The sequence below is a fragment of the Natrialba chahannaoensis JCM 10990 genome (assembly GCF_000337135.1).
In the GTDB taxonomy this organism is placed as follows: Archaea; Halobacteriota; Halobacteria; order Halobacteriales; family Natrialbaceae; genus Natrialba; species Natrialba chahannaoensis.
On sequence record NZ_AOIN01000008.1, the window covers coordinates 114234 to 227906 of the forward strand.

106 protein-coding genes, 8 tRNA genes, 1 other RNA gene and 2 pseudogenes (2 of these 117 running past the window's edge) are annotated in these 113673 nt (G+C 60.7%); 51 read left to right on the plus strand and 66 right to left on the minus strand.

The features are described 5' to 3' along the window. The 3 genes from C482_RS00510 to C482_RS00520 all read right to left on the minus strand — a co-directional run. On the minus strand, positions 1–1027 hold the beginning of the coding sequence (locus C482_RS00510) for a bifunctional metallophosphatase/5'-nucleotidase (RefSeq protein ID WP_006165344.1). Its footprint begins 1229 nt before the window's first position; only the first 1027 of its 2256 coding nucleotides appear in the window; the start codon lies at positions 1025–1027; its stop codon lies beyond the left edge, outside the window. A 130-nt stretch (positions 1028–1157) separates the two neighbouring features. Beyond that, positions 1158–1703, minus strand: a complete 546-nt coding sequence (locus tag C482_RS00515) for a hypothetical protein (RefSeq protein WP_241431854.1) — start codon at positions 1701–1703, stop codon at positions 1158–1160. Positions 1704–1758: 55 nt separating this feature from the next. Then, complete coding sequence (locus C482_RS00520; protein ID WP_006165347.1) at positions 1759–3033, minus strand: DNA double-strand break repair nuclease NurA; 1275 nt, start codon at positions 3031–3033, stop codon at positions 1759–1761. Between the two features lie 188 nt (positions 3034–3221). Between C482_RS00520 and C482_RS00525 the strand changes: the two genes are divergently transcribed. After that, complete coding sequence (locus C482_RS00525; RefSeq protein ID WP_006165349.1) at positions 3222–3470, plus strand: hypothetical protein; 249 nt, start codon at positions 3222–3224, stop codon at positions 3468–3470. 117 nt (positions 3471–3587) lie between these two features. Beyond that, positions 3588–5111, plus strand: coding sequence for a 2,3-bisphosphoglycerate-independent phosphoglycerate mutase (gene gpmI / locus C482_RS00530; RefSeq protein ID WP_006165350.1), 1524 nt, complete (start codon positions 3588–3590; stop codon positions 5109–5111). Between the two features lie 37 nt (positions 5112–5148). Here the strand turns inward: gpmI and C482_RS00535 are convergent, their stop codons facing one another. Further along, positions 5149–5784, minus strand: coding sequence for an amphi-Trp domain-containing protein (locus C482_RS00535; protein ID WP_006165352.1), 636 nt, complete (start codon positions 5782–5784; stop codon positions 5149–5151). Between the two features lie 171 nt (positions 5785–5955). On the opposite strand from C482_RS00535, the gene C482_RS00540 reads away from it, so the two are divergent. From C482_RS00540 to C482_RS00550, 3 genes are all read left to right on the plus strand, one after another. Further along, a complete protein-coding gene (locus tag C482_RS00540; protein WP_006165354.1) occupies positions 5956–7242 on the plus strand; it encodes an O-acetylhomoserine aminocarboxypropyltransferase/cysteine synthase family protein in 1287 nt (428 codons plus the stop codon). Positions 7243–7335: 93 nt separating this feature from the next. Further along, on the plus strand, positions 7336–8514 hold the full coding sequence (locus C482_RS00545; RefSeq protein WP_006165355.1) for a hypothetical protein: 1179 nt from the start codon (positions 7336–7338) through the stop codon (positions 8512–8514). Positions 8515–8578: 64 nt separating this feature from the next. After that, a complete protein-coding gene (locus C482_RS00550; RefSeq protein WP_006165357.1) occupies positions 8579–8971 on the plus strand; it encodes a DUF7522 family protein in 393 nt (130 codons plus the stop codon). A gap of 120 nt (positions 8972–9091) precedes the next feature. On the opposite strand, the gene C482_RS00555 is transcribed toward C482_RS00550, so the two are convergent. Continuing rightward, a complete protein-coding gene (locus tag C482_RS00555; protein WP_006165359.1) occupies positions 9092–9280 on the minus strand; it encodes a hypothetical protein in 189 nt (62 codons plus the stop codon). Between the two features lie 299 nt (positions 9281–9579). Here C482_RS00555 and C482_RS00560 point away from each other — a divergent pair, with 299 nt between their 5' ends. Next, positions 9580–10158: a DUF5813 family protein gene (locus C482_RS00560; RefSeq protein WP_006165361.1), complete on the plus strand. Its 579-nt coding sequence runs from the start codon at positions 9580–9582 to the stop codon at positions 10156–10158. Between the two features lie 4 nt (positions 10159–10162). On the opposite strand, the gene C482_RS00565 is transcribed toward C482_RS00560, so the two are convergent. Both C482_RS00565 and C482_RS00570 read right to left on the minus strand, forming a co-directional pair. Next, positions 10163–10393 (minus strand): Lrp/AsnC family transcriptional regulator, encoded by a 231-nt coding sequence (locus C482_RS00565; protein WP_006165363.1) that lies wholly within the window; start codon positions 10391–10393, stop codon positions 10163–10165. Further along, the gene (locus C482_RS00570) at positions 10393–11106 is read right to left on the minus strand and encodes a potassium channel family protein (protein WP_006165364.1); all 714 of its coding nucleotides are present in this window, start codon (positions 11104–11106) and stop codon (positions 10393–10395) included. Before C482_RS00570 ends, C482_RS00565 begins: the two co-directional genes overlap by 1 nt. A gap of 139 nt (positions 11107–11245) precedes the next feature. Between C482_RS00570 and C482_RS00575 the strand changes: the two genes are divergently transcribed. After that, the gene (locus C482_RS00575) at positions 11246–11521 is read left to right on the plus strand and encodes a hypothetical protein (RefSeq protein ID WP_049896363.1); all 276 of its coding nucleotides are present in this window, start codon (positions 11246–11248) and stop codon (positions 11519–11521) included. 108 nt (positions 11522–11629) lie between these two features. Here C482_RS00575 and C482_RS00580 read toward each other — a convergent pair whose 3' ends face one another. After that, a complete protein-coding gene (locus tag C482_RS00580) occupies positions 11630–11905 on the minus strand; it encodes a PadR family transcriptional regulator (RefSeq protein WP_006165366.1) in 276 nt (91 codons plus the stop codon). A 362-nt stretch (positions 11906–12267) separates the two neighbouring features. Here C482_RS00580 and C482_RS00585 point away from each other — a divergent pair, with 362 nt between their 5' ends. The 3 genes from C482_RS00585 to C482_RS00595 all read left to right on the plus strand — a co-directional run bounded on the left by C482_RS00585 (position 12268) and on the right by C482_RS00595 (position 15243). Continuing rightward, positions 12268–13005, plus strand: a complete 738-nt coding sequence (locus tag C482_RS00585) for a queuosine precursor transporter (protein ID WP_006165367.1) — start codon at positions 12268–12270, stop codon at positions 13003–13005. A gap of 81 nt (positions 13006–13086) precedes the next feature. Then, positions 13087–14181 carry an aminopeptidase gene (locus tag C482_RS00590; protein ID WP_006165368.1) on the plus strand — a complete coding sequence of 365 codons (1095 nt, stop codon included), beginning with the start codon at positions 13087–13089 and terminating at the stop codon, positions 14179–14181. A 447-nt stretch (positions 14182–14628) separates the two neighbouring features. Next, the gene (locus C482_RS00595; RefSeq protein WP_006165370.1) at positions 14629–15243 is read left to right on the plus strand and encodes a DUF309 domain-containing protein; all 615 of its coding nucleotides are present in this window, start codon (positions 14629–14631) and stop codon (positions 15241–15243) included. 61 nt (positions 15244–15304) lie between these two features. Here C482_RS00595 and azf read toward each other — a convergent pair whose 3' ends face one another. Beyond that, positions 15305–16048 carry an NAD-dependent glucose-6-phosphate dehydrogenase Azf gene (gene azf, locus C482_RS00600; RefSeq protein WP_006165371.1) on the minus strand — a complete coding sequence of 248 codons (744 nt, stop codon included), beginning with the start codon at positions 16046–16048 and terminating at the stop codon, positions 15305–15307. Positions 16049–16182: 134 nt separating this feature from the next. On the opposite strand from azf, the gene C482_RS00605 reads away from it, so the two are divergent. Together C482_RS00605 and C482_RS00610 are read left to right on the plus strand one after the other, a co-directional pair. Continuing rightward, positions 16183–16599, plus strand: coding sequence for a dihydroneopterin aldolase family protein (locus tag C482_RS00605; protein ID WP_006165373.1), 417 nt, complete (start codon positions 16183–16185; stop codon positions 16597–16599). 255 nt (positions 16600–16854) lie between these two features. Then, complete coding sequence (locus C482_RS00610) at positions 16855–17331, plus strand: DUF5790 family protein (RefSeq protein WP_006165378.1); 477 nt, start codon at positions 16855–16857, stop codon at positions 17329–17331. Positions 17332–17422: 91 nt separating this feature from the next. Here the strand turns inward: C482_RS00610 and C482_RS00615 are convergent, their stop codons facing one another. Continuing rightward, positions 17423–18160: a creatininase family protein gene (locus C482_RS00615; protein WP_006165379.1), complete on the minus strand. Its 738-nt coding sequence runs from the start codon at positions 18158–18160 to the stop codon at positions 17423–17425. Positions 18161–18318: 158 nt separating this feature from the next. Between C482_RS00615 and C482_RS00620 the strand changes: the two genes are divergently transcribed. Beyond that, positions 18319–18663: a DUF5789 family protein gene (locus tag C482_RS00620; protein WP_006165382.1), complete on the plus strand. Its 345-nt coding sequence runs from the start codon at positions 18319–18321 to the stop codon at positions 18661–18663. A gap of 9 nt (positions 18664–18672) precedes the next feature. On the opposite strand, the gene C482_RS00625 is transcribed toward C482_RS00620, so the two are convergent. The 3 genes from C482_RS00625 to C482_RS00635 all read right to left on the minus strand — a co-directional run bounded on the left by C482_RS00625 (position 18673) and on the right by C482_RS00635 (position 21982). Next, positions 18673–19293, minus strand: a complete 621-nt coding sequence (locus C482_RS00625; protein ID WP_006165383.1) for a YIP1 family protein — start codon at positions 19291–19293, stop codon at positions 18673–18675. 129 nt (positions 19294–19422) lie between these two features. Beyond that, positions 19423–21414, minus strand: a complete 1992-nt coding sequence (locus C482_RS00630) for an ABC transporter ATP-binding protein (protein WP_006165384.1) — start codon at positions 21412–21414, stop codon at positions 19423–19425. A 76-nt stretch (positions 21415–21490) separates the two neighbouring features. Further along, complete coding sequence (locus tag C482_RS00635; protein ID WP_006165385.1) at positions 21491–21982, minus strand: DUF192 domain-containing protein; 492 nt, start codon at positions 21980–21982, stop codon at positions 21491–21493. 60 nt (positions 21983–22042) lie between these two features. Between C482_RS00635 and C482_RS00640 the strand changes: the two genes are divergently transcribed. Further along, positions 22043–22116, plus strand: a tRNA-Val gene (locus C482_RS00640). A gap of 315 nt (positions 22117–22431) precedes the next feature. On the opposite strand, the gene C482_RS00645 is transcribed toward C482_RS00640, so the two are convergent. After that, on the minus strand, positions 22432–23316 hold the full coding sequence (locus tag C482_RS00645; RefSeq protein ID WP_006165386.1) for an IS1595 family transposase: 885 nt from the start codon (positions 23314–23316) through the stop codon (positions 22432–22434). A 128-nt stretch (positions 23317–23444) separates the two neighbouring features. Between C482_RS00645 and C482_RS00650 the strand changes: the two genes are divergently transcribed. Continuing rightward, a complete protein-coding gene (locus C482_RS00650) occupies positions 23445–25043 on the plus strand; it encodes a hypothetical protein (protein ID WP_206537125.1) in 1599 nt (532 codons plus the stop codon). Between the two features lie 190 nt (positions 25044–25233). Here the strand turns inward: C482_RS00650 and C482_RS21435 are convergent, their stop codons facing one another. The 3 genes from C482_RS21435 to C482_RS00660 form a co-directional block, all read right to left on the minus strand. Further along, positions 25234–25371: a hypothetical protein gene (locus tag C482_RS21435; protein WP_161605582.1), complete on the minus strand. Its 138-nt coding sequence runs from the start codon at positions 25369–25371 to the stop codon at positions 25234–25236. A gap of 675 nt (positions 25372–26046) precedes the next feature. Further along, the gene (locus C482_RS00655; RefSeq protein WP_006165389.1) at positions 26047–26511 is read right to left on the minus strand and encodes a hypothetical protein; all 465 of its coding nucleotides are present in this window, start codon (positions 26509–26511) and stop codon (positions 26047–26049) included. 653 nt (positions 26512–27164) lie between these two features. Next, positions 27165–27611, minus strand: coding sequence for a DUF7344 domain-containing protein (locus C482_RS00660; RefSeq protein ID WP_006165391.1), 447 nt, complete (start codon positions 27609–27611; stop codon positions 27165–27167). 224 nt (positions 27612–27835) lie between these two features. Here C482_RS00660 and C482_RS00665 point away from each other — a divergent pair. The 7 genes from C482_RS00665 to C482_RS00695 all read left to right on the plus strand — a co-directional run bounded on the left by C482_RS00665 (position 27836) and on the right by C482_RS00695 (position 35450). Then, positions 27836–27909, plus strand: a tRNA-Phe gene (locus C482_RS00665). A gap of 293 nt (positions 27910–28202) precedes the next feature. After that, positions 28203–28640: an SHOCT domain-containing protein gene (locus tag C482_RS00670; RefSeq protein WP_049896364.1), complete on the plus strand. Its 438-nt coding sequence runs from the start codon at positions 28203–28205 to the stop codon at positions 28638–28640. A gap of 182 nt (positions 28641–28822) precedes the next feature. Beyond that, positions 28823–29401: an SHOCT domain-containing protein gene (locus tag C482_RS00675; RefSeq protein WP_006165393.1), complete on the plus strand. Its 579-nt coding sequence runs from the start codon at positions 28823–28825 to the stop codon at positions 29399–29401. 921 nt (positions 29402–30322) lie between these two features. Continuing rightward, positions 30323–31912: an HTTM domain-containing protein gene (locus C482_RS00680; RefSeq protein WP_006165394.1), complete on the plus strand. Its 1590-nt coding sequence runs from the start codon at positions 30323–30325 to the stop codon at positions 31910–31912. Between the two features lie 449 nt (positions 31913–32361). Next, positions 32362–33489 carry an ABC transporter ATP-binding protein gene (locus C482_RS00685; protein WP_006165395.1) on the plus strand — a complete coding sequence of 376 codons (1128 nt, stop codon included), beginning with the start codon at positions 32362–32364 and terminating at the stop codon, positions 33487–33489. Between the two features lie 21 nt (positions 33490–33510). After that, the gene (locus C482_RS00690; protein WP_006165396.1) at positions 33511–34470 is read left to right on the plus strand and encodes a carbohydrate ABC transporter permease; all 960 of its coding nucleotides are present in this window, start codon (positions 33511–33513) and stop codon (positions 34468–34470) included. Positions 34471–34475: 5 nt separating this feature from the next. Next, positions 34476–35450 (plus strand): carbohydrate ABC transporter permease, encoded by a 975-nt coding sequence (locus C482_RS00695; RefSeq protein WP_006165397.1) that lies wholly within the window; start codon positions 34476–34478, stop codon positions 35448–35450. A gap of 74 nt (positions 35451–35524) precedes the next feature. On the opposite strand, the gene C482_RS00700 is transcribed toward C482_RS00695, so the two are convergent. The 4 genes from C482_RS00700 to C482_RS00715 form a co-directional block, all read right to left on the minus strand. After that, positions 35525–35941 carry a hypothetical protein gene (locus tag C482_RS00700; RefSeq protein WP_006165399.1) on the minus strand — a complete coding sequence of 139 codons (417 nt, stop codon included), beginning with the start codon at positions 35939–35941 and terminating at the stop codon, positions 35525–35527. Between the two features lies 1 nt (position 35942). Beyond that, positions 35943–37202, minus strand: a complete 1260-nt coding sequence (locus C482_RS00705) for an ABC transporter substrate-binding protein (RefSeq protein WP_006165401.1) — start codon at positions 37200–37202, stop codon at positions 35943–35945. A 163-nt stretch (positions 37203–37365) separates the two neighbouring features. Next, positions 37366–37911 carry a carboxymuconolactone decarboxylase family protein gene (locus C482_RS00710; RefSeq protein WP_006165403.1) on the minus strand — a complete coding sequence of 182 codons (546 nt, stop codon included), beginning with the start codon at positions 37909–37911 and terminating at the stop codon, positions 37366–37368. A gap of 359 nt (positions 37912–38270) precedes the next feature. Beyond that, positions 38271–38342, minus strand: a tRNA-His gene (locus C482_RS00715). 172 nt (positions 38343–38514) lie between these two features. Between C482_RS00715 and C482_RS00720 the strand changes: the two genes are divergently transcribed. Continuing rightward, entirely contained in the window at positions 38515–38970 is a 456-nt protein-coding gene (locus C482_RS00720) for a DUF5814 domain-containing protein (protein ID WP_006165404.1), read from the plus strand. Positions 38971–39256: 286 nt separating this feature from the next. Further along, positions 39257–40222, plus strand: a complete 966-nt coding sequence (locus C482_RS00725) for a TIGR03885 family FMN-dependent LLM class oxidoreductase (RefSeq protein ID WP_006165405.1) — start codon at positions 39257–39259, stop codon at positions 40220–40222. A gap of 81 nt (positions 40223–40303) precedes the next feature. Here the strand turns inward: C482_RS00725 and C482_RS00730 are convergent, their stop codons facing one another. The 5 genes from C482_RS00730 to C482_RS00750 form a co-directional block, all read right to left on the minus strand. Further along, complete coding sequence (locus C482_RS00730; RefSeq protein WP_006165406.1) at positions 40304–40765, minus strand: DNA-binding domain-containing protein; 462 nt, start codon at positions 40763–40765, stop codon at positions 40304–40306. Between the two features lie 98 nt (positions 40766–40863). Next, entirely contained in the window at positions 40864–41496 is a 633-nt protein-coding gene (locus tag C482_RS00735; RefSeq protein WP_006165407.1) for an RPA family protein, read from the minus strand. A 2-nt stretch (positions 41497–41498) separates the two neighbouring features. Further along, positions 41499–42428, minus strand: a complete 930-nt coding sequence (locus C482_RS00740; protein WP_006165409.1) for a replication factor A — start codon at positions 42426–42428, stop codon at positions 41499–41501. Positions 42429–42559: 131 nt separating this feature from the next. Next, the gene (locus C482_RS00745) at positions 42560–43201 is read right to left on the minus strand and encodes a C2H2-type zinc finger protein (RefSeq protein WP_006165411.1); all 642 of its coding nucleotides are present in this window, start codon (positions 43199–43201) and stop codon (positions 42560–42562) included. A 101-nt stretch (positions 43202–43302) separates the two neighbouring features. Next, the gene (locus C482_RS00750; protein WP_006165413.1) at positions 43303–43875 is read right to left on the minus strand and encodes a MogA/MoaB family molybdenum cofactor biosynthesis protein; all 573 of its coding nucleotides are present in this window, start codon (positions 43873–43875) and stop codon (positions 43303–43305) included. Between the two features lie 197 nt (positions 43876–44072). Between C482_RS00750 and C482_RS00755 the strand changes: the two genes are divergently transcribed. Then, positions 44073–45614: a DUF6498-containing protein gene (locus C482_RS00755; protein WP_049896366.1), complete on the plus strand. Its 1542-nt coding sequence runs from the start codon at positions 44073–44075 to the stop codon at positions 45612–45614. 37 nt (positions 45615–45651) lie between these two features. On the opposite strand, the gene C482_RS00760 is transcribed toward C482_RS00755, so the two are convergent. Both C482_RS00760 and C482_RS00765 read right to left on the minus strand, forming a co-directional pair. Then, positions 45652–47016: a CobW family GTP-binding protein gene (locus C482_RS00760; protein ID WP_006165418.1), complete on the minus strand. Its 1365-nt coding sequence runs from the start codon at positions 47014–47016 to the stop codon at positions 45652–45654. Between the two features lie 5 nt (positions 47017–47021). Beyond that, on the minus strand, positions 47022–48224 hold the full coding sequence (locus C482_RS00765) for a GTP-binding protein (RefSeq protein WP_006165419.1): 1203 nt from the start codon (positions 48222–48224) through the stop codon (positions 47022–47024). Between the two features lie 110 nt (positions 48225–48334). Between C482_RS00765 and C482_RS00770 the strand changes: the two genes are divergently transcribed. Beyond that, positions 48335–48757 (plus strand): CopG family ribbon-helix-helix protein, encoded by a 423-nt coding sequence (locus tag C482_RS00770; RefSeq protein ID WP_006165421.1) that lies wholly within the window; start codon positions 48335–48337, stop codon positions 48755–48757. 28 nt (positions 48758–48785) lie between these two features. Here the strand turns inward: C482_RS00770 and C482_RS00775 are convergent. Next, positions 48786–48858, minus strand: a tRNA-Asn gene (locus C482_RS00775). A gap of 96 nt (positions 48859–48954) precedes the next feature. Between C482_RS00775 and cca the strand changes: the two genes are divergently transcribed. After that, positions 48955–50424 (plus strand): CCA tRNA nucleotidyltransferase, encoded by a 1470-nt coding sequence (gene cca, locus C482_RS00780; RefSeq protein WP_006165423.1) that lies wholly within the window; start codon positions 48955–48957, stop codon positions 50422–50424. A gap of 66 nt (positions 50425–50490) precedes the next feature. Here the strand turns inward: cca and C482_RS00785 are convergent, their stop codons facing one another. From C482_RS00785 to C482_RS00795, 3 genes are all read right to left on the minus strand, one after another. Beyond that, on the minus strand, positions 50491–51519 hold the full coding sequence (locus C482_RS00785; RefSeq protein WP_006165425.1) for a histone deacetylase family protein: 1029 nt from the start codon (positions 51517–51519) through the stop codon (positions 50491–50493). Between the two features lie 6 nt (positions 51520–51525). After that, the gene (locus C482_RS00790; RefSeq protein WP_006165428.1) at positions 51526–51957 is read right to left on the minus strand and encodes a histone; all 432 of its coding nucleotides are present in this window, start codon (positions 51955–51957) and stop codon (positions 51526–51528) included. Positions 51958–52021: 64 nt separating this feature from the next. Further along, positions 52022–53494 (minus strand): single-stranded DNA binding protein, encoded by a 1473-nt coding sequence (locus C482_RS00795; RefSeq protein ID WP_006165430.1) that lies wholly within the window; start codon positions 53492–53494, stop codon positions 52022–52024. Positions 53495–53963: 469 nt separating this feature from the next. On the opposite strand from C482_RS00795, the gene C482_RS00800 reads away from it, so the two are divergent. Both C482_RS00800 and C482_RS00805 read left to right on the plus strand, forming a co-directional pair. Further along, positions 53964–54036, plus strand: a tRNA-Arg gene (locus C482_RS00800). A 467-nt stretch (positions 54037–54503) separates the two neighbouring features. Beyond that, positions 54504–54755 (plus strand): HalOD1 output domain-containing protein, encoded by a 252-nt coding sequence (locus C482_RS00805; RefSeq protein ID WP_006165432.1) that lies wholly within the window; start codon positions 54504–54506, stop codon positions 54753–54755. Positions 54756–55102: 347 nt separating this feature from the next. Here C482_RS00805 and rnpB read toward each other — a convergent pair. Then, an RNA gene (gene rnpB, locus C482_RS01680) (RNase P RNA component) lies at positions 55103–55590 on the minus strand. Positions 55591–55752: 162 nt separating this feature from the next. Between rnpB and C482_RS00810 the strand changes: the two genes are divergently transcribed. Continuing rightward, positions 55753–56352: a TIGR00296 family protein gene (locus C482_RS00810; RefSeq protein ID WP_006165434.1), complete on the plus strand. Its 600-nt coding sequence runs from the start codon at positions 55753–55755 to the stop codon at positions 56350–56352. Between the two features lie 105 nt (positions 56353–56457). Here the strand turns inward: C482_RS00810 and C482_RS00815 are convergent, their stop codons facing one another. The 3 genes from C482_RS00815 to C482_RS00825 all read right to left on the minus strand — a co-directional run bounded on the left by C482_RS00815 (position 56458) and on the right by C482_RS00825 (position 61243). Beyond that, positions 56458–57618 carry a nicotinate phosphoribosyltransferase gene (locus tag C482_RS00815; protein ID WP_006165435.1) on the minus strand — a complete coding sequence of 387 codons (1161 nt, stop codon included), beginning with the start codon at positions 57616–57618 and terminating at the stop codon, positions 56458–56460. Between the two features lie 121 nt (positions 57619–57739). After that, positions 57740–59428: an Hvo_1808 family surface protein gene (locus C482_RS00820; RefSeq protein ID WP_006165437.1), complete on the minus strand. Its 1689-nt coding sequence runs from the start codon at positions 59426–59428 to the stop codon at positions 57740–57742. Positions 59429–59452: 24 nt separating this feature from the next. Further along, a complete protein-coding gene (locus C482_RS00825; RefSeq protein WP_006165439.1) occupies positions 59453–61243 on the minus strand; it encodes an Hvo_1808 family surface protein in 1791 nt (596 codons plus the stop codon). Positions 61244–61354: 111 nt separating this feature from the next. Here C482_RS00825 and C482_RS00830 point away from each other — a divergent pair, with 111 nt between their 5' ends. Together C482_RS00830 and C482_RS00835 are read left to right on the plus strand one after the other, a co-directional pair. Continuing rightward, positions 61355–61936 carry a cysteine hydrolase family protein gene (locus C482_RS00830; RefSeq protein WP_006165441.1) on the plus strand — a complete coding sequence of 194 codons (582 nt, stop codon included), beginning with the start codon at positions 61355–61357 and terminating at the stop codon, positions 61934–61936. A gap of 133 nt (positions 61937–62069) precedes the next feature. Then, positions 62070–62966, plus strand: a pseudogene (locus tag C482_RS00835) (transcription initiation factor IIB); the annotation flags it as partial. Between the two features lie 396 nt (positions 62967–63362). On the opposite strand, the gene C482_RS00840 reads toward C482_RS00835, so the two are convergent. The 3 genes from C482_RS00840 to C482_RS00850 form a co-directional block, all read right to left on the minus strand. After that, a complete protein-coding gene (locus C482_RS00840) occupies positions 63363–65465 on the minus strand; it encodes a minichromosome maintenance protein MCM (protein WP_006165444.1) in 2103 nt (700 codons plus the stop codon). Positions 65466–65585: 120 nt separating this feature from the next. Continuing rightward, positions 65586–66356 (minus strand): zinc ribbon domain-containing protein, encoded by a 771-nt coding sequence (locus C482_RS00845; protein WP_241431856.1) that lies wholly within the window; start codon positions 66354–66356, stop codon positions 65586–65588. Further along, positions 66353–66559, minus strand: a complete 207-nt coding sequence (locus C482_RS00850) for a hypothetical protein (protein ID WP_006165447.1) — start codon at positions 66557–66559, stop codon at positions 66353–66355. The genes C482_RS00845 and C482_RS00850 overlap by 4 nt, the downstream gene beginning before the upstream one ends. A 645-nt stretch (positions 66560–67204) precedes the next feature. On the opposite strand from C482_RS00850, the gene C482_RS20130 reads away from it, so the two are divergent. Continuing rightward, entirely contained in the window at positions 67205–67450 is a 246-nt protein-coding gene (locus C482_RS20130) for a winged helix-turn-helix domain-containing protein (protein ID WP_161605583.1), read from the plus strand. A 221-nt stretch (positions 67451–67671) separates the two neighbouring features. Beyond that, positions 67672–68048 (plus strand): annotated as a pseudogene (locus tag C482_RS00855) (transposase); the annotation flags it as partial. A gap of 539 nt (positions 68049–68587) precedes the next feature. On the opposite strand, the gene C482_RS00860 reads toward C482_RS00855, so the two are convergent. After that, positions 68588–68660: transfer RNA gene (locus tag C482_RS00860), tRNA-Pro, on the minus strand. A gap of 83 nt (positions 68661–68743) precedes the next feature. Here C482_RS00860 and C482_RS00865 point away from each other — a divergent pair. Next, positions 68744–69001, plus strand: coding sequence for a pro-sigmaK processing inhibitor BofA family protein (locus C482_RS00865; RefSeq protein WP_006165453.1), 258 nt, complete (start codon positions 68744–68746; stop codon positions 68999–69001). Between the two features lie 165 nt (positions 69002–69166). Here the strand turns inward: C482_RS00865 and C482_RS00870 are convergent, their stop codons facing one another. Both C482_RS00870 and C482_RS00875 read right to left on the minus strand, forming a co-directional pair. Next, entirely contained in the window at positions 69167–71233 is a 2067-nt protein-coding gene (locus tag C482_RS00870; protein ID WP_006165455.1) for a DEAD/DEAH box helicase, read from the minus strand. A 126-nt stretch (positions 71234–71359) separates the two neighbouring features. Beyond that, the gene (locus C482_RS00875) at positions 71360–72070 is read right to left on the minus strand and encodes a hypothetical protein (RefSeq protein ID WP_006165456.1); all 711 of its coding nucleotides are present in this window, start codon (positions 72068–72070) and stop codon (positions 71360–71362) included. A gap of 227 nt (positions 72071–72297) precedes the next feature. On the opposite strand from C482_RS00875, the gene C482_RS00880 reads away from it, so the two are divergent. After that, positions 72298–72864: a helix-turn-helix transcriptional regulator gene (locus C482_RS00880; RefSeq protein WP_006165457.1), complete on the plus strand. Its 567-nt coding sequence runs from the start codon at positions 72298–72300 to the stop codon at positions 72862–72864. Positions 72865–73059: 195 nt separating this feature from the next. After that, complete coding sequence (locus C482_RS00885; protein WP_241431857.1) at positions 73060–73713, plus strand: hypothetical protein; 654 nt, start codon at positions 73060–73062, stop codon at positions 73711–73713. Between the two features lie 60 nt (positions 73714–73773). Here C482_RS00885 and C482_RS00890 read toward each other — a convergent pair whose 3' ends face one another. The 4 genes from C482_RS00890 to C482_RS00905 form a co-directional block, all read right to left on the minus strand. After that, complete coding sequence (locus tag C482_RS00890; protein WP_006165459.1) at positions 73774–74748, minus strand: ABC transporter ATP-binding protein; 975 nt, start codon at positions 74746–74748, stop codon at positions 73774–73776. A gap of 207 nt (positions 74749–74955) precedes the next feature. Next, positions 74956–76971, minus strand: coding sequence for an AMP-dependent synthetase/ligase (locus C482_RS00895; RefSeq protein WP_006165460.1), 2016 nt, complete (start codon positions 76969–76971; stop codon positions 74956–74958). Between the two features lie 150 nt (positions 76972–77121). Continuing rightward, complete coding sequence (locus tag C482_RS00900; protein ID WP_006165461.1) at positions 77122–78039, minus strand: MBL fold metallo-hydrolase; 918 nt, start codon at positions 78037–78039, stop codon at positions 77122–77124. 76 nt (positions 78040–78115) lie between these two features. Then, entirely contained in the window at positions 78116–79027 is a 912-nt protein-coding gene (locus C482_RS00905) for a cation diffusion facilitator family transporter (protein WP_006165462.1), read from the minus strand. 278 nt (positions 79028–79305) lie between these two features. On the opposite strand from C482_RS00905, the gene C482_RS00910 reads away from it, so the two are divergent. Together C482_RS00910 and C482_RS00915 are read left to right on the plus strand one after the other, a co-directional pair. Then, on the plus strand, positions 79306–79725 hold the full coding sequence (locus tag C482_RS00910) for a fluoride efflux transporter FluC (protein ID WP_006165463.1): 420 nt from the start codon (positions 79306–79308) through the stop codon (positions 79723–79725). Next, complete coding sequence (locus tag C482_RS00915) at positions 79722–80135, plus strand: fluoride efflux transporter FluC (protein WP_006165464.1); 414 nt, start codon at positions 79722–79724, stop codon at positions 80133–80135. Before C482_RS00910 ends, C482_RS00915 begins: the two co-directional genes overlap by 4 nt. Before the next feature lie 121 nt (positions 80136–80256). On the opposite strand, the gene C482_RS00920 is transcribed toward C482_RS00915, so the two are convergent. The 3 genes from C482_RS00920 to C482_RS00930 form a co-directional block, all read right to left on the minus strand. After that, entirely contained in the window at positions 80257–80703 is a 447-nt protein-coding gene (locus C482_RS00920; protein ID WP_006165465.1) for a universal stress protein, read from the minus strand. Between the two features lie 66 nt (positions 80704–80769). After that, a complete protein-coding gene (mgtE, locus tag C482_RS00925) occupies positions 80770–81807 on the minus strand; it encodes a magnesium transporter (protein WP_006165466.1) in 1038 nt (345 codons plus the stop codon). Continuing rightward, positions 81794–81973, minus strand: a complete 180-nt coding sequence (locus C482_RS00930; protein ID WP_006165467.1) for a hypothetical protein — start codon at positions 81971–81973, stop codon at positions 81794–81796. Before C482_RS00930 ends, mgtE begins: the two co-directional genes overlap by 14 nt. A gap of 204 nt (positions 81974–82177) precedes the next feature. On the opposite strand from C482_RS00930, the gene C482_RS00935 reads away from it, so the two are divergent. Together C482_RS00935 and C482_RS00940 are read left to right on the plus strand one after the other, a co-directional pair. Continuing rightward, entirely contained in the window at positions 82178–82747 is a 570-nt protein-coding gene (locus C482_RS00935; protein WP_006165468.1) for a magnesium transporter, read from the plus strand. Next, positions 82747–83331 carry a magnesium transporter gene (locus C482_RS00940; protein ID WP_006165469.1) on the plus strand — a complete coding sequence of 195 codons (585 nt, stop codon included), beginning with the start codon at positions 82747–82749 and terminating at the stop codon, positions 83329–83331. The genes C482_RS00935 and C482_RS00940 overlap by 1 nt, the downstream gene beginning before the upstream one ends. A 69-nt stretch (positions 83332–83400) precedes the next feature. Here the strand turns inward: C482_RS00940 and C482_RS00945 are convergent, their stop codons facing one another. After that, complete coding sequence (locus tag C482_RS00945; protein ID WP_006165470.1) at positions 83401–84621, minus strand: potassium channel family protein; 1221 nt, start codon at positions 84619–84621, stop codon at positions 83401–83403. A gap of 179 nt (positions 84622–84800) precedes the next feature. Here C482_RS00945 and serS point away from each other — a divergent pair, with 179 nt between their 5' ends. Then, positions 84801–86180, plus strand: coding sequence for a serine--tRNA ligase (gene serS / locus C482_RS00950; protein WP_006165471.1), 1380 nt, complete (start codon positions 84801–84803; stop codon positions 86178–86180). Positions 86181–86258: 78 nt separating this feature from the next. Continuing rightward, positions 86259–86405 carry a hypothetical protein gene (locus C482_RS21680; protein WP_006165472.1) on the plus strand — a complete coding sequence of 49 codons (147 nt, stop codon included), beginning with the start codon at positions 86259–86261 and terminating at the stop codon, positions 86403–86405. A 276-nt stretch (positions 86406–86681) separates the two neighbouring features. Here C482_RS21680 and C482_RS00955 read toward each other — a convergent pair whose 3' ends face one another. After that, positions 86682–88868, minus strand: coding sequence for an elongation factor EF-2 (locus tag C482_RS00955; RefSeq protein ID WP_006165473.1), 2187 nt, complete (start codon positions 88866–88868; stop codon positions 86682–86684). 215 nt (positions 88869–89083) lie between these two features. On the opposite strand from C482_RS00955, the gene C482_RS00960 reads away from it, so the two are divergent. Continuing rightward, complete coding sequence (locus C482_RS00960; RefSeq protein WP_006165474.1) at positions 89084–89845, plus strand: DUF5781 family protein; 762 nt, start codon at positions 89084–89086, stop codon at positions 89843–89845. A gap of 75 nt (positions 89846–89920) precedes the next feature. Here C482_RS00960 and C482_RS00965 read toward each other — a convergent pair whose 3' ends face one another. The 3 genes from C482_RS00965 to C482_RS00975 form a co-directional block, all read right to left on the minus strand. Further along, positions 89921–91249, minus strand: a complete 1329-nt coding sequence (locus tag C482_RS00965; protein WP_006165475.1) for an MFS transporter — start codon at positions 91247–91249, stop codon at positions 89921–89923. Between the two features lie 276 nt (positions 91250–91525). Next, positions 91526–92134 (minus strand): 30S ribosomal protein S7, encoded by a 609-nt coding sequence (locus C482_RS00970; protein WP_006165476.1) that lies wholly within the window; start codon positions 92132–92134, stop codon positions 91526–91528. A 2-nt stretch (positions 92135–92136) separates the two neighbouring features. Then, positions 92137–92565, minus strand: coding sequence for a 30S ribosomal protein S12 (locus tag C482_RS00975; RefSeq protein ID WP_004267302.1), 429 nt, complete (start codon positions 92563–92565; stop codon positions 92137–92139). A 390-nt stretch (positions 92566–92955) separates the two neighbouring features. On the opposite strand from C482_RS00975, the gene C482_RS00980 reads away from it, so the two are divergent. Then, the gene (locus C482_RS00980; RefSeq protein WP_006165477.1) at positions 92956–93606 is read left to right on the plus strand and encodes a hypothetical protein; all 651 of its coding nucleotides are present in this window, start codon (positions 92956–92958) and stop codon (positions 93604–93606) included. A gap of 165 nt (positions 93607–93771) precedes the next feature. Here C482_RS00980 and C482_RS00985 read toward each other — a convergent pair whose 3' ends face one another. From C482_RS00985 to C482_RS01015, 7 genes are all read right to left on the minus strand, one after another. After that, a complete protein-coding gene (locus C482_RS00985) occupies positions 93772–95283 on the minus strand; it encodes an aldehyde dehydrogenase family protein (protein ID WP_006165478.1) in 1512 nt (503 codons plus the stop codon). A gap of 266 nt (positions 95284–95549) precedes the next feature. Continuing rightward, positions 95550–96095 (minus strand): NusA-like transcription termination signal-binding factor, encoded by a 546-nt coding sequence (locus tag C482_RS00990; RefSeq protein WP_006165479.1) that lies wholly within the window; start codon positions 96093–96095, stop codon positions 95550–95552. A 3-nt stretch (positions 96096–96098) separates the two neighbouring features. Continuing rightward, complete coding sequence (gene rpoA2, locus C482_RS00995; protein WP_006165480.1) at positions 96099–97298, minus strand: DNA-directed RNA polymerase subunit A''; 1200 nt, start codon at positions 97296–97298, stop codon at positions 96099–96101. After that, entirely contained in the window at positions 97291–100221 is a 2931-nt protein-coding gene (locus C482_RS01000; RefSeq protein ID WP_006165481.1) for a DNA-directed RNA polymerase subunit A', read from the minus strand. Before C482_RS01000 ends, rpoA2 begins: the two co-directional genes overlap by 8 nt. A gap of 7 nt (positions 100222–100228) precedes the next feature. After that, on the minus strand, positions 100229–102058 hold the full coding sequence (gene rpoB, locus C482_RS01005; protein WP_006165482.1) for a DNA-directed RNA polymerase subunit B: 1830 nt from the start codon (positions 102056–102058) through the stop codon (positions 100229–100231). Positions 102059–102064: 6 nt separating this feature from the next. Further along, on the minus strand, positions 102065–103645 hold the full coding sequence (locus C482_RS01010; RefSeq protein WP_006165483.1) for a DNA-directed RNA polymerase subunit B'': 1581 nt from the start codon (positions 103643–103645) through the stop codon (positions 102065–102067). Beyond that, a complete protein-coding gene (locus tag C482_RS01015; RefSeq protein WP_004267310.1) occupies positions 103646–103873 on the minus strand; it encodes a DNA-directed RNA polymerase subunit H in 228 nt (75 codons plus the stop codon). 324 nt (positions 103874–104197) lie between these two features. Here C482_RS01015 and C482_RS01020 point away from each other — a divergent pair. From C482_RS01020 to C482_RS01035, 4 genes are all read left to right on the plus strand, one after another. Beyond that, positions 104198–104270: transfer RNA gene (locus C482_RS01020), tRNA-Asp, on the plus strand. 728 nt (positions 104271–104998) lie between these two features. Beyond that, positions 104999–105071 (plus strand) — tRNA-Asp (locus C482_RS01025). 284 nt (positions 105072–105355) lie between these two features. Continuing rightward, positions 105356–105784 carry a group I intron-associated PD-(D/E)XK endonuclease gene (locus tag C482_RS01030; RefSeq protein WP_006165484.1) on the plus strand — a complete coding sequence of 143 codons (429 nt, stop codon included), beginning with the start codon at positions 105356–105358 and terminating at the stop codon, positions 105782–105784. A gap of 212 nt (positions 105785–105996) precedes the next feature. Continuing rightward, positions 105997–108135, plus strand: a complete 2139-nt coding sequence (locus C482_RS01035; RefSeq protein ID WP_006165485.1) for a bacterio-opsin activator domain-containing protein — start codon at positions 105997–105999, stop codon at positions 108133–108135. 240 nt (positions 108136–108375) lie between these two features. Here C482_RS01035 and C482_RS01040 read toward each other — a convergent pair whose 3' ends face one another. The 4 genes from C482_RS01040 to C482_RS01055 form a co-directional block, all read right to left on the minus strand. Further along, entirely contained in the window at positions 108376–109122 is a 747-nt protein-coding gene (locus C482_RS01040; RefSeq protein WP_006165487.1) for a protein-L-isoaspartate O-methyltransferase family protein, read from the minus strand. An 84-nt stretch (positions 109123–109206) separates the two neighbouring features. Further along, positions 109207–109872 carry a protein-L-isoaspartate(D-aspartate) O-methyltransferase gene (locus tag C482_RS01045; protein WP_006165488.1) on the minus strand — a complete coding sequence of 222 codons (666 nt, stop codon included), beginning with the start codon at positions 109870–109872 and terminating at the stop codon, positions 109207–109209. 141 nt (positions 109873–110013) lie between these two features. Then, entirely contained in the window at positions 110014–110667 is a 654-nt protein-coding gene (locus C482_RS01050; RefSeq protein ID WP_006165489.1) for an HVO_0476 family zinc finger protein, read from the minus strand. Between the two features lie 146 nt (positions 110668–110813). Beyond that, positions 110814–111776, minus strand: a complete 963-nt coding sequence (locus C482_RS01055) for an aminopeptidase (protein WP_006165490.1) — start codon at positions 111774–111776, stop codon at positions 110814–110816. 196 nt (positions 111777–111972) lie between these two features. Here C482_RS01055 and C482_RS01060 point away from each other — a divergent pair, with 196 nt between their 5' ends. Both C482_RS01060 and C482_RS01065 read left to right on the plus strand, forming a co-directional pair. Further along, positions 111973–112986 (plus strand): type II glyceraldehyde-3-phosphate dehydrogenase, encoded by a 1014-nt coding sequence (locus C482_RS01060; protein ID WP_006165491.1) that lies wholly within the window; start codon positions 111973–111975, stop codon positions 112984–112986. Between the two features lie 163 nt (positions 112987–113149). Beyond that, positions 113150–113551, plus strand: a complete 402-nt coding sequence (locus tag C482_RS01065; protein ID WP_006165492.1) for an Hsp20/alpha crystallin family protein — start codon at positions 113150–113152, stop codon at positions 113549–113551. A 93-nt stretch (positions 113552–113644) separates the two neighbouring features. Here C482_RS01065 and C482_RS01070 read toward each other — a convergent pair whose 3' ends face one another. Continuing rightward, positions 113645–113673: the 3' end of an ATP-grasp domain-containing protein gene (locus C482_RS01070; protein WP_006165493.1), read on the minus strand. The gene runs 847 nt beyond the window's last position; the window shows 29 of its 876 coding nt (coding positions 848–876); its start codon lies off the right edge, out of view — the gene reads right to left on this strand; its stop codon occupies positions 113645–113647.

Below are 113673 nucleotides of genomic sequence, written 5' to 3' on the forward strand. Positions count from 1 at the left end.
TGTCGGCGAGCGTCTCATCTTCCTCGATCTCGTCGGTGTAGCGGACGGAAATTTCGTCGTACTCCTCGACGACCGGTTCGGGGTCCCACTCGGGGAGCAGCAGGTCGGTGCGCTCCCAGTCGACCAGTTCGCCGTCGGCGTCGAGCGTGATTGCGCCGACGTGGTCGAACTCGTCGCCGAACTCGCTGATGACTGTGTCGCCAACGATTTCGGGTTCGTCGAAGACGACACCAGAGTGCGAGCCGACAATGGCGTCTAGGCCCTCGACGGCTTCGGCGAGCGTGTAGTGAATCCCAGTCGAAACGTGCGAGGCCAGCACGACCACGTCGGCACCCTCCTCGCGGAGCGCGTCGACCGCCTCCTGAGAGCCCTCGACGTAGTCGAGCACCTGCCACTCCTGTGGGTAATCCGTCAGCGAGTGGAAGTTCCGCGAGACGAGTCCGAAGATTCCCACCGTCAGGTCGCCAGCCTCGAACGTCTTCCAACGCTCGGTTCCGGGAACGGCGTCGCCGTTCTCGTCGAGCAAGTTCGCGACGACCCACGGGAACTCGCTCTCCTCGAAACGTTCGGTCGCGACCTCGGCCCCGAAGTCGTACTCGTGGTTGCCGACGCCGACGACGTCAATGGCCATCTCGTTCATCGCCTCGACCATGTGCTCGCCCTCGTACTCGAGTCCGAGCATGGACGGCGCGAAGTCGTCGCCGTTGCCGACGAACAGCGAGTGATCGTGGTCGTGGAGGACGTCCTGGACCACTGTATAGTAGCGTGCAAGGTTCAGGTCGTCTTCCTGGGCGTCAAAGAAGCGCCCGTGGAAGTGGGTGTCGTGGACGAGCGTAACGGTGTCGGCAGCGGCTGCCGCCGTCCCGACGCCGGCACCAGTCTCAGCCGCGCCGGTCGCGGCCGCCGGCAGCAACGCACCGGCGGAAATACCGGCGGTCGTCCCGAGGAACCGTCGACGGCTGGCTGTGCTGCCAGCGTGGTCGTCCTGTGTACTGTCACTCTCCCGCATCCCGGAGTCCCGAGCCATACCAAGAAACGGTGATAACAGACACAAATACGTTTACAATTTGTACTATGTATGTCAAATAATAGTACGGTAGTCGTTCCGAGTAGGGCCAGAGACGATAGTACGACAGGAACAGCCACACAGAACGGCTCTACTGGCGGATATCGAACGACACTCGCACTCGCTCGGCCGCGTCCTCGGGAATCGACTCATAGCTACGAATCATGACAGAGCCAGTCTCTGTCTCCCAACTCTCCGGCCCCTGCCACTCCGAGCGACCGGCTTCGTCGTACTGGGGCCGGACTGCAGTGTGATCGTCCTCGAACTCGACAACGAGAGGTAGCCCAGTCGTCGCGTCCGGATCAAACGATACTCGCGTTTGCACTACCAGCAGATCCTCTCCGCTATCGATACTCTCTTGAAGTCGTGCTGTGGTGACCTCGGTGACCTCGTCCCATCGAAATACCTCGTGGTCACGTTCGCGTTCGTCAGCAACCAGTGCATCGTTCAGAAACACGTAGGCATCAACCGGCCGACGCTCGTCCGTCAATGAGTCGATCAGCACCGGGTAGTCGGCCGGTTCAGTATACGACCTGCTCTTGGGTTCGCTCGTCTCGGTTACGGCCGAACAACCAGCAACCGTGCTTGCGAAGGCGGTCCCAAGACTACAACGGAGAACGGAACGACGGGAGGGCATACCTAACGTTCTCTGAATTATTACCAAAATATTGTCACTTTATATATTCCTTGTATTAAAAATCTCCGTCCCAGCGATGGTCATCGTACGTCCGACGCTGTGACGTCTCGAACTGGGACTCGAGTGTCTCCCGAAGCGAGCGCTTCTCCGTCGCGCTGATCCGGGCGAGTTCGTCGGCCTTCTCGACGATGGTCGGCGGACCGTGGGCGACCGCCACATCTTGTAGAATTTGCATCGTGAGGCGTTCGCGGGTCTCCGGGTCGCGGGTAAACGCGTAGGGGGCCTCGACGCGGAAAATGAGATCCTCACGTGGGTCGTAGACGACGAAGAAGGTGACCTCGTACTGCTCGCGGTCGAGGCGGCGCTCGACACCGAGTGCGTCACCCTCGATCGACAGCGGGCGGTCGACCCCGCCGCGCGAACGGAACCAGTTCGTGTAGGTGAGCGCGTCCGTGTCCCGCTCCCAGCGGGTGCCCTCGATGTCGTCGACGAACTCGCCGCGCTCGAGGAGACGGGTGAACAGCGCGCTGTCGTCGGCCCAGGGAACGCTAACGTCCACGTCCCGATTGCGCTTCAGCGTGCGCGTGATAACCCGCGTCGCGGGGTTCTTGACGAAGCCGATCAAGGGAACGCCGCGATCGACGAACGATTCGACGAGTCGGACGTAGTTCTCGAGAACTGTCGTCGGCCGCGGGTCCTCAAGCAGGAAGTCGGCGAGGTCGGGGTGCTGGTCGGCCCAGCGCAGCAGCCCGCGGGGATAGAGTGGGCCGTCGAGGACGAGCAGGTCCGACACGTCCTCGGCGTAGGCGAGCGCGTGCTTGCTCTCGGCGAGGTAGAGCGCGAGCGCGTGGACGACGCCTTCCGCGAAGCGGGGTAGCGGTGGGATTTTCACGGCGCGGCTACGGCTGTAGCCCTCGTCGAACTTACCCCACTCCTCGTCGACGGTCATCGTCTCGTCGTTCGAGTGGACTGTCATCACCGTCGTCCGGGAGCGATGGAGGTCGAGGTCGCTCGGTGTCGTGCTCATCGCCGCCTGCGCGATGTCGATGACGAGACCGTTCTTGAACGTCGTCGGGTTGATCGTCCCCGCGTCGAGGCCGTTGACGGTCGGGAACTGACGATCCTGTAGCGCAACGTCCTCGCAGTCGACCAGCCGGCGGGCCTGTTCGTCGACCGGCTCGAGTATCGTCCGTCCGTCGTGACGGAGAGGGTCGAGGAACGACTCCCAGACGGTTGCGGCGAACTCGCGGCGGTCGCGTTCGTCAGCGCCGTGGTCGATCCGTCTGGCGAGTTGCGCGATGCCGTCGAAGTGGACCGGATCGAGTGTCATGCCCGTTGGCTCCCGCCGTGAGCGCAAAAAGCCAGTGGTCGGAGCCCGTGAGGTCGGCGATGCTGTTCGACCACCGATTGCGCACCGATATACACGGAACCTGTTAACTCGAGAGTGGGTAAATGATCATCAGAAAAATTATATGAGTTGGTCGCATGGGTGTCACTGTCCCGATGTCACACCGAGGTATGGAGACAGGCGAGCGCGAGGAACACGCGGTCAACTGGCGGCAAACGAACGCCGGCGTGACGCTCTACGAAGACGAGAATCCGGACGCCTGGATCCGACTCGAATTCGAAGCCGGCGTCGACCCGGCGCATCGACTGTACATGATCTGTGACGACTGCGGTGCGGTGTTCGCTCAGCGGTGTAAACCCGGGAAGAGCACCATCTGTGGTGACTGTGGGGCGACGTTTGACCACGACTCAGAGTACTGACGGCGCTCTGTTTGTTCTTCGATACATACTGCCGATCAGCGGTCTACGCCCAGAACGGTAGCACTCGCCAACAGCGACAGCTAGTTACTCCCGGCCGGGTATCGCCCACACGTACACATGGACGCCGCGTTGATCGTACTCGACGGCTGGGGACTCGGCTCCGGGGACGGACGGGACGCCATCGCCGCTGCCAACACGCCGACTTTCGATCGGCTCACAGAAGCTGGCGCGACCGGCAAACTCGAAGTCGCTGGCCGGCGTGTCGGCCTGCCGGATGGACAGATGGGAAACAGCGAAGTCGGCCACCTGAACATCGGGGCCGGCCGCGTCGTCTACCAGGAGTACACCCGGATTGCTGACTCCATCGCAGACGGGTCCTTCCGGGAGAACGACGCGATCAACACCGCCTTCGAGAACGCGCGCAAAAATGGTGGCCGCGTCCACTTCATCGGCCTCGTCAGCGACGGCGGCGTGCACGCAGACCAGGAGCACCTCCACGCGCTCATCGAACTCGCCGCGGACCGCGAGGTCGAGGCTGTTACCCACGCGATTACGGACGGCCGGGACACCTCGCCGACCGGTGGCCGCGAGTATCTGCAGGAACTCGAGTCCGTGGTCGCTGAACACGGCACGGGTCACGTCGCGACCGTCTCGGGACGATACTACGCGATGGACCGCGACCAGAACTGGAAGCGAACGAAACGTGCCTACGACGCTATCGTCAACCGCGAGGCGAAATACGAGACTGAATCCGCACTCGAGGCGGTTGAGCAGTCCTACGAGCGCGACGAGACTGATGAGTTCCTCGAGCCGACAACGGTTCGCGACGGCCCGGCACTGCAAGACGGCGATTCGGTCGTCTGGTTCAACTTCCGCTCCGACCGCGCGCGCCAGCTCACGCGCATGCTCGCGGACATCCGCCCCGAAGACTGGACGGACGAGTTCGAAACCAGCCCGCCAGGCACCGAGGTCGTCATGCTAACCCAGTATGACAAGACGTTCGACCTCCCGATCGCCTATCCGCCGAACCAGCCCGAGAACGTGCTCGGCGAGGTGCTCGCAGACGCGGGTAAAACGCAGCTTCGGATCGCCGAATCCGAAAAGTACGCCCACGTCACGTACTTCCTGAACGGCGGCCGCGAGGTCGAGTTCGACGGCGAGATCCGCGAAATCGTCGAGAGCCCGGACGTGCCGACCTACGATCTGCAACCGGAGATGAGCGCGCCCGGGGTGACGGATACCGCAATCGAGGTCATTGAGAGCGACGATCCGGACGTTCTGGTTCTCAACTACGCCAACCCCGACATGGTCGGCCACACCGGCGACTACGAGGCCGCCATCGAAGCCGTCGAAGCCGTCGACGAGCAACTGGGTCGGCTCACGGACGCACTCGAGTCCGCCGGTGCAGACATCCTCATCACAGCGGACCACGGCAACGCCGACGATATGGGAACCGAAGCCGAGCCACACACGGCACACACGTACAATGAGGTACCACTGATCTCCCTCGCGAGCGACGGGACGAACGGCGGCCAAACCGTCCGCGAGGGCGGCACCCTCGCCGACATCGCCCCAACGATGCTCGGATTGATCGGGATCGATCAGCCGCCGGAGATGACCGGCGAGTCACTACTCGAGTAGTCGTTGGCGTGAGTCGTCTGCAGCGGATGCAAGCGAATCAAGAGTCGTCGGCCAAATCGGTAGCCGGATCGTCGGATGGATCGGCACTCGAGTCACCGAGTGGGTCGTCGATCCAGTTGTAGCACCGAAACGACGACGGCGCTGCGTCGGACGTGAGCATTTCGAGTGGAATGAACCCCTCCCCGGCGCGAGCGCCCGCGTGGCGTTCGTCAGGGTCGTCCGAGAACGTCATCAGTTTCGCGTTCAGCGAGAACATTACCTCGAGTGTTCCCGTGTGGGCACCAGTGTCGGTATCGGTGTCGTCAGATTCGAACGAAATCGCAGCGTCACCGCTCCCGACACCAAAGATAGCGAATTCATCAGTCGTCGAGACCGCGACATCGTGGCTTTCGAGGCCGGCAGCAAGGGCCTCAAGCCAGTCACCCAGTTCGTCACGGTCGAGTGACTGCTCGAGATTGAAGTGGCCGTCCGCGGCCATCTTGTCGGCGTCGAACGCGAACTCGGGATAGGCGAGTTTCTCGTCGGGAAGGACGTGAGCCGCCTCGTCGGGGTTCGGCGGACAGTCGGGCACATCGAGTTCGTCACTGATAGCAGATCGCGGTGCCGGTGAGTCGGAGTCACTCTCGTCGTCGGCGGCTCGTACAACCCCGTCAGTCAGCCCGTCATCGGTCATCAGCCAAGTCATTCGCGACTGCGCACTTGAAACTGTACGCCGCGCTTGTGATCTCACCGGGGGCTACTCGAGTACAGAGTGTGGAGTTCCGTTCGGGAGTCGAGTGTCATCTACCACGACTGATATTGCAGCTACTCTCAGCTTTACGTCTGCTCGCTGTGAGATCCTCCTATGGGAGACGACAACAACGAACGGCAGTTCGCGACGAGCAGCATCCACGCCGGTCAGGAGTCAGATCCGACGACAGGCGCGCGTGCGCCGCCACTGTATCAGACGACCTCCTACGAGTTCGAGGACACGGACCACGCCGCGGCCCTGTTCGGGCTGGAGGAGTTCGGCAACATCTACTCGCGGATCATGAACCCGACGAACGCGATGTTAGAGGAGCGCATCGCCGAACTCGAGGGCGGCATTGGCGCGCTCGCCACGTCGTCGGGGATGGCCGCATTCGATCTTGCGACGTTTATCCTTGCGGAGGTCGGCGATAACATCGTCTCGTCTGCCTCGTTGTACGGCGGGACCTACACCTACCTCACCCATACGGTGGCAAAGCGCGGTATCGAGACGAAATTCGTCGACACGCTCGACTACGACGCCTACGCCGAGGCAATCGACGACGATACCGCCTTCGTCCACCTCGAAACGATTGGCAACCCCGCGCTCGTCACGCCGGACATCGAGCGAATTGCCGATATCGCACACGAGCACAACGTCCCGCTGTTCGTCGACAACACCTTCGCCACACCCTACCTGTGCCGGCCACTCGAGCACGGCGCGGACCTCGTCTGGAACTCGACGACGAAGTGGATTCACGGCGCGGGTTCGACGGTCGGCGGCATCCTCGTCGACGGCGGCTCGTTCCCCTGGGGAGAGGGGGATTACCCCGAACTGACCGAGCCGAATCCGGCCTACCACGGCATCAACTTCTACGAGACGTTCGGTGAGCAAGCTTTCGCTATCGCCGCTCGCACCCGCGGGCTGCGCGACCTGGGCAACCAGCAGTCACCGTTCGACGCCTGGGTCACGCTCCAGAAACTCGAGTCCCTTCCGCTGCGAATGGAGAAGCACTCGGAGAACGCGATGGCTGTCGCCGAGTACCTCGAGGACCACGAGAAGATTTCCTGGGTCAACTACCCAGGCCTCGAGAGCCACGAGACCCACGAGGAGGCGAGCGAGTATCTCGAGGGAGGATACGGCGGCATGATCACCTTCGGACTCAAGGACGGGTACGATGCCGCGGAAACGGTCTGCAACGAGGTCGACCTCGCCAGCCTACTGGCGAATGTCGGCGACGCCAAGACGTTGATCATTCACCCGGCGAGTACGACCCACCAGCAGTTGACCGACGAGGAGAAGGCGGCCAGCGGTGTCACAGACGACCTCGTTCGTATTTCGGTCGGCATCGAGGATATCGACGACATCATCGCGGATCTGGACCAGGCGATCGAGTCGGTCTAACTACCGACTTGAAGGTCGTCAGAGGTGGACACTGTTATATTCTTTGAGTAATACGTACAATGAAGTGCTAAGATAATGGGTTCGACGAACAGGATGGAGCAGTGGACGACGGTAACGGTCGAACTGCCGCGCGAAGACGGTACTGACTCGGTGCTTGAAGATGCCATCTCGTACGGTCTGGCAGCTTCCAGCGAACCGGGTTCGAAGCCGGGTTGGCTCCGAGATCCGGCCACGGAAGATGGACAGCGATTATCGGGTACTGTGAGTGGCAAGGACGTGAAATCAGACGAATCGGGTGGTGAGAATGTTGATACGTTCACGCTCCGAAACGAACTCCGGGAACATCTCGGACAGGTGATCATCTCGTCGGTGTGTGGAAACCTCGTCGTGAAAGCTGATCAGAAGATGGCTTCCGAACCCGATCAGATGGTGTTCGATCCCAGGCCGGTGCTCGATGCGCCTCCAGAGGGTGTCGAGCGACTGCTCACTCTCGAGTTCGACCCCGAAGACGAGACAGTCGGACGGTTGTACGAACGGGACGGCCGGACGCTGTCGCTCCGTGAGGAGTACGACGGCTCACCGGAACACCACGCGACGGATGTCGTCGCCGACATCTACCGGGAACACGGGTTCAGGGGCGGGACTCGATCCAATATCGATACAGTCATTCGCCGAGCGGATGTCGCTCTTCTCGTCCGCACAGGGGACAAAGGTGTGCGTCTGCGCGCGGCGCAAGAATGCTGGGAACGTCACACGTACAACGTCATCAAGAACCCCTCGACTGGTGTTGCCCGAAACATCGTTCAAGAGCCGTTCGATGCGGCCGATCGGGCATTTCTCTTCGAGGCAATCAAAGACACGACCGAACCGACCGTGTTGCGTGGACACGCGCTCAAGGCGCTGGCCGGTCACGTCTTGAACCCGTATCTTACCGCCGACGGATCGGAGAGAACCGACGAGGCGGTCGAACGGGCCATTGCCGCCCAGGAAGGGCCAACCGCCGGATCGTTCGATCTCGGGATCGACCCTGACCAGGCTGCAACTGTCCTCGAGATTATCGCTACGTGGCTCGAAGCTGATACGCGAGACGACCGCGGCGACAATCGAACGAGAGACGCAACCGCAGCACTCTGGTTGTCGCCTCACTGGGACCTGTACGCCTCCACCGAGTTGCAAACACGTATCTGGTCGCACCTCGACCAATTGGGTGTTCGAAACCTCGTCACGAACAGCGCCTGGGACGGCACGCTGTTCTCCTGGCCTTACCGGTGACTCCGTTCTCACGTCTTCCGTGTCCACCGCTGTTAAGGTATCCGAGGTTGAGGTATCGGGTAGTATGACCACGGGGCTCCTCACGTCCGCGGCTGCAGAACGGATTATCACGACCTGTCGCACCGCAATCGGTGACAGCCTCCGCTCGGTCACGTACTTCACCCGCGACGACTACGACCAACTCTATCTCCGCGACGATCTCGAGCGCGATGCCGACCTCTCGACGTTCATCGGCCACGAGTGGCGTGGCTTCAAAACTGTCAAGACCGCCTACGAACGGTCCGAACTCGGCGAGTACAACTACACCATCCGCGTCTTCGATAACGGGTTTCTACTCCGGGTTACCACCGAGAGCAAGGGCGTCATTATTACAACCGACGGCCTCACGCTGAAGGATTTCGAGGAGGTCGCGACAGCACTGGATACCGTTCTCAGCGATGCCGACGACCCGGTGTGAGCAAGAGCGGAAAGGCGGAAGGCGGCCACTGAACAGACGAACACGGCCCAGTCTCCCAGCGACGCCTCCACGAAAGTTCTGTATCGAGGGAAAACGAACGAGAAAAAGAGGATGTTCGTCTTAGCTGGTGTCCGATTCACTGTCCGCATCATCCGCCGCGCGTGACTGCGATGACACATCGTCATCGTCGGGTGGGGATGGACGATGATCCGAAACGGCACCGATCGGAAGGCCAGAGCCGAGGTCGCCATCAGTTCCGAGGAGACGGGCAAAGCGGCGACGTTCAGCAGCGTGTCTATCGAGATCCATGCCAACGAAATACGTCGGTAGTGGTTGTAGTAATGCACGTCGTTTCCACGCGAAAGAGGCGACTACGATCGTGAAACAATGCTGCACCTGCGTGCGGTTTTGAGCCGTAACAGTTCCCTACAGGCGACTCTCGGGATGAGTAGCCACTCCATTCTCGTGACAGTCGCACTCGAGTAAGATAGATAGTGAACGAATCTACTTGCAACCGTGACGGGTGCAACCGCCAGGTGGCTACAGCGGACTGTTGGTCAACGAACGTAACACCCTTTTCGCCGACGCCCGTCCCTTGAGACACTCATATGACATCCCTTCCTGAGGCGATCGACCGTGAACTCGCGGCCCACGATTCGTTCGACCCAGCCGACCCGACTGACGAGGACCCCGAACAGTACGAACTAACGACCACCGTGTTCGACGCGCGCGTGACCGCAACCGATGCTCCAGAGCCGCGTGATGGACAGCTCACCGTCGAGGTCACGGTCCCAGCCCTCAACAGTGCCGTCGCAGGTGAAACCGTCGCTCCCATCGTCGAAGACAGCTGGTTCGAAACGTTCGAGCGGCGGCTTGCGGACGTTTTCACCGTCGCACAAACGGATACCCACCAGGACCCAGGCGTCGAGCGACACGACGAGACGGTGACGGTGGAACTCGAGTTCACCGCGTGGGATGCAGCCAACGGCGTTGCGGATGCGAAAGCGCTGATCGAGTACGTTGAGGGGACGTACGCCCAGGGAATCATTCCTGGCTACGAGTACGAGGGCTCGGCGGCGACGCTGCTAGAGAGTGCACAGAGTCGCGGGCAGCAGGCTGCAGACGGGATGTCCGGACCGGAGCAGGGACACGAGGATGGGCAGGGGAACGGAAACGTTCCGCTGTGAGGTATTAGTCCATCGCGATATACGTCTGCGTGTCCTCGACGCCCTCGATGCCCTGTATCTGGGTCGCTGCAATCTCCTTGACTGCGGCGGGTGTGTCGACCATCGCTTTGGCGATGAGATCGACGTCACCGGCGACGATATGGGCCGACTCAACGCCCTCGATTCCCGTAATATCACTTCGCAGTCGATCCGCCTCGCCGGTGTTCGCTTTGATCATGACGAATGCTGTAACCATTAGTTGAGTCCTCCAGTTGTAGTATCGGTATCAATCGTTGTCGTTGCCTCGTTCGAATCCGCACCGACCAGTAGCTGTCTGACCTCGCTCAACACGTCGAAGTCGGCGAGCACGACGAGTCGGTCGCCGAGCGCGAGCGACTCGTCCTCGGAGGGGATGCCGAGCGACTGCTCTTGCTTACCGAACGCGAGAACGGTCGCGTCCCCGGGTAGTTGCAGTTCGCTGATGGTGTAGCCGTTGACGGGTGCCTCGTCGGTGATCGTCAGTTCGACGATCTGGAGGTGTTGGGCGATGTCCGCAATCGCGCGAATTGTCCCGCCCAAGAGTGCGTTTTTCGCGCCGATCGCGCCGAGACGTTCGGGGTAGATCACCTCGTCGACTTCTTCTGCGTACTTGCGGTAGATTCCCTCACGATAGGCCTCATCGATTCGCATGACCGTCCGACAGCCGTGATGTTTGGCGATCATGCAGGCGGTGAAGTTAACGTTCAGGTCGCCGGTCAGCGCACCGAGAGCGTCGGCGTCTGCAACGCCGGCTTCCTCGAGGACTGCTTCACGGGACCCGTCACCGTCGATGACGGTAAACGACTGTGTGCGAGCGCGCCGGATCATCGCCTCGTCGCGCTCGATGATCGTCACGTCGTGGTCTTCCTCGCGCAGGACGCGCGCCGTCCGAAGGCCGACTCGGCCAGCGCCGATAATCACGAACCGCATGCCAGGGGATACGGTCGCACCCGTCAATAAGGTTGCCCCACAGTATCACACCACATAGATGAGCGGACCAGTTATCAGTACTCGCAACCGTTTCCGTCTCGTCGACAGGGCAAACAGCGTACACAAGACAGTTGGTTTAATGACCCCACGTCCGGAACAGGCAACTGTCCGGGTCGGCAACAATTCACCACCGCCACCACCTACCGGCCGCCCGGACTTACGCGGCTCCTGTAGACACCCACCAGTTCGAGAGCCGACGGCTCGGTCGGCCGACGACGAGTTGGTCACCGACCGTCGATCAGAGCTTCCCGGACCGAACCCGAACGAAACGGGCGAATCGATGTCCACCGTACTCGAGACGGACCGTAATCGAATCGACGACAGACGCCGACACGACGGCAACATATTGCCATGATTCGGGCGCGATCTGCACCCGAGCAGCGGAAATTTTCAATCGCTACGGTCCATCGTTTGATCGACGGCGAGACAGAGAAGGACAGAGCGATCTGAATGCGCTCGGCGGTCAGGTATCGACGTACTGGCGCTCCCACTCGCGGCGATCGTCGATTACCTGTCTACCCTCGTTGCTGATCGCGTAGTAGTTCGTGCGTCGATCGAGTTCTCCCTTCTCGACGAGTTCTTTGTTCACGAGCGTGTCGAGGTTTGGATACAACCGCCCGTGATTGATCTCGGCGCTGTAGTAGGTCTCGATCTCGTCCTTTACGTCTTGGCCGGATGGCTGGTCCGCTCCTGCAATGACATACAGGAGGTCCCGCTGGAATCCGGTCAGATCGTCCATGTTTCACCCATACACCCACACCACGACAGCGGCTATTTGTTATCTACGGCGTATCAGGCAATAGATCGGAGTTTCAGGCAATCTAACGTGCGTTTCCGTCAACTACTCGCAGTCAATTGACGGATCAGCCTGGAAACGACGGTTCCCGATGATGTTCGGTGAGGACGCCGATATGGTGCCAGACAGCCGTTCTCGGCAGGTGTACCGAGTAGCTTCGATATCGAATGTTTTCATTAGGGGTGTCGTAGGGTCACCCAACGTCGGGCAGTGCCGGCGGTGAGCGTTGTCGTCGACTAACTGAGTGACTCCGACCCGCGAATAAACAGCATCGTTTAGGTACACTCGCCAGAGAGCCCGCGGGTATGGAACACCAGCGCGGAACCGCGGCCGACCCACCGACAGCCACACCTACCGTAACCCACGTCTCGCTGATCGGCCTCTTCGTCGCCGCACTCGTCACCGCCCAGGTGACAGCCGCGAAGGTACTCGAGTTCTCCCTGCCGTTTGCACTCCCAGTTACAGGCGCGGAACTCGTGTTGCCGGGTGCAGCGCTCGCGTACGCCCTAACTTTTCTGGCGAGTGACTGCTATGCCGAACTGTACGGGCGACGGGCGGCACAGGTCGTCGTCAACGTCGGGTTCGCGCTGAACTTCGTCGTCCTCGTGCTCATCTGGTCGACGATCGCCGCGCCAGCACAGGATCCGGCAGTCGCGAGCGAGTTCGAAAGCGTGCTCGGTGCGTCGACGAACATTGTCATCGGGAGTCTCCTCGCCTACGTCGTCAGCCAGAACTGGGACGTGCTCGTCTTTCACTGGATCAGAGATCGGACCGGCCGTGAGAAGCTCTGGCTGCGAAACATCGCCTCGACGGCGAGCAGCCAGGCGATCGACACGGTGATCTTCGTCTCGATCGCGTTCGCGATCGCGCCGCTGACTCTTGGCGTTGGCTTCTACCCCGGCTTCGAGGGTGTCGTCGGTCTGATCATCGGCCAGTATCTGTTGAAGCTCGCAATTGCGGTTCTCGATACACCTGTGGTCTACGCGATCGTCTCGTTCGTCCGCTCGCGGAACGGCTCTGGAGCGGTCGAAGCGTCGACTTGAGTGGAACCAGGACTCTCGGCTCGCCGGAACTGTGTGAAGTCAAACGATGACGATTTTAAAGGGGCACTCGCACGTGCCGGTATGGACGAACGCATCCGCGAGCACGCGGCGGTACTGGTGGACTGGAGCGCGCGTGTCGAGGCCGGCGACAACGTCGTTCTCTCCGTCGGCCCCGACGCCCACGAACTTGCCGTCGCAGTCGCCGAGAAACTCGGCGAGCGTGGCGCAAACCTCCTCGCGACCTACAGCTCCGGTGAGGTCACACGAGCGTACCTCCGGGCCCACGACGACGAGTTCGACGAGAATCCAAGCCACGAGCGTGCACTCATGGAGGAAACGGACGTCTACCTCTCGATTCGCGGCGGACGGAACACGAGCGCGACGGCCGACGTACCCGGAGAGACCCGTACTGCACACCGTCAGGCTCGTGACGAGATCCGCGAGGCGCGCTACGATGCGCGCTGGGTATCGACTGTGCACCCGAACCGCTCGCTCGCCCAGCAGGCTAACATGGCCTACGAGGAGTACCAGGAGTTCGCCTACGACGCGATTCTGCGCGATTGGGAGTCGCTGGCCGACGAGATGGCGAACATGAAAGAACTCCTCGACGAGGGCTCCGAGGTCCGACTCGTTTCCGAGGGAACCGACCTCACGATGAGTATCGAGGACCGAACGGCAGTCAACAGCGCCGCCTCGGTCGCCTACGACTCACACAACCTCCCGAGCGGCGAGGTCTTCACCGCGCCCGCCGCCACCGAAGGCGAGGTTACCTTCGACGTGCCGATGACGCTCCGCGGGGACGCCGTCCGGAACGTCCGACTCGAGTTCGAGGGCGGCGAGGTCGTCGACTACAGCGCCGATCAGGGCGAAGCCGTCATCGACAACATTCTCGATGCAGACGAGGGCGCGCGCCGACTGGGCGAACTGGGGATCGGGATGAACCGCGGCATCGACCGCTATACTGACAACATCCTCTTCGACGAGAAGATGGGCGAGACGATCCACCTGGCGCTCGGCCGGGCCTACGACGCCTGCCTGCCAGAAGGCGAGACGGGTAACGACTCGGCGGTCCACGTCGACATGATCACCGACGTGAGCGAAGAGTCGCGGCTCGAAATCGACGGTGAGGTCGTCCAGCGAGATGGACAGTTCCGCTGGAACTGGGACGGCGAGTAGCGAGTGCGCTCATCGGCTCACTCGGACCCACAGCCATCCTGACACAGGTCACATAGGGCCGGCATAGGACGATTTCGGTCGACATAACGAGTTCCTAACCGCTCGGAATACCGTTCATAGTAATATGCGCTTCCGTGCTCGGAACGAGTACCGCCTCACCGGTGGCGGCGAGTAACCGGTCAGAGAGTGCATCCCGGCGTCCAGTTTCCGTCATGGTTTGGCCGCACTCTCCGTTTCGACAGTTGTCTGCCCGCCCCGCCGGAGGCGGTACGTATCCGGCACTTTCAGTTCCTGACACTACCATCAGCACCAGAACAGCAACAACGTGAGCACCAGAACAGCATCAGCAGCAACACTCGATCGGAGAGAGCCATACCGCCCTCGTGAGAAACAGCCACCGATACCCTCTCCACTGTCCCCCGAATACTGACCGACAGACACCAACCTATGCGCGACCACCTCCGGGCCGGCATCGCCATCTACAACGACGGCTTCTACCACGCCGCCCACGACGCCTGGGAGGACCACTGGCTCGACCTCGACACCGGCACCGACGACGAGCAACTACTCCACGGACTCATCCAGGCCACCGCCGCCGTCCACCACGCACACACCCAAAACTGGGAAGGAGCGGTTGGGCTGGCCGAAAGCGCACTCGAGTACCTCGCCGATCTTCCACCCACATATCGCGACGTTCGACTCTCACCTCTGCGCTCGTTCCTCGCCGCGCTCGCCGCCGATCCCGAACTCGTCGAACGGCGTCCACCCGTCCGCATCGAACACGAGGGAGACGTGCCGACACGCGAGGATCTCGGGTTCGACGCGACGGCGATCGCCGCGCTCGTTCTTGCCGACGAACTCGGCTATGAGGGAGGTCCAATCGAGCAAGCACTCGAGTACGCCGAGCGTGATCTGGCGGCGGGCGAGGACGATAGCACGTTCATTTCGCTGTTGTTCGATTTCGTCCGCGAGGATGCTCACCGCGGAATCGTCGCTCAGCGGCTAGCGGGACATGTCGATCGGCGGCAAGCGAAGGAGTCAGATGTGGAAGGGCTGTTCTGAGGCGGCACGCGAAGAGCGGAGAAGAGAGAGCGCCTAGCGACACAACGAACGCGACTCGCGGTCAGTCGTGCTGGGCGGAGTTATCCTGCGGTTCGTACCCGAGCGACGCTTTCGCGCGATCGATCGAGTAGTACTTGCGGTCGTTGTCGGAGATGCCGTAAACGATCTCAAATTCGTAGTCCGCCCGGATGCAGCGGTCGAACAGGTGTGCACAGTCACGGTAGGAGAGCCACATCGCCTGCCCGCGTTCGTAGTCGATCGGCGGATGGCCTTTCGTGAGGTTGCCAATGCGGACGCAGGCGACGGAGAGGCCGTGTTCGTCGTGGTAGTACCGCCCGAGCGATTCGCCGGCCGCCTTGGAGACGCCGTAGAGATTCCCCGGCCGCGGGAGTTCCGTCCCATCGAGTAGGTAGTCGTCGTGCGCGCGGTACATCTCGGGGGTGCGTTCGTCGGTTTCGTACGCACCGACGGCGTGATTCGAGGAGGCGAAGACGACCTTTTCGACCCCGGCGTCGACTGCGGCCTCGAAAACCGTCTGCGTGCCGTCGATGTTGTTCGTCAGGACGCTATCCCACGGTGCTTCCGGACGCGGATCGCCCGCGAGGTGGATGACCACGTCAATGTCTGCCATCGCCTCGCGGACGGTTTCCTCGTCAGTGATATCCGCGACGACGTATTCGCCCGGATGGTCCTCTGTCATCGGGTCGCGATCCATCAGCCGCCACTCGTGTTTGTCCGCGAGGTCGGCGAGGATCGCCGTTCCGACGCGCCCCGCAGCCCCGGTAAGCAGGACCGACTGTGCCATTCGTTCGGTGTGAGGCAAAGCGTCGATAAGAACCATGCGGTTCTAGACCGGGACGTACGTGGTTGTCACACGGCGGTCGATGAGGTGGAACGGCGAACGGAACGGCCTTCCATCACGCCCGCGAAACCACGACTATGAGCGACAGCGACGAGTCCGAGCCAGGCAACTCGACAACGGCGACAGCATCGACAACCCCGACGACCGCCGAAACCGCCTGCTTCGAAGCCGGCATCAAATTCGGAACGCTCTACCACCAGTTCGCCGGCACACCCGTCTCACCAGACAGCGCGCCGAGTCTCGCCCACGCGATGGAAGCATCCATCGAGAACCAGCCCCACTGCGTCGACGTGACTGTCGACGTCCGCACCGACGAACTCGAGTCCGAACTCGCTGCGTCGGCAGCCGACTACACCGAGCTGACCGGACGGTTCCTCGAGGTCGAGATCGTCGTCGACTACGAGGGCCACGAGGTCGTCACACAGATGGCGATGGAGGACGGCTACCCGCTGATGAAGGTGGTTTCCGTGAGTGGCCGCAACGCGGGCGACTGAGGGATGGTGAGACGGGAGGAGGCGGTGAAGGACGGAGAAATGGAAAGGACGGTGAAACGGGAGGAGACAACGAGATTGGAGAGGCAGCAGACGAGGAGAGACGGTGCAAGGGAAGAGACAAACGGACCGCACAGTGTACAGACGACCTTCCTTTCGAAACCAACGCGCCGTTCGGACAGTACCGATTCGCTCCCGGCCATTTTCACTTTCACTTTCGGGCGACCTTTTAACCTCGGTGACCGTGAACGTGGTGACATGAGCCAAGCGACACTCGGCGACGACGAGGAACTCTTCGGCGAAGCGGCCAACGAAATGCGCGAGGATGTCGAATCCTCGCTCGCGGACGCCTGGGACGCCCTCCCCGACTCAGACGACGTGTGGGAGGTCGACGCAGACAACGTCCTCGGTGTACTCAACGCACTCAACTCCGCGCTCGACGCCGGCGATGCCGAAGACCACCTCCGCGACGCCAAGAAGTGGTTCACCATGGGCCAGCGCGCCGACGCCTTCGACGACGCCGAGGACCTCGAAGCAGAGATTGCCGCCCTCGAGGAAACCATCGCGGACATCAGCGAGGCCGGCGAGCAGGTCGGTGACCTCACCGCAACGGTTCCAGCGCTTCGCGGGGCACTCGAGGACGCCGGCCCTGATGCAGATGACGAAGACGAGGCCGAAGAAGCAGAGACGGCTGATGACAGCGACGAAGACGAAAACGAAAACGACGAAGAATAACGTCGTTTCAGGTCCGTCCGCGACACCGGCTACCGGCTACCGGCTACTAGCTGCGCGCTACCCGCTACCCGCTACCCGCTACAGACGACAACTACCGGCCATCGGGCACCGACACATCCCGCTCCGCAACCGCATCCAGCAACCGCGCCAGCGACTCGGCCGCCAACTCGAGTAGCTCCTCGCCTCGTGCCTCGTCACCCTCGGTTGGGTCCCCAACAACACCGTTTTCGCTAAATTGTGCGGAATCGTAGGCTAGATTGACGTAACTCGTCCACTCACCCCAGCCATCGGCAGCGCCGTCGCGCGCTTCTTCGATGCGGGCTTCGCGGACCAGGTCGGGTTCGATGTGTCGAAGGAGGGCTGTCTCGAGTGGCCCGCCGTGACCCATATCGGCGGAGTGCTCACCGACTGCGTTGAACCAGGTGAACGGGACAGTGTAGGCGTCGCCGTCGCGCGTGAGGCGCGCACCAACCTCCCGGAGGGCATCGACATTGCCACCGTGACCGTTGACGAGGACGACGCGCTCGACGCCGTGGTGGGCCAGGCTCTGGACAGCTTCGCGGACGTAGCGCCGGAAAGTGTCCGGCGAGACCCACATCGTGCCGGGGAACTGGCGGTGTTCCTCGGCGACGCCGATCGGGATCGCTGGCGCTCGGAGTACGTCGCGGTCGACGCGCTTGAGACCGGCGTCTGCGACTGCCTCGGCCGTGAGCACGTCGGTTCCAAGCGGCGCGTGCGGGCCGTGCTGTTCCGTGCTGCCGACGGGGACGACCGCAAGGTCGGTCTCGAGTTCCCCCACGTCGGTCCAGGTGGCACTGGCGAGGTCCATAGCAGCATAGGCTCGGCGTTCGGACATGAAACCGTCGGTGACTCGTGACTCCCGGTGCGTGACGCGTGACACGCCGTTCGAGAGCCAGAAGGCCATCTGTACACCGCCGTGGCGAACGCAAGGTCAACCGGTTTCCGACCAATGGGCGAACGATCACTATGACCGACGATAGCCGCGAACTCGGCGTCGAACTGGGCGACCTCGGCGACAAACTCGAGTCGGTGTCGTACCCAATCAGTCAGGACGAGTTACTCGAGGAGTATGGCGACACGGAACTCGAGATGAGTGAGGAAACGGCGACACTGGCGGAGGTCATTGGACCGCTGAACGAGGAAGAGTACCGAGACTACGGAGAGGTCGAACAGGCGATTATGAACATGGTCGGCGACGCGGCGATTGGGCGGAAGAACTACAGCGATCGAACACCGCCCGCGGCGGGCGAGGACAGACAAGACGAGGGCGCGCCGGACCAGGAGGGCCAACGCGAGCAGGAGTCGTTCTAGGGTAGGAGGCTAGCCAAGCACGAACAGCAGTGCAGATCCGAGAGCGATCAGAACCGCCGGGGCGAGCGCCGTGCTGACCGGGACCTCGTGCGTTTCAGAGACGCCGTACGCGAGGATGTAAACGCTCCAACTTGTCACGAGCAGGAACAGCACCATCGAGACGATGGTGAACTCGAGTTGTGTGGTGGCAGCGTCGACTTCGGCGGCGAGCCTCGCCGGATCAGAACTCTCGAGCGAGAGGGAACTGAGAGACTGCCAGCCGTACCACATCGACGGTGCGAAGAACACGATCTCCGGTGCGTAGGCCCAACCGGCGACCGCGAGTGCATCCGTGAACGAGCCGTCGGTCGCGGATCCCCCACTGCCATAGTGCATGACTGCGGCGACGACGAGCCACGCCACGACGAAGATAACTGCGCTGAAAACGAGACCGATACCGATAATCGACAGCACCTGACGTTCGAGTTGTGCATCGAGTCCCTGGACCTGTGCGAAAAACGCCCTAATGAAGACGTAGACGCCGGCGAGTTCGAGCACCATGTGACAGACGAAGACGCCCGCGCCGAGAGGGAGGAGATTGGGTCGAGAGCGGAAGTACGTCGTTGGATCGAACAGCGGGGTTCGGGGCACTATTCCTGGAACTGGTGTCAAGTTAATAAAATATTACGGGTCGCAGTCGGACGGACTGCCGTACATCGTTTCTGGCGTAGCCGCGACCTGTCCTGCGGATACGCCAGCAAATCGTTTCAGCAGACCGTCTCAGTCGTCACTGATCTCCGTCCGCGCGTGTCGGCGCTGGGCGCGTTCGATGAACTCCTGTGGGAGTTCGTCGATTTCGCCGGCCTGGACGCCCCAGAGGTGCGAGTAGAGACCTTCGTTCTGCAGGAGTTTGTCGTGCGTCCCGCGTTCGACGATTCGGCCGTCCTCGAGGACGAGGATCTGATCCGCATCCTTGATCGTCGAGAGGCGGTGAGCGATGGCGAACGTGGTTCGGTCCTCGGTCAGGTCGTCGATCGAGCGCTGGATGAGCATCTCAGTCTCCGTGTCGACGTCGCTGGTCGCCTCGTCCAGGATGAGGATGTCAGGATCCTTGAGGACCGCGCGGGCGATGGCGACGCGCTGGCGCTGGCCGCCGGAGAGTTTGACGCCGCGCTCGCCGACCATCGTGTCGTACCCCTCGGGGAGGTTCTGGATGAATTCGTGGGCCTCGGCAGCTTTGGCGGCCTCAACGATCTCTTCGCGGTCCGCGCCAAAGGTGCCGTACGTGATGTTCTCCTCGACGGTGCCGTAGAAGAGGAACGAGTCTTGGCCGACGTAGCCCATCGACTGGCGAAGACTGGCCAGCGAGACATCGCGGACATCCTGCCCGTCGATGCGGATCGCCCCCTCATTGACGTCGTAGAGGCGGAGGAGGAGTTTGAGGACGGTCGACTTGCCCGCCCCCGTTGGCCCGACGAGTGCGACCGTCTCGCCGCCGTCGACATCGAAACTGATGTCGTCGATGATCAGGTCCGCTTCCGGGGTTCCGTCGCCATCGCTACCGTCAACAGCGTTATCGGAGTCGTGCAGTTCGTCGTCGTACCTAAAACTGACGTTGTCGTACTCGACTCGACCGTCTCGGATCTCGATCTCGTTGGCATCCTCGTCGCGTTCGATGCGGCCTCGTTCGTCCATCAGCCCGAAGATACGCTCGCTCGAGGCCTCCGCGCGCTGGTACATGTTGATGACCTGTCCAAACTGGGCCATCGGCCAGACGAGTTGCTGGGTGTACATGATGAACGCGACGAAGACACCGGTCTCGAGAGTTCCCGTGAACGGACCAGGTGCGGTGTCCATGAGCACCCAGTAACCGCCGACCAGGAACGTCAGGACGAAACCGATGCCCGAAATGACCTGCAGGCCGGGGAAGAACTTGATCCGCAGCCAGATGGCGTCCCAGTTAGTGTTGTAATACTTCCGCGAAACGTCGTTGACGCGGTCGGACTCATACTCCTCGGTGTTCGAGGACTTGATCACGTTAATACCACCGAGGTTGTTCTCGAGTCGGGAGTTGACCTTCCCGACCGAAGAGCGAACCGCGGCGTACTTCGGCTGTATCTTCTGGACGAAAATGTACGTAAAGATAGCGATCAACGGGACAGGCGCGAGCGAAACTAGCGCCAGTTGTGGGTTGAGCCAGAACAGCAGGAAGGTGATCCCGAACACCATCACGATCAGCCGGGTTGCCGAGTTCATCCCCTCGTTGAGGAAGCGCTCGAGTTGGTTGACGTCGTTCGAGAGCACAGACATCATCTCGCCAGTCTGCTTGTTCGAGAAGAACTCCATGTCGAGGCGCTGCATCTTGTCATACGTCGCCGTTCGCACGTCGTGTTGGACATCCTGCGAGAAGGAGTTGAATCCCCAGTTTCGCAGCCAGTGAAACACCGCCCCGAGGACGAACGATCCCGCGACCACAACGACGACGAACACGAACTGCTCTTCCGGCGACGTCGGGAGCCACGCCTCCGGCAGAACGGACAGCGGAACCTGCTCGTGGAACGCCTGCTCGCCAAAGATCGAGTCGATCGCAACCGCGAGCAACAGTGCCGGTAATAGATCTAACGCACGCGCAAACACGCTCGAGATGAGGCCGATGGTCATCGAAAACCAGTACGGACGTCCGTAATCGAATATGAGCCGGCGCATTGGACTCTCTGCCTGCTCACGTTGCTCCTCGAACGGATCGTCTTCGTCCCAGTCGACGCCGGCCATTATACGCACCTGTGGCCTGACTGGCAATAAGAGTTTGCTACGAATCGAAACACATCAGACCACATCGGTTCGGAGATCACTCCTCACTGAGTGTAACCTCGTCACCCGGTTCCATCCCAGTCTGGTTCGCGTAGCCCCGTGGCACTTCGAGAACCCACTCTCCCTGCCCGGTGTACTCGAGTGCCTCGCCATCCTCGCCAGGCTCGGGCGCGCGGGCATGTTCAATCGAAGTGACTTCGCGATCAGCGTCGATGAAGATGATATCGATGTCGAAGTCCATGTCCCGCATGACGTAGGTTCGTTCGCCTTCGCTTGCATGGATGAACAGCATTCCCTCGCCGTCCTCTAGAGAGTCGTGATCGCTCAGGCCTGTGTAGCGCTCCATGGGCGTGTCTGCGAGCTCGACCTCGACGGTCGCTTTGGGCTCGCTGTCCTCATCGAGCACGTGGAGGGTGCGGGTGTCGTCCGCCCATGGGTCGGCGATCAGGCCAGTTTGGAAGGCCAATACGGTGATGAGCAGGAGTGCAGCAACGGCAAGCAGACTTTTCCAGACCCACTCGAGAACCATACCTGCGGTGCGACGCGAGAAAGTAAAGGTTATTCGGACGGGGGGTCTTGTTCCGGATACGGGCTCGTGGTCTAGCTGGTTATGACGCGGCCTTTACAAGGCCGAGGTCGGTGGTTCGAACCCGCCCGAGCCCACTACTCCTCTGCACGTGTTTGATTCGCAGCACGGCAGTCGATTTTGACACCCTTGCCGTGGGGGTATCGTCGTAGATCCGAACCACGCTGTGCACCCGCCACCTCGCTGTCTAGCACTCATGGCCATGTTCGCACTGAAGCAACCTAGTTCTTTCTATTAAAATCAAGCACTCTAACATCTAAAGGTCGCAATTCGCAGAGGTGATTTATAGGTACTCCGATCGTTCTATCCAACATATCTGACAGCACAAGTAATGACGGAGAGGATGAAAGTGATGAAAAAGAACAACGCTCTTGTGTAGCACTTTGTTGATTTCACAGTGTGGCTTTGATAGCGTGTTTGAGCGCTTCTCTCCCTGGTTTCCGCAGTAGCTTGCGTCGAAGTTGAAACGCTCGGAGATACTGTGTGAGCTTATCTTTTGAGATGCCTCGATGAGGCGAGAGCCACGGTCGCAGCAGCGATCCGTGGCTCTCGCAGGTGTTGACGTGAACGTTTTCGTCAGCGTATTCGCCGTCGCCGTGGACGACGTATTCGCGGTCGAATGCGTCGTCCTCGTCCAGCGGATCGTAGGCTCGAAATCCGTCAGTGTAGACGGTTAGGGGCTCCTTCTCGCGGTTTGCGAGAAGGAGCCGAATCGTCGATTCGTCGGCTGATTTCGCGGGGATAACGTATCGGTTGCCGGTGCCACGATCGACGATCGTGAACACCGGCGGGTTGTCCTGCTCGTACGTTCCTCGCCCACGCGTGGACAGGCCACGCGAGCGCGACTCTTGGTCGCGCTCGCGGCCTTTCAGCCCTGCAGAAACGTAGACTTCATCGATTTCGACCGGTCCGACAAGGTCGAGCGAAGGTGCGTCGAGCGCCTTCGTGAAGCGCTCGACGCGCTGGTAGATCGTTTTGTACTGGACGTCGATCTCTAGCTGAAGTTGGCGAAAACTCGTGTTAAACCGGAGAAACGCGTAAATCGAGAACAGCCACTTTCTGAGAGCGACTTTCGAATGGGCGAAGATTGTGCCGGTCTTGTCGTTGAACGTGCGGTCGCAATTCTTACAGAGATAGCGCTGAAAGTGCCCATAGCTGCCGTTCTTGACCGTGCGGTCAGAACGGCAGCGAGGGCAAGTAACACCGTTACGCCAGCGAACCTGCTGTAACAGGTCCGCTGCGACCGATTCCGACCCAAACACATCTAGCGGAATCATGCCTAACGGACACCGCTGACGCGGTGTCCTTGCTCTCTTCGATTCCACAGCGACAACTGACCAGTATCAACAATCTCCTACAGAAGAGCGAAGAACAAAACAAGGCTCCACCTGAGGATGCAGATATAGTGGCAGAGGAAGAGTTAGAAGCAGTTAATGAGGCTGAAGAAGATGCCGAGAAGGTTTCAGAAGAGTCCTTAGAAGAGAAAGCTGCTGAAGATGAAAGCATTCCCAGTAGCGTCATATCAGACTCATTAGATGACACAAATGGGGATGATACTGACTCTAGTGATACAAATGGAGAAGACGGTAACCCTTCCCAAGCCTCGGAGACAGAATCCAAGAAGACAACTGGGGAGTCAGCGTTTTCGTCATATTCGTTGCTCGAAGCGCTCCGGAAGCGTCGTTCGCGTCGATTTTCCACTGGGATAGAGATCGAAGGTGGACCGACTGCGTACACCAGCGACCGCGACCCCCAGCCGCTGACCGAAACCGAAACGGCGCTGTTGGTCTTTGCCGCCTGCGGAATTACCGGTCCGCCACTGCTCGATTGGACATACAATGAAGGCGAGGGCGGAAACATGATGGCCGGTCTGGCCGGCCGGACGATAAGCAGCGCGGACGCCGTCAACTCGATGGCGATGTTCGTCATCCAGGATGACGCGACCTGGCTGGCGCGCCGGCCACAGGACATTCCGGCGGACGAACTGGTCGACATTATGCGTCTGATTGCTGAGGACGAATTCGTCGAGGCGTGGCGTCGGATGCGTGTCAAAGTCGCAGACGAGCGCTGTGCACTCCCGGTCGAACCGCCGTACAACATTAATGCCAATCAGTGGTCGCTGCACGCGGAGGGAACGACCTACTTTCTCCCAGTTTCGGAACTCACTCACCTGTATATCAACGCCTTGTTCGAGTTCCTCCGGGAGGAATCCGGCTTCTATTTCGTCGACGAACGCCGCCTGTACCTTCCTGCGGGGTTGAGCGAATTCGCGAAAAGCAACGGTGGGTTTCTGGACGACGACCCGAACAACGGGAAAGTGATGACGATCAACTACATCGAGCGCCTGGCCGGCGAAGCCAGTCTGATCGAACAGGGAATGGCGCTGCAGAACCTCGGACTGGCGTGTCAGGCGATGGGTCTGTCGGGCTTCCCTCACTTCACCCACCACGACGAGGCATGGTTCGAGGCACTTGGCTTTCGCATGGGCGAACAGCCGCTGACCGAGTTCCTCTCGGTGCCCCGAATCACAGCCGCACTCCTCAGACTTCGAGGCCAAAACCCCGAGATGTCGTATCCGTTAGGACTGGAACAAAACAGCGAGGTCCTGCTAAAGCCGTTTTGTCCACCGTACTATGACTCGATGGGTGATGCGGTACGGGCGGTCTACGAGCGGAAGTTCGGTGATGACGGAATCTTCCGTGGGGGACACGACATCGTCGAGGAAAGTGAGGTTGACACTGGATGGGAGAGCCCTGAAGAGGTCACGAGCGATATTCCGGATATCGACGAATCGGCAATCGATGCGACAACCGCGTACTGCGAGTATATCCACGACCGCTACGGTCGGTTTCCGGCGACGTATCCCCCTTTCCATACGTTCATGGGATTCCAAGCAGGCCACATAGACGAAGGATTCTACGAGGAGTACTATCGCCCAGGCGCGTTGACTGAATCCCACCGGCAACACCGGGACCGCTGGCATGATCAGTACGAAAGCTCGTAGCGAATCAGCGATCGAACATTCTGCAACATGCACCAGTTGTTCCACGCCACTCTACGAACAATATCAATTTCTGACAGAACATCCAGCGGTCAGTATGCACGTGTAATGAGCGAACTGCCCTGATTCAGTTTCAGGTCCAATTCTGAATAAAGAAATTGCGCTACTATCTACTGCTAAGAATTGGAGGGTGTCAGCCTCCATTTTCCTTATCGTCTTCCTCACGAGCGTTCTGGATCCCCTCAGTCACTGCCCAGTCGAAATCTTCCTCCATCCACTTCGCTATTTCGTCAATGTCGGCGTCGGAATTGGGACGGTCAGGGCTAGTCATCACCTCCAACTTTGGAGGAGACGCACATATCAACTGGGACGGTAGTACCCGCTGGAAGGACCCAGTCAGTCCAGATCGCAGATTTGTATAATCCGTCCGCCAACGCCAACATAGGCCGTTTATTCGGGAGTTTTTCTTGTGTCTGAATCTTCGAGCCTCTCCATAGGGCCGTATACAAACTCCATAACAGTGTTTGTACACTACTCCAAGAGAGTGAGGTTCAAAGCCCTATGTCTATCGTAGGAACACAATCTAACCCCCACTCCGCACTGTCTACACGCTGTCTGTCAGTTAGCGGTTATTCAGACTCGACCACTTGGGATGGCACTTATATTTTTTATTAGTCAAGGACACGTACAGATGACCGGTAGTGATACCACGGATTAGAAGCCACAGATGACGGTTTTGCTAAATTGGTGAGGTCGTCTCAAGGGTGGCCTAACCGGAATCTGAGATCGACGGATTGGCAGAGAACCCCTACCCCTCAGGGGCCGAAGTCAAAACGCCGTATAACACATCCGCCGTCTCGATACAGCAAAATCAAGGAGACACTATTTGATCGACTCAGTAATCGACTGAAGACGTAATAGGCGGCATACTAGTCCTTGAATTTGGTCGAGTAAATCGGCTGATGTGGCGCGGTTTATCGAATCGAATCCTTGATTTTCTACTGTCTTAGATGTCGAGGTCCTGTACAACTTCTTCTGAGTCGAGATCGCGGAGCACTATCCCTGTGAAACAACTGGAAGAATTGCCTTTTCGGGAATCCCATTCTTTCGTATACTCGGCGACACCACGTTCTTTGAGTTCTGCCGTAAGTTGATACTGACTTCGAGCCACTTCCCGTCGAGTCTTCGAACAGAACTCTTCGTAGTGGCTGTGGAGGTCATCAGTGAATTCAGTACTTCCCGGTTGATCCTCAATAGCAACATCAATAAACTCGCTAACTACGTCTCCAAATCGGGTCCAGAGTTGGTGTGTCTCACTCGGACTTCGTGAATCAGTAAAGCGATCCTGAGCGCGAAGTCGATCAAGCCCGTCTAACGCCCAGTTTAGGATTCCTGCAGCCTCGTCCTCAAACTGCGAGATGATTCGGTCCTGAGATACCCGATTGTTCTTTGAGATCTGTTCTTCAAACACAACAGTAACCCATCGACTCCAAAACCCGTCCTCTGTAATAGATGCCTTGAGAGATTTGTTCGATGCGAAGATGTGCTTGCAGGTCGCGTCCGCTCAACTCGTTGAGGTTCTCACGGCCTTCCTTCTCACACCAACGTACGAAATGCTGAAGGCGGTATCCATGAGATTGAACGGTACTGGCTGCCTTTTCGCCTTCTGCTGATTGGAGAGACAGTTCTACTGCTTCTTCTGCGGAAATGGGTTCAAGTTCTGTCATGGCTCACGTTAGTGAGCGCCAGAGCAGCCGAGTGGTATCCCCTATCTGGGTGCAGCCGCAGGGATGGATGGCCGTGCAGCCGAGGTCGGTGAGTGGACGACTCCCGCAGGGAGTCGGACACTATCGCGGGCCGCCCTCGGCGGGCCGCATGGTTCGAATTACGGAACGAGCGAGCGTAAGCGAGCGAAGTTCAGGTAGTTCGAACCCGCCCGAACCCCACTCTCCGCAGTGAGACTCACCCCACGATAGCTCACAACACGCTGGGAAAACAGGTTGAAACGAAATTGCAGCAAGTCGTTACTCGAGTACACACACCGTGTACGACGAGAAACCGGCACGTCACGGAGCGAGACGGGGGCTGGGAAACTGCCAGAACGTCGTGGTCAGTTGGCAGTAGTCACTGCTTGAGTCGCGCGACGTTCTCTCTGATCTGACTGAAGAAGCCCTCGCCAGCTTCCCGTTCGAGCGCCGTGTGGAGCGTCGAGTTTTCAGGTTCGTCCTTGACGACGATACGAAGGTACGGCTCGAGTTGCTCAAAGTTGTCTGCGAGGACGACAGTATGGTTGTCCTCGTCGTGATCGACGACGCCTGCATCCGCCAGTTTCGGGACGTGGCACTGGACAGATGAGACGTAGACGCTCTTGTATTCGTTCTTTGCGACCTCCTCGGGCGGAACATCGTGTTCCCAGCCAGCGACTTGCTCTGCGAGTGTTGAGAGTTCGATCGGACCGTCCTGTCCACGGAGGGCGTACAGGAGGTACCGACGCCGACGGTTGGCCAGTAACTCGAGGATAGTATCCGCCGATAGTTCGTAGTCTGTTTGGCTCGAGGTAAGTGCCCCCATAACACGATATTACCGCCGAGTGCGGAAAAACGTGTCTTGAATATCTGTATATCCAACAGACGGCCGTTACACCGAGATTTCCAGCGGCGTATTCTCGCCATTACAGATGGTGATGGTGCCTACAGCTGGGTACCGCGTGAGAGAATCACTGTCAGGAAAGTCACGTAACGGCCGGATGCAATTCGAAATCCTTTTTTATACCATGGCCTGAACTACGAGTGCGAGCCGCCTTAGCTCAGACTGGGAGAGCACTCGACTGAAGATCGAGCTGTCCCCGGTTCAAATCCGGGAGGCGGCACTTTTGGCGTGAACAAGACGACGAGCGTAGCGAGTCGTTCGTGAACGCCAAAAATGGTATCCAACCGTCTTCGCGTGGTTCACAATCCGGGAGGCAACACGTCTCTGATACTGTCGGACAGAAGTCAGTGAGAAGTCGGTCGAAAAGTCGCGGCCGTCTCCGAAGGTGACGGCCGCAGTAGCGCGACAGATATTCGAATAGTTCTGTCCGACAGTATGAATCCGACCGCCGAGCGAAGCGAACTAATTTTCCATCGGAAGAGTTAATTCACATTGCTTGAAAGTAAATACATTATGAACGGTGGTAATCTCCTGCACATTGGTCTCGGCGGGATGCTGGGACTGGTGGTCGTTGCGTTGATTCTCACACCGCTACCGATTGGTGGTATGGGTACCGTTCCAGTCCTGGGGATCAGTGGCGCTTATCTGGGCCTGTTGATCCCCGTAATTATGGTATTAATAGCTCTTGTCAGTATCACCGCAGGAGACACCACCATCGTCGAGCATGATCTGTCTGCACACGACGCATCCCAGCCTGCACGGGAGGAGCCACACCACGAGTATGATGGGAGAGAAGCCATGGACATTCTGCGAGACCAGTACGAAACTGGAAAGATCGGACATCACGAGTTCGAGCAGCGGCTGAAAATACTCCTCGATGCGGACGATGCAAACGAACTTCGGGAGCGCCTCGAGTGGTTCGAAGACGGCCCCGAGAAACACGGCGAGTAGTGAACGCCATTCAGACATCGGCAGCGATTGATAACCCAGTGGACAGGTGTTATATCACTGGTATCCTTATTCACCGCTATGCCTGCTGAAACAAGAAACGACGGCGTTTCGTCTGTTCGTTCGGCTGAGGTGGACACCGGGACAGTCGTAGAGCGAGCCCTGCAATGTGGTGGTGCGGACTGATGAGAACGGATAGGTACCGCTATCCGACAGAACCACTCTCTCCAAAGGGAAAGATCGCCGTCTACGTGTTCATGTTCATCGTCCTGTGTGGGGTACTTGGTCTTTTGATTTATCTCCCAACAATGATTGGAGAGATGGCCAGCACGGAACTCGATTCGAATCCAGTTCCAACGTGGACGTACCTCATTGTCGGGGGAATGCTTCTCGTGATGTTCGCCGGTATCGTATTCGAGTTGTACAAGGCGTCGCTGTTGGATGTTACTGACGATGCCGAAGATGGCACCACCGATTCTGGTCAGACGAGTCGGGTCGAGATCATCAAATCACGCTACGCGAGTGGAGACATAGACGAAACTGAATTCAAACGCCAACTCGATGAACTTGAGGGGCCACCGTCCGGCACCGGGGTTGCAACGCATCGATTTGATTCCCATGGGAGCAACCACATGGTCGATCGAACAGTCCATTCGAGCACCGGCCTCGATCCGGAAGCCGAAGAGATACTCAGACGACGGTTTGCCGAGGGAACACTCACCGAGCAGGAGTACAAACGTAAACTTAAACTCTTACGTGAGTGAACGGTTCGCCGGATAGTCACTACAGTTCTCGATTCAGACCTGGGAGACCTTCGCTCCGGTCGAGGTTCAAATCAGGGAGGCAGCACTTTTCGCGCGAACAAAACGTCGATCGTAGCGAGTCGTTCGTGAACGCCAAAACTGGTATCCGACCGGATTCTGAACCCTGGAAGTCACGCACAACGAGCGAGAGCGAGTGAGCATGTCTTCCACCGGTTCAAATCCGGGAGGCGGCAGATGTTTGCGGCGATCAACTTCGCGAGCCGCAAGTATCCAACGTGACTTGATTTGAAGGGGAGAACACCGAGCGATAGCGAGGTGTTCGCGTGGTTTAAATCCGGGAGCAGTACTTCCCGCGGCGGACAACTCCGTGAGCTGCGGGTGTGCAACCCGGCCGGAGGTGAAGGAAGTTGCCGCTTGTACTCGAGTCAACTGATCAGAGATTCACTCGCGGTTAGGATTCGACCGGCGTTTACAGGGTTCGATTTCTTGTTACGGTCAGGTTGCGCTGTACAACTACAACTGGGGGCACACAGATGGTGCAGTTTGCTTATAGGTCAGCTGTTCCCTGTTCCCTGTTCCTATCCGCGGTTCTCGCTCATTTCGGTCGTTTACGAGTCGGGGCGTTTCCCGCACATGGTCCGTGATTCTCTGAGAACTGCGCTCGTCCCGAACCGGACCCACACCAAACCGTGCGTTCGTCGTGCGTTCGTCGTTCGGGCGGGCAGTGATGGGGAGTTGTACTATAGAGTGCCTACTCAGCGTGTAAATTGGATTCGCAGTACGTCTTGTTCGTGTTTAATCGCAAATCGAATTTTCGACAAGTGATCCGGCAGTGACCCTCGAAACGGGAAAGCCGGACAGTTGTGGTGAGCAAATATATATGGTGCATTCAGTTGTGAGTCGAACTGGTTCACGCCGGGTATGCACTCACTCCGTACGATTTCATCGCGTGTTCAAAGCACCCTTCGGAGATCCACCTACATCGATCCGGACGCGGTTCGAATCGATACGCGGGCGCTCGCAGCGTTTCGAATCGTCGCCGGATTACTCATCATTGCAGATGTACTCCTTCGGTCACGGAACTTCACGCTCTTCTATACAGAGTCGGGCGTTGTCCCGCAGTCACTGGCTACGGAGATGACAGCAGACAACGCGGTTTCGATCTACTACTTTACGACGGATTCGACCGTGATCGCGGCGTTGTTCATCCTCACGGTACTGATCGCGATCCAACTGATCGTCGGCTACAAAACGAGGGTTGCGACCGTCCTCTCGTTTCTTCTGGTCGTCTCGCTTGACCACCACAACCCGCTGGTTCTCAGCTTCGCGGACACCCTCTTCCGGATGCTTCTGTTCTGGGCAATATTCCTACCACTGGGGGAACGCTGGTCGATCGACGCCTGCCACGCTGACTCCCTCCCGAGATCGGGAATCACGAGCCTTGCGTCCGCGGCAATCCTGGCACAGGTCGTCTACATGTATGTCCTCAACGGCTACCACAAGCGAGAATCTGAGCTCTGGACTGGCGGTGAGGCCACCCCGCTCATCATGGGGCTCGACAATACGACCTTCCTCCTCGGGGATTTCATGCGAAACTTCCCGGCGCTCCTACAGTACGGCGGGGTGACGTGGTACTACATGTTGTTATTCGCCTGGCTCCTTATCCTCCTCCAGGGGAACGCGCGGACACTCTTTGTCGCCATGTTCATCGCCGGCCACGCCTCGTTCGCGATTACGGTTCGGATCGGCGCGTTCCCGTACGTCGCGATTGCCGGCCTGCTCCTGTTCTTGCAGACACCCGTCTGGGACAGACTGGAGACTCTCGTCCGCTCTGGAACACTCGAGCAGTCTCGACGCGCCTACATCCGAATCGAACTCAAGCGGCTTGCATCTCGATTCCCTCGGGCGCAGATCGACTCGAAGACTCTCAGACATGCCAAAACGACCATCTACACACTCGTGCTGGTGGTCGCAATCATTTCTCTCCTCGTTGTCCCGACGCTGTCACACCTGCCTGTCGCTCAGTCTATCGATGAGGAGGACGGTCCGAAAGACCGCATCGACGAGAGGGCGGATGCAATCCGTGTCAGCCAGCCCGATTGGACTGTCTTTGCACCTCATCCACGAACCGTCGATCGGTACTACGTCTTCCCAGCCGAAACCGAAAACGGAGACACGGTAGACGCGTATAACGAGCGTCCGTTGACGCATGAAAGACCCTACGACGAACTCCAGAAACAGTTCGGTACCTATCGGGAACGCTTCTACATGAGCAGCGTCAGACGTGGCGGCCCCGACGATATTGTGGCCGAAACGCTCGCCGACCATCTGTGCGAGATCTGGTCGGAAGAGCACGGTGAGGAACTTACAGCTGTCAACATGTACTATGTTGTCGAGGATGTGACGCTTGAGACGATCGACGAGTCGGCGGTCCGTGATCGGGAAATCCAGCCGATCTACCACCACGGCTGCGGCGACACCGAACCGAGAGCTATCGACCCGCCCGAGTGAGCGATTGCGCTCGTTGATGGATCGGTGGAGGTGGACCGAATTAACGAATCGGTCAGATACTGCGACTACGGACAGTGACTCCTCGAGACGGATTCGAGATTGAAACTGGTTACCATTGCACGCCCACCCGTTCATTTCGAAAGCCTCGACGGAAGAGGACAGTTCCCTTCGAAGCTGAGTACACCGAGATTGACATCCTCCCCGCCCTGAAGGCGGGGTTTTCTCCTGGATTCCCCGCAAATCACACGTGAGCATCCAGAGAACCCCAGCCAGTTCGTCGTCCAGGCTGTGATTCGCGAGACAACTCAAAAGCCCACTATTCCAGCGACGACCCACGCATGCCATCTTCAGAGGATATTCCGGTATTCGGATGTATCAGAACCCGTGCTAGTAGGATCGGGATTAATGGATGACTCGTGCGTACGCATTCCCTAATGACATCTATTGCCATGGGTGGTGTTAGCAAGTATTTCGACGCAGGGGAGACCGTCGCGAACTACCGGCTAACGCTCGAGGTGGTCGACGGCGAGTTTCTGGTGTTTCTCGGACCGTCAGGCTGTGGGAAGACGACCGCGCTGCGATTGATTGCAGGGCTAGAACAGCCCTCTGAGGGGGCAATCTACTTTGATAACGAGCGGGTGGACGGGCGTTCGCCGAGCAGTCGGAATGTGGCGATGGTGTTCCAGAACTACGCGCTGTATCCACACATGACGGTGGCAGAGAACATCGGCTACCCGCTGCGGGTTCGAGGTGTCCCACCCGATGAGCGTGACCGGAAGGTCGAGGCAGTCACCACGCTGTTGCACATCGAAGACCAGGTCGAGAAGAAGCCTGCAGCGCTATCAGGTGGACAGCGCCAGCGAGTAGCGCTCGCGCGGGCGATCATCAGGGAACCGTCGGTGTTTCTGCTCGACGAACCGCTCTCGAATCTCGACGCGAAGCTCCGTCAGGAGATGCGCATCGAGCTGAAACGCCTCCAAAACGAGCTCGACATCACAACCGTCTACGTGACTCACAACCAGGAGGAGGCGATGAGCATGGCCGATCGGGTCGTGGTGATGAACCAGGGGACGATCCAACAGGTTGCGCCGCCACAGGAGCTGTACGAGCGCCCGCGGACAGCGTGGGTAGCCCGGTTTATCGGCTCGCCGCCGATGAACCTGTTCGAGGGCACGCGACAGAACGGCTCGATTGACTTCGGCGAGGCAGGCGCTGTCGAACTGGACAGCGTTGTTCGGGCGGGCGAGACAGACGACCCGGTCGACACGACGCCACCGGAGGACGGCACCACCGCGAGCGTGGTGACGAGCGACGTACAGGGCGAGGTTGCATTGGGTGTTCGCCCGGAGGACCTGACCATCACGACCTCGCGGCCGACCACTGGAAACGTGATCGAGGGGCGGGTCGACACCGTCGAACCACTCGGTGAGTACGTCCTCGTCAACGTCACGGTCAACGACCAACTCGTGAACGCGAAGCTGGCCGACGGAACCGTCTCGCGTGACGAGCGCGTCTACCTCACGTTCGACAACGACGACGCCTACCTGTACGATGAGAACGGCGAACTGGTCGGCTGACAAGACAGACTAACCCGAGCCATGAGCCTCCGAGATCAACTCGACGCGGTCATCGCAGACACCGACCGACCGTACGGATTAGCCGTTGACCGAGACAAGGCGATCGCGATCGCAGTCTTTCTGGTACCAGGGCTGACGCTCTTTACGATCTTCTCTGTCGGCCCGATCGCCTACTCTGCGATCGGGAGCTTCTATTCGTGGGATACCTTCACGATGGAACATTTCATCGGCCTCGACAACTGGATTCGGTCGTTCACTGACCCACTCATCGTCAACTGGTCGAACATGCGAGAGCTCCAGTATCCGATGGGGGCGCTCACGCACAACCTCCTCTGGGTCGTCCTGCACGTCCCGGCGAGTACATTCCTTGGCCTGGCGATCGCGCTGTTGTTCGCCGATCTAAAGGGCCGACGCATCCTTCGGTCAATGGTCTTTGCGGGCTTTACCGTCCCACCGATCGTCATCGGCCTCGTGCTTATGTTCGTCTACGATCCACAAGCAGGCATCTTCAACGAGTTCCTGCGGGTGATCGGCCAGGGACACCTAGTCCGCAACTGGACCCAGTCGCCGCAGGTAGCGATCTACGCCCTCATCGCAGGCGGAATCTGGGTTCACACCGGTTTCAGTATGCTCCTGTACAGTTCGGCTCTATCCGCTATCGACCCATCACTGATCGAATCGGCCAAGGTCGACGGTGCCGGTGCGTGGCGACGATTCTGGGACATCATCTGGCCGCTGGTCAAACCGGTGACCGCCGTCGTCGTCATCATGGGCATCATCTGGGTGATGCGGATGTTCGACATCGTCTACGCAGCTGGTGGCGCTGCGGGCGGTCCGAACCACGCCTACTCCGTTCTCGGTATCGAGGTGTATCGGGCCGCGTTCCGGCCACAGATCGACTACGGGATGGCGATGGTCGTCGCACTGCTCCAGCTGTTCATCGTCGCCCCACTTGCGCTCTACATCGCACGCATGCGGTGATCCCAATGACAGACGAAGACCCACTCAAACCGACCGGCATCGACGCGGGATCAGAGACGACCAGCGACCGCGACCAATACCTGCGAACCGAGGAGATACCCGAGACAGCGCCAGCGGCCGATCTCGATTGGCGGACCCGCATCGCCGAGACCATCCCCTCGAGTAGGCGCACGCTCACGTATCTCGTCGCGATCACCATCGCAGTCCTCTGGATCGTGCCGTTCATCGGCCTGTTCATGGCCTCATTCCGGCCGCTCTCGGAGATTATCGGTGGCTGGTGGCACGTCGAGGGGATGTCGTTCACGCTCGAGAACTACTATCAGGCCTGGGACTACAGCACCGCGCCGATGGGGCGGGCACTGCGAAATACGTTCATCGTCACGATTCCGGCGGTACTCGTCGTGATGCTCCTCGGCGTAATGGCGGCTTACCCCTTCGCCCGCTTTGAGTTCCCGCTGAAGACAACGCTCTTCTTCCTGATCTTGCTCGTGATGGCCGCGCCACCGGAACTCGTCGCGATGGGGAACTACAACGCGCTGCACGAATTTGGGCTGTTCGACACCTACATGGGGCTGATCCTGATCCACATCGGCTGGGGACTGGGCTGGGTCATCCTCTTCTTGCGAAACTACCTGCTCGGAATTCCGGAGGAACTCGAGGAGGCCGCGCGAATCGACGGGGCCTCACGGTACCAGATCTTCCGGACGATCATTCTGCCGCTGTCGACGCCCGCGCTCGTCTCGGTGGCGGTGATTCAGTTCACCTGGGTCTGGAACGCGTTCTTCTTCCCGCTGGTGTTCATGCGCTCGCCGGAGCTCTACCTCGCGCCGCAGGTGCTCCCGCTGATGACTGGGCGCGTGCAGGTCGAGTGGGGGATGATCGCCGCCGGCTCGATCATGACGATGGCTGTACCGGTGATCCTATTCTTGCTCTTGGAGCGGTACTACAAGCGGGGGATGGTGGCCGCGGTTGCGGACTGACAGTGAGAAGTCACCATCAACACGACCGCAGTATCCAGTTTCGGCAACTCATACAGCAATCCTGTTTCAGCAGTTCACAGCGGCAACAACCCCATCCTCGTCGCCGCAATTGCCGCGATGATCGCAAGCAGGTTCGTCAGGAAAAACAACCGCGAGGAGAGCCAGGCGAACCCGAGCAACACCGCGATCGGGAAGGCTGCAATCAGTGCCGGCCAGAACCCGCGAACCGCGAGACTCGCGAAAAAGCCGATCGTGAACACGTACAGCAGATCGACCGCAACGGCGTTGGCACTACTGCGCCGGACCTCCTGGCCGACGACCCGGGTGGACTCGAGTACCCCGCCGGTGCGAGCGTCGCGCCCGGCCTTGCTGTTACGTCCACTCTCGAGACCGAGGGAGTTCCCGCTGCTGGTGGTCCCCTCGGCGTCGGTGCCTGTGGTGGTCGTATCAGTATCGGTATCGGTGCCGCCGTCCGTCTCGAGTTCTGACACGCTACGAGTCGTCCTCCTGGACAGTTTCTTGTAGGACACCGTTGAGCGACTCGGTGATTCCGGTGACATCCTGATCCGGCTCTGCCCAGAGGCCGAGAAGCTGTGACCAGAATTCGGCTTGGAACGGATCACCGACCGCGTCGTCGAGGTCGGGGACGAGTTCGACTTCGTCCGCCTGTTCGGACAGTTCCTGCATGATCTCGATGTCGAACGCCTCCGCCGGCACCTCGAGCGAGGACGGGACGAAGCCGCCGCGTTCAGTCCAGACCTCCTGTCCGTCGGGAGAGATGATGCCCTCGACGGCGGTTCTGGCCGCGTCGGTTGCATCCGTATACGCAGGGATGGTGAACCAGTTGATGCTGGTCACCATCGCGTCGGTGCCGGGGAGCATGAAGTAGTCGAGGTCGTCTGGATCCTCGATCGCGCCGAACGTCGGCGTCCACGACCCCATGAAGTACAGGGGCGTCTCGTTCTCCCAGAAGAACTCGTACTGGATGCCGAAGTCTCGCACTTCGCTGAAGTAGCCCGCCTGCAGGAGTTCCTGCAGTTCCTCGAAGGCAGTCACGACGCGGTCGTCAGTAAACTCGGCGTCACCCTCGATGAGATCCTGCTGGAGCTGTGCGCCGTCCTCTTGCCGAAGGATGAACGCCTCCGTGACGTCGCTGAGCGGCCAGCCGTCTCCGTTCCCGGATGCGAGCGGTGCCTCGACGCCCTCGATACCGTCGATCTCCTCGAGGAGGTCGAGGAAGGCATCGTAATCCTCGGGCTCTTCGAGTCCGTGCTCCTCGAAGAACGACTGACGGTACCAGAAGCCCGGCTTGAGGTCCATCCCGAACGGCGCGGCGTAGACCTCGCCGTTCGCCTCGACCACCGCGTGCTCCGTCGAATACTCGTCTTCGTCCCACAGGTCACCGACCGGCTCCAGATGACCCGCCGCCCCGTCCCGACGGACGCGCCCCTCAGTCGGTAACACGACGATATCTGCCGTCGCAATGCCGGCCTCGTAGTCCATCAGCGTCTCCGTCAGGAGTGTTTCAGTGTCTCGCGGTGCATACGAGATGTCGACGCCGGTCTCGCCCTCGACGTAATCGACTACGGCGAGGAAGTCTTCCTCCTCGTCGTCAGTCCAAACTGCTGTGACTGTAACTGCATCCTGCGCACCGACACTGCCAGCGCCGCCCAGTCCCGCCAGTGCGATCGCCCCGCCGCCGACGCCACGGAGCACACCGCGACGGTCGACGTTCATGGTTTTGTCTCCCATGGGGTGCCCTATGACCGATCGGTATCATAATGGTTTTCCATATGTTGGTGTAAGTACAAGATGGTGACCAGTCGCTCAAACGGACAGGTCCAGCCGCGTTGTAGCCGATTCGGATCGAAGGGTTTCTTAGCAGTTCTTGAGATTCCACCCAACGAACGGCGCTTCACACTCGACCGCAAGCGCATCCAGTAATCGCGCAAGGGCGAGATAACATCCCGAGAGCATCCCGATTCCCCAAAATCGTCTCCTCGTCGTAGCACTTGGCCAGGCGGTCGTGCGTCGCGTCGTCGACCGCACCCGTGACGAACGCCGCGACGTAATCGACGATCGCTGCGTGGTCGGACTCGAGTCGGTTCTGTTCCTCGCGAGAGACAGCGAGGATCTGTTCGGGGTCCATGCCCTTGTCGAGTGCGACGCGGACGTGCTGGTGCCACTCGCAGGCCGAGTCGGCGTAGTAGGCCGTCGCGAGGATCACAAACTCGCGTTCGCGTGGTGAGAAACCGCTTTCGCGCCAGACTGCGGAGCCGTAGGCGCGGAACTGCTCGAGCAGGGCGGAGTCCTGACCCATGGTTCGGTAGACGTTCAGCGTGCCGCCCTCGAGTGAGTGGCCGCGCTCCTCGGGTGGGAGGTCGTTCTCAGACAGCGTGTCGAACAGGTCTCGTTTGTCGGCCGGGAACTCCTCGGGGTCGACAGGTGGAATGCGTGGCATACGCGCACGTTCGTTGGTGAGTGAAAATAGGTCAGTGGTGCTGCTGTGACGTGTTCACGATGAAAACGCCCGAGTGCGGGAATCGAACGACCTGAAAACGGTCTCGCTCACACGCTCGCGGGCCACGTCTTCCGTTGTTCGAATCTCCGAGGATGCCGTCGGCTCACGAGTTTGTTCACCGGAACAGTTTGCTGCGCCGAGCAGTCGCTCACTCCGTTCGCGACAACGCCGAAGAACGTCCGGGTGCGAGAATCGAACCGTAGCCAGACGCTCGGCCTCACTCCGTTCGGCCGCTGCGACTGGCAGGGTTCGATCTCGGTCGGATTTGCGCCGCTCGCGAATTTGCTCGCGGCAACAAAGTCCGGGTGCGAGAATCGAACCCGCGTCTCAGCCTCCACAAGGCTGAAGGATAACCACTACCCCAACCCGGACACGCTTGCAGGCATATGTAGGTCCGGTTGACCTGAAATACGTTACGACTCGCGTACGTGATCGTGGTATCTAATACCGCGGTTAGCGGCCACTCACAGTTACGTTCTGAATCGCAGCCCGAATCGCCGACCGAGACGTTTTTCGGCCACGCTGTCGTACGTCCACCAACGCGTGGCCATCACCGACAAGATCTACGTCAAGAACCACCGGCAACTGAGCTCCCAACTCGAGACGAACATCCCCAAGGGCGCGTTCAAGGGTGCCACCCTCGACATGCTCTTCCAGGGCGCGGGACTCGAAAAACTCGACGACGCGACCCGGGATCGGGTGCTCGACTTCACGGAGGACTTCCTCGACTGCGACTGCGACAACAACCCCTACTGTGGCTGTCCCGAGCGGAAGTTCATCGAGTACCTACTCGAGTTACGAGCGCAGGGACTCGGTCCCGATGCGATCGTGGACGTGATGAGCGACGACTACATGGTGTATGCCTACTCTGGTGACGTACTCTCCTTCCTCGACAGTGGCGTGCGGACGCTCGAGGCGGCAGAGAGCCTGGCACAGGTCGAGGGCGCAGACGACAAGCGCGACGAGATTCGGCAGTCGAAACAGGATCTCGCGCGGTAGTTCACAACAAGGGTTCGCCCGACTGGGGCGCTATTTACAAAGCAACGGACGGCTGTTCGAAATCCGGAATACCAGCCCCCCTGCGGCTGCACTCGCTCCTTCATGCACTTGCGCGTCGAGAAACTAAGTAGCCATCCGTAGACGACACCACCGTGTTGTCGCCACAGCATTTACTCCGAGGACGGTTCATCCAGCAGCTCCGACGCCGATGTTGGCCCGGGCAGACTGGCAATCGCACGCTGCAGATCTGCCTGAAACGATCCACGACACCCGGAGGTAACCAGCAATGACTCCCGATGTCCTTGGCTACCACGCCTCCCACGAACAGTTCGCCCCGAGCGAGGTACTCGAGTACGCCCAACTCGCAGACAAGCAGGGTTTCGAGCACGCGCTCGCCTCGGATCACTTCCATCCCTGGAGTGAGCAGCAGGGCGAGTCGGGGCTCGTCTGGTCGTGGCTTGGGTCGGCGCTGGAGGCGACAGACCTGACGTTCGGGACGGTCAACGCGCCCGGCTACCGCTACCATCCGGCGATTATCGCGCAGGGAACGGCGACACTGCGCGAGATGTATCCGGAGCGGTTCTGGCTCGCAGTCGGTAGCGGCCAGTTGCTCAACGAGGGAATTACGGGCACGGATTGGCCGATCAAGGAGGAGCGAAACGCACGTCTCGAGGAGTGTGCGACGGTCATGCGGCGACTCTGGGACGGCGAAGAGGTGACTCACCACGGCCGCGTCGATGTCGAGCGGGCGACGCTGTACTCCCGTCCGGAGACGCCGCCGCCGCTGATCGGGGCGGCGCTGTCCGAGGAGACCGCCAAGTGGCTGGCCGAGTGGGCCGACGGCATGATCACCATCGCGACGCCGAATCATGAAGACGACGCGGCTCGCGTCGAGGCCTTCCGTGAGCACGCCCCAGAAAAGCCGGTGTACCTCAAAGCCCAGCACTCCTACGCGAGCGACGAGGAGGCTGCACTCGAGGGCGCGGTCGAGCAGTGGCGAAATCAGTGTATTCCGGGGACGGTGACACAGGAGCTTCGGACGCCGGAAGACTACGACGAACTCGGGACGCAGATCAGTGATGAGGACGTGGCAGCGAAGGTTCGGGTCTCAGCGGATCTCGAGAAGCACCGTGAGTGGATCGAACAGGATCTGGAACTCGATGTTGATCGGGTCTACCTCCACAACGTGAATACGAATCAGGAGGAGTTCATCGAGGCGTTCGGCGGGGACGTGCTGCCAGCGTTCGACTAGGATGGTAGCAGTGGCTGACGGGGAGGGACCAGACTCGCAGCTTCACAATTTCACAACCCGCAACCCGCAACCGCCGACGACCTACCGAAGCTGGTAGGAATCGTCTACGTCCGCGCTATCGAGATCATTGAGGTCGTCAAAATCATCGAGATCGTCGAGCAGCAACACCTCGTCTTCCTCATCCTCGAGTCGGTCCTGTAGCTGCGTGACGTAGGCCTTGTACTCGTCGAGTTGCTCGCGAAGGTGGTCGGTCTCGAGTTCGAGTCGCTCGTGCTCGCGGATGAAACTCTTCGGGACCTCGACGGTCGGCGGGAACGAGAGGTCCGCGTCGTCGCCGTTGCTGCTGCCAGCACCCTCGGCCGATCTGATCTCGAGTTCGCGCTCGGGAACGACCGCGATCTGTCCGTCGTGCTCGACGAGTTGGTCGACGTAGTCGCGAAACACCGCGGATAGCGAGATGTCGCGCTCCTCGGCGATGTCCTGGAGCGCGTCGAACGCGTCCTCGTTGACGCGAAACGAGATCGTCTTGTTCTTGTTGCCCATTCGTTCACCAGATACTCGTCGGTCCACTTAACGGTTCGTCAGACGAGGAGTTCAGCGCGGCACAGGTAGGTGGAAGTGGCAGCTGAAAAAGAGCCGTCTCAGGCCGTCGCGTCAGCTTCTTGCTCCTCGAGTTGCTCGAGTGCCTGAATCACGTCGTTGCGGTAGTTGACGACCGGCGAGTCGTACTGCTCGCGGGCCATCTGGGCATACTCGTTCGTCGGCGCAGTCGAGGCGCTTTCGGGGGCCTCCTGTTCGGCTTCCCACTCCTCGAAGGCCTCGATGCGGTCGAGCGTACGTTCTGCGGTTTCGACGACCCAGCGGTCGCGGGTCGCGGCGTCGACAACTGCGATCGATTCGGGTCGAACGGAGACGTTGACGCTGCCGTCTTCGGTCTCGTAGGTTCGGGGCTTGCCGACGACCGAGACGTACGCTGGCGGCTCGGTCTCGCGCAGGATCGAAGCCGCTTCGGGCTGGTACTGCCCGGCGTAGACGAAGAACGTCCCTGTCGGGTCGACGACGCGGCCGCGCCAGTACTCGCTGTCCTCACCGACGTCTTCGGTCTCGGTCAGCGTGCCGACGATGAACACGCGGTTCGCGCGGTCGCCCGTCGGGAGCAGGGCGAAGTTCGGCGCGCGCTCGTCGTCGCTTTCTTTGAACGTGTACGTCGAATCGTTGAATTCCGAGGCGAAGACGCGGCGGGCGACTTCGCGGGTGAGTTCTGCCTGGCTCATGGTTACATCGACCTCGCTTTGATCAGCAGCTGTTCAGCATCGGCGGGCCCATCGAGTTCGGAGACGTCGTCTGCGAGCACGTAGCGGCCGAACGTCGGCCCCTCGATACGGTAGTAGGTGCCGACGATGTCGTCCGCGATTTCGTCGGCGACGACGGTCGTGTCGAGCGCGTCCATTGCCATGTCCTTGGCCTCCTCGAGGGAAAGTCCGGTTAGCTCCTCCGTCGCGTCCTTATCGAAGATGACCTCGTGGGCATCAAGTCCGTCGTCGACGACGGCTTTGATCCGGAGGTCGAATTCGCCTTCGACCTCGCCGTGTTCGTTACAGCGACCGTTCTGGAGCACTCTGGTGCAGTCCTCCTTCGGGCAGCGCTTGATGAGGCCGCTGCCGCTTTGCATGTCGACGAGCGCGCCTTCGATCTCGCTCGTATCGTCGCCGACCTCGAGTTCCTCCTCGAGTTCCTCGATGATGGTCGTGCTGTTGAGTTTGACCGAGTACCGGCCCTGGTACTCGTCAGTGACGACGTTCTGGAGCGAGTAGACGCCGCCCTCCTCGAGTGCGGGAAGCTCTGATTTGGCCCACTTGGTGAACTTGATCGTTCCCGTCGGGTCGCCGAGCAGGCCGACCTGGGCGACGGCGTCGCTTCGTGGGTCCCAGAGTTCGATGACTTTCGCCGTGAGGTCGACCCACTCTTCGGGTTCGTCGACCTCTTCGACGTTCACCGCTTCACTAGAGCCACTCGAGAGGTCCTCGCGGTCGAGGCCGGCCTCCTCTAAGTAGTGGTTGGTGACGCTCCGGCGCGCCTCGTCCATTGGTACTTTGTATTCGTCGACGAGCGTGGCCAGGCGCTCTTCGACGTCCTCGACGGTCACGTCGAGGTGGTCCGAAAACTGGTCGTGGATGTCGTCCGCATGCTGTCGTACGTCGCTCATGGTGTCACGCCTCCTCTTTGGTTTCACTGGGAGGCATACGTCCATTCGCGCCCGATCATATTTAAAGTGCGGTTACCGGAGTGAAAGTGGACAGTTGCCCGCTGGTGCAGAGGCCACTGAACGAATGCGCACTAGGACTCCGTCGCTGCGTCCGGCAACCCGTCGCCCTCGTCGGTTTCGACGACGATACGGATGTGGTCGCCCTCGGTAAGTTCCTGGTCGGAAGCTGCGGGAGCGCGGTTGATCGTCATCTCGACGCTCGTCCCGTCGTCACTGTCGTCGTAGGTCGTGCCGTGGATGCTGATCGTAGAGTCGGTGATCGGCATCTCGATGTCGGACATCGCTTCGCCGAACGTGACCCGTTCGGGGTGCATATGCCAGATGTTGCCGTCGTTCGGATGGAAGTGGAACGTGCCGCCGAGTTCCTCGTCGTAGTACTGGGACTGCTCGAAGTCGATCGCTTCGCCATCGACACTGACGGTGATCTCACCGTGTTCGTGGACCTCACCGCTCTCGCTCAGCCCAGAGGCGACGATGTAGCCGGCCGACCCAATCACGAGCAGGACGAACGAAAGCGCGAGCCCGTAGACGATGATCGGGTCTCTGCCGCCCGCCGGTCCCGACTGTGACTGCGAGGGGGACTCGAGTTCACCCGCGGCAGCGACTCGCCGGCGATCGATTCGTCCGAGTTCGTCGGCGTGGTTGTGCCCGAGGTGAGCCAGATAGGACTCCTCGTCGTCGAACGATGCGTCGCAGTAGTCACAGTCGGGCATCAGTCGTCTCGCACTAGCGAGAGCGGGTACTCAACGGTGTCGGTCGGACGAGGGCACGCTCGCAGCGGGCGGGAGCGTCCAATCACGAGCAGATTAGAGTGCTACTGATTTTCGCCGTCGGCCTGGTGACGCGTCGCCAGTCCTGCAAGGTGGGGTGACTCGGGGACGATCAGCTGTTCGCACGCGGTCTGACACGCACCGGTGCTCCCCGGGATGCAAAACACCGGTGTGTCGACGGCGATGCCAGCGGTTGCACGCGAGGCAATCGCCCGCGTGCCGATCTCCTCCCACGAGAGCGCTCGAAACCGCTCGCCAAAGCCTGGGAGGTCACGCTCGAACAGCGAGGATGTTGCCTCAGGGGACACATCGTCCGTGGTGACGCCCGTGCCCCCGGTCGTGACGACGACATCGATATCGCGTCGCGCAACGAGGCCGCGAACAGCGGTCCGGATCGACGAATAGTCGTCTCGGACGAGCAGCCGCTCTCGCACCTCGTGGCCCTCGGCTTCGAAGCACTCCTGGATAGTGTCACCGCCGGGGTCGTCGGGGTCGGTCCCGGAATCGTCGGCCTGCGCGCGTGAACTGGAGACCGTTACGATCCCGACGTAGAGGGGATCGATGACGTCGTGGCCGTGGTCGTCGGTGCTGCGTCGATCGTCTCGGTCGGTTGCCATACGTGTCCCTCTACGCTGCAGTGTCATAAGCGATGGTCGACGCGAGTGACGGGCGGCGCAAGTGCTGCACAATGTGAGTGATGACCGACTCCATCGGACGGAATCGAGCGCCACGGTACTCGTCACCATCCACGGATACACAGGCCAGTACGCCCGTTCGCAACGTTTTACTACCGATCGAGCAACCTGTCACGTAAATGGTTCACCGAGACGCCACGGAAAGGCACCCACCCACCGCGGCCTTCGCCCCAATCTTGCTCGCTAATCTGGTGCCGCTGGTGGGTGTTCTCGAGTTCGGCTGGGATCCCGCGACGCTGGTCGTCATCTACGCGCTCGAGGTACTGCTCGCGTTTCCGCTCGCCGCGGGGAAAGCACTGTTCGCAGGGAGGCCACCGAACGTCGAGGAGCTAGAGACTGACGACGAGGACGGGGACGAGAGTAGCGGGGACTCGAGTGTGGTCAACATCGGCAACACGGAGCTGGCACGGAAGCGCGGGAGCGTGCGACTGGTCTCCTGGCTGCCGCCAGTCTATCCGCGCAACGTGTCGTTTATCGGTGCGGTGCTGTTCGCGACCGTCTGGTCCACTCTCTTCATCGTGGCGCTGCTGTCCGAGGTCGCTATCGACGAGGCCCTCGCGCGGCCCGAGGTCTGGTTCAGCGTCGGCGCGCTGGTCAGCGGGCAACTCATCGAAACCTGGCGCGACTATCTCCGCGGCGGACGCTACGAGGAGACCTCGCCGTACGCCGTCATCGAAACCCCTGCACGACAGGCGTTCTTCCTGATTTTCGTCCTCTTCATCGTGGCAGAGGCCAGCGGTGCGATCGTTCTCGCCGCGTTCGTCGCCGTCAAGCTACTTGTCGACTGGTCGGCGTTTCGCGCGACCAACGGCGGTGGTGGCCGACTCACGGGCTGGCTGTCCGGTCCGGACGGCGAGGACGAGGGCGAGGATCAGAACGAGAAGGAGTCCGACGAGACCACCGCGACGCTCGAACCGCTTTCCATACCCGAGGGCAAGCCGAACGCTCGCGTCCCGACGCATACACCCACAGTGGTTCTCACCGGCATCCTGCACACACTGGTGAAGCCAGCACCGTTCTACACCAGCATCGTCATTCTCGCCTGGTTCATCACCCTCTCCGTTCTGGGGGATACTGCCAGCGGCGGGCTCGGAGTCGCGCTAACGGTCGGCATCAGTTTCCTCGCACTCGCTGCGCTCGCCGGCTATCTGACCGTCAAAACGCTCGAACACATCCTCTCGCACGCACCACTCGAGTACCATCGTTACGACGACCACCTGGTCGCGTACGATACATGGGTTGAGGAACCCCAGTGGCAGATCCCGCTGCACGAGATTCGCGACGTGAGTCTCGTCGCCGACCGGTACCCGGATCGGGTGTATGATACCCGAACACTCGAAGCGCAGATGGGCTGGGGAGATGACGAAGCGACGCGGGAGATCGGTCCGGTCGTGGACGCCGACGCGTTCGCCGAGGCGCTCGACCTCCCGATTCGCGGGACGGTACTCGAGTTGCAACCGATCGATCGACGGATTGCGGCGGTTGCAGTTGCCCCGATCGGTGGCCTCCTTGTCTGTGCCGTCGTTTTTGTAGTCGGCCCGTGGCCACTGCTTGCCGCGCTTCCGTACGTCGTCTTCGGGCTGCCGTTTATCGCGCTCGTTCTGCACGGACTCTGGGGGCAGGCGTATCCGGACCAGAGTAGCACTCGCGTTGACCGCTGAGGGAGACTCGTGTTCGGAGAGCGGTCTGTCCAGGCACCTACGACTCGATCGAAATCACCGTGGTCTCGCCCATGACTGTCGGCGCGGCGTTCTCGTACTCGAGCCAGTCGTCATCCAGCTCCGCGTCGGTGAGCAGACACTCGTCGAGGCGCGCCTTGAGCACGTCCAGATCGACGTTGCGGCCGATCAGCGCGAGTCGTGTCTCGCGGTCGCCCCACTCCTCATCCCACGGGAGATCGGGCTGGCCACGACGGTACGTCTCCTGGTGTTCCTCGGAGAAACTGGCAATCCAGCGGCCCGTCACCTCGAGTGCGGTCTCGCTGCCGGCGTAGCTCATCGTGATGGCCTGTTTATCGCGTCCGGCGATCCAGCACAGCCCCTTCGCACGCACGAGGCCGTCGGGGAGGTCAGCGAGGAAGGCGGCGAACCGTTCGGGATGGAGCGGCCGGCGGCGGTGGTAGGTGTCGACGGTGATGCCGTAGCGTTCGGGCGGGTGGGCGTGGTCGTGATGTTCGTGGGGCTCGGTGTGGTCGTGGTGCTCGTTGTATTCATTGTGTTCGGGGTGATCGTGATCGTGGTGCTCGCGATCTTCGAGATCGTCGGGGTGCTCATGAGGGTCGTGATGCTCGTTGTCGTCCCTACAGTGATCGTGGCCCGCCTCGCCGTGGGCGTGATCGTCACCGCGCTCATCCGCTTCGATCGCCCGCTTCCAGCCCGCCGCGTCGGTCACCGCTTCCAGATCGAATCGCTCGACACCCAGTATCTCGGCAGGATCGATCACCCCGTGCTCGGTCGTCACGACCTCGGCGCGCGGCTGGAGCGTCTCGAGAACGGCGACGACGCGCTCGCGTTCGGCGTCGGAAACGAGGTCGCACTTGTTGACGACCAGCAGGTCACAGAACTCGACCTGCGCCAGAACGAGATCCGCAAGCGGGCGCGTTCCGGAGTCGTCCGGTCCCTGCACGGCGGGAACGTCGTCGGAATCAGCGTCAGCGAAGCGGTCGTGGAATCGCCGCCCGTCGACGACGGTAACGATACCAGAGAGGTCGTACGGCCCCCCAGCAGGACCGCGGACGAACTGGCGGGCGATTGGTTCCGGTTCGCTAACACCAGAAGCCTCGACGACGAGCTGGTCGAACTCGTGTTCCTTCCAGAGCTGGATCACCGCCCGCGAGAGTTCGCCGCCGAGGCTACAGCAGATACAGCCGTTCTCGAGTGCGACAACGTCCTCGCCGGTCGCGAGATCGGTGCGAGCCTCCACGAGATCAGCGTCGACGTTGACTGCGCCGACATCGTTGACCAATACTGCAACGTCGCGGTCGGCCGACTCGAGAAGGCCAGAAAGCAACGTCGTCTTTCCTGCGCCGAGTTCGCCGCTGAGGACAGTGACCGGAACAGACATGCTGGTTACCGCGAGAGCGCAAGCTCACGTCGGTCTTCCGGTTCGAACGGATCAGAGTAGCGCGACCAGTCGTCGTTCATCTCCGCATCAGTGAGCACGCAGTCGTCGAGTCGGTCGATCAGCCCATCCTCGTCGAACTCGCGCGCGATAAAGACCAGTCGAGTCATTCGGTCGCCGTACTCCTCGTGCCAGTCGTCTTTCAGACCAGGGCGAGCGGCGAAGTACTTCTCGCGTTCGGCCTGAGGAAGGTTTGCGAGCCACGTGCCAGCAGGGCCGGCACGGACGGAGGTGCCGGCTTTGTCGACACCCATCGAGACGTCTTCACGGCCCGCACTCCAGAGGAATCCCTTGGCGCGAACGATTTCGTCCGGCATGTCTGACAGCAACGCGGCGATGCGTTCGGGGTGGAACGGCCGTCGGCGCTCGTAGACGAAGGAGGTGACCCCGTGTTCCTCCTGTGGGTCGTGGTGATGATCGTGTTGGAGTTCGTGTTTCCAGCCCGCCGAATTCTTGGCACGCTGGAAGTCGAATGCACCGGTCCCCAGAATCTCGTTCGGCTCGATATTCCCAAACTCCGTGCGAACAATTTCCGCGCGCGGCTGCAAGCGTTTGAGAATTGACTCGATCTCTGCGAGCGCGTCGTCGGGGACGAGGTCACATTTGTTCACCAACAGCACGTCACAGAATTCGATCTGGTCGAGCAGGACCTCCTCGGGGACGCGGCCCGACTGGCCTTCGAGTTGCTGTTCGGTGAGGGCAGTGCCGGAGTCGAACGACTCCCAGAAGCTGTGGGCGTTGATCACCGTCACCATCGTGTCCAGTTCGTAGGTGCCGGTCGGATCGAACTCGGCGTCCTCGAAGCCCATCGCGAACGTCTGGGCGACCGGAATCGGCTCGGAGATACCGGACGATTCGACCAGCAGATAGTCGAATTCGCGTCGCTCGGCGAGTCGACCAACTTCATCTAGCATGTCACCTCGCAGGCGACAGCAGATGCAGCCGTTGGATAACTCAATGATCTCCTCTTCACTGCCCAGGTCCGACTGCTGGGCGACGTGCTCGGCGTCGACGTTCACCTCTCCCATGTCGTTAACGACGACGGCGACATCAAGGTCGTGCTCTGCAGTTAGTACGTGATTCAAGACAGTCGTTTTTCCCGCACCGAGGCTGCCACTGAGGACGGTCACAGGAATAGGGTCGTCGGTCATGCGTCGGTTGTGAATAAGAACTCCTGTATTGTTAATACTAGTCATTACGTGCTGCTGTCTTATTGAATAACAAATACTAATATTTACTATAGAGATATTCACAACCACGGATGCCCGTCATCAGCGTCTCCATGCCCGAAGAACTGATCGATCAACTCGATACTGTCGCCGAACGTCACGGGTACACGGGGCGAAGCGAAGTCGTCCGCGAGGGGTCACGAGCCCTGCTCACCGAATTTGAAGACGACCGTCTGGCGAACCAGCAACTCGCGGGAACCGTCAGCGTCTTCTCCGATTTCGAAACCCAACCTATCGAGCGACAGTTAACAACGCTCCGTCACGAATACGAGAGGAGCATCGCTTCGATCACCCACAGCCACGTCGGTGATTCCTGTCTCGACGTACTGGTACTCGAGACCGACCGCGACGAACTGGCGACAGTCGTTGGGAAACTTCGGGCAATTGACGGCGTCAAGACGGTGGAATACTCGCTGGTGCCGCTAGAAGGATCCGATAACTGCGGTTGCAGATGAACTAACTAGACGACGAAAGTCGAAGAAGCGCCGAAGCCAGGACTCGAACCTGGGACAACCTCGTTAACAGCGAGGTGCTCTACCATCTGAGCTACTTCGGCTCAACTCGTGATTGGAGGGTTCATTTGATAGGGCTTTCGTTTTCGCTTCCGGCGGTTCGACACCCTTTCACGCACCGCACGAGTAGATGCGGGAAAATGAGCGACGAGGATGCAGACGCCGGCGCTGACGCAGTCGGCGGCGACCGTGATGCCGGCGGAACTCGAAACAAAGGCAACGGCAACGGCAACGGCAGCGACAGCAGTGACGCTGCCAGCGACGAGTTCAACAGCATCGTCGCCACCGTCCGAGACCGCGTCGACCCCGACGAGGACGAACGCAAGCGACTGCGCGCAGTCGCCAATCGGCTCACCACCCGCGCCGAAGCCGCAGCGACCGAGCTATGCGACGACGCAGATGTCATCCAGGTCGGCTCCACCGCGAGAGGCACCTGGATCAGCGGCGACCGTGACATCGACGTCTTCGTTCGGTTCCCACCCGAACTCGACCGGGAGACACTCGAGTCCTACGGCCTCAAGGTCGGACACACCACCCTCCCCGACGGCCACGAGGAGTACGCTGAACACCCCTACGTCAAGGGCACCGTCGAGGGGTTCGACGTCGACGTTGTTCCTTGCTTTCGACTCGAGTCGGCTACCGAAATCAGGTCGGCCGTTGACCGAACGCCGTTCCACACGGAGTACCTGCGTCAGCGCCTCGACGACGACCTCGCCGCCGACGTGCGCATCACGAAGCAGTTCCTGAAGGGAATCGGTGCCTACGGCAGCGACCTCCGAACGCGTGGGTTCAGCGGGTACCTGACCGAACTGCTCGTCTGCGAGTACGGCGGCTTTCGGCCGTTCCTCCAGGCCGCCGCGGAGTGGCAGCCACCGGTCGAACTCGATCCCGAGGATCACGGCCGCGAAACCTTTGCCGACCCGCTCATCGTTATCGACCCTACCGACCCCGACCGCAACGTCGCCGCAGTCTGCTCTCCCGAGAACGTCGCCCGACTCCAGCACTACGCCCGCGCGTTTCTCGACAAACCGGCACTCGAGTACGTCGAGCCAGCCGACCCCGAGCCACTATCTGAGACAGTCCTTCGCGAGCACCTCGAGCAACGCCAGACGACACCGATTGCGATCCGGTTCGATGCGCCGGACCTCGTTGAAGACCAGCTCTACCCCCAGCTTCAGAAGTCGCTCGACGGAATCACACAGGGGCTCGACAATCGCGGCTTCGACGTCTTCCGCGCTGCGGCGTTCGCAGACGAGACGGCCGCCGTGTTCGCCGAACTCGCCGTCGCCGAGCGTCCCGCGGTCGAGCGCCACGACGGGCCGCCAGTCCACGTGCAGGGCCACGCTGAGGGATTCTACGACGCGTACGCGGACGACCCCGAGGCCTATGGACCGTTCATCGACGGCGACCGCTACGTCACCGAGCGCAAGCGAGAGTTCACGAGTGCAGCCACATTTCTGGAGAGCCAACGCCTTTTCGATGTCGGCCTCGGCGCACATGTCGAGACGGCACTCGAGTCCGACTACGAGGTGCTGGTGGGAGACGATGTGGCAGTGCTACTCGAGGAGTTCGGTCGCGAGCTCAGGACGTACTTCGAGCCGCGGCCGTGAGCGCGTCTCAAATCGCTACCAGTGGTAATTGACACGCAGAGAACGAAACGTGGAGACACAGACAAGCTACAGTTCGATATCTACCTCGTGTTCTTCGAGAACCCCCTCGAGTACGTCTTCGACTGCCTCGTCGATCTCGGCGTCGTCGTCCGGCCCGATCGGTTCACGGCCGTCGAACGTCTCGTGGACGATCGAGACGCTGTCTGCGAGCACGTCCAGCCCGTACCCGCCTTCGAGGACGAACGCGAGCGGTGCATCCAGTTCGCCAGCAAGCGTCCGCACGCGATCGGTCAACAGCGCGTATGCCTCCGTCGAGAGCCGAATCCGAGAAATCGGATCGTGGCGATGTGCGTCGAATCCTGCGCTGATGAGGAGGAGGTCCGGATCGAACGACTCGAGTGCGGTCGCGATGGGACCATCGAACGCGGCGAGGTAGCCCGCGTCGCTCGTACCGGCGGGCATCGGAATGTTCATCGTCGTCCCTGTACCATCACCGGAGCCGGTCTCCTCGATGTCGCCGGTGCCAGGATAGAGGCCCTGCTCGTGGACCGAGACGAAGAAAACGTCGTCGCGGTCCTCGAAAATATCCTGCGTACCGTTGCCGTGGTGAACATCCCAATCGATGATGGCGACCCGGTCGACGTCGTACTCCTCGTGGTCGAGCGCGTGCTGGGCGGCGATGGCGACGTTGTTTGCGAAACAAAATCCCATCGCGTCGTCGGGGACAGCGTGGTGGCCCGGGGGCCGGCCAATCGCAAACGGCGTCTTACGACCTGAGTTACCCGCGAGGGCAGCGTCGACGGCCCAGCAGGCCTGTCCAGCGCTGGCACAGATCGCGTCCCAGGTCGCCTCAACCGCCGTCGTATCAGGATCCCAGTTCCCACCGCCGTCCGCACAGAAGTCTTTGACCGATTCGACGTAGTCGCGGTCGTGGACGGCCGCAATGTCGTCGATCGGACAGGGATCTGCCTCGACGTACTCGACGCCGTGTTTCTTCTTCAGGCGCTCTCGAATAGCACGCAGCCGGTCCGGCGACTCAGGATGGCGCGGACCGGGATCGTGTGCGAGGCAGGCCTCGCTGTAGCCGAATTGCATCTGCTGTCACTCGAACAGCGAGAAGTACGTCTCGATGTCGTCGTCGATGATCGTGCGCCGATCCGCGTGGTGTGCAAGAATCGCCGCCGCACCCGCAACGTTGTCGGCATAATCCTCGAGAATGTCCGCGAGCGCGACACGAGCGTCCATCGAGACACGATACTGATCCTCAATCTCCAGTCTGGCGATCCGGTCGACCGGCGCGACTGGTAACTCGAGTTCGTTCTTGTCGACGACAGTTTCGACGCCGAAATCAGCGGCCATCAGCGTCTTTCGGCCGTCGTCGGTTGCGCATTCGGCGGCGTCGATCGCGAGTTCGCTCCCGTGGTCCTGGATCCGAGCTGCGAGTTCCTGGGACGCATCGGCACTCACCCGAAGCTCGCCCGCGTTCCGGCGGATGATTGTATCCACGGGGGCGAACGGGAGTTCGACGTTCATACCATCATAGGTGAAGCTAACGCCCTTAACGCTTTTCCTCGCCGCTTGGAAGCGCAAGGACTGCTTAGAACACGTCGTTTGCATCGAGGCGGCCGTCCCGGACGACACCCCGTGCGGTGACCTCCTCACCCAGTCCCACATCGACATCGGTGTCGACGCTCATCGTCGTCTCGCCGTCGTCGAGGACGACCGGACTGCCAGCCTGGACGACGACGCCAGTGAATTCGGTTTCTTCGCCCTCGCCGTTTCCGTTCCCGGTTCCGGTTCCGGTTGCATCTTCGGCTTCGGTAACTGCCGTCGTGGTCGCTCCATCACTACCCCCGCTCGACGCGTCCGACGTCTCGGCATCGTCGGACGCACCGCCCGCAAACGCACCGAGCCCCGCGTTCTCGTCGTCACCACCGCTCTCGTCGCCGCCCGTCGTGCGCTCAGACTCGGACTCGAGTACCGTAATCGTCGACTGCCAGCCTGCGGAGGCTTCGAGGTCGTCCTGCCACCCGTCCTGAATCTCGACGTCGCCGAGTGCAACTTCATCCCCAGGACCAATGTCCACATCTGCCTTCTCGCCCCAGAGCGCGACGCGAATGTCGCCGGTCGCGTCCTGGACACGGATGTTCCGGACCTGCCCTTCAGAGCCGTCGTCACGGTCGAACGTCCGTTTCGGGTCCGCCGAGCGGACGACGCCGGCGAGGTCGACCTCCTGTCCGATTTCGATGGACTCGATAGACGTACTCTCCGGGACGTACTCGACCTCGGCGTCGACTTCCTCAACTGCGCCACGGTTGCCGACGTGGAGTTCGAGACTGCCGTCGCGTTCCTTGACGTAACCGTCGACAACCTCGACGGTCGTCCCGGTCTCGATTTCGGTCGCGAGATCGGCCTGCTCGTCCCACAGCGTTACGCGGACGCGGCCGGTCGAGTCGCCAAGGACGAGATTCGAAACCTTGCCCTCGGAGCCGTCGTCGCGGTCGAACGTGCGGACAGTGCCCGTATCCAGCACCAGCCCGACGAGATTGACGTTCGAAAGACCGAGGGAGAGGCTCTCGACAGTGTGTGTGTCCGACACCTGCACGTCGACCTCGGTGTCCGGATCCGGTTCGACCTCGTCGACACTGACCTCGACGCCGCTGAAACCGTCCTTCGGCCGGCCTTTGATCCGTAGCACCTGTCCCTCCTCGAGTTCTCCGAGTGCGGCTTCGGCGTGTTCGTCCCAGAACGCCGCGCGCACGGAGCCAGTTTCGTCAGCCACTTCGACGTTGACGACCTGTCCGTCTTCGTCCTCCCCGTCGCGTTCGAAGGTGCGACGCTCACCGATCGAGAGCACCTTGGCGACGAATTTCGCCACCTCCATGCCGGGTTCGATGTCGGCGATGCCGCCGACCTCACTCTCGCCGATTTCGTGGGCGATCAGCATCGCGGCGGTTTCCTCGTCCGCGAGCCCCCCCATCTGCTCGACTTTTTCCTCGACGGCCTCGCGAAACTCTTCGAGAGAAACGTCGGCTTCGAGATCCTCGTAGACGCCCTCGATATCGCTCATTCTATGCTCGTGCATGCGTAGCCCGCGCATAAGCGTTATCCATTCGATGTGAGCAATGTGTGTGACTGGCGCGATATGCGCGTGAAGACCGTTGCCCGTAGCGGTCTGTGCTCGACACAACGCCCGCGCCTGATTCGAAAGCGTTGCCGGACACCTCGAACGGACCACTCTCCTCAAGTACCTCACGCGCGCCGGACCCAACTCGAGTTCGAGTCCACCTCGTCTCGATTCCCTGTGTCATCGTGATCACCGCATGTTGGGCCTGTCATCCTATTTGAATGTGAGCCAGTCATCGATTGGGACCGGTACTCGAGTACAGGTGTTCGTGCTGCCGCCAGCGCGGTTTGGGGTGGGTCGAAACGCGGAATGGTGTCGTGGGTGAGTCAGACAGGCACAATCGGCCGAAACAGGCCCGTTCGCCGGTTACTTTCGAAAGGGCTTTAATGTCCACGCGGCTACGAAGAGATGAGTCCTGATAGGGTAGTGGACTATCCTCTTGGCTTGCGGAGCCAGGGACCGGAGTTCAAATCTCCGTCAGGACGCTTTTCCGAACACAACAACGACGAGCGGAGCGAGTCGTCCGTGTTCGGAAAACGGACCCGGAAGATTTGAGCAGACAAGTTGCAGCCCGGAACGGCGCTTTGCGCCGCACGCCCGGAACATCTTGGCGAGTTCAAATCTCCGTCAGGACGCTCACTTATCGCGGACGCTTCACATTGCTCAGTGCCTGCTCTTGTGTTCGGTCCTGATGTACCCAACGCTCGCTACCGCTCGCGTTGGACTCCGTCAGGACGCTTCTGTCCACAATAAGTGGTTCTAAAACGGGCCAGACGGAGAACACATCTAGTCTGTTCACACCCTTTCGAATATCCATTAGTTATTTCCTAAACTAGTAAAACACAGATTGAATTTAGACAGTTTTTTATGAGGCGGTGTGGCCCATTTTCCAAGAAGTGGGATGGATTCGAAAGTACACCAACGGACGAACTCGACTGCAGGATCAACAGCAATGGCACAGTACGACTACGATACCAACCACACCGCGTCGCTCGCGGTGGTTGAGGCAGTTTCGACAGTTGCTGACTGCGATCCGACCGCACTGCCACCACTGTACGACACCATCGATCCGGATGCACTCGATGCACTCTTCTCGGAACAGACTGCAGCCGATGTCCGGCCGGAAGTCTCGTTTACTTATAACCAGTACGACGTGACGATCACTCAAACCGAAACAAAGCTCTCTGTCGAACTAACGCAGTGAGGCGTACCTGACACTCCGTTTTCCAACTCAGCTCGTCGATCGGTGTTTGCCGTCATCGTCCTGCTGAGACGGCTGTCGTCCGTCACGTTTGTGTCGACCAAGGTTTTGAATCGCATCGTGAGCGATAGTCGCCACTGAAAGTCAGTGCACACCTGATCGCCAGACGGATCGGCGATCAGTGTGTAAACCGGTTCAGTTGTTACTATCGGATAACAGACCATGTGACAGTACAACCTGCCGGGCTGCACAGACCACCTGGTAGACACCACAGTTCACACCACGGATCGCACAACACGCAGAATACATTACAAACATCTCACCGAAACCTACCGGTCAGCGCGAAAAAGTGGTGAGAGGAGTAAGCCCCCTTCTGTTCATCCCGGCATTCGGCTAAGCGTCCACGCCGTCACGGCAAGGCCGTGGGTGTTCGGGCTACCACGACGTGGACTTGCACCGGTGAGGGTTCGCCGTTCCATCGCTCCTCGGCCGTCTCTGTGTGGTCGATCGTGACGAGCACGACCCACGGTTTCGAACCGTGAACGCCGACCACACACCGCTCGGCGGCTCGCGCGCCGGAGGCGCTCCGAGTCGCCCTCCCTCTGCGGGTCAACTCCCCTTCCTCTCGGTCGGGTTCGCTCGCATCATCGGTCGGGCCGAGACGTGTCGTTTCTGTTCCAGAGCCAGCGGTCTCCCGCTCCGGACTTGCGTCCGGTCACCTGCCCGAACAGGTGGGGGGACTTTCCTCGCGAGCGTGGGGCGTCTCGAAGAGACGGTCCACGTTGCACAGCCATCCTGTTGCCAGGATAGCCGCCGCGGCAGCCAGGCTCTCTCTCCACCGTTTCTAGGTGCTAGTGTGGAATAAGTCCCTCGGTCGAACCCACAGTCGACAGACAGTTGATCACACCCAATCGTATTACAAATCCAACGGTACTACCCAGTGGTTTGACCTTCGAAACGAATGGAAGCGTTTTAGGACGACTGTCTCATGTACACGTGTATGTCCCAGGGACAGGGCGTCAACCTTTCCTACGAAGACGGTGCGCGAGCAGTCGAACTCGCGCGTGAATCCGTCGAATCCTACGTCGAACACGGCCAACGAGAACAACCAGGGAGCATGCGTGAGAGCTTCTACGAACGAACCGGCGCGTTCGTTCGACTCGAGTCCACCCGCGGTCGCGGCAGCCTGCGCGGCTGTGCCGGCGGCTATCGTTCGGGTGAACAACTCGGTCACGTCATCGTTGACGCGGCAATCGAGGCCGCCAGCGAAGACTCCTGTGGTTCCGAAGTGAGCCCGTCCGAACTGCCGAACCTCACGGTCTCGGTCTGTGCGGTCAAGAACGTTATCCTCACCGACGACCCACTTGCCGATATCGAACTCGGCACGCACGGCGTCGCCATCGACGGCGGCGAGGGTGGCTGGCTCTACCCGACAGTGCCCGTCGAAAACGGCTGGAGCAAACGTGAGTACCTCGATCGGACCTGCCGAAAGGCCAAGCTCGCACCGAGCGCCTGGCAGGACGACGACGTTGTCGTCACGCTCTTCGAGGGGCAAGTCTTCCGCGAGCGCGAAGCCGACGGGAGCATCGAAGAGCTGTAACCAATCGGTTTCCGCATCGGTTCTTCTACTGGTTGCAGAGTAACAGCAAGACCGAGAGCACGTCGTCTCAGACGCAAGCGGACAACGGACACAACTGAGCGACAATCAGCTATCCAGATCGCCGAATTCGACCGCCTCAGCGTCGGCCAGACACCGCTCACTCGCCGCATCGAGGTCGAACTCGCGGACGAGTTCGCCATCACGGACGAGTGGCTCGAGTAGAGCCGTCGCATCGTCGGGCGCATCGTGGTCAGCCAGCGCAACGTGGTGGCCACCGTCTGCGGTTCGGTACACCTCCTTCACACCAGCGAGTTTACCGCGTTTAGAGATCGGCTTGCCCGCTATTTCGACAATATCCAGGCTAAAGTCGACCGAGTCCGCACCGGTGATGTGGCTCCCAACGCCGAAGCCATCCGCGATGTCTCGCAGTTCGCGGATCGAATCCGGATCGAGTCCCCCGCTACAGAAGATGTCAACGTCCTCGTATCCCCGGGCGTCGAGTTCCCAGCGAACCTCACGGATGATGTGGCGGAAATCGCCGCGGCGTGAACTCGTGGTGTCGATGCGGACGCCGTCGAGATCGTCGCCGAGCGTCTCGGCCGCGAGGAGGCTCTCGCTCTTTTCGTCCCAGAAGGTGTCGGCAAGCGCGATTCGTGGAACCTCCTCCGGAACTGCCTCGTCGAACGTCTCCCACGCCTCGGCCTGATTCCCCTCGCCGAAACAGAACATGAGCGCATGGGGCATCGTTCCGTCCGCTTCACGACCAAGGAGTTCGCCGGCAGCGACGTGTGAAAAGCCGTCGAGTCCGGCGAGCAACGCCGCTCGCTCGACCGTCGCTGCGATCGACGGATGCACGTGGCGCGCACCAAAGGAGAGGACAGTCCCGTCCGGCGCAGCGAGTCGGGACTCGAGTGCGGCCGTGGCGAACCCACTGGGTTGGGAAAGAAAGCCGAGCAGAGAGGTTTCGAATTCGGCAAACTCGAGATAGGGACCTTCGATTCGCATGACTGGCCCACCGTCGAACAGGTGCCCGTCAGGCAGGGCATCGACGTCGACAGCACGGTCCTCGAAGAGTTTCGCGACGTCTGTAACGCCTGTGAAGACATCGAACGACCCAGTCGGGAACTGGTCGGCGGTGACCTCGGCGACGACGTGCGGGTTCTTCCCGGCGTACTCGAGTGTCGTCCGCGTGCGGTCGAAATAGGCGTCCGTCGCGGTCCCCTCGAGAATCGCCTCGTCGGGGATGGTACCGAACGGGTTTGACATAGCGTCGATTTCCTGCGCGAAGCCAAAAACCTACTCGTCTCCGGTCGATTTTGGCGTTGATTGTGATGGTCTTTGACATACCTGGAGAGAGTTGCAGGACGGTGCTGATTGAGGGGAGAGATTACGACGAGGATGGAACCGGACTCGAGTACGGTCCTGTGCTACCAGCGAGCGCAGACGGAGGGTCGGCCGACGCTGTGGATTCGGGTGTCGGTGTGGTGACCGTGTCGTGGACGGACTCGAGTGCTGCCGTCGTCGGCGCGCCGACAATAGTCACGGTCTCATCGGTAACCGAGACGGCGTAGCCGCCGCCGAACGGCTCGCTGTCGGGGATGTGGTGGATCGTTTGCTGTGATCCGGGCACGGGTGAGCCCGGGTCCTCGAGCGATGCGTTGTGTGTGCCGAGGAGAGTCCGATAGGCGTCGGCAAAGGTGGTCGCATCGTCGGGGGTATCCCAGGTGAGTTGCCAGACGAAGGCGGGCTGTGAGTCGTGGTGCCCATGGTCGTCGTCACTCTCGCCTTCGCCCCCATCCGCACCTGTGTCCGCGACCGTGCCTTCGTCTGCGTCCGGATTCACCTGTTGATACACCTGAAACGTATCACCTTCCCAGCCGCTGGTCTCGGGTGCCGAGTAATTGTACGGCGAGTGCTCGGGTGCGCCCGCGGTGAGCGGGCGGTCGATGACGCCGTTGGCCCACAGCGTTGCGAACAGCGACGCCTCGCCGACGGTGTCGGTCCGCGGCTCGTCGCTCTCGCCGTCGACTGTGATCGGCTCCCACGCCGTATCGGAGCGGTCCGGAATGTCGACAGTGACCGGTTCGTCGTCGGGATAACGATCCGGATCGATCAACTGCGCCGTGCTCGCTGGTCGGTCGTCGTAGGCCGCGTCGACGGCGTCCCACCCGCCGCGCTCGTGGAGGGTGGCAACGAACTCCGGTCCCATGGCGTAGGGAGCGTAGATAGAGAGGAAAAGCCCGGAGTTGATCTCGGTGGTGTCGGTGTCGGCCTCACCCCCAGTGCCGTCGTCCGCCGAGGCGCTGTCCGCCGAGCTGTCGTCCGCTGCGGGAGTGGACGCATCCGTCGGAACGGTGGCAGCGAGACACTGCCACTGTTCGCCACAGTGCTCGTCGTACAGCTCCGGCAGGTAGTTCGCCTCCCCCTCGATCAGCCCGAGTTCGGCGCGGCGCTCGTCGAGCGTCTCACCTTCGCGTGCGAGTCCGAAGTGCTGGTCCTGTAGCGCGTGGACGAGTTCGTGCACCAGCGTGTCGCGATCGATCCGGACGCCATCGTTCGCTGCGTCGGTGACAATAACGATCCGATCGTCTGTGTAGTATCCCTGCACTGCCCCAGCGTAGAGGGTGTCGAGTTCCTGATTCGCGTCCGTCTCACCGTCGACAACGAACGTCCCGCGCCAGAACTCGTTGGTGAACGGCGACGCAGTGCCAGACTCGCCGCGTTGCTCGCGGTACGTCTCGCGGCTGATTACCTCGAGCTCGACATCGTGTTTGAACCGTAACTCGCGGACGACCTCGATGCGAGCCATCGCACGGTACTTGGCCTGTTCGAGTTCAGCCTCACTGAGTTCGGGTGTAGTCTCGTCATCGAACGCGAACGTGTCCTCGGGCGAGTACTCGCCAAGCTCGCCGTACTCACGGTCAGTACCGAACTGATCCGGCGACGCTGGAAGCGTACACCCCGCAAGAACGACGAGGGCGAGTACAGCGACGAGTCCCAGCGGCAGGGCTCGTACTCGAGTACGCAGCCGTCCACTGGCCGCCTGCAGAGAGTTTGACCCCTGTCGCTTCGCCATCGAGTTTCGTTTTCGCCGGTGTGGTCAAAGCTTCGTCGGCTTTTCGACCGTCACGACTACCCGACGTGCGCCAGACGCGACCGAGGCAGATGAACTCGAGTTCAGCCGTGGCCGAGCGCGCGTTCTGAGGACGGCGAGCCAGCCAACGGTTCCTGCGAGCGCGACGGACACGAAGACGGCCGTCACTGTTCCGAAGCCAGGATTGAGACCCGCAAGGACCGCCCCCTCCTGATCGTCGGCAACACTGGCTGCGGTCGCGTCCGAAGCCGACTCGGTACTCGAGGCTGGAGTAGGCGCGTCCGCACTACCCGGGACAGCGCCTGCGTCGATCGCATCAAGGTCGTCGACGGTCGGCGCACGGACGATGGTGACCGTCTCATCGTCCTGCTCGACGTGGTACGCACCGGGGAAGCCACGGTCGATGACGTAGGTGTCCACCGAGTCGTTGGCCTGATCGCTGTTATACAGTTCGAGCAGCATGGTATACGCGTCGGCAAACTGCGCGGCGTCCTCCGCAGAGGTCCACTCGGTCTGCCAGACGTAGCCGGTGTCCTCGACGTTGTCAGCGGTCTCCCCGTCGTTCGTCGCGACGTACGTTACCAGTTCGTCGCCGGCCCACCCGTCGGTGATGGCGTGGTCGAACTCATAGCCAACTCCCGAGCCGATGAGGTCGGCGCGGTCGATCACGGTCGGTCGCATATCGTCGAACGCACCGCCCGCGAACATCGCGACCATCCCGGCCTCACCCACAGATTCGGTCGCGACGTCACCGTTCAACTCGAGTTGGGTCCACTCGTCGTTCGATCGATCTTCGAGTTCGATCGTAACTGGCTCCCGATCCTCACCAGGTCGGATCACTTCGGAACTGCTCGTTGGCGGGTCGTCGTAGGCTGCGTCCACGGCGTCCCAGCCGCCCTGTTCGAGCAGGTGGTCGACGTAGTCGGGACCGTCGTCGTAGGGCTGGTACATTGTGAGGTACAGTCCCCAGTTGAGATCGCCGACGGCGGGCGGCGTTCTATCAGGCTGGAGACAGTCCCAGTCGGCCTCACAGCGCTGTTCGTACGCGGTGTCGACCCAGACCGCATCGCCTTCGATGAGGCCGTTCTTGGCGTTATCCTGGGCGATCGTCTCACGGTCGTAGCTCCGGAGATCAAAGTGTTGGTCTTGTAACGCGTGAAGTAGCTCGTGGCCCAGCACGATTTCGTCCAGTTCGGGCGAGTCGGGGCTGTCCGAGACGAGAACGATTTCGTCTGTCACCGGATCATAGAAGCCGTCGACGGCACCGCCGTAGAGCGATTCGAACGCCTCGGTGGCATCGGTTTCCCGATCAACCATGAACAGTGCCTCGTAGTTGACGTTCTGCTGGAGACGCTGGTCGCCGGTGACGTTCGCAAACATATCGCCGTGTTCTGTCTGGTACTCCTCACGGGAGATGACAGCAACCTCGGCCTCGTCCTGGAACGTCAGGTTGCGGATGAGTTCGACACGAGCCATCGAACGGGCGACGACGGCGTCCAGTTCGTCCGACTCAACGGCGGCGTCAGTACGGTCATCGACCGGTAACTCGTCGTCGTACCAGTAGCCATCAACGTAGCCGACAGTCTCGCTCGTGGACGGATCGTCCGGTCGGTCCTCGGGCGGGACCTCCGACTCGAGTCCGCTGTGATGGTTACCGGCACCCGAATCAGAGTCAGGACCCGGTGTCGAATCCTCCCCTGGAGAAAAGATGGCGACACCGCCGATCGCCGCACCAAGGAGGATGAGTACCGCAAGGCCGACAAGACCCGCCGTGAGTTGCGTTCGCGTCAAATTCATCGGAGGTAGGGTATAGTTGTCAATCTGTACGAAAGCAACCGTAAAAAGAGCGACGGTCGGACGAACGCACCCGCCGCGAACGTTTTTGCGGGCGCGTTCGTAGCATTGGGTATGTCTCTCACACTGGATACAGACCGCACGGCCGTCGTCGTCGTCGATATGCAAAACGGGTTCTGTCACCCCGACGGAACGCTGTACGCACCCGGCAGCGAGGAGGTGATCGAGCCAGTTGCCGAACTCGTCGACCGGGGTCGCGACGCAGGCACGCGAATCGTCTACACCAGGGATGTGCACCCACCAGAACAGTTCGACGAGGCCTACTACTACAACGAGTTCGAGCAATGGGGCGAACACGTCCTCGAGGACTCCTGGGAGGCCAAGATCGTCGACAAACTCGAGGTCCACCCGGACGACCACGTCGTCGAAAAGCACACCTACGACGCGTTTTACAACACCGAACTCGAGGGCTGGCTGAACGCTCGCGGAATCGACGACCTGGTCATCTGTGGGACGCTCGCCAACGTCTGCGTCCTCCACACTGGCGGGAGCGCCGGTTTGCGGGATTTCCGGCCGCTCATGGTCGAAGACTGTATCGGTGCGATCGACGACGACCACCACGAGTACGCTCTCGACCACGCAGACTGGTTGTTCGGCGAGGTACTTGCGGGCAACGAGATTACGTTCGGCCCGTAGGCCGTTCAAATCGCTTGCCGGCCGTTGTCTATGCCAGAATATTCTCTTACCTTCCGATTGGTGTTATGTTTCCAACTATTCGGTTACTTTAAATACCATTCCGGCCCCAGACTAAGATGAAGCGATATAACCAATGGAGCGTAACGATTCGCCGACTCACTGTCCGGAGTGTGATGGAATACTCCGGGAGCGCGAAACAGAAACGATCTGCGAAGAGTGTGGTGCCATCGTCGACACTGATCTGATCGACCGTGGGCCTGAATGGCGGTCATTCGTCGACGACCCGACTGATCGTCGCCGAACCGGTGCCCCACTCACTCGCTCACGCCACGACCGTGGTCTGTCGACGATGATCGGCTACGGATCCGGCTCACAGTTCGACCAGAGTACACGTATCACTGGTCGCAAACGACGCCAACTCACCAGACTGCAACGTGAACATACCCGCTCACAGATAGCAACAAAAGCAGAGTACAATCAGATTCGTGCGTTCAATGAAATCAGATGTATTGTCGCCCGACTATCGCTAACTGACCCGATCACGGAGCAGGCCTGTGCCCTGTTCGACAATGCCCAGTCCGAAAACCTCCTTCAGGGGCGCTCACTCGAAGGCTTTGCCGCCGCAGTCGTCTACGCAATCTGTCGTACCCACAACCTCCCACGAACGATCGACGAAATCGTCACCGTCGCATCCGCAGACGAAGCCGAACTCAAAGCGGCCTACACAGCACTCAATCGCGAACTCGGACTCGAAACCGGACCGATCGATCCAACCGACTACCTTCCACGGTTCGCCTCAGAACTCGACCTCGAGATGCCCACCGAGAAACGCGCACACGAACACGTCACCGCACTGCAGCAGGCAAACCGAATCTGTGGCAGCAACCCGAGTGGCGTCGCCGCAGCCTGTCTCTACCACGCTGCCGGCGAACGCGATGAGTGGCCAACCATCACGCAGGCCGAAGCTGCCGATGTCGCAGACGTCGCTCCTACAACGATCCGGACAACACACAAGAAACTCGAGGCACTCGAGACGAAGACAGAGGTGGAGACGGAGTCAGAGCAAACTGCTGCTTCGGAGACGAACGGAGAGCCAGAACTGGAGACAGACACGGAGATAGATGCAGGGATAGACACAGAGACAGAGGGAGAAACAGAACCGGACTCGGCGTCGGAACCAAAACCAAGAACAGACACGAACACAGACTCGAGAGCAGAGGTAGCGTCCGGATCAGACCGGGCAAAATCAGAGGTTGAGGCAAACACAGGCTCAGAGTCGAGATCAGACTCAAGACTGAGCCACGATCCAGATTCGGACCTGGAACCAGACTAATGACAAGGCGGGTGCACGAACCAACGAATCGAGCCCTCTTGGAGTGAAACGACAACGACATCCAAGACTGGTGGGCGCTGAACACTCAGACAGCTACGTCGTTCGCAGATTATCCGTACTCGGCTCGTAGACCTCGCCTTTCTGCTTTAGCTTCTCGATTTCGTGCTCGGCTTTCGAGTGATCCATGCCGATCTCCTCTGCACGATCCATGACGATGTCGACTGGGGCACCGTCGTCGTACTCCTCTTCGATATCGCTGATTAGCTGTTTCAGGTTCTTGATCCGGTCACGTTGGGACTTCGAAGTCCCTGCCTCGACGATGTCGGCGTCGAACTCGCCCGTTTCGGGATCGACACCGACATCCTGGAGACACGAGCGGACGATTTCGATGACCCGATCCGCGTCGGATTGTTCGACCGTATCCGAAAGACGAACACGCGCACTGGCTTCCGAAAGGCGAACGAGCGCCTCGAGTTTTCGGGCGGTGACGGGGACAGCTGCATCCTCGTCGGTCCCCTTCGAACGAAGATTGACGTAGAAGTCCCGGATCGACTCGCGGGCTTCCTCGGTCATCCGCGGGTGACAGTTCTGCTTGGAGAAGGCGATGTACTTCCGAAGGAGGTCGGCATCGATCTCGGGATCGACCTGTTCGGTCATCTCCTCGATCTCCTCCTGGCTGACATCGAGGTTGGTCATCTGCTCGCGCTGGGTGGTTAGCTCACCCGCGTAGTTGGTCGTCAGGATGTGTTCCGCCAGGTTTCGGTCCTTCTCCTCGTCTGGCGTGTCCGTGACGGTGAAGATCAGGTCGAACCGCGAGATGAGCGCCGGTTCGAGGTCGATCTGTTCGCTGATCGGTTCGTACTGGTCGAAACGGCCGTACTTGGGATTCGCCGCACCCAGCAGCGAACACCGAGACTTGAGAGTGGCGTTGATGCCGGCCTTGGAAACAGAGATTTTCTGCTGCTCGAGGGCCTCGTGCATGGCACTCCGATCCTCCGACCGCATCTTATCTAGCTCGTCAACCGCCGCAATTCCTTGATCGGCGAGGACGAGCGCACCGGCCTCGAGTGTCCACTGTTGGCCGTCGCCGAAGTCGTCGCGAACGGCTGCGGCCGTCAGACCAGCCGAGGACGATCCCTTCCCGGAGGTGTAGACGGATCGAGGCGCAATGTTCTGGATGTAGCCAATCATCTGCGACTTACCAGTACCCGGATCCCCGATGAGGAGCATATGCAGGTCGCCACGAATCCGCGACCCGTCGGGGAGATGTTTCGTCACGCCGGAGAACAACTGGAGGGTCATCGCGAGCTTCTCCTGATCGTAGCCGTAGATGGAGGGCGCGATGGAGCCGACCATCTTGTCGTAGACATCGTCTCGATTCGAGATTTCGTAGATTCGCTTCTTGTCCTCGGCGGTGATGTCCATGTCCTCGAACTGCTCTTCGTCGATGTCAACGGACATCCCCTCCATGTAGAAGTCGAACACCGGCGTCTTCTCGCCCTGATTGCTCTGCTGTTCGAGTCTGAGCACACCCGTCGCAGAGACGTGATCGCCCGGCGTGACCTCGCCAGTAATGTCGTCCTCGACGTGGACGTCGAGTGCCTGTGGCGTCTCGCCACCGCGGAGTCCCTCGGGACTCTCCTGAATGCGGAGCTTCTGGGAGTCGACGAACTCGGACTGGTCGAAGTTGACCTTGAACGGCCCCTGTCGTTCACAGCCCTGACACTCGTGAGGTTCCTGAAAGTCCCCGCTCGACTGCGGGACGCGGCTAAGCGTGCCACAGAGTTGGCATTCGAAGGCTGCCTCCTCGATTTTCGGACGGACGTCCGTCGCCTTGCGGACAATGCCGTGGACCTCGACCAGCGAGTTCATATCGCGCGCGCGGATCTCGCGGATCTCGGGCGTCTCGGTCTCGGGCAGGTTCTTGATGCGGACGTGGGCCTGTCCGAGGCTGACGTCGATCGGCAGGTCATAGAGCCGCAGCGCTTCTTCGGCGTAGCGCTGGAGTTGTTCTGGCTGGGCCAGCACGTCGTCGGCTAGGTCCGGATTGAATCGGTAGAGTTCCTGCCAGTCGACGTGGAGCGAGCGCTGTTCGTTGGGATACTGCTGCGCAAGCTGCTTGATTTCGTTGTCGTAGTAGTTGCGGAAGAACTGCTCGAACGCGTCGACAAGTTCAGAATTTCCCGCTTGCGCCATTGCACTGTCCTAGGTTCGCCATCGGGTATAAATGGTCGCAAACCGGACTGAAACTGAACCGGATGGTCAAGGGTGGTCTGGGATGGGCAGCGATGGCACTCTCCGTTTCGGGAGCAGCTTTTAGCTGTCCGTCTCGGTGGTTGCGTCCGCTGTGTCTGGTGTGCCCTGCGTCGAGGGAGCTGTCTGCGAGTCACGTTCCGAGGAGGCCACACTGGGTGGTGCAATCGAGCCCTCGTCGGCCCATGCTTCGATGACTTCGGTCTCTGCAGAAACAGCTCGTTGTGCAATGCTCACAGCGGCACTCCAGTCTCGACAGACCGTTTCGACGGAGCAGTCGTCAGTGGTGCACTTGATGACATCCTGCTTGACCGACGCGAGTGTCCCACAGACGTGGCACTGCCGCGTAGTATTGCTCGGATCAACGTACACCACCGGAATCCCAGTAGCCCGAGATTTTACTATGATGGCGTGCTGGAGCGTTGGGAGCAACCATGACCCCAGATTGGTGTCTGCTCGGGACTCCCAAAGCGTGACGGTGGCGTGTGGCAGATCCTCGAGTACGAGTATTGGAGCAGTGAACTGCCGGGCGTAGTGAACGACGCGGACAGCAGCGTCGTAGACCTGTGGACGGATCTGATGCCAGAGCGCTGCGAACAGCTGTGCCTGTCCGTCGGTGGTGTCGAATTTCGTGCCCTGAAGTGCCCGCATCGCTTCGACAAGCACATCGTGGCGTCTCCGGAGATGGTCACCGGTGAGTACGAACGCCGACTCCGGAGTAGCATCCACTGAGGCCGCTGCGATGAGGTTCTTCACCCCGACATCAACTCCAATCGGTGTGGACTCCACCGTCCCGTACGGCGGAATCGTCGTTGGTAGTGGTGTGCTGGTCATCGTTCCACCCACTCCTCACGACCAACTGGCTCGTCGGTAAGAATCTCATCAATCGCTTCCTCGAGTCCGCTGGCCGTCCAGAAGGCGTTGAGGTTCAGCAACCCGATCAGTGGCTCGTCCTCCATATGGAGGTGCCGGGTGTTTGGCGTTCGATTGTCGACGGCCTGGCTGATCAGTGTCAGGTTGTGGAACGCGTCGCTCATCGGCTCACCCCAAGAGCGAGCAGAGGGCGCTGGCTACAGTAGCTGGGACGCTTACTGTGGCTGCGTGCTAGTGTCGTCATGGTCTCACTGTAGTTGGACTGTGGACTCACCGCGTGCGTCGACTGTTGGATTAAGGGGCGTGCGCGGGTTCTCTCCGTCGGTGATTCGTATCGAGCGGACGCTGCCCTCTTAGCCGTCGGCGTCCGATTTCTAATTTCCCGAAACGTAACGGATTGATGAGTTGTGGCCTCTCGAGAGTGGTTTTGGAGGGGGAGTCCGTTTCCAAAACCGTTTCCGAAACGGAACGACTCGAGTGAGAGTCGGTAGTCGGGATACGATTCTGCTAGTCGATCGAGGGGTTTTTGCCCCGTGCGGTTGCGCGCATACATGCTTCCGTAGTCTGGTTACGGAAGCCAGGTGGACCGGTGTCACAAGCACCAGGTCCGCGTTTCTCTCGAGGACTCGGCCGGCTACCGGTGGGTCCGTCTGACTTCCGTTGTGTTCATCAAGACATGGGAGCCACTTAATCCTACCTTACGGCTTCGTCATCTGTGGATTACGTAAATGGGTTATTTTATACTCGACCGAACAGGCCATACAGGGAATATACGATTGTAAAATCGAATGTATCGACGGGTGGACTGGATGAAAGCAGCAGATCAAGCGATCCTGCAGCTGCTGGGTCCACCAAAATCTCTCGAATTAACACCCAGCAATATCGCTCGAAACACAGGACTGAGCCGTGGGTATACTAGTTCGCGGCTGAGTGTTCTTGTTGATCAAGGCTTAGTTGAGGTTGACGAAGAGGAAGGGTCACACCCATTTTATAGCGTATCTGACTTGGGGAAAGGTGTTTTAGATGGAGAAATTTCTCCTCAAGACTTGATGTGAGAACCACCGAGTTTGTGCGAACTCATTGTCCATTACATGGTGTATAGCTCAACGTCTAACGATCATCTGCGCGCTACCTCACGACCACATCTGATTGTAGCTAGTCTAACAACTCACGTGCGCTCTTCTTAGGAAATTGTTGATACTGCCCAGTTGTCGCCATAGAATCGAAGCGAGCAAGGACACCACATCAGCGGTGTCCGTTAGGCATGATTCCGCTAGATGTGTTTGGGTTGGAATCGGTCGCAGCGGACCTGTTAGAGCAGCCCGATGAGACGATTCGGCACCTTCTCACGGTTTGCGAGAAGGAGCCACTGACCGTCTACACTGGCGGGTTTCGTGCCTATGGTCCACTCAGCGAGGACGACGCATTCGACCACGAATACGTCACCCACGGCGACAGAGAATACGCCGACGGCGATGTTCACGTCAACACCTACGAGGGCGACGGATCGCTGCTGCGACCGTGGCTCTTGCCTCATCGAGGAATCTCAAAAGATGAGCTCACACAGTATCTCCGAGCGTTCCAACTTCGACGGAAACCACTGGGAAGCCGGGAAGAAAAGCACTCAAACGCGCTGTCAAAGCCACGCTATGAGATCAACAAAGTGCTAACACGAGAGCGAAGGGAAACGTTGTATAGTTAGTCTTGGAAGGCCGAAAGGCGGTGGCTTCAAGGTCGACCAATTCTGCCGCAGACGAATAGTCGATGTACCGACTCATCGGCTGCGTCCCCCGTCAGTCAACGTCGTTTGACCGGTTTCATTCCGGGAACTCCCTCACGCTTCTCTCTGGCCGAAGCGAGGACAGGAGTGTAGTGGCAGGCACGACATTCCCGATCGGCACCGTGACTCGAGTAACGGAGCTCGATCGCGTCCGCGTTACACTGAGTACACGTACGCGACGAACTGAGATCAGTCGGTCATCGCGGTCCCTCCAGAGCAGACTGGACTTCAAGATCAGTTGCTTCGCTACTGGTCGAGTACAGCGACGAAGCCCGGATGAATTCAAGAGCACTGAATGGCCAACGGACCTCGCGGGACCCGTTAGAGGGCCCCGCGTCGGTCCGGGCTGGCTGGAGGGAGGGTGAGAAGCAACTACAAGGTGTAGAACCCACCGAAAAACTTAATCGCGGTATGGGATCGCCCGGATTTGAACCGGGGTCACGGGCACCCAAGGCCCGAAGTATACCAGGCTAACCCACGATCCCGTACCTCCTTCTTTCGGGTGCACTGCATAAAGGGTTTCGTTCTGTTCCGAACGGTTTTGTTCCCTGCGACACTAGAGTCGATCATGGTTACAGGACTCGAAATCCTCCTCTTGGTCCTCGTTCTTGCTGCGCTCATCGGTGCAACGACCATCATCCAGACGGTCCGCCCCTTCATCGTCAACGCGGTCGTCGGCCTCATCGTCCTCTTTCTGGCCCAAGCCGTCTTCGGACTCTCCGTTGCAATCACTCCGATCGCGCTCGCAATCGTCGCGATCGGCGGCTTCCCCGGCTCGCTGCTCGTCATCCTGTTGTCGATGTTCGGCATCGCGTTCGTTCCCTGAACGAATCCGACAACGGATTCTGAAACTGACCGTCGGCCCTCAGCCGTCGCCCGCCCCTCACAATGTCCCGTTACTGCTGCCCACTGTTGAACCCGCTATACTGGCGAGTAGGCAAATCGACGAGCCAGTGTACAAACTGAGCAATGAGCCGCCAGTCAACCGACGCTACAACTCCTCGTCGCGAAGCTCGATATCCGCCACGAGCTCGTACGGATGGGCGTCCTTCCGAATACCATCGAGCAGCGTGAACGCCTCGCTTGGATCGAGGAAGTGCTCAGTCACGACCTGCCCCAGCGGCGTCGGCTCGAAGCCATCGATGAAGTCGTACTGGAGCAGTTTGCCGACCGCGTGCTTCGTCGGCACGTCGCCCAGCATGCGGTCGTTGAGCGCCTTCGTTGCCTTCCCCCCGACAGTGATGTTCGCGAGCGTCTCCTCGATCGCCGCGCTCTCGTCGTAGTGAGTCATCACCGACTCCATCTCGCCCTTGAGCAGCTTGAACGCCACCTCGTCCTCCGTCATCTCCATCGAGTTGTGATACGCGGTGTCGGGCTCGACAAGAACGTACACCGTCCCTTTGTCGTGGTAGTCCGGCCGCCCCGCGCGCCCGAGCATCTGGTGGAACTCCTGTACGGAGAGCCACTCGATCCCCATCGCCAGCGAGTCGAAGACGACCTGCGAAGCAGGGAAGTCGACACCCGCTGCGAGCGCCGCCGTCGTCACGACCGCCGCGAGATCTTGGTCGCCAAACTGGCGCTCAACCTTCTTGCGGCGCTTGTAATCGAGGCCCGCGTGGTACGGCGCTGAGGAGTATTCGAGTTTCCGCGAGATTTCGTGACACCGTCGCCGGGAGTTCGTGAAGATGATCGTCTGGCCGCGATACCCCTTCGAAGACTCGGTATCGAACTCGCGTCTGACGAGTTTGTTCTCGACGCGGACCTTCTCCTGGCCGTCGGCGAATGTGACGTGGCGCTCGATGGGAACTGGGCGCTCCTCGAACTCGATCAGGGTGGACTCGAGTGCGGTCGCGAGTTGCTTCGGGTTGCCAACGGTTGCGGAGAGGTAGACCCACTGGGCACCCTGGTAGTCGTCGCGGCGTGTGGCGCGTTGCTCGCAGGTGTGTTTGAGCCGCGAGATGAGGCCGTCGAGACGGTGGCCGCGGTCGTCTTCTTTGAGGGTGTGGACCTCGTCGATGACGACGGTGCCGATGTCGCCCATGTCCTTGCCGGTGCGGAGGGCGTGGTCGATGCCCTCGTAGGTGCCGACGATAACGTCGGCGTTGGGGTCGAACTGGTTGCCGTTGTCGGCGATGCGGCTGGCACCGACGCGGATGGAGACATCGACGAGGTCGCCGTACTCGTCTTTGAAGTCCTCGTGTTTCTGATTCGCGAGTGCGACGAGCGGGACGAGAAAGAGCATCTTCCCCTTGCCGTTCAGTACGCGGTTGATTCCGGTCATCTCGCCGACCAGCGTCTTCCCAGTCGCCGTTGCGGAGACGACCATCTGGTCATCACCGTCGAAGAGGCCGTTCTCGACGGCGAGGCTCTGGACTGGGAGCAGTGTTTCGAACCGGTCCTCGAGCAGGTTCTGCAGGCCGGGATGGAGGTTCAGCGAGTCGACCCGGACGGGGTCGACCTCGTCGGTCGTCGCGGAGATGGTATCGAACTTCGTTAGATCGGGGTCGAGTTGGCCCTGCAGCAGGTTGACGATCCGATCTAAGTCCTGTACTTCGATCATGAGGTCCTCGAGTCGGTCTTTCGCAGCGCCCGTGACCTTGCCGCCGCCGGAGTACGATAGCTGGCGCTCGAGTTCCTGGCGGGCACAGTCCTGGCAGATCCAGTCTTCGTCGTCTTTGACCGCCGTGTCGGTCGTGATCGGTGAGTAACGGCCCGCGGAGGCGCAGTAACGACAGGTCCGAACGGCCTTGGCCTTCTCCTCGAGCTGGTAGCCAGACAGCATCTCGAGGAGTTCCTCACGGCCTGTGTGGGATGTCTGCTCTGAAATCCGAATTCGCTTCGCGCGGCGTGCGAGTTCGACGAACTCGTCGGGTTGGCGTGGCTCCTCGCTCGAGCCGTCCTTGAGACGGAACTTCGCGGGGCGGGGCCCGGCGGAAGTTTCGGAGAGTCCGAGCTTTGCCCGGAACAGCCGTTTGCCGTCGCGCTGGACGACGATCAGGTAGTCGCCGCCGGTTTCGTGGCAGAAGATGGTTTCGACCTGCTGGACCTGCTTCGACACGATACGTGATACACGACTGTCGTACTTGAGCGATTCGGACTCCGGCGGTGGCCGCTGGACGACTACCTGACTGTCTCCGGTGCTCTCCGCCAGAAGGAACCGCTTCGTTTCGTCCACACCAGTCCGTCACTGACTTGCGTCACCGTGAGCGACAGGACGTTCCGACGGAGTTGCAGTGATGTCGGTCACCGTCTCGTTCACTGTATCGACCGTCACTGCAGTTGTCGTTGCGTGTCCATCGTCCTGGAGAATCAGCGTTGCAGTGATAGTATCGAGAGCTGTTGGCGCTGTTTGCCGGATACGGATTTCGTTTTCACTGGTTGTAGTGACGTCGAACGCTGGCTGGCCCCGTTCTACGGACACGGGTTCTCGTTCGCCCTCGTACGACAGATCAACCGCTATCCGTGTCGAGAGATCGTGGTCGCTACTGTTGTCGATGAGTGACTGTACGGTCTCGTTGGCTCGAACGATGTCCTGTACGTGCGTTTCGTTCGGGGCTATTGGCTCGCCTTCGAACGCGCTTTCGTTGATCGGTGGCGACTCGACCGTAATCGCAAGAGTCTCGCCGTCTCGGGCGATACTGATCTGTTCGTCTGTCGTGCCCGACATCGTGTGTACGTCGACAGGTTCGGTGAGCGTTTCGGACTCGAGTGAAACGCTTTCGTTCGTTACCTGAACTTCTGCTGCAGGAGTTCGGTCGATCGGTCCATCGATACCGACGCTGACACCGAGACTCACACTCGAGAGGACCAGCGCGACCACTGCGCCGACACGGAGTAAACTCAGTACTCGAGGCGAACGGCCGCGAAGAATCGACCGGAGCGGAATTTCTCTCATCGTCGGGTAGTTCGTTCTCGTGACGTGGTCGGTGACTCTGCGTGAAATACTATGTAGTTATTTGTTTCAGCGTATTTCACTCGTGTTTCGTGTTTGTTTCATCTTGTTTCATTTTGGCTATAGCAACAGTATATGTCCTCTCTCGCCAAAATCTATCGGCTGACTCATACGAACCGTGAAATCCTCAGTCTTATAACTATACTGGGGGCAACCATCAGCCACGAGCGATGAAGTTACGCACACGCCTCGGTCCCGGGTTGGTAGCGGCGACGGTCGTCGTCGCGTCGGTCGTGCTGGGGTTGCAGTTAGCACATCCGTCACCGGTCGTCGTTTCTGTGGACGGCACGGGTTCGGAGACGACGCAACTCCCCGGCTTTTTCTCTTATCGTGACGTCGGCGTCATCCTCGGTACGTCGTTCGTCCTCGGTGCGAGCAGTGCCTACCTGTTTCTCGACTGGCTGGCAGGAACGACCCGGACACCATCGGAAGACGGCGCGGAGACCACTACAAGATCGACGAGAGGTGAAGATGAACCTGGTTCGATAGCGGCGTCTGACGACCTCCTCGAACGTCGAAAACACGAGTGGGAAACGACCGCGGCGAAACTTTCCCAGGCAGAACGAGACATCTACGAACAGATACTCGACGCTGACGGTGTGCTGGAGCAGCGCCTCATCGTCGAGCAAACGGACCATTCGAAAGCAACAGTCAGTCGGAAACTCGATCGACTGGAGAGTAAAGACCTCGTCGAGCGAAAACGTCGAGGGATGGGCAACGTCGTGTTCCTTCTGTGAACTCGGTGTTACAACAACTGTAATGAGTATTTTAGCCGTTCCGAAACGGCTTTCCAACGGGTGATTATCAGGTGTTTCTCTCAACACTCGTTCGAGGTCGGTTCGGAACGACGAGACGACGAGCAGTGTCGAAACGGTATCACAGACTGCTGTAGCCCGTTCCGAACCGGTCTCGAAGACAATCACATAACAACGATGAAACGAAACCGACTCCCGATTGCGCTCGCACTCGTGGCGATGGTTGCGATTGCGCTCAGCGGCGGTGGTGTCGCTGCGACGGATGGTATCGACGTCGACGTCGAACTCGTCGATGCGGACGATGCTGAGGTGGAACACGGAGACGAGTTCACGCTCGAACAGATCGATGAGACCGAGTTCGAGGAACTGTCGGTGACGGTTACCGCCGACGAGAACACGTCTGCCGATGATTCGATAGTGCTGCGTTCGGACGACACCGAGCCGACGGCGCTCGATCCCGAAACGCACGACAACAGGACGACCGCTTCTGACGAATTCGACGTGACGACCGACGAAGTCGATAGTGTGGCCGATGTCGGTCCGGCTGCAACGTACGACATCGACGGAACGATTGACCCAGGAGAGGCGACTGCGTACGGCACGCATTCACTCGCTCCCGGGGAAACGCTAACTGTTGACGTGTCATGGGACGCCGCCGACTCTGATCTCTGTCTCGGTATTATGACAGCCGACGGTGACATCATCTGTACGGAGGAATCAGACGGACAAGGGTCAGTTACCTTCGAGGTTGAAGAGTCTGGTGACTACTACGCGTTCGTCGGAAACGAAGGACCGTATACAGCTGAGTATACAGGCCACTACCGCGTTTGAAACGTCGTTCGCCAGAATCGCTATTTTTTGTCGTCACGGAGTCGTAGCGATCCTGTGTCCTTACTGCTCGACCGGATGGTGGGGCATGATCGTCGGCCCGTTCTCGCCGTAGCCGACGGTCGCGACGACGCCGAAGACCGTCTCGAGGAGGTCGTCGGTGACGACCTCGTCCGGCGGCCCCCAGTCGAAGACGGAACCATCCTTGAGCGCGACGAGGTTGTCCGCGTAGCGAGCGGCCTGCGAGATGTCGTGCAGGACGACCCCTACTGTCACGCCGCGCTCTTCGTTGAGTGTCTGGACGAGCTCCATCACCTGTAGCTGATGCTGGAGGTCGAGATACGTCGTTGGCTCGTCGAGCAAGAGCACGTCCGTCTCCTGGGCAAGCACCATGGCGATCCAGACGAGTTGCTTCTGGCCACCGCTCAGGTTGCCAACCTCCTCCTCGCGCAGGTGGTCGACGCCCGCGAGGTCGATGGCCCGCTCGACTGCCGCCTCGTCGGACTCAGTCGGCGCATCGAAAAACCCCATGTGCGGATACCGCCCGTAATAGATCAGTTCCTCGGCGGTCATCCCACCAGGCGACTCGTGTTCCTGGGAAAGCATCCCGACGCGGCGGGCAAAGGGCTTGCTATCGAAATCATCGATGTCGTCGCCGTCGAGGAGGACAGTGCCGTGCTCGGGTGCGTGCTGGCGAGCCAGCGCCTTCAGCAGCGTCGACTTGCCACTCCCGTTCGGCCCGACGAGCGCCGTGATCTCGCCCGCCGGAAGGTCGATCCGATCGACCTCGACAACCGGCTCCTCGGTCGTCGGATAGCCGATCGCGAGGGTATCGCCGACGAGTCGACTCGAGTGTACCCCGCCGTCGTCAGCAGTGGGACTCGAGTGGCCGTCGGCGGCGTCGGTTGACTGCGGGCCGGAGTGGACGGCAGCGTCGGCGAGCTGACCGGTGTCACCGGATTCGCGCGCGGCGGACCGGCCTGTTCGCGCCTCGGGCGTCGATTGGGAGGAAGGTTGCGAGTGCGTCTCGTTGCTCATAGGTCACCGAACAGATGCCGTCTGTTCATGTTTTAGGCTAGCCTAACTACTGAAAAGTGCATCGTTTTAGGCGACCGACACTCGAGAGAGACCGGCGTTTCGCGAACGTGTTCGGACAAACAGAGCAGAAGAGCTGATTTGAAGCGCGCCAAACGAAGCGTGGCGATCGATGGCTGGAGTGCGGTGGTGGCCCTAGGAACGACCGCTCTACGACTCGTCGTAGATCCGGTCGACGCGGTTTTCGAACCGGTTCATGATGACGCGGCGCTTCTTCTTCATCGTCGGCGTCAACATCTCGTTTTCCTCGGTGAACTCCTGGGGAACGAGTTCGAACTGCTTGATCGTCTCGTGTTTCTCGAAGTCCTCGTTCGCACGGTCGACCTCCCGCTGGACGTACTCGCGGACGCGCTCGTCATCACAGAGCGACTCGAGATCGGTAGGCAGGTCGAGACCGTTCTCGTCGTCCCACTCGCGGATGTGTTCGATGTTCGGGACGAGCAGCGCGCCGATAAACTTCTCACCGTCGCCGACGACCATCGCTTGTTCGACGACCTCGCTCGCGGCGAAGGCGTCCTCGATCGGACCTGGCGCGACGTTCTTGCCGGTCGAGAGGACGAGAAGTTGCTTGACACGGTCGCGGAACTCGATGTAGCCGTCGTCGCGCAGGTGGACGACGTCACCGGTGCGGAACCACTGGTCGTCAGCGTCCTCGTCCTCATTCACATCCTCAGGTGAGTCCGTCAGGGTGGTACTCCCGTCCGACTGTGTGGCCTCGGTGAACGCCCGATCGGTCGCCGCGGGCTTGTTCCAGTAGCCCTGTGTCACGTTCGGCCCGCGGGTAAGGAGTTCGCCGACCGCACCCGGATCGTCGAAGGCGTCCTGGTCGACGACGCTTTCGTCGATCGAGATGTCGGCATCGACCACCGTCGGGCCGATCGTGCCGATCTTTGGCTCCTCGGGCGGGTTGACCGCGACGACCGGTGAGGTCTCCGTCAGGCCGTAGCCCTCGAAGATAGGCAGGCCCATCGCGTGGTAGAGCCGACAGAGTTCGGGCGAGAGGCTGCCACCACCGCTGATCAGAATCTCGATCTCGCCGCCCAGCGCCTCGCGGACCGTCGAGAAGACGAGTTTGTCCGCGAGCGCACGCTTCGCGTTTAGAATCGGGCCGGGTGAGTCCGCTTGCTGGTACTCGACGCCCACGTCTGTCGCCCACTCGAAGATACGCTTCTTGACCGACGATTCGCTTGCTTGCTCGCGGATCGCGTCGTAGATCTTCTCGTAGACGCGAGGGACGCTGGTCGCCGTGTTCGGCTGAACAGTGCTGAAGTCCTCCTGCAGCGTGTCCGGGTTCTCGGCGTAGGCGACGCAGGCACCGCTTGCAAACAGCAGGAAATGGCCCGCCGTCCGCTCGAAGACGTGTGCCAGCGGCAGGTAGGACATCGCCTGGCTTTCGGAATCGATCACCGGCACGTCGTCGTCGCGGTCCGGCCGCGGCGCGAAACGCTTGCGGATCTGGTTGACGTTCGAGCGAAAGTTGCTGTGGGTAAGCTGGACGCCCTTTGGCTTCCCGGTCGTCCCGCTCGTGTAGATCAGACTCGCCAGATCGTCCATCTCGGGCTCGTCGACCCACTCCTGGTAGGCATCTTCGTCGAACGCCCCAGCGCCGCGGTCGTGGAGTTCCGCGAGCGTTAGAATGTCCTCCCGGTCATCGTACCCGTCGAGTTCATCGATCGAGACGATGAACTCGAGTGCCAGTTCATCCTCGACGGCGAGCACGCGCTCTAGGAGTTCCTGGTTCTCGACGACGACGCCGTCCGCGTCGGGGTCGTCGAGCAGATAGGAGACCTGGTCGGGCGAGGAACTCGTGTAGACTGTGGTGACGACTGCGCCAGCACCGAGGAGCGCGAAGTCAGTCTGCGCCCACTCCATGCGGGTGTTGCTGAAGATGCCGACCCGGTCGCCCGACTCGACGCCGAGGGCGCGAAAGCCGGCGGCGAGGTTGCGGACGATGTCGCGCATCTCGGCGTAGGAAATCGCGTTAAACGAACCTGGATCGGCCGCCGGCAGCACGCCGTCGGTGAGCGAGCGATCGTAAACGCCACCCTTGTAGCGCTGGGCCGGCCGATTCGTGTTCCGTTCGGCCGTCTCCTCGAACATCCGTCCGAGTGTCGTCGTCCCGATCACCTCGTCGTCGTACTCGCGTTCGGCGTCCCGCCAGTTCATATGTACAATGAGAGTGACGCCCACGCGATAAAACGTGATGAAACTAATTTCAGTATAATTTCCGTTTATTCATGCTGGAGAAGCTGTTGCCGCCGATCTGTCGACAGCGCCGGCAAGTTCGTTCGAGAGACGCCACCTCTCGCTCGCGGTTCACTCCCGGTCGTCAAGGTAGCCGATGGTGCCGCGGACGTTCATCGCCGCCTCGGCGCTTGCCTTTTCATCGTTCCAGGCGTCACCGTGATCGGTTGCAGCCGCAAAGTGATCCATGAGTTCGTCGTCAGCCAGTTCGTCCCGTTTCGCCTCGACCGCGTTCACCCACTCGGTGAGGACAGTGGCGTACTCCTCGAGTACCCGCTCGGCATCGTCGCCGACGTATCGGGGGCCGAAATGAGTGTAGAGGAGCACGTCAGGGTCGATGTCGGCGATTGTTCGAGTGTCTGCGAGACACTGCTCCAAATCGAAGTCAGAGGGCGGTGAGGTCTCGACGATCTCCTCGTGGTCGGGAATCCAGATCCCCGCCGCGTCGCCGGTGAAGACGGCGTCGTTCGCAGGGTCCTCGAAGACTACCTGATGGAACGCGTGGCCAGGGGCAGCGTGGACGCGCAGTTCGTGCTCACCGAGGTCGATCACGTCACCATCTTCGAGTTCGACGATCCGGTCTTCGGGGATCGATGCCGGTTGGACGTAGTACTGCCACTGGTCGCCGACGGCGTTTTTCGTCCCAGCGACGAGTTTGCCGGGGTCGGCGAGCAAGCTCGCACCGGCACCGGAGATGTATACGTCGGCGTTCGGGCAGGCCTCTGCGAGCAGTCCTGCACCGCCCGCGTGATCGAGGTGGATGTGGGTGACGGTGATGACCGCGACATCCTCTGGCGCGATATCGAGCTCTGCGAGCGCGTCAAGGACCAGCTCGTAGTTGGTACCGACGCCGGTCTCGACGATTGCTGGCCGCTCGTCATCAAGGATGTAGACGGCACCGAACTCATCAATCTCGAACATTCCGGTATCCACGTAGTACAGATCCGAGCAGTCGCCAACCGTCACCTCACGAACGTCTCCGATAGCCATATCGGAAGCGCGTCCGCCGACGAGATAAAAGCACGTATCATAGCAAGCCCGCCGTTCCTGGTGGAACCAACTCCCGCTACAGGTCGACCTCGTCCACCTGATCCTTCCACTCCCCGATCCCCGACGGGTCGAGATGGACGTGCGCGTCACCGACGTCCTCCAACGCCCGCAATTCGTCGACCAAATCGGACTCGATGTCGTGAGCCTTCCGGAGTGGGAGATCGCCGTCGACCTCGACGTGGACTTCGACCTCGAGGACGGGCCCGTCGTAGAAGACCGTCAGGTCGTGCATTCCGTGTACAGCAGGATGATCACGAAGCACTGCGGTTACCGCCTCGCGCTTCTCAGGTGTCGGTGCGGCACCGATGAGGTAGCCGATGTTCTCACGACCAATCTCGACGCCCTGGTAGACGACCAACACGCTGACGAGCGCGCCGGCAAGCGGGTCAAGCAACGGCTGGCCGAGCAGGACACCGATAACGCCGACCACGGCAGCGAAAGAGGTGTAGATATCGTTCAGACAGTCAGTCGCGAGCGCCTCAAGTGCGGTCGACTGCAGGTGTTCGTTGATCGCCTCGGTGTAGCGGTAGACAAGGTACATGTCGACGATTGCGAACGCGAGCGCGGCGAGCAACAGCGGGCTAAACTGAACGTCAACACCGACGAGCAGCCCCTCGACGGAGCTATAGAGTAAGTTCAGCCCGAGAAGCGCGATCACCGCACCGACGAATAGCGCCGTCAGCGGCTCAATCCGATCGTGGCCGTGGGGGTGCGTGTCGTCGGGCTCGTCGAACGAACTGCGGCCCCAGACGAGGACGACGATACTCGCGACGAGGTCCGCAACAGAGTGAGCGGCGTCGGCCAGTAACGCGACGCTGCCAAACAACAGCCCCGCCGCTCCCTCGACGATTATCTTCGCCGCGTTGCCAAGCACGTTTGCCCACGACGCTCGCGCAAACCCGCGTCGTTCCTCGACGGACTCGACCATAGCTGTTTTAGAACGAGTCTAAACTTGGATCTTTCCTTCGTGGTCGCTGGTGATGCAGACTCCGAACCGGACTCGAGTACACCCCTGCTCACAGTTCCACAACGCTCATTGGGTGGCTGTGAGAAGGGTGTGCTAGACACCGGGCGATGGGGCCCGCCTGACCCAACTGCTGGCGCTGTGGGTAGACTGTGCGCGCGATCCGCTGTTCGGATGGTCAGATCCATCCTGCGCGTTCTGTCTGGACCCACGGCCGGCTGACGGTCCCTGCTTCGGTAGCCATGGCAGGAACCCACTCTCACCCCCTCGTTCGGCTCGAAACGCTTGCACTGGTCGGCATCGGCGGCTTCGCCGGCGCGAATCTCCGATTCTTCGCGATCGGGCTCTTCCCGGATGTCGTTGCGGTTTTGCTCGTCAACGTTCTGGGCTGTGTCGCGCTCGGCTTTATCGCCTACGAGGCCCAATACTCAGGAATCGTCGAGCGGAAGTCGCGGCTCGTCTTCACGACTGGCTTTCTCTCGTCGCTGACGACCTACAGCACGTTCGCACTCCAGACGGCGCTCGCCGCCGATCCGTTCCTGCTTGCCGCCATCGTCGTCGGCAACTACGGACTCGGCTTCGCCGGCGTGCTCGCGAGCCGCGAACTCGCCCGTCGGGTTCGCAGTCCCGAAGCCACAGCGGCCGGAGGTGAGACGGCGTGAGCGGATTTCCGATACTGGCGCTGGCACTAGCACTCACTACCGACCTCGTCGCCATCGACCCCGAACCGGCACACATCGTCGGCACCGGCGGCGCAATCGGCGCGATGCTGCGGTATGCTGTGTACCAGCAACTCTCGAGTGACCGGTTCCCCTGGCCGACGCTGTTCGTCAACGTCGTGGGGAGTTTCGTCTTCGCGCTCGCGACGTTCGCGGGCGCAAGCGAATCAGTGATTCAGCTGCTGGGTGTCGGTATCTGCGGTGCGTTCACGACGTTCTCGTCCTTTTCGGTCGAGACGGTCCAGCTCTACGAGCGCGGCGACAAACTGCTCGCCGTCGCGAACGCGGTCGTCAACCTCGCCCTCTCGCTCGCGGGCATCGGCCTCGCGTGGGTGGTCCTCGCCGTCGTCTAACCGCACGGCCCGGACTCGGGTACGACGAACCCACCGCGACCGCAGAATCAGTACCGAGCGACCAGTTGTGCTCCCGACACAGCCGGTACGAGGAATCCAGCAACTGGCGTTTCAGACACCGTCAGCTCTCGTCCTCAGGCGAACCACGAACGATGGTGACCGGTACCGCAGCCCGGCGAACGACCTGTTCTGCAACGCTGCCGAGGAGATACCGTACAGCACCTGCCCGTCCATGGCTCCCGATGACGATTGCGTCGACATCGTGGTCGTCTGCGTACTCGACAATCACTCTCGGTGGCTTGCCGGCCTCGAGTGCAATCTCGACGGTCGCGTCGTCCGGCAGTCGCTCGCGCGCCGTCTCGAGTACCGCTTCCCCCTTCTCGTGTTCCGTCTTGAACTCGTCGTCCGACGTATACCCCGGATACGACCGTTCGCGGCTGTAGTCCGCCATCGGATCGACGACGTACAACACCGTCAGTCGATCCTCGGGGAAGCGCTCGTGGGCGTACTCGAGTGCCGCCGTCGCTGGCCGGGAGCCATCGACTGGGACGAGGATGTGCTCGGTCATACGACGACTACGACGGCAGTTCCAAAAAATGTACGTCGCTAAGAGCGCCCCTGCAGGGGCGATGGCCTAGATCAGTTCACTCAGCAGCACCGCCGCCAGTCCGAAGTAGATCAGCAGCGCGGTGATGTCTTTGACCGTCGTGATCAGCGGGTCCGACGCCGCCGCGGGGTCGAAGCCGAGTTTGTTCATAATCCACGGGATGACGTAGCCGACGACCGACGCGACCACACAGACGGTGACGAGGCCGACGAAGACGACCGTCGCCAACTCGAGTGCGTACGGTTCGTCGATCTGCCAGACATACGCCGCACCGGCACCGATTCCACCGATGATCAGCCCGATGAGGAGGCCGATTAGCCCCTCACGGGCGAAGTGACGCATCGCGTTCCGGTCGTCGATGTGACCGAGTGCGAGGCCACGGACGAAAATCGTCGACGCCTGCGTGCCGACGTTCCCACCCATGTCCATGATTACCGGGACAAAGAAGGCGAGCGCGACGACGGCTTCAAGCGTGTCCTCGAACCGCTCGATGACGCCGCCGGCCATCAGACCGCCGGCCAGCGCGACGATTAGCCACGGCAGTCGCAACCGGAGGATCTTCGGGATCGAGGACTCGAGGATCGCCGAACTCCGGGAACTCTCGACGTCGGCAAACGAGAAGCCGGCGCTCTTCATGATGTCCTCGGTGGCCTCCTCCTCGACGACGTCGAGCATGTCGTCGGTGCGGAGAACGCCGATCAGGACATCGTCGGTGTCGATAACCGGCAGTGCCGGAAAGTCCCGATCAGCCATCTCGTCGGCTGCGTACTCGGGGTCAGCATCAGCGTCGATCGTCACGAGGTCAGTATGCATGTGCTCCTCGACGACATCGTCCTCCGGGGCGTTGAGCAGTTCCCGAAGGGACATGACGCCGACTAGCCGGCCGGAGTTGTCGGTGACGTAGAGATAATAGACGGTCGTTTCGTCGTCGATCGGTTCGAAGTGACGAAACTCATCGATTGCGGGACCGACGAACGTTTCCTGGGTAACGGCGACGTACTCCTCGTCGGTTACGTCGTAGACGCGGTCCGCGTGGAACTCGGCGGTGCTCTCAGCAGCCCCCATAGACTTCCCCCCGGACGTGAGACCGAATAACGCCTGCAAATTCGCCTTCGAGCAGGTCGAGCACGAGTTCCTCAAGTGTCCGACGGCGTTCGATACCGTCGGCAACGGCAGCATCGGCGATCGCAGTTTCGATTCCGTATCGATTGCTGTGGTTGGTATCCAGCATACGGTGCAAAATTATTAGACCTGTCAAAACAGTTTCCCTTTGAGACCAAGTATGTGGTATAACCGCACGACGAAGCCACGTACAGTGATACCGACGTCAGAAAGTGCCCAAACTAGCAGTGGTTATACGTTCCATGGTGACTGCTGCTACGTTCCAGGCTACCGGTCCCGATACGTTTAACAGACGACTGAGTGATAAACTGATATGAGCGTTCGCGGCGACATCTGGTCGATCTATCGTGAGGCGATGCCAATTCTCCTCATCGCGCTCGGGGGCGGCCTGTTCGCTGGCCTCGTCCTTGAGGGAATGCTCGAGAGCGTCGAGCGCTTTCCCGGTTTGCTCGTGATGGTCCCCGTCTTTCTTGCAACCCGAGGGAACGTCTACGGTGCTCTCGGCGGGCGCATCTCGAGTGGGCTCCACCAGGGACTGATCGAACCGCGGTTCGAATGGGACGAGCGACTCGTCAACGCCGTCATCGCATCGTTTATCAACGGCATCGGCATTTCGGTCGTCATCGGCGTCGTCAGCTGGCTGGCACTGCAAGTGCTCGGCTGGGAGTCTGCTGCACTGTACGAACTCGTCGGAATCATGCTCGTCGCCGGCGTGTTGACCTCGGTTATCCTCATCTTCGGGCTGCTCGCGCTGATCTTCGCGGGCTACAAGTACGGCTACGATCCGGACAACCTCGTCGGACCGATCGTGACCACCCTTGGTGACATCTTCGGGATGCTCTTCTTGCTGTTCGCGATCGGCGTCGTCGAGGTGATCGTCTGATGGTCGTCCCGCAGGGCCAAGGCTCGCTCGGCTCGTGGGAGACGCGCAGCATCGTCAGGAACATGTTCCCGCTGTTGATCGTCCTCTCGATTATCGTCCTCGCAGCGGGGATCACACTCGAAGACGCCGAGGAGATGCTCACTGAGTACGGGCTGCTCGCGGTGATGGTCCCGACGATGGTCGACATGGGCGGAAATCTCGGTGCAATTCTGAGTTCGCGGCTTACCTCTCGATTCCACCTGGGAATGACAGATTTCGATCCCCGAGACCGGGAGCTCTGGGCGAACATCCTCGCGATTCTCGCCCTCGCATTCAGCGTATTCACCGCGCTTGCGGTGGGTGCCTGGCTACTCGGACAACTCATCGGTGGGGCATTACCACTGTGGATGTTGCTCGTGATTTCGCTGACGAGCGGGCTGTCCGTCGCGGTTATCGCGATCGTCTTCAGTTTCGCGGCGACGTACGCCTCTTACAGGATGGGGATCGACCCCGACGACACGACGATTCCGATCGTCACGAACGTCGTCGACGTCTTCGGGATGATCATCTTCATCGGCGTTTCGGCGCTGGTTATCGGCTTTTAATCGCCGGCGGCCTCTCGGCGCTGGTTATCGGCTTCTACCCCACACGAAGGTCAACGTCATGGTGCGTTGCTACGGCGTCCGCTCGTGCTCCTGTGACAGATCGTCGAACGCCTCCGCCGCCGTCCGCGTCCCCTTCGAGATCAACACGTCACCCGCCTCGAGTTCGGTGTCGGTGTCGCCGACGAGCAACCAGCCTTCTTCAGGACGGCGAATCGCGATGATCGACATCGTCGACTCCGTGTCTGGCACACCGCCGACGACGGTCGCCCCGTCGAGTCTACTCCCGGGTTCGACCACGACGCGGGTGATGATCTCGTCACTTTCCTCGACTGCCATCTGGACGACCGGATGCACCTCCAGATCCCGCAGCACACCCTCGCTAATGTCGACTGCCGCGTCGCTGATAACCTCCGTGCTGCTCCCGAGCTGGATCAGGCCGCGAAGCACGACCGGATCGTCGGCATCCGCGGCGGCCCGAAGGGTCCACGCCTCGAAACGCGACTCCATCGCGTCGACCTCGACCTCGAGGTTGCGAACCTCTTCTGCGAGCCCTTCGCTGTCGAACAGCACGCTGCTGTAGGCAAGGTCGACCGCGAGCTCCGAGAGGTTCTTCATGTGGACGATCGTGTCGACCGCTCGCTCCAGATCCTCAATATCTGCCGCATCGATCACCGGTGACTCGTAGGGCTCGCCAGTTAGCGTCTCGTAGACCCCATCGACTGCCGGTTCGGGGCCACGCAAGAGCGCGACGTCATCGCGCTCGATCTGCGTCTCCGGACCGGGGTTCAACAGCCACTCGTCACCGCGCCGGAGCGCGATCACCCGGATACCAGTTACGGATTCGAGGTCGATATCGACCAACGTGCGCCCGGCGTACTCCGAATCGGATGCGACGACACCGCGGACGAGCGTCTCGGTCGCCTCGGGCAACGCCGCGCGCATCGCCTCTGGAAGACCGACCTCCTCCAGGACGATCTTCGCGATATCGCCAGCCGCGTCGCTGATATCTCCCGCCGCGGCAACGATGCCGAGCACCGGCGCAAGTTGCTCTGCATCGTCCGGATTCCGGACGGCCAGCATGAGGCTCATGCGCGCCTGTAACTCGAGTACGTCCATGCGCTCTTCGAGCCGGAGCACCTCCCGCGCGAGGTTCTCGTTGCGGTGGAGCACCGCCGAGTACGAGAGGTCGATCAGCAGCTCCGCTGTGTCCTTCATCTCGACGAGGACGTCCTTGACGCTCCGTGGCTCGTACTCGATCGGTACCGCCGCTTCCCCCTCGAACGGGTCCATACGTCGACAAACCCGCCGCGTCGAAAAAAACGTTTCCCGCGTGGGACGGGTTCGTTCCGAACGGCGGACAATAAACGACGGACGGCAACCAACGGGCAGGGAACAACAACCACGGCGACAGACGCAACCGACGACGCCTTCCGATACGGTTTTGGACGGCCACAAAGAACCCACGGGCAATGATCGATCAAACGACGCTTCGCGAACAGCCCGAGGCCGTTCGCGAGGCACTCGAGAACCGGGGCACCGACATCGACCTCGACGACCTTCTCGAGACGGACGAGCGATGGCGTGAACTGAAAGCTCGCGGCGACGAACTCCGCCACAAGCGAAACGAGATTACGGACACGATCGGCGAACTCGTGGCCGACGGAAAGGACGAGGAACGTAAGGAAGCCATCGCGGAGTCAAAGGAACTCAAAGCCGAGATCGAGGACGTCGAAGCCGAGGCCACCGAACTCCGCGATGAACTCGACGAGCGACTGCTCGAAATCCCACAGCTTCCCGACGAGAGCGTTCCCGTCGGCGAGGACGAGGGCGACAACGTCGAGGACCGGCGCTGGGGCTTCGACGACATGCGTGCCCTTCCCGACGAGGTTGTCCCCCACTACGACCTCGGCGAAGACCTCGACATCATCGACGAGGCTCGCGGCGCGAAGACCACGGGTTCGGGCTTTTACTTCCTCAAGGGCGACGGTGCACGGTTAGAGCACGCGCTGATCCAGTTCATGCTCGATGTCCACCGCGAACAGGACTACGTGGACCTCTTGCCGCCGGTGCCGGTCAACAGCAAATCGATGCGCGGCACCGGCCAGCTCCCGAAGTTCGCCGACGACGCCTACCGACTCGGCGGCAGCAACGAAGAGGAATACGAGGACGAGGACCTCTGGCTCTGTCCCACTGCCGAAGTACCGGTCACCAACATGTACGCCGACGACATCCTCCTCAAAGACGACCTCCCGCTCAAACACCAGGCGTACACCCCGAACTTCCGGCGCGAAGCCGGCGAGCACGGCACTGAGACTCGCGGCATCGTCCGCGTCCACCAGTTCAACAAGGTCGAACTCGTCAACTTCGTCGAACCCGAGAACAGCTACGACCGCCTCGAAGGTCTGCTCTCGGAAGCCGAGGAGGTACTCCAGCAACTCGGCCTCCCCTACCGCATCCTCGAACTCTGCACCGGCGACCTCACCTTCGCCTCAGCCAAGACCTACGACATCGAGATCTGGGCTCCCGCAGACGACATGGACGACGGCCCCGACGAAGGTGGCCGCTGGCTTGAGGTCTCCTCGGCCTCGAACTTCGAAGCCTTCCAGGCCCGCCGCGCCGGCCTGCGCTACCGCCCAGAACGCCACGAATCGGCCGACTACCTCCACACGCTGAACGCCTCCGGGCTCGCACTGCCACGAGTGATGGTGGCCCTACTCGAGTACTACCAGAACGAGGACGGCACTGTCACGGTGCCCGAGGCGCTGCAGCCGTACATGGGTGGCCAGGAGGTTATCGAGGGCCACGAGAAGGTCGGCGAGAGCGCGCTTGGGTCGGGTGAGCGAGAGTAAGCGGCCACAGACACGGAGTCGTGTCGTATCGTATCAAGTAACACGACGAAACACGACGAAACACGACACAACTCGAGTATGTATATCGACTTCAGACAGAAACTCCTTGCCTCAATCGTCGGCCTCGGGTTCGCCACTATGATCATCGTTCTCTCGCCGTGGTGGTTCGCGTTGCTCGCACTCTGTACGATGGTCCCCTTCTTCGCGAAAGTGCTGACTGCCTGACGGGGATGGTACTCGAGTCGACCGTCCGAGCTGAAAACGGCAACGGCAAAAGCGCAGACATCGACTGACGCCCGTCATATGTTCCAGTTGTCCGATGCGTTCGGTCAATCACAGAGACCACTTGGGATGAGCGGTAACTGAGCGGAATCGTCGGTGCAGCACAACAGCTCAGACGAGGTTGCAACAGCGCACAGGACAGCGCAGCAGCTCACCGTATCATAGTCGTCGACCGAAAAATGAACGCCAATCGACTGCGGGGGAAGCCCCGGACCGGTCTTAGAGGTAGTCGATCGCTTCCGGCAGTTCGAGCTTCATGCCCTTGCGCTCGCGGATCTCCATGATCTTCTCACGCTGGAGCGAGTCGGACATGACCTCGAAGCCAGCGTTCTCCGTGTTCCAGGAGGCACGACCCTCGGTCGCGGAGCGGATGTCGCTCGCGAAGCCGATCATCTCGCCAACAGGTGCGATACCCTCGACGACCATGAGGTCACCTTCCTGGTACATGTCGTCGACGCGGCCACGACGACCCTGGATCTCGCCGGAGGCGGCACCCATGTGGTCGTTTGGCACGTCGATACGGGCGTCCTGCATCGGCTCGAGCAGCTTGATCTTGCCGTGGATCAGAGCGTTGTGAAGCGCGTTACGGGTTGCAGGGATAACCTGTGCCGGACCACGGTGGATGGTGTCCTCGTGGAGCCGTGCGTCGTGCAGGCGGATGAGCGTCCCCTGGACCGGCTCGTTTGCGAGCGGGCCGTTGTCGAGAGCGTCCTCGAATCCTTCGATGACGAGCTCCATCGTCTCGTTCAGGTGCTGGATACCCTTCGTGTCGTCGATGAGGATGTTGGTCCCGTGGATGTGCTCGACGTTCTGGGATGCATCCTTCTCCATGCCGGCGTCCTGCAGGGCTTCACGGCGTTCCTGCTCTGGCATGTCCATCGATGCCTCGCCGAGCTGGATGGTCTCGACAAGGTCGTCCGTCATCGGTTCGATGGAGATGTAGAAACGGTTGTGACGGTTTGGCGAAATACCCTCGACTTCCGGGCTTGCCTGCTGTGGCTGCTCGCGGTAGACGACGATCGGTTCACCAGTGATGACCGGAATGCCCTGGTTCTTCTCGATACGCTGGGTGATGACCTCGAGGTGGAGCTCACCCTGTCCGGAGATCAGGTGTTCACCGGTGTCCTCGTTAATGGTAATCTGGATCGTCGGGTCCTCCTTGGAGACCTGGCGCAGCGTCTCGATGAGCTTTGGCAGGTCGTCCATGTTCTGTGCCTCGACGGACTTCGTGATGACGGGCTCAGAGATGTGCTCGATGGACTCGAACGGCGTCATCTCGATCGAAGAGACGGTCGAACCGGCGATGGCGTCGCGCAGACCGGTGACGGCAGCGATGTTCCCCGCAGGAACGTTTTCGACTTCCTCGCGCTCGCCACCCATGTAGATCCCGACGGACTGGACGCGGTTCTTGCCCGCGGTTCCGGAGACGTACAGCTCCTGACCCTTCTCGAGGGAGCCCGAGAAGACACGACCGGAGGCGATTTCGCCGGCGTGTGGGTCCATTCCGATGTCGGTGACCATGAAGACGACTTCGCCGGACTCGTCGACGAGGCGCATGCCCTCTGCGAGTTCGGACTCGTCGTCACCGCGCCAGATACGCGGAACACGGCGTGGCTGTGCGTCGACTGGGTTCGGGAAGTGCTCACAGACCATGTCGAGCACGACGTCCGACAGCGGCGTCCGGTCGTGGAGCTCCTGGCGCTCGTCGTTGCGCTCGAGTTCCATGATGTCGCCGAAGTCCATGCCGGTGCGCTGCATCGACGGCATCGAGACGCCCCACTTGTAGAGGGCAGACCCGAAGCCGACGGTGCCGTCTTCGACGGAGACGGTCCAGTCGTCGACGTCGTCCATATCCTCGGTCATGCCGCGGATGAGTTCGTTGACGTCGCCGATGACCGAGACGAGTCGCTGCTGCATCTCCTCGGGACCTTCCTGCAGTTCGGAGATCAGGCGGTCGACCTTGTTGATAAACAGGGTCGGCTTGACGCCCTCGCGGAGTGCCTGGCGCAGGACCGTTTCGGTCTGAGGCATGGCACCCTCGACAGCGTCGACGACGACGAGCGCACCGTCGACGGCACGCATCGCACGGGTCACGTCGCCACCGAAGTCGACGTGGCCTGGTGTGTCGATGAGGTTGATGAGGTGGTTGGTGTCCTCGTACTCGTGGGTCATCGAAACGTTTGCTGCGTCGATGGTGATCCCACGTTCCTGCTCGTCTTCCTCCGTGTCCATCGCGAGCTGCTCGCCGGCAGTCTCGTCGGAGATCATGCCTGCACCCGCGAGGAGGTTGTCAGAAAGGGTCGTTTTTCCGTGGTCGACGTGAGCGGCGATGGCGATGTTCCGGATGTTCTCCGGTTCGTCCATCAACCGTTCACACTCTTGGACGATCTTCTTGCGTCGGCCCATATACCCCTCATTACCGCTAGCGGGGTCAAAAGGGTAGTGTTTCGTCGCCGGCAGAATCCGACGCATATCCCCGCCCGTAACGGTGAATATCCATTTTGCGTGAGTTAATAACATGCACTAAGATAGGAGACTGTAACAGCGGTGATCCAGCCGGTTTACACGAAGCAGGAACCAGCGTAAGAGACATACCGCCCCAGCCCTTGCTATTCTTGCACATGGATCTTCGTATTCAGGGACCGGGCCCAACCTCCCCATTTCTCAGCGCCCGGGACCTCTTCGAAACCGAGCACGATCTTTCGCTTCCGGTCTACGTGCGCCTGCGCGATGACCCAGACGAGCGAACCTGGGCCGGCCACTACGAGGACCGCCACGTCCTCAACATCTCACGACAGGCCGCCTCTAGCGCGATGGCCCGTGAACTCGCCCTCCACGAGTTCGCCCACATGGCAAGATACGAGGAAGACCACCCATCACACACCCAATCCACCGAGGAAGTACTCTATCTCGCGCTGGCAGGCAAGTCCGTCGAGCGCCGACAACTCTCTCACTGCTACCAGATCGCGAACCACATGAAGGATATCTACGCCGACGACATCACCCTCTCGGTCGGCCCCGGCGAAAAACTCCTCTCCTTTCTCGAGTCCAGCCTCGCGACAGCGGTCGCGGACCGGCCGGAAACACCATCCCGTTCGGGGCTGCAACGGCTCTCTGCGAGCGCCGATCCAGATATTACGGCCGTCAACGCCGCGTTCGCGCTTGCGCTTGCAGAGCGCCACGACCTCGTGGGTCCGGACGAGAGTCACCGACTCTACGACCTCGCGCACGCGGCCGCGATGGACGCACCCGCCGTCGATACGATGGCATTTCGCCGCCGTTTCCGCGATCTCGGCCAGGAAACCGACGCGAGCACGTACCGGAAAGCGCTCGTCAACGCCACGCGCTCATACGTTACGTCCAACTCGGCCGCTGCGGACTGATCTATAGACGACTCGCAAGAACTGAAACAGAACGGGGAACTCGAGTACACGCTCACAACAGCACGTCACACGACACTACTCGGTTGTCACCACCTGCTCACCGACGACCACCGGCCGCGAGACGACTAGCAGCGCCAGTCCGCCGAGCAAAAACACGCCGCCGAGTCCCGCGACGGTTGCCAGCGGGCCAACGATGTCCGCGACGCCACCCGCCAGCGGTTGCAGCGGTGCACGCACGAACGCGTACCCCATCGATGTCGCACTCAGCACGGTCGCCCGGCCGGTCGCCGTAGCGCGGTCGTTGATGTACTGGTTGACGAGCGGCTTCGACAGTGCGTACACACCCTTCACGAGCACGAACACGGGAATGGCAAGCAGCGGGAGGAATGCCGGCACGACGAGTGCCAGCGCGACGACGACCGGGAGCCAGATCAGCGCGGCCCGAAGCCCGAACCGAGCCCGAACCCTCGCTGCGTTGTCGCTTGCAACCGCACCAACCACGGCAAAACAGGCGTACAACACCCCGATGAGCGCCGGCTCGGGGAGTGTCGCCCCAGTCGCGGCGACTATGGGGGACTCGAGTACCCCGCCAAGAATGTCCTCGGCGATCGGCTGGATATAGGTGTCGGTCGCGTTGACGACGGCGAAAAACAGCGCGACGTAGACGACGAAGGCTCGAAGCGGCCGTGCAAGGAGTGTGCTGCGGAGGATCGAGAGGGATTCGCGGATACTGATCGGCGGGGTGTCGTGGATGTGGTTGGTGTTGGGTGTATCGTTGTCCCCAGAGTTCCCCGTAGTCCGATCGGCGGAACCGGCACGGCGCTCCCCGCTGTACTGCGCGTTCTGGGGCATCGAGTAAACGATCACGATCCCGCAGGCGTGGAGAATTGCCGACGCAACGAACGGATACGTCGGGTGGACGACGTAGAGGAGGCCACCCATGATCATCGTGATCGCCGACGCGTACTCGTAGACTGCGCCGCCGCGCCCGCGAACGCGGGTGAATTCGCCGCTCCGGAGGTCCGCCGCAAGCGTGTCGTACAACCAGGCGTCGGCTGTGCCCGACTGGAACGCGATCGAGATTGCCCACAGCGTATACAGGACCACGAACTGCCAGTAGGCGTCGGCAACGACGAACCCGATAATCGACAACGCCATCGCGACCATGCCGAGCGCCAGAGCGTTTCGGCGACCAAGTCGATCGGCGACGTAGCCCGTTGGAACTTCGAGACACACGACCAGAACGGCCGAGATGGCGCTCAACAGCCCAATCTGAGCAAACGTGAGATCGTTCCACAGCAAGAAAAGAGTGAAAATCGGCCAGATGAACCCGACCGAGTCGGTTGCCTGATACCCGTAGTACTTCAGAATCGTCGCATTGGGGAGCCAGTCGGCGAGGACCATCGTCACACATCAGTCGCTGGCGCACGGTCTTGAGTGCTCGCTGATATGAATTTATGTAACGAAACACTCACGTTCGAGACCGAGAGGGGACCCGAGACGCTGGTCAGCATCGGCGCTGTCGGTACTCGAGTTCGGTTGTCGATGGCAGTCGAGTACAGCGGCTGTCGGTGTTGGTCGAGCGGAGAGAAGTAAGATGTCGTTCGACGGTCGAGTCTGGCGTTCGGTGTCGAAAGGCAAGCCGTGAATACCGACACCGACACCGACGGTCGACAGTCGTTAGCGGGCAGCCGCCGCGACGCGCTCTTTCTCTTCTTTCTGACTGACTGCGTAGGTCTGGACGTCGTAGTTCGCCGCGCCGGTAAGCTGGGAGGCGATGGCCTCCGGAACCGACGTGGACGACTTGAACGAGTCGTTGTGAACGCCCTCGGCGAGGAACTTCAGGGCCTGGTCGACGCGACGCTGTGGCGCGACGTCGACGGCCTTCGGGACGGAGATGCCACCGTACTTCAGGCGGACGGTCTCCTCGCGCGGTGCCGAGTTTTCGACAGCCGTGACGAGAATCTGAATCGGGTTCTCCTCGGTGCGCTCGTGGATGAGTTCGAACGCCTCACGGACGAAGTTGAGCGTCTGCTGCTTCTTGCCCGTGTTGTCCTCGGTCTGCATCAGACGGTTGATGAAGCGCTCGACGATGGAGATTTCGGACTTCTGGAACTGCTTGCTCGCGTGGCGACCGGCGGTGTGTGCGACCGGCGTCACCGAGATGTAGCGTTCGGTCGATGGGTCCTCGTAGGCGATCTCGTCGATCTCCCACGTGCCAAAGAGCTGTGCGCCGACGTCTGCGCCGCCGGCTGGGGCGTCTGGGTCTGGTTGATCTTCTGCAGCCATGATTATCGCACCGGTTTCTCCGCGTTCCCGCGGACGAGTTCTTTCAGCGCGACGCCGTTGACCTTGTCAACCTTGTAGTTGACACCCGAGAGGTCACCCATCGCACGACCCTTCGCCCCACCGATACCGGCGATGGTGACTTCGTCGTGCTCGTCGATGAACGAAATTGCACCGTCACCGGGACAGAACGCGGTGACCTGCTTTCCGTTCTTGATCAGCTGCACTCGGACGCACTTTCGGATTGCCGAGTTTGGCTGCTTTGCTTCGATACCGACCTTCTCGAGGACGATACCGCGTGCCTGTGGTGCTCCCTCGAGTGGGTCAGACTTCTCGCGAAGGCCACGAGCGCGGCGCGCGTAGTCAGAGTCGGACCACCGCTGGTTCTGGCGGTCCTTCTTGAGCTTGCGCGCGGCGTATTTGCCGTTTGCCATAGTACCCGTCGCTATCCGTCGGAACCACTTAAGCGTCCCTGTTTGGAGACGGCGTTACGCCACGAGAGCGCTCGAGGTACCCCGCTCGTCGGATCTGAACGCGTTTCGCCAACTCGCGAGATCGCGTGAGCGCAGGTTAACGGGCCTCGGCTGACCGGAGCGTTCCGAACGGGTCATCGGCGGTCGTCCCCGTTCGGTTGTGCTCGGTCGGGCTCAGTCGTGTTTGGTAGTCGGGACAGAATGGGAGAAGTATTGACCGACAGAATGACAGAAATCAGAAGTATCTGCCGATAACTCACGTTGCTACGTAATATCAGTTCCGCTGTGATACCAAATTCGGTGTCAGTAATACAAAGCTATTAGTTCGATGGCTCATATTCTGCACTCAATATGACGACAGTTGCGACAGTACTCATCAGTGGTTCCTGGCTGAAACGACTCGTCGGATCCGGTGACGACGAAGAGGACGACGAGGAACTGCCGCCGACAGAGGGACGAATCGGATTCGAGGGGGCACTCGAGGACGCGGAAGTCATCGGACGCAGTCCGCAGTCCTACGTCGCTGCGGGCGAGTCGATTTCGCCGTTTGTTGGCAAACAGGTTACGCACAAACTCGCCGAGTACGGTCTCGAAGAAATCGAGGCAGAGGAGTGGTACTCGCTCGCAATCCCGCTCGCCATGCTGTACGATATGCGTGATGAGTACGGCGAAACCAGAATGCGAAATATGGGGCAAAACGTCCCGCAACACGTCGAATTCCCACCGGATCTCACCGAACCCGAGAACGCGCTTCGGGGGATCAACCAGGCCTACACACAGAACCACCGCGGGAGCGAAATCGGCACCTACGAGTTCCAACAAGAGGGGGACAACGAGGGCGTGATGATCTGCGAGACGCCGTACCCGTGTGAGTTCGACAAGGGACTGATCAAGGGTGTCGCAAAGAAGTTCTCTGACAGCTACGTCACGGTCGAAGAAATCGGCGACCAGTGCCGATCAGATGGTGGACAACGCTGTAAGTATCACGTCGACTGGATCTAACGGAGTCAGCACAATTTTTGTGGGCGCGAACACGGGCACGGGACGAGAACAGGTCACCCCGACCGAGGCTCGTTCCAACGGCGTTTGACGGTGTTCCCGTCTCCGATACGACACTGGAACACTGCACTGTTCTCGTCTCCGGACACCATACCGGCGTCGAACGGATTAGTACGGATACTCCCGCGGTTCGCGCTGGATCGAGATCCACTTCAGCGTCGTCAGGGTGTCCATAATCCACTCGTCGTTGTATCGTCCCATCCCCGACGCACCGACGCCGCCAAACGCGACGTGTGGCTCGTCGTTCAACGTCTGATCGTTGATGTGAACCATCCCTGTCTCCAGTGCATCGGCTACGTCGCGCGCACGAGCAACATCACTCGAGTGGATCGAGCCCGACAGGCCGTACTCGGTCCCGTTGGCGATCCGGATCGCCTCTTCGTCGGTCTCGAACGGAATGACGGGTGCAATCGGTCCGAAGTGTTCGTTGGCGACGATCGGCATGTCGGACGTGACGCCCGAGAGCACCGTCGGCTCGATGAACAGGCCGTCGTGACTGCCGCCGGCTTCGACTGTTGCGCCGCGTTCGACCGACTCGTTGACGTAGCCGACGATTTTGTCACGCTGACTCTCGTTGATGACAGGTCCCACGAGCGTCCCCTCCTCGCGTGGGTCACCGATCGGGAGCTGTGTAGCGCGGTCGGCCAGTCCGGCAACGTACTCGTCGTAGAGCGACTCGTGGACCAGGTGGCGGTTGATCGAGATACACTCCTGGCCCTGATGGGTGAACGAGCCGAACGCGCCGGCGTCAGTCGCACGCTCGAGGTCGGCATCCGACAGGACGATGTGGGCGTTGTTGCCGCCCAGTTCCAGTGCTGGCTCCGTATAGGAGCCGACGGCGCGCTGGCCGACGCCGCGGCCGACCTCCGAAGAGCCAGTAAACGACATCACCGACGGGACCGAGTGACTCGAGAAGTGGTCGCCCATCTCGTGGCCGTAGCCGGGAACAACGTTCAGAACACCGTCAGGAAGGCCGGCCTCCTCGAAGACCTTCGCGAGGACGAGCCCGCCCATGATGGGTGTGTGCTCGTCGGGTTTCAAGACGACGCTGTTGCCGAGTGCGATAGCCGGCGCGACGACGCGACTGGAGAGGTACAATGGAAAGTTCCACGGTGTGATGACGCCGACGACGCCCGCTGGTTCACGCACGAGCAGGTTTTCCTTGCCCGGCGTCACCGAGTCTTTGCGGCGGCCACCGTCGCGCATCGCCAACCCGGCACCGACTTTCATCGTGCCCTGTGCGAGCTGGAGTTCGAAGTCGGTTTTCAGCTGGACGCCACCACACTCGACCGCGAACAGCGTCGCGAGGTCGTCTGCGTACTCGCCCAGCAGTTCACAGGCCTCGGTGACGATTGCCGCCCGTTCCTGGGGCGGTCGTTCCGCCCACGCCGCCTGGGCATCGTCCGCAATGGCGTACGCCTCGTCGACATCGTCCTCGGTACTCGAGGGGACAGATGTCACGGTCGTTCGCGTCGCGGGATTTTCGACGTCGATCAGGTCCCGGTCACCGGCCGGTACCCATTCCCCGTCGAGATAGAGGGCGTTCCAACCGGCTTCCGGTGCAATATCGAGATTGGCTACGTCGTTTTCTTCGAGAGCGTGTTCGCTGGTACTCGTCATATGAACACTGTTGCATAGCACCTGCTTATCATTTTGGTTATGACATTCTTAGCAAAAACCATTGGAAATGGTTTCATAGTCAATGACGGTGTTCAAATAAGATACTATACCGATGAAATATAGGAGCGGCAACAAGATATCGAAATGGGGAGTGCCGAGGAACCGAGAGTAATCCATCCGCTAGGGGTAAAGAAATCAGAACCCACACAGCGACTCAAACCAACGGCGGGGTCGAGAGAATAATTCGTGACGGGGGAGAACAGACGCTATATGAGCTGAATGTCGTCGATCTCGAAGTGACGAGCAGCTAGCGTCCGTGCGGTTTCGATGGTCCGTCCGCCCGAGCCAATCGCGATACCGCGGTCGGCGTCTGCAACCTCAACGTAGGCGACGGTGTCGTCGTTTTCGCTGATCGTGACATTGTAGACCGCAGCAGGGGCAAACGCGTTTGCGACGAATGACTCAGGATCGTCAGCGTTCTCGACGAGACGGATCGACCGTCCGAGACGATCTTCCAGTTGCTGAATCGTCTGTCCCTCGGGGCCAATTGCTTCGCCCATCTGTCCGCGTTCGACGACGATAACCAACCGATCGGAGTGACGTGACTCCACATCACCGGTCGCAGTCGTGTTTTCGTTGCCACCGTCGTGCTCGACGCCGCTGGAGTGGGCTGCGTCCGTGCCCGCACTCGCGCCGCTAGACGTGTCACGCTCGTCGCGCTCTTCAGGGACGCAGTCGATGCCGGTCGCACCCGTCACCTCCTCGAACGTCGCGAGGTACTGACGCGCGTCGTCGTCGAGGGTAACCGCCATTGATTAGTCTGCCTGACCGCCGCTTTCGGGGCTAACCGATCCCATCCGGAGGTCGACGTCTCCGGTTCCGAGCTTGATCGGTTTGCCGACGATGACGTTCTCGGTGACGCCGTCGAGTTCGTCGATCTCGCCGTGGATCGCCGCGTTCAGCAGGTGGTTGACCGTCACCTCGAATGCTGCGCGTGCGAGGACCGAGTCCTTCGAGCCCGAAATACCGTGGCGGCCGATCGACTCAATTTCGCCGCGGTTGGTCATCATGTCCGAGACCAACATCAGGTGGCGCACGTTCACGTCGTCAAGCCCCTGCTCTGCAAGCGTGTTATTCGTCTCCTCGATGATGGCCTCGCGGGCGGCCTCGATACCGAGGTTGCGGTGAATCTCGTGGATGTTGTTACACGTCGTCCGGGAGGCGTCGACGCCCTCGATCTCGAGGACGTCGCCGAACGCCGACCCTTCGGTGTAGAGGACGAACTGCTCGTCGCCGTCGTCCATCTCCTCGCGGCGGATGACGACGCGAGAGACCTCTTCGATCCCCTTGAACGTAATCTCGCGCAGTTCCTCGACGAGCTGGAGCAGGTCTCGATACGACGGCTCTTCTGGCCCGAACTGGATGTTGGTACCGTCTTGAACCGTGCTCACGCCGAGGTTGTCCTCGATGATCTCGGCGACCTCCTCGGGCGTGATCATGCGCTCTTCGAGGGTATCCTGGTTGAGCGAGATCTGGACGCGCATGTCTGCGACGTTCGTCGAAACGTCACCCAGCGCGAGGATTTTCGTCGCCTCGATGTTCCAGACGACCTCGTGAGCGCGCTCGCGCTCAGTTGCGAACTCGTCTTCGAGATAGACCGTCATCATCGGCGTGTCCGGCGTCTTCCGGGCGTCGACGAGTTCGATCAGTCGTGGCAGCCCCTGGGTCACGTCGATCTCTGCGACCCCTGCGTAGTGGAACGTGTTCATCGTCAGCTGCGTTCCTGGCTCCCCAATCGACTGTGCCGAAACGGTACCGACGGGATCGAGCGGCTCAACGCGCGTGTCGACGTAGCGTGCTTCGACCGCTTTCGCGAGTTCGTCTGCATCCTCGACGGTCGCGTCGCCGCGATCTTCGAGCGTCTCGTAGACGTTGTCCTTGAGCCGACGCGGCAGGTCGGTGTCCTCGACAACGGCGATCATGTCGTCGTCGACGGCGTAGTCGACCTCAGTCATCGGAGGTCACCTCCTCTGTCTCCTCGACAAAGCGAGTGTCAGCGTGCTCGGAGAGGTTCGTCGGCTGTCGTTTCGTGCCGAGGAACTCCTCCTTCTCGGCCTCGGAGGCGAACTCCGAGTCGAGCACGCGGTCTGCGATCTGCTCGACGTCGATGTCGTTGTCGTCACCCGAGGAAACCTTCACCGGCGAGGTGCCGTCCTCGCCGAACTCGAACTGGACGATCGTATCCGAGGTGTCTCGGACAGTGCCGTCGTACTGCGCTTCGAGTTCCGAGAGTGCGTTGATCAGTCGGCGCTGCAGGTAGCCGGACTTCGAGGTCCGGACTGCCGTGTCGACCAGCCCCTCGCGGCCACCCATCGCGTGGAAGAAGAACTCCCGCGGGGTCAGCCCCGACGTATAAGAGTTCTCCACGAACCCGTGAGCCTCCGCCGAGAGGTCGTTCGGCTTGTAGTGGCTGAGCGTGCGGTCCTCGTAGCCGCGGTTGATTCGCTCGCCACGAACTGCCTGCTGACCAACCGCACCGGCCATCTGGGTCAGGTTGAGCATCGATCCACGCGCACCGGAGTTGGCCATGACGACCGCCGGATTCTCGTTGTCGAAGTGCTCGTCCGCAATGTTACCGGCGTTGTCACGCGCACGCGAGAGCGTCTGCATGATCTTCATCTCGAGTGTCTCGTCGAGCGTCCGGCCCGGAAGGGACTCGAGTTCGTTGTTCTCGTAGGCCTCGATGAGTTCCTCGACGCGGTCGTTCGCGTCCTCGATCGTCTCGTCGATTCGGGACTGTGCTTCTCCTGGGATGGTTTCGTCGTCGATCCCGATCGAGAACCCGAAGTGCATGATCGCGCGCATCGCGAGCGTCGAGACCTCGTTGATGAAGATCCGCGAGCGGGTGTTGCCGTAGATCTTCGTGATTGTGTCGACGATCTCGCCGCCGAATTCGCCGACTTCGTCCTCGGCAATGGTTCCCTCAATGAGCTGGCCGTCTTCGATGACGACAGGCTCGCCGATAGTGCCCGTGAACTCGAGATTCAGGTCGTCGGGCAGGAGTTCGGAGAAGACGTCGTACCCGGTCCAGAACGGCTCACCCTCATCGTTGATACCACTTGGCTCTGGCAGTTCGTCGATCCGAGTTGCACGCAGTAGGTCGAGCGCCTGCGTTTCGTTGAACCGTGGGTTGTCGTGGGTCAAGAGGTACATCCCACTGATGTGGTCCTGAATTGCCCCGATGATGTTCTCACCGAACCGTGGGGAGAGAATCTGTTCCTGGACACGCATGAGGACGCGCGCTTCGGCGCGGGCCTCCTCGTTCTGCAGCGCGTGCATGTTCATCTCGTCACCGTCGAAGTCAGCGTTGTACGGCGGACAGACGACGGTGTTGAGTCGGAACGTCTTGTACGGCATGACCACGACCTCGTGGGCCATGATCGACATCCGGTGGAGCGACGGCTGGCGGTTGAAGATGACGATGTCGCCGTCGACCATGTGCCGGTTAACCTCCCAGCCGGCGTCGACCTTCTCTGCGAGCGCCTCGCAGTTCTTCTCGGTCACCTTCAGTCGGCGGCCGTCGGGTCGGCGGACGTAGTTCGCGCCAGGGTGGCCCTCGGGACCGTTCGAAACGTAGCGTCGAGCCTCCTCGACGTTTCGCTCGGTGACGTTCATCGTCTGGGTCATCTCCTTTGCGACGCGGTCTGGGACACCGACCTCGTTCAGCGAGAGGGTCGGGTCCGGCGAGATGACGGTACGGGCAGAGAAGTTGACACGCTTCCCGGACAGGGAGCCTCGGAAGCGACCCTCCTTGCCCTTCAGGCGCTGGGAGAGCGTCTTGAGCGGCCGGCCGGAGCGGTGTCGGGCCGGCGGCGTCCCCGAGATTTCGTTGTCCATGAACGTGGTGACGTGGTACTGCAGCAGTTCCCAGAGGTCCTCGATGATCAGCTGTGGGGCACCGGCCTCACGGTTCTCCATGAACCGCTGGTTGATCCGGATGATGTCGACCAGTTTGTGCGTAAGGTCGTCCTCGGATCGCTGGCCGTTGTCGAGCGTAATCGACGGCCGCGCAGTGACCGGCGGAACGGGGAGAACGGTAAGGATCATCCACTCCGGCCGCGAGCGGTCGGCATCGATGCCGAGCACTTCGATGTCCTCGTCCGGAATATTCTCGAACCAGTCCCGGATGTCCGAGGGCATCAGCTTGTTCGTGTCCTCCTCGGTAAGGTCGATGTCGAGTGCCTTCTCGATGGCCTCGCGCTGACTCTCACGCGGACGGAACGATCCCGAGAGAATCTCGTTGATCCGGGTGAGGTCGATCTCCGTCTCCGCAGCGAGTTCGTCCGGCGAGGTCCGCTCGATACCAGCTTCCTCGTCGCCCTGCATCGCGCCGGCGATACGCTGGGAGTACTCGCTGGTCAGGACCTGCTGCACCTCGTAGTAGGTCGTCGGCTTCTCGTGGTCGATATCGTACTGGACCTCGCCACAGTGTGGACATCGATCCTTCTTTCGGGCCTGCCGAATTGCCGCCTTCGTCACGTCGTTCAGGTCACGACCGAGTTTCCGGGACTCCTCGATCTGGTCCTGGAACTCCTCGCGCTCGTCTTCGACCAGCAGCAGGCGCGAACACTCACGGCAGGTGCCACGCAGCAGTCGGCGGATAAGCTTCGTAAAGCCGACGTGGATGACAGGTGCGGCGAGTTCGATGTGACCGAAGTGACCGTTACAGGAACCTGAATGCTTCCCACAGGTCTTGCACTCGAGTCCGGGGTCGATCACGCCGAGACGCGGGTCCATCAGCCCCATGTCGATGGGGAAGCCGTCGTCGTCGTAGGTGTCGGCGGTGATGATTTTCGTCGCGCTCATCTCCCGATACTCTTCGGGCTCCATGAGCCCGAAGTTGATCGATCCGATGTCTTTTGGTGTACTGTTTCGCATTGTGATGTTAAACGGCGTCTGCCAGTTCCAGTCGTGGCGCGATACCCAGTGCCTTCATCTCGTCCAGGAGGAGCTTGAACGCGTAGCTCATCTCGATTTCGTGGATGTCGGTTTCCTCCTCACAGTTCGGACAGTAGACGCGTCGTTGTTCGACGTTCTCGACTGCACTCATGCCACACTGGCCACAGACGTTGATGAACTCGCGGTCGGACTCATCGAGCAGTCGTTCCTTGAGCGTCATCGCAGCACCGTGACCGATGAAGACGTCGCGCTCCATCTCCCCGATACGTAGTCCACCTTCACGGGCACGACCCTCGGTCGGCTGGCGGGTAAGGACCTGCACTGGCCCGCGCGAACGGGCGTGCAGTTTGTTCGAGACCATGTGGTAGAGCTTCTGGTAGAAAATGATCCCAACGAAGATCTCGGCCTCAATTTTCTCTCCCGTGACGCCAGAGTACATCGTCTCCTTGCCCGCGGAGTCAAAGCCGGCCTCTTCGAGCCCATCACGCAGTGCGGACTCGTCCTCGCCGAGGAACGGCGTTCCGTCGACGCGACGGCCTTCCATTGCACCGAGCTTGCCGCCGATCATCTCGAGAATGTGTCCGACGGTCATGCGCGATGGCAGCGCGTGGGGGTTGAGCACGAGGTCGGGGACGACACCGTTCTCGGTGAACGGCATGTCCTCCTGGGGTGCGAGGTGGCCAAGAACACCCTTCTGTCCGTGCCGGGACGCGAACTTGTCGCCGAGTTCCGGAATCCGTTCGTCGCGCACGGAGACCTTCGAGAGCTTCGAGCCGTCCTCGCCCTCCATGAGCGTGATCGTGTCGACGACGCCGCTCTCTCCCGAGCGCATCGTGACCGAGGTCTCACGGCGCTTCTGCGGCGAAAGACCACCCATATCATCTGGCTCCTCGAGGAATCGCGGTGGACTCGTCTTGCCAAGCAGGACGGAGTTCTCGTCGACCTCCGTCTCGGGGTTGACGAGGCCGTCCTCGTCCAGATGCGCGTAGGCTTCCTCACCGCGGGCACCGCGGACATCCTGGGACGGAATCTCGAAGCGGTCTTCCTGGCCGCCCGGATACCGTCGCTCCTCGCCCTCGTAGGTACGGAAGAAGTGCGAGCGAGCAAGTGCGCGCTCGATGGACGCCTTGTTCATGACGAGCGCGTCCTCGATGTTGAACCCCTCGTAGCTCATCACGGCGACGACGAAGTTCTGTGCGGCTGGACGGTCGTCGTAGCCAATCTGCTCCGTGGTCTGGGTCTTGACCATCGAGAGCTGCGGATAGTGAAGCAGGTGCTGGCGCGTGTCCGGCCGGATCCGGTAGTTAGCCGACGGCAGCCCCAGCGACTGCTTGATCATCCCTGCACCCATCGTAATTCGCGGCGAGGCGTTGTGTTCTGGGTACGGAATCATGCCCGAACCGATCGAGAAGATCAGCTGCGGGTCGATCTCGAGGTGCGTGTGATCCTCGTTCAGATCGTCCTCCTCGACGGCGACGTAGATGTCCTCTTCCTCCTCGGCGTCGATGAACTCGACGTAGCCGTGATCGACGAGATCCTCGAACTCGAGATCACCGTCGCGAAGCGCCTCGATCTCCTGCTGGGAGATGCGGGGCTCGCCGTCCTCGACGACGAGTAGCGGGCGGCGAGCGCGGCCTGCGTCGGCGTTGACGATGACTTCGCGAGTGCGGTCTTTGACGGAGACGTTGACCATCTCGCTGACGTCACCGATGCGTCGTGCTTCGCGGATCTGTTCGGCTAGCTCGTGCGGATCGGGGTGCGTTCCCACCAGCGACCCGTTGACGTATACTTTGGCTTCTCGTTGTTGGCTGCTCATTGTAGATCAGTCGTCTGCGGTAGATGTCGATCGTTCGATGCCCTCGAGTCCGGGAATGCCCTCGACCCCCATCGAGGCCAGTTCCCGCTTGAGCGCCTGTTCATCTTCGATGTTCTGGGAGAGCTCCATCGCCTGCGCGAAGTTCTTCACGAGACCACAGTTTGGTCCCTCAGGCGTTTCCGACGGTCCGATACGACCCCACTGCGTGGCGTGTAGGTCCCGCGCTTCGAAGTGGGGCTGGCTGCGCGAGAGCGGACTGCGCAGTCGGCGAAGGTGAGAGAGAACGCCCATGAAGTTGGTACGGTCGACCAGCTGGGAAACCCCAGAGCGGCCACCGACCCAGTTGCCCGTCGCGATTGGGTGCTCGAGTCGCTCGGTCAGCACGTCGGAGCGAACGACCGTCGAAACCGAAAGGTTCCGGTTACGCATGTTTGCGCGCTCGAGCTGATACTTCACGTCACGTGCCAGCTTGTTGAGCGCTGTCCGGAACAGGTCCTTCATCAGGTCGCCCGACACCTTGAGGCGCTTGTTCGCGTAGTGGTCCTTGTCGTCGGCCTCGCGCCGGCCGAGCGCGAGCTCGAAACAGGCCTCGGCCATCCGACAGAGGTAGTGAGCCTTGTTGATCCGAACGTCTTCCTCCTCGACACCATCCTCGTGGAGGTGTGGCAGGAGGTATCGGTCGATGACGTAGTTGGCCCGCTTGAGCTGGTAATTCTTGCCCTGACCCGAGGCGACGCGCTTTCCGAGTGCCTCGATGGCCTCCTCTTCGGTCTGGACGTCCGCTTCCTCCAGATTCTCGAGCATGTACTTGACGACCTCTGGGTCGTTCGAGACCTTGTGGACGATCTCCTCGTCCGATTCGAGGCCGAGTGCGCGCACGAGCGTCACGAAGTTAATTGAGCCAGAGACCGAGGGGAAGGATACCTCAAGCAGCCCGTTTCGGGTTCGCTCACAGAGGACGAGCGCGCGGTAGCCACGGCGCTGAGAGAAGGTCTTTGCGACCTGAATCTCGTCGCCGTACTTGGTGTCGTACTCCGCGAGGATCTTGTTCGGTGCGAGGTCCTCACTGGTCATCAGCACACGCTCGGAGCCGTTGACGATGAAGTAGCCACCGGGGTCGGCAGGGTCCTCACCGATCTCGATCAGTTCTTCGTCCGAGAAGCCGGCGATGTTACACTTATCGGAGCCGACCATGATCGGCATCCGGCCGATCTTCGTCTCGGTCGAGTCGACGACGCGCTCGTCGCCCTCTTCGCCCTTGACGATGGACATTTCCATGAAGACCGGCGCAGAGTAGGTGATATTGCGGAGTCGGGCTTCCTGCGGATAGAGCAGTTCCTCGGAGCCGTCTGCCTCGCGAACGCGAGGCGTGACGACGCGCACGTCGCCCAGTTCGACGTGAACTGGCTCCTCGCCTTCCTTGTCACCGATATCCGTGTCGATGGTCGCCTTCTCGTCGACGACCTCCTGCATTCCCCGGTTAAGGAAGGCGTTGAAGGAGCGGTAGTGATGTTCTGCGAGCCGTTCTCTCGAGAAGTATTCGCGCGAAATGTCCCGTCGTTTGTCTCGGTCGAGTTCCATTGCCATTTATTCCACCACAAGTCGGTATACGACCGCCTGATCGGTTGTACGTGAGTTTCGGACGATTTTGATGACGTCGCCGACCGCCGCATCGTCCGGCAGCGCGGGGTCGTTGCGTTTGATTTTTGGCAGATCGGTACGGTCGATGTCGTACTCGTCGAGCACCTCCTCGAGTGCGTCTTCCTCGAGGACGGAGTGGTCTGGCACGAGTTCGTGTTGGCTTACGTCTACCATGTATTGGTCTGGTTGGGGTCAGTGATGTGCGTGTGCGCTATTGGGAGAGAAGCGGCTGTCACGAGATACTACAGCGAGGTAGCGGCGGCAGGCATTTAACGGTTACTAACTCGGCTCAGAAGCGTCGCTATCCGGCCGGGCGGACCTGACCGGTGTGAACGATCACGAGTGTGAGTAGCCGATTCTCAGTTAAATCCCTTGTGGGTCGTGTCAATCACCACCACGATTTGGCAGAAGGAGGCAGGATTGTGTGGCGATTCCCCGTACCAAGGCAGTCCCGATTGGAAAGCCTTAATACTCCGACCGGGAAAGGAAGCATTGCAAGCCCGGGTGGTGTAGTGGCCCATCATACGACCCTGTCACGGTCGTGACGCGGGTTCAAATCCCGCCTCGGGCGTTTCTTCGATATCCAATCCGTGAGCGACCAGCGTAGCTGTGTCGCGAACAAACTACATCGAAGAACGACAGTACTGGGATTTGAACCCTGCCAGTCGCGCACAGCGAACAACGTGAGCGAGCACGTCTGGCTCCGGTTCAAATCCCGCCTCGGGCGTTTTCTCGAACTCAACTCTCACGAGCAATCAGCGTGCTGTGTTGCGAGTATCCTGTGTTCGAGAACACGGCAATAGGGATTTGAATCAGGGAGCAGCTTGCTGCGACCGTGGTTCAAATCCCGCCTCGGGCGCTTCTTCGATTTCTAATCCATGAGCGACCCGCGTAGCGGTGTCGCGAACACACTCAATCGAAGAGCGGCAGTACTAGGATTTGAACCCTGCCAGTCGTGCACAGCGAACAACGTGAGCGAGCACGTCTGGCTCCGGTTCAAATCCCGCCTCGAGTGCGCTCTGTTGAGGACAATCGTGACTGGCCAGATGTGCTGTAGGATATTGCTGCGGCGATGAGTGGAGCAAGCCACACCCATCAGTTTGTCGATGTCCTGAACAGTAGAAGCAAGTCGTCCGTCACTCCACGCAGCGTGAACGACAGGTACGACAACTGTATCCTGTGATTATAGCGCGTGTCCTCCGCAGTGGCACTCGAGTACGCCGAGTGGTCAATATTCCCACACACGGCGGAGGGAGAACAAAACCCTTAATACTCCGACCGGGAAAGAAGGCATTGCAAGCCCGGGTGGTGTAGTGGCCCATCATACGACCCTGTCACGGTCGTGACGCGGGTTCAAATCCCGCCTCGGGCGCTTCTTCGATTCCTAACTCGTGAGCGACCCGCATAGCGGTGTCGCGAGCATACTGTATCGAAGAACGGCACTAGGGATTTGAATCAGGGAGCAGCTTGCTGTGACCGTGGTTCAAATCCCGCCTCGGGCGTTTCTTCGATATCCAATCCGTAAGCGACTCGCGTAGCGGTGTCGCCAACATCCTGCCTCGAAGAGTAAGAGGGTTCGAGTTCCTGTAGCGCGACGACCCCACAACACAGCCGAGAGTTCATATACAAAAACGAACTCAACACCGGCGAACTGCGATGTCTGTGAGGACGAACACGAAACAAACCGGCGACGAAACCGAGTGCAAGATCATGTGCCGGCTACTCGAGAAGGGCTACACTGTCTCGCAGCCGTTCGGAGACAACGACAAGTATGACCTAATTCTCGATACCGGCACTGACCTGTTCCGGGTGCAGTGCAAAACCGGCTGGCAGGAGGACGACGGTGCTGTCCTCCGGTTCAAGACGGCGAGCAAGACGACGAGAAACGGAGAAGTGACCATCGTCGACTACGGTACCGCAGTCGACGCGTTCGCCGTTCGCTGCATCGACACAGACACGCTCTACTGGGTCCCAGCCGAGCAGGTCGGATCGAAGAGTACGTATCTCCGACTCGAGAAGCCCGAGATCGATCACCCCCACATCAAACTAGCGTCGGCGTTCCGGTTCGACACCGCGCTTCCGTGACGCCGTGCTGGCGACGCACTCGAGTACCACCCACGAAACCGAGGGTGACAACGCGCGATCGTAGAAAGAGAGATGCGAAGACAGGAAGGTGAAGACAAGAACCAGAGGGCTAACTTTTAGTACAGGTTGAAACGTTATAGAAGCAGTTACAGGTCGCCGATCACAGAACGTCGCCGCACGTGGTATCGGCGACCTGAAGTTCGATTTCGACTATGTCACAGCAGATTGCCGTTCTCGTCGTCGACAACGAACCCGGGTTCGCGGGACTCGCCAGCGAAATGCTCGAACGCGAACACGATGCAATCGCCGCAACCCCTATGACCAACGCACCGGAGGCACTCGAGTATCTCGAGGTCGAGGAGCACACGGTCGACTGTATCGTGAGTGATTACGAGATGGCGGAGCTGTCGGGTCTCGAGTTGCTCGAGCGCGTGCGAGCGGAGGATCCAGAGTTGCCGTTTATTCTGTTTACGGGCCGCGGGTCGGAGGCGGTCGCGAGCGAAGCGATCGATGCGGGGGTAACGCAGTACCTCCAGAAACAATCGGGCAGAGAGCAGTATACGCTGCTGGCGAATCAGATCACGAACGCGGTGGCACAGTACCGGGCAGAGACGGAGTTGCGCGAGAGCGAGCGTCGATACGAGCGGACAGTAACGACGCTGCACGAGACGACGCGAGAGCTGATGCGCGCGGAGACGAAGGCCGAAATCTACGAGGCGGCGGTCGAGACGGCGGCAGAGATGCGAAATGTGGCGGCTGCGGCGGCCTATGCCTTCGAGCCAACGGACCGGGTCCTCGAACACGTCGCCTCAGCGTCGGCGTCGGCCTCGACGGGTGAGTCGCGGGCAGTCGTCGATCCTGCTGTCGACGCGCCGCGATCGGATGATCTGATCTGGGAAGCGTTCTCCGAGGGCATCGTCGGAGAGTACGACGAGCAGGCACAGGCAGGTGGGATTCTCCGCACAGAACTGGTCAACCGCAGTGAGGTGGTGGTCCCCCTCGGCTCACACGGGGCGCTCGTCGCGGGGACGACGGATTCGGATGGGTTCGCCGAGACGACGACTGAAGTCGTCCAGATCCTGGCGGCGAACACGGAAGCGGCACTCGACCGCGCAGAGCGCGAGCAGTTGCTGCGCGAGCACGACCGAACGCTGACCGAGCAAAACGAGGAACTGACGCGGCTCAACCACATCAACGAGATCGTCCGCGAGATCAACCACGGTGTCGCGCAGGCCTCAACCCGCAACGAGGTCGAAACGACAGTATGCGATCGCCTTGCCGACACGGATCGGTATCGGTTCGCCTGGATCGCGAGCAGCGACGATCCGCCTGAGCCAACCACCTGGGAAGGCGTTGACGCAGCGTACATGGATCGGATCCGCGAGGACGGAACTCAGACTCCCGAATCGAAACTCGTCCGACAGACGCTCGAGGCGGAGCGACCCTGTGTCGTCCGCGACGTGCTGGAGACCGACGCCTGGGACCAGCGCCGTGCCGAGGCGCTCACCTACGGCTTCCAGCGCGTCCTCGCAGTTCCCATCACCGACGGCGAGCGAGAGTTCGGCGTCCTGCTCGTGCACATCGGCGGCGGCGAAGACATCGGCGACGCCGAACGCGAGGTGCTCGCCGAACTCGGCGAGACTATCGGCCACGCGATCCACTCCATCGAGCGCACGCGAGCGATGCTTACTGATAGCCGACTCGAGTTGGAACTCGAGTGCCGTGACTCGCGGCTGTTGTTCAACAGGCTGACGACGCGGATCGAGGAGTCACTGACGGTGGCGGGCGTCATCGACCGACGGGACGACGAGTTCGTCTGTTTCGTCAGCACGCCGTCGTCAGCCGATATCCGGCCAGTCGCCGAAGAGTGGGCGGCACTCGAGACCTGTTCGGTTGTCTCGAACGGTGAGGACGAGACGCTGTTCGAGATCACCGGTTCGACGACGCCCCTGATCGATGTGTTGCGGACCTACGACGTGACTGTGCGAAGTGTCACCGCGGAGGGGGGCGTCTCGACGCTCGTGCTCGACGTGCCAAAGCAGGTCGAGGCCCGTACGTTGATCGAGGCAGTCACCGAGCGCTATCCAGAGACCGAACTCGAGGCGCGCCGTGAGACGACGAGCACCAGGTCGGCCCGACAACTCGACACCTATCTCGAGGAGAAGTTAACCAACAAGCAACACGAAGCGCTGCAGGCGGCCTTTTACAGTGGGTTCTTCGAGTGGCCTCGCGAGAGTACAGGAGAGGACCTTGCGGCTGCACTCGACGTTTCGTCGCCGACATATCACTACCATCTCCGAGCGGCCGAACGAAAGCTGGTAACGCTGGCGCTCGACAGCTACTCTAATTGATTAGTACCGTTCTCAGACAGTGTCTAATTAGTTAGAAAGTATACTTAACCCCCTCCCATCCATACGCATAGATGGCGATCTGCGAGAGACTGTCGCCACCCCCTAATCCCCACCCCCACTTTCCGGAACCAATACTCAAGAGCGACAGGTAGAGCTGTGTCAACTGCGTAGGGAGGAGATCGGAAGCAATGCTTCTGAGCATCACACAGAGCCTGCGCTCGGCCGGTAGTACGTCAATACTCACGAGTCAACCGACCGCTCCCACTCGATCCAGTCCTGTTCCCAGCCGCGTCTGGACTCGGCACGGCGCTGGGCGTACTCGCGATCTTCGCGTGCCATCCGATTTCGTTCGATGGTACCAGGCTGTTCGCCCTCGACCAGCAATGGTTCCAGAGAGACGACGTCGTGTTCGGTCCGGTCGCCATCGTTCGTGACTGCGACCACGCGCTGGCGTTGGGTTCCTTCCGGGTAGACCAGCCGTCCGTTCGGAGCCAGTTGGTCGAGCAACGCCCGCGGGGGCGACACGACGGCTGCCTCCAGGAGAATGCGATCGAACGGGGCGTACTCTGGGAGTCCGTCGGCTCCGTCGCGACGGTCGACGAGGACGCCGTCGTACCCCGCGCTGGCGAGGTTCTGCCGGGCTTCGATGACGAGCGGACGAGCGATGTCGATTGCGTGGACGGTCGTCTCGCCGGCAATCTCGGCTGCGAGCGCGGCGGTGTAGCCGACGCCTGCCCCGACGACAAGCACATCATCGCCCGCTGTCGGTGCAAGGGCGTCCATGAATCGGGCGACAGTGCTCGGCGAGAGCACACGCGTTCCGTGTACCTCGTGGTCGCGGTCGGCGTACGCCGTTCGCTCGTCGTCGATGAACTCGTGACGAGGCACGTCACGCATCGCGACAGCGACGGTCTCGTTCTGGAGGACGTCCTTGGCCGGGGACTCGAGTCCGTCGACCATGTCCTCTCGCAGTACCGCGGGGTCCATAGTCGAGCTATCTGGTCGGTGAATATGAATGGCGCGCTTGCGCCAGACGGAGTCGCCACGTGCTCTTCTCGTGCTCCCGAACGCTTACCCGCGCAACTGGACGAACCGGACCGCGCCGTGCTCGGACCGGTCGAGCGAGCCGTCAACCCGTTTTGTCGCCTCGACGAGCGTCTGGCGGCCCGTCCCGACAGGAGCGAGGAGCGTCCCCCCGGAACGAAGCTGCTCACACACCGGATTTGGAATCGACGGCGTCGCACAGGTGAAGTAGGCCGCGTCGTAGGGTGCGTGCTCTTCCCACCCGTTTCGGCCGTCACCCCTCCGGACCGCAACATCGCCGTAGCCGAGTGTTGTGAGTGTCTCGCGGGCCGATTCCGCGAGCTCTGCGCTGTACTCGACGGTGTACACGTGTTCCGGACCGACAATCTCGGCCGTCACGGCTGCGTGATAGCCACACCCCGTCCCGATCTCGAGTACCTCGTCGCCCGGCTCAAGGGCGAGTCGGTCGGCCATGACCGCAACCATGTGCGGTGCACTGATCGTCTGGCCGTCTCCGATGGGGAGCGGTCGATCCGCGTAGGCGTTACCGCGACGGCCGGCAGGAACGAACTCGTGGCGCGGGACGGACTCGAGTGCATCGAGGACGCGCTCGTCGTGGACGCGGTGGGAGACGGTTTGGACCATCCGCTCGCGAGCGGCCGCAAAGTCGCCGTCGTCCGGATCGTCGGTGTCGCGACCGAAGCGATCGAACATAGGTATAGGTACCAATTAGCGTTCGGGAGGAAAGAGTATGTGGGGCGCACGTGCGCGCTGGTTCAGAGTGGGGCCGAGAGGGGCCGAGAGGGACCGAGAGAGACAGGAGAGGCGAGAGAGGGCGAGAAAGGGACGCGACCATTACCAGGCCGACCACGCGCTCGACGTCTCGTCGTAGGCGTACACTCGCTTGACATCCTTTGCGGGTACCGTATCACCCTCCATATCGTATCGGTCCCGGTCGTAGCCCGTTACTGTCTTGCGGACCACGAAGGCATCGATTTCGAACTCGTCGTCACCGAAGTCGTCGACTGCGCCAACCTCGAACTCGTAGTCGCCGGGGACGTGAACCGTGATGCTCCGACTGTCGTCTCGGGACCCGTCCTGTGGGTGGATCGTAATATCGACGGAGACGTTGTCGACTTCGCGCGTCCAGACAGTCTCGATCTCGTCGGCTGGGGCACTCTCGACGCGGCGCTGGCCATCGAGTTCGAGGCTGGTCACGCGAACGGTCGAGAGGACCTCCTCGGTTTCGAGGAGGAACTCATCGCCGACCTCGATGGTCGCGCCTTCGGGTGTCGTCACGTTGGCGGTGAACGATTCGCCGTCCTGGGAGACGACGACATCGAGCGTTACCTCGCGCTCTCGTTCTGGCTGTACCTTGTGGACGTGGCTGCACTCGCTGCAGCGCACAGTGAGGGAGCCGCCGCCCTCGGTGAGGACCTCGTGGACGGTTTCGAGGTCCGGCGAGCACGACGGACACGGCGTCGGAATCCGATCCGGTATATCGTTCATAGCACGGCGTAGACGCTACGTGCCTAAAAGGCGATTGGACCTGTTTTGATGGAGCGATTCGACTGGTCGGTACTCGAAATCCTCATTCGAACGACGAACTCCCGAAGAGAACACACGGTAAGCAGAGCCTTGCTTGCGGCCGGGTCTTACTCGCTCTGTGGGAGGTCCACTTCCTCCCCGTCCACGTACACCGTCGGCCCGCGAATAATGCCGTCGAGGTGGATGGGTGCCTCCACGTCGCCGCCGATTCCAGCGTCGTCACCGATTGCGATATGAACCGTCCCGCCGGCCTTCTCGTCCAGTAGGACTGAGCCGACGAGTTCCGTGACGGCGACGTTGGTTCCGATACCGAGCTCCGCGAGGTTACGCGCCGCGTCACCGACCTCTTCGGCCGCACTCTCGACCGTTTCGCGGATGTCGTCGTCCGAAATATCTGTGACGAGACCGTCCTCGACCTCGAAGGCGAGTGTCTGGTCGTCCTCGAGAAGCCCGTGGGGCATCATCGTGCCGTCGACGACGAACGTACCGCTCGCGCTTTCAGGGCTGACGAACACCTCGCCGGCAGGGAGGTTCGACATGACACCTGGCTCGTGGACGATACCGGTATCCGAGAGGAAATCGTGGCCGCCAACGTCGAACGTAATGTCAGTCCCCGCAGGCGCGGTCACGCGAATCTCGTCAGCGTCGTCGACCTGCTCGCGAACGTCGGCGCAGTGGTCCGCGATCAGTTCGTAATCCGCGTCGAGTCCGGTCGTGAAGACCTCCTGGGTGATTCCGGGCAGTGTCGCGACGCGTGCGCCGGCCTCGTTGGCCTCGGTTCGGGCGCGAGTGTGGCTCAGGCTCTTGGTCGTCGGCGCGAGCACCACGTCCGCGCCGGCCATCGCTGCTGCAACCGGGTCCGGTGGCTCGCTCCCGTGGGTCGTTCCCGGTGGGTACCGAACGATCACCGCATCGTCCGTAATCTCGCTCGCCACGTCGTAGAGCGCCTCCCCAATCGGCTCGCGCTTGTCGTCGGTGACGATCGCACAGGACTCGTTGGACTCGAGTGCAAGACACTGTGCGACTGCGGTTTCGGCTGGGTCTCGAAGTGTGGTGGGGGTGGTAGACATACCTCAGGGTGTGTGCGGGGAGTGAATATGTCTTCCCCTCTGTGAGTCTCGCGGTGTTAGGAGACGAGCCGACGTTCGAGACACGGGTTGCAGAGTGAACAGGAAACCGTACTGAGAAACTCTGTGGCGAGTAAAAATCCCGCGAGAAGCCTCGAAACGGTTATCCGCCTCGGTAGTGGACTGCCGGATACACACAATGATCCAGGTCGCGATCAACGGCTACGGTACCATCGGCAAACGCGTCGCAGACGCCGTCCGAGCCCAGCCCGACATGGAAGTCCTCGGCGTCGCGAAGACGCGACCGAACTTCGAAGCCGAGACCGCTATCGACAAGGGATTCCCGCTCTACGCCGCCATCGAGGAGCGCGAGCATCTGTTCGAGGAAGCCGGACTCGACATCGCCGGCTCCGTCGACGAACTCGTCGCCGACGCGGATGTCGTCGTCGACGCCACACCCTCCGGCATCGGCGCGGAGAACAAGTCACTGTATGAGGAGTACGAGACTCCTGCCCTCTACCAGGGCGGCGAAGACGCCGATCTGGTCGGCGTGAGCTTCAACGCGCGCTCGAACTTCGAGGACGCCGCCGAGGCAGATCACGTCCGCGTCGTCTCCTGTAACACGACCGGTCTCTCCCGCGTCATCGCACCGCTTCGGGAAGAGTACGGCGTCGAGAAGGTCCGCGCTACGCTCGTCCGCCGCGGCGGCGACCCCGGCCAGACCTCCCGCGGCCCGATCAACGACATCCTCCCGAACCCGGTGACGATTCCGTCCCACCACGGCCCCGACGTAGAGACCATCTTCGACGATCTCGACATCGACACGCTCGGGATGAAGGTCCCGGCGACGCTGATGCACATGCACAGTCTCAACGTCACACTCGAGGAGGAGGTCGACGCAGCCGACGTTCGCGAGCTGTTCGCAGACGAGTCGCGGCTGTTCCTGATCCCCGAACACATGGCTATCGACGGCAGTGGGAAGCTAAAGGAGTACGCGCTCGACGCGGGCCGGCCACGCGGCGACGTCTGGGAGAACGCCATCTGGGAAGAGTCCATCTCAACCGTGGGTCGCGACCTCTATCTCTTTCAGGGGATTCACCAGGAAAGCGACGTTGTGCCGGAGAACATCGACGCGATTCGTGCAGTGCTCGGTGCGGCCGACGCCGAGGAGAGTATCGAGACGACTGACGAGACGCTCGGCATCGGGCTCTGAACCGTCGGTCGCGCGGTGCTCCCACAGCACACAACCACGAGAACACAAGAGCCGAACCGTTTCGGACCGCAACAGCCGATTCGGCGCTCGAGACACCTCTCGAGTCACCGAAACAACTAGTTCCGACAGAAAGTTTTTCCCCCGTGGGCCACTACTGGCGTCTATGCGAAGAGACGACCGCGACGAGCCCTTCGATGACCTCTTTCGCGAGATTGAGCGGATGATGAACGAGATGATGAACGGTGCCGACGCGAATGTAAACTTCAACTCTGCTCGAAACGTCGACACCGGATTTGGCATGGATACGCACGTCGATATTCACGAAACTGACGATGAACTGCGCGTCGTTGCGGATCTTCCCGGCGTCGAAAAGGAAAACATCGACCTCGAGTGTGACGGCGAGACGTTGACCATCTCGGCGGGTAGCGATCACCGCCAGTACGACGAGCGCATTACGCTCCCACAGCGGGTCAACGAACACACGGCCTCTGCAACCTACAACAACGGGGTGCTCGAGGTCGTCTTCGATTCGGCCGAACAGTCCTCGGGAATCAGTCTCGAGTAAGCCGACTCGCGGTCCAGAAGTCGTCCGGTTTCGGTCTCCGATCGCGCTTGTTCTGCGTCTGGGCCAGCTACCAACTCACCACACGCCACCGGCTCACAGCCCCTGCGCTGCAGTCTCACGAA

Coding starts and splice junctions, on each gene's coding strand:
- C482_RS00515 (WP_241431854.1), bottom strand. CDS start 1,703: ATGCCCTCCCGTCGTTCCGTTCTCCGTTGTAGTCTTGGGACCGCCTTC.
- C482_RS00520 (WP_006165347.1), bottom strand. CDS start 3,033: ATGACACTCGATCCGGTCCACTTCGACGGCATCGCGCAACTCGCCAGA.
- C482_RS00525 (WP_006165349.1), top strand. CDS start 3,222: ATGGAGACAGGCGAGCGCGAGGAACACGCGGTCAACTGGCGGCAAACG.
- gpmI (WP_006165350.1), top strand. CDS start 3,588: ATGGACGCCGCGTTGATCGTACTCGACGGCTGGGGACTCGGCTCCGGG.
- C482_RS00535 (WP_006165352.1), bottom strand. CDS start 5,784: ATGACCGATGACGGGCTGACTGACGGGGTTGTACGAGCCGCCGACGAC.
- C482_RS00540 (WP_006165354.1), top strand. CDS start 5,956: ATGGGAGACGACAACAACGAACGGCAGTTCGCGACGAGCAGCATCCAC.
- C482_RS00545 (WP_006165355.1), top strand. CDS start 7,336: ATGGAGCAGTGGACGACGGTAACGGTCGAACTGCCGCGCGAAGACGGT.
- C482_RS00550 (WP_006165357.1), top strand. CDS start 8,579: ATGACCACGGGGCTCCTCACGTCCGCGGCTGCAGAACGGATTATCACG.
- C482_RS00555 (WP_006165359.1), bottom strand. CDS start 9,280: ATGGATCTCGATAGACACGCTGCTGAACGTCGCCGCTTTGCCCGTCTC.
- C482_RS00560 (WP_006165361.1), top strand. CDS start 9,580: ATGACATCCCTTCCTGAGGCGATCGACCGTGAACTCGCGGCCCACGAT.
- C482_RS00565 (WP_006165363.1), bottom strand. CDS start 10,393: ATGGTTACAGCATTCGTCATGATCAAAGCGAACACCGGCGAGGCGGAT.
- C482_RS00570 (WP_006165364.1), bottom strand. CDS start 11,106: ATGCGGTTCGTGATTATCGGCGCTGGCCGAGTCGGCCTTCGGACGGCG.
- C482_RS00575 (WP_049896363.1), top strand. CDS start 11,246: ATGACCCCACGTCCGGAACAGGCAACTGTCCGGGTCGGCAACAATTCA.
- C482_RS00580 (WP_006165366.1), bottom strand. CDS start 11,905: ATGGACGATCTGACCGGATTCCAGCGGGACCTCCTGTATGTCATTGCA.
- C482_RS00585 (WP_006165367.1), top strand. CDS start 12,268: ATGGAACACCAGCGCGGAACCGCGGCCGACCCACCGACAGCCACACCT.
- C482_RS00590 (WP_006165368.1), top strand. CDS start 13,087: ATGGACGAACGCATCCGCGAGCACGCGGCGGTACTGGTGGACTGGAGC.
- C482_RS00595 (WP_006165370.1), top strand. CDS start 14,629: ATGCGCGACCACCTCCGGGCCGGCATCGCCATCTACAACGACGGCTTC.
- azf (WP_006165371.1), bottom strand. CDS start 16,048: ATGGCACAGTCGGTCCTGCTTACCGGGGCTGCGGGGCGCGTCGGAACG.
- C482_RS00605 (WP_006165373.1), top strand. CDS start 16,183: ATGAGCGACAGCGACGAGTCCGAGCCAGGCAACTCGACAACGGCGACA.
- C482_RS00610 (WP_006165378.1), top strand. CDS start 16,855: ATGAGCCAAGCGACACTCGGCGACGACGAGGAACTCTTCGGCGAAGCG.
- C482_RS00615 (WP_006165379.1), bottom strand. CDS start 18,160: ATGGACCTCGCCAGTGCCACCTGGACCGACGTGGGGGAACTCGAGACC.
- C482_RS00620 (WP_006165382.1), top strand. CDS start 18,319: ATGACCGACGATAGCCGCGAACTCGGCGTCGAACTGGGCGACCTCGGC.
- C482_RS00630 (WP_006165384.1), bottom strand. CDS start 21,414: ATGGCCGGCGTCGACTGGGACGAAGACGATCCGTTCGAGGAGCAACGT.
- C482_RS00635 (WP_006165385.1), bottom strand. CDS start 21,982: ATGGTTCTCGAGTGGGTCTGGAAAAGTCTGCTTGCCGTTGCTGCACTC.
- C482_RS00645 (WP_006165386.1), bottom strand. CDS start 23,316: ATGATTCCGCTAGATGTGTTTGGGTCGGAATCGGTCGCAGCGGACCTG.
- C482_RS21435 (WP_161605582.1), bottom strand. CDS start 25,371: ATGACTAGCCCTGACCGTCCCAATTCCGACGCCGACATTGACGAAATA.
- C482_RS00660 (WP_006165391.1), bottom strand. CDS start 27,611: ATGGGGGCACTTACCTCGAGCCAAACAGACTACGAACTATCGGCGGAT.
- C482_RS00670 (WP_049896364.1), top strand. CDS start 28,203: ATGAACGGTGGTAATCTCCTGCACATTGGTCTCGGCGGGATGCTGGGA.
- C482_RS00675 (WP_006165393.1), top strand. CDS start 28,823: ATGAGAACGGATAGGTACCGCTATCCGACAGAACCACTCTCTCCAAAG.
- C482_RS00680 (WP_006165394.1), top strand. CDS start 30,323: ATGCACTCACTCCGTACGATTTCATCGCGTGTTCAAAGCACCCTTCGG.
- C482_RS00685 (WP_006165395.1), top strand. CDS start 32,362: ATGGGTGGTGTTAGCAAGTATTTCGACGCAGGGGAGACCGTCGCGAAC.
- C482_RS00690 (WP_006165396.1), top strand. CDS start 33,511: ATGAGCCTCCGAGATCAACTCGACGCGGTCATCGCAGACACCGACCGA.
- C482_RS00695 (WP_006165397.1), top strand. CDS start 34,476: ATGACAGACGAAGACCCACTCAAACCGACCGGCATCGACGCGGGATCA.
- C482_RS00705 (WP_006165401.1), bottom strand. CDS start 37,202: ATGGGAGACAAAACCATGAACGTCGACCGTCGCGGTGTGCTCCGTGGC.
- C482_RS00710 (WP_006165403.1), bottom strand. CDS start 37,911: ATGCCACGCATTCCACCTGTCGACCCCGAGGAGTTCCCGGCCGACAAA.
- C482_RS00725 (WP_006165405.1), top strand. CDS start 39,257: ATGACTCCCGATGTCCTTGGCTACCACGCCTCCCACGAACAGTTCGCC.
- C482_RS00730 (WP_006165406.1), bottom strand. CDS start 40,765: ATGGGCAACAAGAACAAGACGATCTCGTTTCGCGTCAACGAGGACGCG.
- C482_RS00735 (WP_006165407.1), bottom strand. CDS start 41,496: ATGAGCCAGGCAGAACTCACCCGCGAAGTCGCCCGCCGCGTCTTCGCC.
- C482_RS00740 (WP_006165409.1), bottom strand. CDS start 42,428: ATGAGCGACGTACGACAGCATGCGGACGACATCCACGACCAGTTTTCG.
- C482_RS00745 (WP_006165411.1), bottom strand. CDS start 43,201: ATGCCCGACTGTGACTACTGCGACGCATCGTTCGACGACGAGGAGTCC.
- C482_RS00750 (WP_006165413.1), bottom strand. CDS start 43,875: ATGGCAACCGACCGAGACGATCGACGCAGCACCGACGACCACGGCCAC.
- C482_RS00755 (WP_049896366.1), top strand. CDS start 44,073: ATGGTTCACCGAGACGCCACGGAAAGGCACCCACCCACCGCGGCCTTC.
- C482_RS00760 (WP_006165418.1), bottom strand. CDS start 47,016: ATGTCTGTTCCGGTCACTGTCCTCAGCGGCGAACTCGGCGCAGGAAAG.
- C482_RS00765 (WP_006165419.1), bottom strand. CDS start 48,224: ATGACCGACGACCCTATTCCTGTGACCGTCCTCAGTGGCAGCCTCGGT.
- C482_RS00770 (WP_006165421.1), top strand. CDS start 48,335: ATGCCCGTCATCAGCGTCTCCATGCCCGAAGAACTGATCGATCAACTC.
- cca (WP_006165423.1), top strand. CDS start 48,955: ATGAGCGACGAGGATGCAGACGCCGGCGCTGACGCAGTCGGCGGCGAC.
- C482_RS00785 (WP_006165425.1), bottom strand. CDS start 51,519: ATGCAATTCGGCTACAGCGAGGCCTGCCTCGCACACGATCCCGGTCCG.
- C482_RS00790 (WP_006165428.1), bottom strand. CDS start 51,957: ATGAACGTCGAACTCCCGTTCGCCCCCGTGGATACAATCATCCGCCGG.
- C482_RS00795 (WP_006165430.1), bottom strand. CDS start 53,494: ATGAGCGATATCGAGGGCGTCTACGAGGATCTCGAAGCCGACGTTTCT.
- C482_RS00805 (WP_006165432.1), top strand. CDS start 54,504: ATGGCACAGTACGACTACGATACCAACCACACCGCGTCGCTCGCGGTG.
- C482_RS00810 (WP_006165434.1), top strand. CDS start 55,753: ATGTCCCAGGGACAGGGCGTCAACCTTTCCTACGAAGACGGTGCGCGA.
- C482_RS00815 (WP_006165435.1), bottom strand. CDS start 57,618: ATGTCAAACCCGTTCGGTACCATCCCCGACGAGGCGATTCTCGAGGGG.
- C482_RS00820 (WP_006165437.1), bottom strand. CDS start 59,428: ATGGCGAAGCGACAGGGGTCAAACTCTCTGCAGGCGGCCAGTGGACGG.
- C482_RS00825 (WP_006165439.1), bottom strand. CDS start 61,243: ATGAATTTGACGCGAACGCAACTCACGGCGGGTCTTGTCGGCCTTGCG.
- C482_RS00830 (WP_006165441.1), top strand. CDS start 61,355: ATGTCTCTCACACTGGATACAGACCGCACGGCCGTCGTCGTCGTCGAT.
- C482_RS00840 (WP_006165444.1), bottom strand. CDS start 65,465: ATGGCGCAAGCGGGAAATTCTGAACTTGTCGACGCGTTCGAGCAGTTC.
- C482_RS00845 (WP_241431856.1), bottom strand. CDS start 66,356: ATGACCAGCACACCACTACCAACGACGATTCCGCCGTACGGGACGGTG.
- C482_RS00850 (WP_006165447.1), bottom strand. CDS start 66,559: ATGAGCGACGCGTTCCACAACCTGACACTGATCAGCCAGGCCGTCGAC.
- C482_RS20130 (WP_161605583.1), top strand. CDS start 67,205: ATGAAAGCAGCAGATCAAGCGATCCTGCAGCTGCTGGGTCCACCAAAA.
- C482_RS00865 (WP_006165453.1), top strand. CDS start 68,744: ATGGTTACAGGACTCGAAATCCTCCTCTTGGTCCTCGTTCTTGCTGCG.
- C482_RS00875 (WP_006165456.1), bottom strand. CDS start 72,070: ATGAGAGAAATTCCGCTCCGGTCGATTCTTCGCGGCCGTTCGCCTCGA.
- C482_RS00880 (WP_006165457.1), top strand. CDS start 72,298: ATGAAGTTACGCACACGCCTCGGTCCCGGGTTGGTAGCGGCGACGGTC.
- C482_RS00885 (WP_241431857.1), top strand. CDS start 73,060: ATGAAACGAAACCGACTCCCGATTGCGCTCGCACTCGTGGCGATGGTT.
- C482_RS00890 (WP_006165459.1), bottom strand. CDS start 74,748: ATGAGCAACGAGACGCACTCGCAACCTTCCTCCCAATCGACGCCCGAG.
- C482_RS00895 (WP_006165460.1), bottom strand. CDS start 76,971: ATGAACTGGCGGGACGCCGAACGCGAGTACGACGACGAGGTGATCGGG.
- C482_RS00900 (WP_006165461.1), bottom strand. CDS start 78,039: ATGGCTATCGGAGACGTTCGTGAGGTGACGGTTGGCGACTGCTCGGAT.
- C482_RS00905 (WP_006165462.1), bottom strand. CDS start 79,027: ATGGTCGAGTCCGTCGAGGAACGACGCGGGTTTGCGCGAGCGTCGTGG.
- C482_RS00910 (WP_006165463.1), top strand. CDS start 79,306: ATGGCAGGAACCCACTCTCACCCCCTCGTTCGGCTCGAAACGCTTGCA.
- C482_RS00920 (WP_006165465.1), bottom strand. CDS start 80,703: ATGACCGAGCACATCCTCGTCCCAGTCGATGGCTCCCGGCCAGCGACG.
- mgtE (WP_006165466.1), bottom strand. CDS start 81,807: ATGGGGGCTGCTGAGAGCACCGCCGAGTTCCACGCGGACCGCGTCTAC.
- C482_RS00930 (WP_006165467.1), bottom strand. CDS start 81,973: ATGCTGGATACCAACCACAGCAATCGATACGGAATCGAAACTGCGATC.
- C482_RS00935 (WP_006165468.1), top strand. CDS start 82,178: ATGAGCGTTCGCGGCGACATCTGGTCGATCTATCGTGAGGCGATGCCA.
- C482_RS00940 (WP_006165469.1), top strand. CDS start 82,747: ATGGTCGTCCCGCAGGGCCAAGGCTCGCTCGGCTCGTGGGAGACGCGC.
- C482_RS00945 (WP_006165470.1), bottom strand. CDS start 84,621: ATGGACCCGTTCGAGGGGGAAGCGGCGGTACCGATCGAGTACGAGCCA.
- serS (WP_006165471.1), top strand. CDS start 84,801: ATGATCGATCAAACGACGCTTCGCGAACAGCCCGAGGCCGTTCGCGAG.
- C482_RS21680 (WP_006165472.1), top strand. CDS start 86,259: ATGTATATCGACTTCAGACAGAAACTCCTTGCCTCAATCGTCGGCCTC.
- C482_RS00955 (WP_006165473.1), bottom strand. CDS start 88,868: ATGGGCCGACGCAAGAAGATCGTCCAAGAGTGTGAACGGTTGATGGAC.
- C482_RS00960 (WP_006165474.1), top strand. CDS start 89,084: ATGGATCTTCGTATTCAGGGACCGGGCCCAACCTCCCCATTTCTCAGC.
- C482_RS00965 (WP_006165475.1), bottom strand. CDS start 91,249: ATGGTCCTCGCCGACTGGCTCCCCAATGCGACGATTCTGAAGTACTAC.
- C482_RS00970 (WP_006165476.1), bottom strand. CDS start 92,134: ATGGCTGCAGAAGATCAACCAGACCCAGACGCCCCAGCCGGCGGCGCA.
- C482_RS00975 (WP_004267302.1), bottom strand. CDS start 92,565: ATGGCAAACGGCAAATACGCCGCGCGCAAGCTCAAGAAGGACCGCCAG.
- C482_RS00980 (WP_006165477.1), top strand. CDS start 92,956: ATGACGACAGTTGCGACAGTACTCATCAGTGGTTCCTGGCTGAAACGA.
- C482_RS00985 (WP_006165478.1), bottom strand. CDS start 95,283: ATGACGAGTACCAGCGAACACGCTCTCGAAGAAAACGACGTAGCCAAT.
- C482_RS00990 (WP_006165479.1), bottom strand. CDS start 96,095: ATGGCGGTTACCCTCGACGACGACGCGCGTCAGTACCTCGCGACGTTC.
- rpoA2 (WP_006165480.1), bottom strand. CDS start 97,298: ATGACTGAGGTCGACTACGCCGTCGACGACGACATGATCGCCGTTGTC.
- C482_RS01000 (WP_006165481.1), bottom strand. CDS start 100,221: ATGCGAAACAGTACACCAAAAGACATCGGATCGATCAACTTCGGGCTC.
- rpoB (WP_006165482.1), bottom strand. CDS start 102,058: ATGAGCAGCCAACAACGAGAAGCCAAAGTATACGTCAACGGGTCGCTG.
- C482_RS01010 (WP_006165483.1), bottom strand. CDS start 103,645: ATGGCAATGGAACTCGACCGAGACAAACGACGGGACATTTCGCGCGAA.
- C482_RS01015 (WP_004267310.1), bottom strand. CDS start 103,873: ATGGTAGACGTAAGCCAACACGAACTCGTGCCAGACCACTCCGTCCTC.
- C482_RS01030 (WP_006165484.1), top strand. CDS start 105,356: ATGTCTGTGAGGACGAACACGAAACAAACCGGCGACGAAACCGAGTGC.
- C482_RS01035 (WP_006165485.1), top strand. CDS start 105,997: ATGTCACAGCAGATTGCCGTTCTCGTCGTCGACAACGAACCCGGGTTC.
- C482_RS01040 (WP_006165487.1), bottom strand. CDS start 109,122: ATGGACCCCGCGGTACTGCGAGAGGACATGGTCGACGGACTCGAGTCC.
- C482_RS01045 (WP_006165488.1), bottom strand. CDS start 109,872: ATGTTCGATCGCTTCGGTCGCGACACCGACGATCCGGACGACGGCGAC.
- C482_RS01050 (WP_006165489.1), bottom strand. CDS start 110,667: ATGAACGATATACCGGATCGGATTCCGACGCCGTGTCCGTCGTGCTCG.
- C482_RS01055 (WP_006165490.1), bottom strand. CDS start 111,776: ATGTCTACCACCCCCACCACACTTCGAGACCCAGCCGAAACCGCAGTC.
- C482_RS01060 (WP_006165491.1), top strand. CDS start 111,973: ATGATCCAGGTCGCGATCAACGGCTACGGTACCATCGGCAAACGCGTC.
- C482_RS01065 (WP_006165492.1), top strand. CDS start 113,150: ATGCGAAGAGACGACCGCGACGAGCCCTTCGATGACCTCTTTCGCGAG.